The organism is Acidisoma silvae (genome assembly GCF_020618775.1).
In the GTDB taxonomy this organism is placed as follows: Bacteria; Pseudomonadota; Alphaproteobacteria; order Acetobacterales; family Acetobacteraceae; genus Acidisoma; species Acidisoma silvae.
On sequence record NZ_JAESVB010000014.1, the window covers coordinates 1 to 104,461 of the forward strand.

A 104,461-nucleotide genomic window follows, 5' to 3' on the forward strand; every position below is an offset into this window, starting at 1 on the left:
GCCCCAGTCACGCCGGTGGATCCGGTCGCACCCGTGTTGCCGGTTTGGCCCGTGCTGCCAGTTGAGCCGGTCGCGCCAGTTACCCCCGTCGAACCCGTGTTGCCTGTGGCTCCAGTCTGACCCGTTGCCCCTGTGCCACCGGTCTGACCGGTCATGCCAGTTACACCAGTGGAACCCGTCGCGCCCGTGCCACCAGTTTGACCGGTCACGCCGGTTTGACCAGTGCTGCCAGTCGATCCGCTTGCACCCGTGTTGCCAGTGGAGCCTGTGATACCCGTGCCGCCTGTGGAACCGCTTGCCCCAGTTGTGCCGGTTGCCCCAGTCGATCCTGTCGAGCCTGTGATACCAGTTTGTCCGGTGACACCCGTCGGGCCGGTGGAGCCAGTTGCCCCTGTGACGCCGGTGCTTCCAGTTGGGCCAGTGCCGCCGGTTGAGCCTGTCACACCTGTGGAACCTGTCGCGCCGGTATTGCCGGTGGCGCCAGTTGCGCCAGTTCTGCCAGTCGCTCCAGTCGCTCCGGTTGCTCCGGTTGCTCCGGCTGTGGTGACAGTGACGGCCGAAAGAGTGTAGACGTAATATCCGGTTAATAACGCACTGGCAGTTGCTGATGTTGTTACAGAGACGGCAGGGCCTTGTGTCGGCGTTTCGGAAACGGAAAGAGTTTGGGGGCCACTCAGAACGCCGCTAGGGAGATAAAAAGTTAGGATTTCTCCCGACCCAACGGGCGCGGATATTGTGGTTGCAAAAGTAACGGTGGTCGAACCTGGGGTTGTAACTAAAGTTGCGTAGCCGACCTGCGTCGTGACGCCACTATAGGTGTCATATATTATTGCATATCCAGATCCAGTGTAGCCGGTGACCGTTCCGTTGATCGCGAGAGTGGATTCACCAGACATGTCGGAATTCCTGGCCACTCTTTCGCGGCGAAGTCGCAGTCTTGCTTTGGCAAGGACAGAGTTTTAAACCGAAATAGGTCACGTCTCCTTGCATAACCGTCCAGGCTCAATGGTGTGGTCTCGCCTTATCGGCGGCGCTTCATTTTCAATTCGCTGGCTAACTCAGGCTCTTGAAATTAACGGCGTGGCATCAAGCAATCGTTATCGATTCTACAACGCACCTCAGAATACTCACCCAGCGTAGGGTCGAATTCATAAAGCATTGTCATTTCTGATGTAAATTGACCGCGGGGATTAGGCCGCCTGGGCGGCGGACCTAGGTCAATGCTGCTTAAACTCACAAACGACAATAAAAAATTCCCAAGAGACCTTAAGAGCGACTATATCCGAAACATAGTCGCAGAAAAAAAGACGGGCTAAAGACGCCTGTGAAACGGCACCATCGTTTAAGAATAAAAACTACCCGAGCGCAGACCGAGGCAGTCTCTTTTGTCCGCTCGACTAGTCCCAAAGCTCAGATCGGCTGGCGGTTCAAGCAGTCTTAGTGCTGAGACTGCCGTATAATACGAAGCCGATGCCAATTTCTTGAACAGCCGCGATTTCCTATTGGCAAGCTTCGCGTCCTATGGCTGTCATGGGGCCTGTACAAGGCAGTTCGGCGCGAGAGGCAAAGAAATGGCGCATAGACCATGATACCCAATCCCAGGACGATTGGCCTCTGTATGATCGTCAAGAACGAAAGCGCCGTGATTCTGCGCTGCCTCGACAGCGTCAGGCCTTTGATCGACTACGTTTTGATCGAGGATACCGGGTCCAGCGACGGCACGCAGCAGCTGATCAGAAATTGGCTGGCGAAAGAAAAAATCCCCGGCCAGGTTATCGACGAGCCTTGGCAGAATTTCGCCCATAACCGCTCCCATGTGCTGGGCAAGCTGCGCGAGTTGCCGCTGGTTGACTATGCGCTGATTATGGATGCCGACGATGCTCTGATCATCGAGGAAAATCTTGATGTCGTTTTGTTTAAGACAGATCTCGACAAGGATCTCTACGATGTCGAGATCAGGCATGGCAGTGCGCGATTTTTCAGGCCCCAGCTTTGCCGGAATGCAATGACGTTTTCTTATAAGGCGGTGTTGCACGAGTATCTGGAGGGGCCGGAGGGACCGGTTACCCGAGCGACAGCGGCCGGCCTTCGTATCGACACCGGACGCGGCGGGGCGCGCAACGAAAATCCAAACAAATACCGTGATGATGCGGCGGTTCTCGAAAAGGCGCTCACGGCGGAGGCTGACCCGTTTTTGATCTCTCGCTACAGGTTTTATCTGGCGCAGAGCTATCGTGATTGTGGAGAGAGAGAGAAGGCCCTCGACAATTACCTCCTGCGCGCGGAACTCGGCTATTGGGACGAAGAGATCTTTGAGAGCCTCTATGCTGTTGCGATTTTGAAAGAAGAATTAGCCTATCCGGCGGATGAGGTCATCGCGTCCTATCTCAAGGCAGCCGACATCGTTCCGACGCGGGCTGAAGCTTTGCATGGCGTCGCCCGGTTCTGCCGTCTGCGGGGGCGATGCCAGGAGGGCGTGCACTATGCGCGCCGTGGCATGCGGATCCCGATGCCGGGTGGCGGATTGTTCATTCAGCGCTGGATCTATGACTATGGTTTGGCCGATGAATTCGCAATCAGCGCCTATTGGGTGGGTGACTACCGGGACAGCCTCGACACCTGTCTCAATCTTCTCGCCAATCCGCTTCTTCCCGAGAGTGAGCGGATTCGTGTCGGTGCCAATGCCCGGTTCGCGGCAGATAAATTGCCGCGACCGGCGAATCTCGGGGTTTTAGGTCGCACAAGCCAGCTTGACCTGCATGCGATTACAGCAGATCGGCCTTTGCGCACGCATGTGACGACAATGCCCAAAATCTTGCTGGCAATTCTTGCGAAGCAGAAGGCAAAGGCGCTTCCGCTATATTTGGCCTGTATCGAGGCACTCGACTATCCGAAGTCGGACATTGTTCTTTATGTCAGAACCAACAATAATACAGACGATACGCACGATATCCTTCGCGCGTGGCTTTCTCGGGTTGGTGATCTTTATGCGGCTGTCGAGTATGACGCGAGTGATGTATCCGAACCCGTCGAAAATTTTGCCGAGCATGAGTGGAATGCCCAGCGCTTTTTGGTCCTGGGACAGATAAGGCAGACAAGTTTGCAGCGCGCATTGCATCATCAATGCGCTTTTTACTTCGTCTCCGACGTCGACAATTTTATTCGATCATCGACGCTTAAAGAACTGGTAGCGCTCAATCTTCCGATCGTTGCACCGCTCCTTCGCTCGATCGATGCGGGCAGCTATTATTCCAACTATCATGCAGAGATCGACGAGAACGGGTACTACAGGGAATGCGATCAATATCATTGGATTTTGAATGGGTATATACGTGGCGTGAATGAAGTGCCGGTGGTCCACTGCACGTATCTGATCCGGTCCGATGTGATACCCGACCTCGCTTATGCCGATAAGACTGAGCGCCACGAATACGTCATATTCTCGGAGAGCGCCCGAAAGGCCGGCATTCCGCAATACCTGGATAATCGACAAACCTACGGCTATATCACCTTCGCTATTGGCGAGGCTTCCGACGCGTCGAGCGAGTTCAGCAGAGCAAGCAGACTGCTGGGAATCAATCCACCGCTTGCAGAGCCAGTCCCCGCTTCATTGCACACCGGGCAATCGGATGATCCCTCAAACATCGATAAGCCGCCCGGGTCCGTCGAGCACCAGTCAGTGATTGCGCCGGGACAATTATCGGAATGGTTGCAGGCTTTCAGAACGAAGGCCGACCCAGTCACAGTATTCGTCCACCCGGATATGGCTGGGTTCGTCGATCATCTTGCCGAGATTCTGGTTCAAGGTGTGGAGGAATTGGGTGCCCGGGCTGTTTTGGTGAGAGATCTGCCGCCTGTCATGCCTGACCCGCTTATTGTGATCGGAGCCAATCTGCTGACCGACAATGAACGTGCACGGCTCTCCGATTGCACAATCATTTTAAATGTTGAAAATTCAGCGTCGTCATTCATGACGGACGCTTATCTGCGTTGTCTCGCTCGTACTATTGTCTGGGACTATGACAGTCAGAACTCAGCCAGCCTGAGCATAATTCTGGAAAAGCCCGTATTTTATTTCAGGCTGTTTTATGTCCCGTCGCTGTCTCGGTCGGTTTTCACTCCGGAAAAGGATATCGACGTTCTATTCTATGGGTCATTCAACGAACGCCGCGAAAAAATCATGGATGGATTACGAAAGCGCGGTCTCGCAGTGGGGGCGGTCTTTAATGTTTTTTCCACGGATCTTGATAGCCTGATCGCGCGGTCGAAGGTCGTCATTAATATTCATTACTATGACAACGGCCGGTTCGAGATCGTGCGGCTGTCGGATTTGTTCGCCAATCGCTGTGCCGTGATTAGCGAGGTCAATCTGGGCGAGCGCATCGACGAGGATCTGAAGGGTGCTTTCATCGGCGTTCCCTATGACGCCTTGGTGGAAACCACTGAGGCACTGGTTCGCGATGACAACAAGCGCCGGCAGGTTGCCGAAGAGGGGTTCAGATTGTTCAGTCAGCGACGCGCCGTCGATATCTTGCCGGAGGCTCTGGCCTGGGCCGCAAGCCAAAGCATTGAGGCAGACGACATACGGAGGTGATTTTGTCGGGAACAGCGATGCGCCTGCGCCGCTATCGACTAATTCTTGGGCAAAGTTGTAATAAACTTGCTCAAATTATGGTCATTTTCGGCAAATCAGTTCATTTTCTTACTTTTGGCCGCTGCTATTGTCTTTACAAATAACCCATGGAACCGGAATTTAGCTTTCGGTGGCAGCCTAGCGGGCCGCTTGGTTGAACAGATGGGGATAGCATGGCGTTGTCGCATGGGGTTGGACGTCGCGGATTTATCGCGGGATCGACGTCTCTAGGCTTGCTGGGCTTGACGTCACGTTCCGGTTTTGCGGCGGTGCCTCAGAACGGCGGCACGCTGCGGGTCGGCGTTGGCGACTTTGCCGCGACCGATAATCTGAATCCCACTCTGTACTCGACATATTTTCAGCTTTTCCTGTTTAGGCAGTTGCGGAATAACCTGATCGAAGTCGGTCCGGGCGGTGCTCTTGTGCCTGAACTGGCGGAAAGCTGGTCGGGGTCGTCGGACGCCAAGACCTGGGTTTTCAAGCTGCGCCAGGGCGTGTCTTTCCATGACGGCCGCCCCTTCACGGCCGATGATGCCGTGTATTCGATCAATCTGCATCGCGTGAAAGGCACTACCTCGACGGCGGCGCCGATCCTCAAGCCGGTTCTGGACATCAAGGCGACTGGCAAATACGAACTGACGATTGTCCTTTCATCGGGCGACGTCGGCTTTCCGAGCCTTATGACGCTTGAGACTCTGACGATGGTGCCGAATGGCGAGACCGATTTCAACAAAGGCATCGGCACCGGCGGCTATATCCTGGAAAGCTTTCAGCCTGGTGTGAAATCCGTCGTCAAGCGCAACCCCAACTACTGGAAGCAGGGACGCGCGCATTTCGATTCGGTCGAAATGCTGGCGATCAAGGATGCGTCTGCCCGCACCGCCGCTCTGATGTCCGGGTCCATCGACGCCTGCAATTTCGTTGATCTGAAGACCGCCCATCTGCTGGAGCGCAGCCCGCGCGTCAAGCTGCTGGCGACGGCGGGTAAGGCGCATTACGCCTTCCCGATGCGCATGGATATCGCGCCCTTCAACGACATCAATCTGCGCACCGCGATGAAATACGCTGTTGACCGCGAGCAGATGGTGAAGATGATTGCCAATGGCTATGCAACCGTCGGCAATGACCAGCCGATCACGCCTGCCTATCAGTTCTATGACGCCGGCCTTAAGCCGAAAGCCTATGACCCTGACAAGGCGAAGTTCTATCTCAAGAAGGCCGGCCAGGAAAATTTCAGCATCGAGCTCTATACCTCGGAAACGCCCTTCGCCGGTGCGACCGATGCCGCTGTTCTGTACAGCGCCCAGGCCGCCAAGGCTGGAATCAATATTAAGGTCGTGAAGACGCCGGAAGACGGCTACTGGGACAATATCTGGTTCAAGAAGCCCTTCTGTGTCGCCCGCTGGAGCGGCCGCGCCAACGAGAACGCGATGATCTCGCTTGCCTATGGCACCGCCGGAATCGCGGCCGGCTGGAACGAAACGCATATGTCCGATCCGAAATTGGATCAGATGCTGACGGCGGCGCGCGGCGAATTCGACGAGCAGAAGCGCCGGCAGCTCTATTACGACATGCAGACCCTGATTTCCGACGACGGCGGCGAAGTTATCCCCGTCGTTGCCGATTTCGTCGATGCGACATCCAGCAAAGTGGCGCATGGCGAATTGGGGTCGGATTTCGATATGGATGGTGGGCGCTTCGCTGAACGCTGGTGGTTCGCATAACCACGCTGACGCACCGGGGCTGGTGAGTCGATACCGCCAGCCCCGGCGATATCTGCGTGAAAGACTGAAGAGGAAAGACTATGGCTGCAAGCCGCAAGATGGCCTTGGCCCTGCTCGCGCAGGCTAACGGCCTCCATCCGGCAGGCTGGATTACCGCCGGCGGTCCGACCGATTGTGCGATGGATATCGGCTATTACGCGAAACTGGCGCAGACGGCTGAGCGAGGCAAGTTCGACCTCTTCTTTGTGGCAGACACGCCAGCGGCCCGCACGGACAAGCTCAACGCGTGGAGCCGTCATCCGCAATATATGAACTGCTTCGAGCCGATTTCGCTGCTGACGGCCTTGTCAGGGCATACAAGCAAGATCGGTCTTGGTGGTACGGCATCCACCAGTTTCTATGAGCCTTACAATATCGCGCGTCTTTATGCTGGCCTCGATCATCTGAGCCATGGCCGCGCCGCCTGGAATGTCGTGACCTCCGGCAATAATTACGCGGCGCGCAATTTCGGTCTGGACGCATTGCCGTCACATGGCGACCGCTACGCGCGTGCGAAAGAGTTCGTCGAGATTGTCCGCGCATTGTGGGACACTTACGATGACGACGCCATCATCTATGACAAGGCCAATGGCGTCTATTTCGATCCCACGAAAATTCACGCCTTGAATCACGATGGCCGTTTCTTCAAGGTTCACGGTTCATTGAATATCTGCCGTGGGCCGCAGGGGCAGCCTGTCATCATTCAGGCGGGCGCTTCCAGCGCTGGGAAGGAATTGGCAGCCGAGACGGCGGAAGTCGTCTTCAATTCGGACGATGAACCGGCCGCCGCCAAAGCCTATTATGACGATTTGAAGGGGCGGATGGAAAAATTCGGCCGCCAGCCGGACCAGATGAAAATTCTTTCGGGTTTCGCGCCGCTCGTCGCGGACAGCCGGTGGGAGGCGGAAGACAAGTACCGCACGCTACAGGAGATGATTCATCCGGATGTTGGCTTGGTGCGCATCGCATCCGATCTGGAAACGGATGTCTCTGACCTTCCGCTTGACGAGCCCATTCCGCTCGACCGCATTCCCAAATCGGCTAATCTGCACACGCGCTATTTCGAGCAGATCGTCTCGCTCATCAAAGAGCAGAAGCTGACGGTTCGCCAATTGTGGCAGCGTTATGAGCGCGGCAACAAGCGTGTTCTGGGCACGGCAGATGATGTGGCCGATGTGATGGAAGAATGGTTCAGCGCACAGGCGTGCGACGGCTTCATGATGGTTTTCCCGACCTTGCCCGACGGTTTGGAGACCTTTGTCGACAAGGTAGTGCCTGAATTGCAGCGCCGTGGCCTCTATCGTCAGGACTATGAGGGCGTGACTTTGCGCGACCATCTGGGTCTTGCGCGGCCGGCAAGCCGTTATGCCGCGTCAGGCGAAGCTGCGTGACAAGCCGGCGCGCCCCTCTGCGAGGGCGCGCCGGTCAATCATGATCCGTGTCGGAGCCGAGGCTTAAGCGACCTTTGATTTCGAAGCGGTCACCAGGATTGGTCAGGCAAACCATGGTGATCGGCTTTTCGTGGTGGAAGGTTTGTCTTTCGATAACAAGCAATGGTGCGCCTTCGGCCACCATCAGTTTTTTTGCCATATCGGGACTGGCATTCACCGCACGGACGGCGTGATCGACTTCCGACCATTTGATATGATGGAGAAGCCACTTGCCCGGGGACATTTCCTGGAAGTGTTCCTTCTCGACCTGAGGCACGGCGGCGATATTGATGAATCGCGTTTCAAGCTGCACCGGATAGTCATCCGCGAGATGCAGCGCTTCGATGTAAAGAAGCCGAGCGCCGCGCGGCAGCGCACGCCATAGATCCCCTGCCTCGCCATTTTTTACCAGGCGGCGCTCGGTTATGCGGAATTCATAATCCTTGCCCGAAGCGATGATATCCTCGGAAACCTCGCGCAGGGGAATGGCGAATTGCCGCTGATAGCGCAGCGAAATCACGGTGCCGGCGCGGCGGTTGCGTTCCACCAGGCCGTTGCGCGCAAGCTCCCCAATCGCTTTGTTGATGGTTTGCCGTGAGGTTTGAAAAATCTCGGTCAGTTCTTCCTCGGATGGAAGCTTTTCCCCCGGCTTGTAGAGTCCCTCTAGAATCAGCCCGGTGACCGAACGGCCGATTTGCCTGAAGAGCGGGCCTTGGCCGTCGAGTGGAAATGCAACTGCTTTGGACATGCTGGTGGTGAGTGATCTCGTGGGGTTCGGAGAGAAGAACGATGATGCCATATAAAATGCGCCTGCATTCGATTTGGAATCAAGACTTTGCCCGGGGTTTGGTTTGAAGGTGAATCTACGCCTACAGGAGTTCGGCAGATAATGTCTTTACAATATTCTCAAGGTGCATGATTTTTGGCGAAGCAGGTGAAGATCATCCGCCGAACGACCGGCCATCCTATGCCATGTCGGTCAGTCAGTTGGAGGCGGCTATGAACGAGACGAAGTTGAGCAGGGGTGAAGGTTTGGGTGGGGCTTTGAGGCTTCATCCCTTGCTGCGCATGGTGCTACGCCGCCTGGGCACCGGCCTGATGACCCTGTTCGTTGTCTCGCTCATCATTTTCTTTGGCGTCAGTCTGCTGCCGGGGGATTTTGCACAGGCAATGCTGGGGCAGGGGGCAACGCCGGCTGCCGTCGCCAGTCTAAGGCAGCATCTCGGCCTCAACCTTCCGCCCTCTATACGCTATGTCCATTGGCTGGGTGGCATGTTGCAGGGTGACTTCGGCTACTCGCTGGCCGGAACAAGGATATCCTCCATCCTTGGCGAGCGGCTGTTCAATACGCTGTTCCTGGCTGCCTATGCCGCTGTCATTTCGGTGCCTTTGGCGGTTCTGCTGGGTATTATCGCGGCGCTCTACCGCAACAGTATTGTCGACCGCCTTATCAATGTCGTGACGCTTGGGGCGATTTCCTTTCCGGAATTCTTCGTCGCCTATATCCTGGTCCTGTTCTTCTCTGTTCGCCTGACCTTGTTCCCCAGTCTTTCACAAGTTTCGCTCGGCATGCCGATCTGGGATCGTCTTTACGTGTGCCTGCTGCCCGCCTTGGCGCTGACGCTGGTGACGATGGCGCATATGATGCGCATGACCCGTGCGACGATCATGGATCTACTGTCGACCTCCTATATCGAGACCGCGCGCTTGAAGGGCATCGCGCCCTGGCGCATCATCGTCCAGCACGCGCTGCCCAATGCGCTGGCGCCGATCATCAACGCTATCGTCATCAATATCGCCTATATGATCGTGGGTGTCGTCCTGGTCGAAGTCGTCTTCGTCTATCCAGGATTGGGTCAGCTTCTGGTCGATTCCGTCTCCAAGCGCGATCTTCCGCTGGTGCAGGCGGCGAGCATGATTTTCGCCGCTGTGTTTATCCTGCTCAACCTGCTCGCGGACGTGCTTTCCATCGTCACCAACCCGCGCCTGCTGCATCCCCGCTGAGAGGCGCGCCAGATCATGCGATTTCTCAAAAGCATTTCCAAGATTCCGCCGACCGCATTGCTCGGCATGGTGGTCGTCTTCGCCTATATCTTCGTCGCGGCTTTTGCCCATTGGGTCGCGCCCTATGGGCAGTTCCAGATCGTCGGTGACCAGTATTCCGGATGGAGCGACAAATTTCTGCTCGGGACCGACAATCTGGGCCGCGACATGTTCAGCCGCATCGTCTATGGCGCGCGCAATACCGTGGGCGTGGCGCTGCTGATCACCTTCCTGTCCTTCTCTGTCGGTTGCACATTCGGCATCGTCGCGGCCATCAGGGGCGGATGGGTCGATGCCGTGCTGTCCTGGGCGGTCGATATCCTGATGTCCATTCCCCAGTTGATCTTCGCCATGCTGCTGCTGACCATTCTGGGCACGTCGCTGCCGGTGCTCATCACGGTGGTGGCTCTGCTGGATTCGACGCGCGTCTTTCGCCTGGCCCGGTCCGTCGCACGAAACCTCGTCGTGCTGGATTTCGTGGAGGCCGTGCAATTGCGTGGCGAAGGGTTCTGGTGGATTGCGCGCCATGAACTGCTGCCGAATATGGTGGCGCCGCTGACAGCCGAATTCGGCATTCGTTTCTGCTTCGTCTTTCTCTTCATCGCTGCGCTGTCTTTCCTCGGCATCGGCGTGCAGCCGCCGACTGCCGACTGGGGCTCGATGATCCGCGACAACGCCACGCTGATCACCTTCGGTGACATCACGCCGGTCATTCCTGGTCTGGCCATCGCCTGCCTGACGATTGCTGTGAACTTCATCGTGGACTGGATCCTCGGCAAAACTGGGGGGTCACGGGTATGACCGACATGGCTATCCGCCAGGACAATCTCCTGACCGTCCGTGGTCTGAAAATCGAAGCGCGTAATGCCGAGGGCGATTGGCATGAGATCGTCCATGGCGTCGATCTGGACCTCAAGCGGGGTGAGGTTCTGGGGCTGATCGGCGAATCCGGTGCGGGCAAATCGACAATTGGCCTTGCCGCCATGGGCTTTGCCCGGCCCGGCTGTCGCATCAGCGGCGGCAGCATCCTGTTCGACGGCATCGACCTGGCGTCGGCGAGTGAGAGAACGAAACGCGCTCTCAGGGGCGCGCGCATCGCCTATGTCGCGCAAAGCGCGGCGGCGGCCTTCAATCCGGCGCAGCGGCTTATCGACCAATATGCCGAAGGTCCGGTGCGCCATGGCGTGCAAAGCCGCGCGGTTGCCTATGACGATGCGAAACAGCTTTATCGCCGCATGCAGATGCCCGAGCCCGACACTATCGGCTTCCGCTATCCGCATCAGGTGTCGGGCGGGCAGTTGCAGCGGGCGATGACCGCCATGGCAATGTCCTGCCGCCCTGATCTGATCATCTTCGATGAGCCGACGACCGCGCTCGACGTGACGACGCAAATCGAGGTGCTGGCCTCCATCAAGGATGTGGTGCGGCAATTCGGCACGGCAGCGATCTATATCACCCATGATCTGGCGGTCGTGGCCCAAATGGCCGACCGCATCAAAGTGCTGCGCTATGGATGCGATGTGGAGGAGGCTGCGGCTTCGACCATGATGTCCGCGCCGCGCGAGGAGTACACGCGCTCGCTTTGGGCTGTGCGGCATATGGAAAAACCAGCGGCTGCACCGGTGGAAGAGGCGATGCCGGTTTTGTCCGTTCGGAACGTGACGGCAGCCTATGGTGGCCGCCGCAAAGTGCTGGAAAATGTCAGCCTGGATGTTCACCGTGGCCGCACCGTCGCGGTGGTCGGAGAATCGGGGTCTGGGAAATCAACGCTCGCCCGCGTCATTGCCGGGCTGCTGCCGCCCGTCTCCGGTCAGGTGTTGATGGATGGCGGTGTGCTGGCCCCGGCGGTCGCCAATCGCAGCCGGCAGGATAGGCAGCGCATCCAGATGATTTATCAGATGGCGGACACGGCCCTGAACCCCCGGCAGACGGTACGCAATATCGTCGGCCGGCCGATGGAATTCTTTCTCGGCATTTCGTCCGCAGAGGCTACGGCGCGTGTGTCCAGGCTGCTCGATATGATGGAATTGCCGGCTGATTGCGCCAATCGCCTTCCGTCCGAACTGTCAGGCGGCCAAAAGCAGCGCATCGGCATTGCGCGCGCATTAGCGGCGGAGCCGCAACTCGTCATTTGCGACGAGGTGACCTCGGCACTGGATCAGCTGGTCGCCGAAGGAATTCTGAAATTGCTGATGCGATTGCAGCAGGAGATGAAGCTCTCGTTTCTCTTCATCACGCATGAATTCGCGACGGTTGAAGCCATCGCGGATGATGTCGTGGTCATGCAGCATGGCAAGATCGTCGATCAGGGAACCCGGCAGGAGGTGTTGCATCCGCCACGCGCGGATTACACGAAAGCCTTGGTCGCCGCCGTGCCGCAGATGAATACGGGTTGGCTGGAGCAGCAGCTTCAGGGGCGCAGCTAAAAGCTTTCCATCGGCCGCGCCGGGATAAGGCAAGGCGCGGCCGATGCAGCTTCAGGCGCTGAATTCAGGAAAGTCTCCGCCTGTCAAAGCGTCGCCAGTCTTCAGGGACAGATGGCGAAACGGAGGAGAGCCTTTGCCGCCACGGTCGATGAAATGTGCGCCATCACCAACCCAGCGGGCTGAGAAAATGCGGCGGCGGCTTTGCTTGGCGAGATTAGCCGGTGCGCCATGGATGGTACCGAAGTGAAAGCAGACGGCGTCGCCGGGTTCCACCGCCCAGCCAAGAATGGTGTGGTCGTCGCGATGGGCGTCGATATCGGGCATGGCGACTGTCGTGTCCCCGGCATAGAGTTCGGTGCCGTCGAAGCGCATCGGTTTGTAGATGCGGCCCTGCTGATGGGAGCCGGCGACCAGTTCCAGCGTCACGTCGCGCGGCACCGGATCGAGGGCGATCCACATGGAGACGCTTTTGTCGCCGCTGACACAGTAATAGGGCAGGTCCTGATGCCAGGGCGTGACGATGGAATTGCCCGGTTCCTTGACCAGGATATGGTCGTGGAAAAAGCGCGCGGTTTGCGACTGCATCAATGCCGAGGCGATTTGAGCCGCACCGGACTCCATGACGAAACGGCGATAGTCAGGAATGCGCTGCCAATTGCACAGATCCTGAAAAAAAGGCGCGCTTCCGTCCGCCGGTTGGTACGAACGCTCAAGCGGGCTGGGATCGGCCATCAGCTGCGCGGTGCCGGCGCGCAGCGGCTCGACCCAATCCTTGAAGACGCCACGCAAAAGAACCGCGCCGTCACGGTCAAACTGCGCGATATCGTCCTGGCTGGGCAAAGATGCGGATGGGGTCACGCGAAAGCTCCTGAGCGCGGGGAATGGACTGCCATTCAAACTGGATGTATGTACATGTCATGTCAAGTTGATTAGGCGGCCGCCCGTGGATGATCCTCAACCCCATTACCAGCGCCTCAAGACCTTCGTGGTTCGGGAAATCGAGACGGGACGGCTGCGGCCGGGTGATCGCATTCCGTCCGAACTCGACCTCATGAAGCAATTTCAGGTCTCGCGCATGACCGCGAACCGTGCGCTGCGGGAATTGCAGCAGGCGGGGGCCGTGTCGCGCATTCAGGGTGTGGGGACTTTCGTATCGGCCCGCACCACGGAGCAGGCGCATGTGGATATTCACAATATCGCGTCGGCGATCCGCGAGAGCAAGCAGAGCTACGCCTGCCGTGTTGTCTATTTCGGGACTGAGGCAGAGCCAGACATCTGCCAGGCAATGGGGCTTCTGTCGGCTTCACAATACGGGCGCGTGAAACTGCTGCATCTGGCTGACGGCATTCCTGTCCAGCATGAGGATCGATGCGTCAATCTGGCTTTCGCCCCGGCGTTTCTGGATCAGGATTTCAGCCGAACAACGCCTTACGAATATCTGATGTCTTTGGGTCCGCTGCAGGCGGCCGAGCAGGTATTTGAGGTGGCAAGGCTTGGTGTGGAATTGGCGGCGCTGTTCGAGATGCAGGCCAGTCTGCCCTGCCTCGTGCTGCGCCGGCGCACCTGGTCGTTTGATCTGGTGGCCTCGACTGCTTCGATCACGGCGCCCAGCAATCGCTATCGGTTCCACGGGGCAACCGGCATGGCGCCAGATTCCGCGCGGCAATTGCCGCGACTGTGACGGTCTGCCTACGACCGTCGATGGCAGGTATTTTGCATTTTGGGATGTTGCATTCTGCGTGGAAGCGCAGGGCTTAGAAACGATCAGCTGGAGACTTGGGTATGACAAGAAGCGATCAACTGAAGCTCGGGACATTCGTCTACACCTTCGGCTTCCATCCGGCGGCCTGGCTGCATCCCGGTAGTGGCGTCAACGCTGCCAATGATATTGGTCATCTCCTGAACTGCGCGAAGATCTCGGAACAGGCAAAATTCGACTTCATGTTTTTTGCCGACAGCCCAGCGGCAGCCGTAGGTGACCCGGACGCGCTGTGCCGCAACCCGACGAAGATGAACCGCTTCGAACCAATCACGGCGATCACCGCGCTATCCGCCTTGACCGATCGTATCGGCTTCGTCGCGACCGCCTCCACCAGCTATTATGAGCCCTTCAATATCGCACGGCTTTTCGCCTCGGCCGATCATATCAGCAAGGGACGCATCTGCTGGAATGTCGTGACCTCCGATCACGATGAAACCGGCTACAACTACAATCGCGACGGATTGCCCCCGCATTCCGAGCGCTATGAGCGGGGCGAGGAGTTCCTCGATACCGTCTTCGGCCTCTGGGACAGCTTTGAGGATGACGCGCTGCTGTTCGACCGCGAAAGCGGCGTCTATTACGACAAGACGAAACTCCATACCCTTGACCATAAGGGCAAGCATTTCCAGGTGCGTGGACCGCTCAATGTCGCGCGCACGCCCCAGGGACGGCCGGTGATCGCACAGGCCGGTGGATCAGAACTCGGCATGGAGTTGGCGGCCCGCACCGCCGAAATGGTTTTCAGCCTCGCGTCCAATATCGACAAGAACCGTGCCTTCTACGCCAATGTCAAAGCCCGCATGGCAAAATACGGCCGCAAGCCGGATGATCTCAAAATCATGCCCGGCATCGTCGTCAATGTCGGCGAGACGCATGAGGAGGCGGAGCGAAAGGCACAACAGCTCGTCGACCTGATGCATCCCGATGTGGGGCTGCTGATGCTACAGGAATTTCTGGAGGCTGATCTTCGCGGCGTCGACCTCGACAAGCCCTTTCCGATGGAGCGGATGCCCGCGAAGGCGAAAGGATCGAAAGCGCTGTTTGACGAGCTGAAGGAGTTCGTGACGCAAGGTCACACCATGCGCGAACTCATCACGCATTACGCACGCCGCCACACGGGCAATGGCCTGACCGGAACACCCGTCGAAATCGCCGATTTCATGCAGGAATGGTTCGAAACCCGTGCCGCCGACGGTTTCATCCTGATGTTTCCGACCCTGCCGGCGAGTCTGGAGGATTTCACGCGCCTGGTTGTGCCAGAATTGCGCCGGCGCGGCATTTTCCGGGATGACTATGAGGGCCAGACGCTCCGCGCGAATCTTGGCCTGAGCTTTCCGGAAAACCGCTACGCCGCAGCCAGAGTTCTGAGCCGAGACGCCGGATAGAAAACGGAGGGCCAACCGAAAGGCCCGATTTCCGGTATTTCCATCGGCGGCGAGCCTCTAATATGTAACTGGGCTCTGGGTGCCCTGCCTTGTCCTGTGGCGATGCCGGGTTAAACTCAAGGTCGCTGAAGGGTAGTGAGCACTTTGTCTCTGGCACATAAGCAAGGGGCTGAAACGCCGCCATTTGACATGGCTATTGTCGGTGGTGGCGTTGTCGGCTGCGCTATGGCAAGGCGTTTTGCCTTGGGCGGCGCGCGCGTGCTGCTGATCGAGAAGGGGCCAGATATCCTTTCGGGCGCCAGCAAGGCCAATAGCGCCATCCTGCATACCGGTTTTGACGCGCCGCCCGAGAGCCTGGAACTGGCCTGCATCCAGGCAGGCCATGCCGAATATCTTGAGATCGCGCCACGCCTCAACCTGCCGTTGCTTGAAACCGGCGCGCTGCTGGTGGCCTGGACCGAGTCCGATCTCGACAAGCTCGACGAGATTGTGGCGCAGGCGCATGCCAATGGCGTGGGCGATGTTGTCCGCCTTTCGGCAGAGGACATCCGTAGGCGCGAACCCGGCCTTGCTCCCACGCTGCTGGGCGGTGTTTCCGTGCCGCGGGAATATCTGATCGATCCTTGGTCCGCACCGCTGGCCTATGTGCAGCAGGCCATGGCGCATGGCACGGCGGTGCTGCGTGGTGCGGCGGTCACGGGCGGCGCGTTCGACGGCAGGGTTTGGCATATCGAAACCACGCAAGGCGCGGTCTCTGCCCGCTACATGCTTAACTGCGCCGGCCTCTACGGCGACAGGGTCGAAGAATTGATGCTGGGCGATGCGAGTTTCAACATCCGTCCGCGCAAGGGTCAGTTTGTCGTCTTCGACAAGGCTGCCAGCCGTCTGCTGAACGCCATTCTGCTGCCGGTGCCGAGCGAACGCACCAAGGGCATTGTCATCACCCGCACCGTTTTCGGCAATCTTCTCGTGGGACCGACCGCTGAGGAGCAGGAAGACCGTGTGCATGCCGATGTCGATACCGCGACGCTGGAGATGCTGGTCGCGGCAGCGGTCGCGCGTATTCCGGCGCTTGGCACCATGCCCGTGACGGCGCTCTATGCCGGCCTTCGGCCCGCGACGGAGCAGAAATACTATCGTATCCGGCATGAGCCCGCGCGGAATTGGGTCACGGTCGGCGGCATTCGTTCCACCGGTCTGTCGGCGGCGCTTGGCCTCGCCCAGCATGTCTTCAACCTTTGGGAAGGCGGCGCGGGTCTTGTGCCGCCAGCCGCCGTTAGCTGGCCTCCGGTTCCCAATCTCAGTGACTATGCGCCGCGCGACTGGCAGGCCGATGACCACGGCGAGATCGTCTGCCATTGCGAGATGGTGACCCGGCGGGAGATTGAGGCGAGTTTTCAGTCAGCTTTGCCGCCGGGTGATTTCGGCGGCCTGAAACGCCGCACACGCGCCTGCATGGGGCGCTGCCAGGGCTTCTATTGTTCCGCGCGCCTTGCGGAACTGACGGGTGACAGAGGCATCGGGCCGTTCGGCGAGGGCCTGACCCGTGACGCATGAGATGTTGGGCGCCGAATACGATGTGGTGGTTGTCGGCGGCGGTACAGCGGGGCTGGCCGCCGCCGCCGAGTTGCGCCGGCGTGATGTCGGTCGCGTGCTGGTGTTGGAGCGGGAGGAAGAGGCCGGCGGCATTCCCCGGCATTGCGCGCATCCGCCCTTTGGCGTCCGGGAATACGGGCGGTTGATGACCGGCCCTTCCTATGCGCGTCTTAATGTCGCGCGCGCGCTGGCCAGCGGCGCGGAGATCCGAACCGGGGTGACCGCTGTCGCCTTGAAACCGGACGGCCTGATCGCCTTGGCGACGCCGCACGGCTTGGCGGAGGTGCGGGGAAGGCGTGTTCTTCTATGCCTCGGCGCGCGAGAGATGCCCCGCTCGGCGCGGTTGATCGGCGGCAGCCGCCCGCGCGGCGTCATCAATACCGGCGCCTTGCAGTCAGCCGTAAACCTCAAACATATCAAGCCTTTCGAGGCTCCTCTTATTCTGGGAACTGAACTCGTCAGCCTATCTGCCATTCTGACCTGCCGGCACGCGGGCATTCGCCCGGTCGCGATGATCGAACCTGCGGCCAAGCCCATTGCGCGCTGGCCTCTTACGCTTTTCCCGCGTATCGCAGGCGTGCCGCTGTATCTGGGTGCCAGTCTTCACGCAATTGAAGGGGAAAGTCGCGTCCGTCGTGCCGTTGTGCGGCTGGCCGATGGACATGTGCGGTATTTCGACTGCGACGGCATTCTGTTGACCGGCGGTTTCACGCCTGAAAGCGCAGTTCTGCGGCTCTCCAATCTGGCCATTGACCCTGGCACAGGGGGGCCGGTGACGGACTCGTTCGGGCGCTGCTCCGACGCGTCCTATTTCGCCGCAGGCAATCTTCTAAGGCCAGTCGAGACATCGGGCTGGTGCTGGCGGGAAGGCAAGCGGATGGCGGCGCTGATTGCGGAAGAGCTCGCAAGCGGCCTGCCCGACACGGCGCGAATGGTGACCGTGACAAGCGCGAACCCGGTTCGCTACGCCGTGCCGCAGCGCGTTCTGGCCGGTGACAGTGCGGGCACGGCATTGCAATTGCGCGTCTCTCGCCACTGCACCGGCACATTGAGCGCAAGCCAGGGTGGCCATGTCTTGGTCAGTCGTCGCGGTGATTTCCGGCCCGAGCGGCGCATTCTGCTGCAACTCCCGCCCGGGCTTGCCGCATCGACGCCAATTGAAATAGCCCTGTCGTGAGACGACCGTCGTCTTTTTCTGCCGAAGGATAGACCCTGATGACGACCGTCCTCGCCATTGATCAAGGCACATCGGGCACCAAGGCGATTGTCGTTGACAACGCGGGCGTCATCCACGGTCTTGCCGAATACCCGCTGCATCCCTCCTATCTGGCTGACGGCGGTGTTGAGCAGGACCCGCAGGCATTGCTGGCATCGGTGCTGGAAGCCGGGAGGGCAGCCCTGGCGCAGGCCGGGGGAATGCCGATTGATATCGTGACGCTGGCGAATCAGGGCGAAAGTATCCTCGCCTGGGACGAGACGACTGGCCGTCCGCTGTCTCCGGTCATCGTCTGGCAGGACCGGCGGTCCGCCGCGCTCTGCGCACGGCTTGCGGTGCATCGGGATCATTTGGCGGCACGCACCGGCCTCGTGCTCGATCCCTACTTCTCGGCGCCGAAAATGGCATGGCTCAGGGAAAGCGGCGTGCGCGGCGGCGTTGTCACGACAACAGATAGCTGGATATTGCACCATCTGACAGGCGCGTTCGTGACGGATGTATCTACCGCCAGCCGCTCTCTTCTTATGCCTTTGGCAGAAGCGGGCTGGGCACCGGATCTGCTTGATGTTTTCGGCTTGGGTCGCGAAAAAATGCCGGCCGTTCTTGCGTCCGACACCATTGCAAGCACAACGCGTGCCTTCGGCGATAGGGACATTCCGGTCGGCGGTCTGGTCGTCGATCAGCAGGCGGCGCTGCTGGCCGAACACTGCCTACAACCCGGTGACGCGAAATGCACTTTCGGCACGGGCGCCTTTCTGCTTGCTCATGCGGGAGAGAACCCGCAGCCGCCGCAATCAGGGCTGGCCGCCTCCGTCGCCTGGGAAGTGCGGGGCAAGCGCAGCTTCTGTCTCGACGGGCAAATCTACACGGCGGGGTCGGCTGTTCGCTGGCTGCGCCAGCTCGGGTTTATTCAGGACGCCAAGGATCTCGACCCGATGGCCGAGCAGGCAGCGGATGGCGTGCTCTGTGTGCCGGCACTCGCGGGGCTAGCCGCACCCTGGTGGAATCCGGACGCACGCGCCTGCTTTACAGGCCTGGGTCTGGCCAGCGGGCCGGCTGAGATGGTGCGGGCGGTGCTGGAAGGGATTGCCGCTCAGGTCGCTGAGCTTTGCCGCCTGCTGGGGCAGGAAAGTGGTGGGCCTTTGCGGCGCCTCAAGGTCGATGGCGGGCTGACGCAATCCCGCTTTCTCATGCAGGCCCTGGCCGATATCGCCCAGGTTGAGGTCGAGCTTTTTCCCTCGCAGCATGCGACACCGCTCGGCGCAGCCGCTTTGGCGCGCATGGCCTTGCTGCCTGATCTGTCAATCGCCGAGGCGGTATTGCCTTGGCAGCCGGAGCGGGTTTTTCAGCCGATATGGTCGGCGGATCGCGCCTCGGCTTTTCGTGCCCGTTGGCTGCGCGCGGCGGAGCTGGTTCAGGATATGCGGAACTGATAGCCGGGCGTGCCGCGCGCCACGGCCAAGATCATCAATGCCCCAAGATACGGCTGACGAAGGCCTGGGTGCGGGGCTGCTGCGGTGTCCCGAAAATCTGCGCTGGCGGTCCCATTTCCTGAATCTTGCCGTCCGCCATGAAGGCGACGCGGTGGGAGACTTCGCGCACGAAACCCATTTCGTGGGAGACGATGAGCAGCGTCATATTATCGGCCGCCAGCATCTTCACAGTGTCCAGCACTTCGCCGACGCGCTCGGGGTCGAGCGCCGAGGTCACTTCGTCGAGCAGCAGGATATCGGGCTTCAGGCAAAGCGCGCGGGCGATGGCCACGCGCTGTTGCTGGCCGCCGGAGAGCTCATCGGGATAGGCGTTGAGCTTGTCTGCCAGCCCGACTTTAGCCAGCAATGCACACGCCTCGGCTTCTACCGTTTTTTTGTCGCGCTTCTGGATGGTGACGGGTGCGACCATGACATTGCGCAGCACATTCATATTGCCGAACAGGTTATACTGCTGAAAGACGATGGCGAGCTTGTCGCGCGACCGGCGCAGCGACCGCCGGTCGGCATAGTTGATCGTCTCGCCTGCCAAAGCCACCGTGCCGGCACGCGGCGGCAGCAGCCCGCTGATGACGCGCAGCAGCGTGCTTTTGCCGGAACCCGAAGGGCCGATCAGGCTGACGATCTCACCGCGCTCGATAGACAGGTCAATCCCGTCGAGCACGGTGGCATTGTTATACCGCGCGACGAGGCCGCGAATGTCGAGATGCGCCAAGCCGTCTCTCCAGATAGGACCCGAAGCGGGCCAGGGGATAGGAAATGATGAAATAGAGGATCAGCACCGTCGCATAGACGAGGGATGCCGAGAAACCTTTGGTATTGAGAATCTTGCCCGCCTGGGTCAGTTCCAGCACGCCGGCCTGGGAGGCGAGTGCCGTGTCCTTGATGAAAAGCACGAAATAGCTGAACACGGGGGGCAGGATCAGCGGCCAGGCCTGCGGCAGCCGGACGTGCCAGAAGGTATGCCAGGCCGAGAAGTTCATGACAGCCGCTGCTTCCATCTGGCTCGGCTTCACGGCCCGCAGGCCCGCGCGCACGATCTCGGCCACGAAGGCGGTGGAAATGACCGAGGTGCTGATGAAAGCGATGACGAGGGCCGAGGCATTGAAGCCCAGAACCTGCGCACCGAAGAAGAAGATCATAAGTGTGATTAGGAAAGGTACGCGGCGCAGAATTTCCACATAAAGCAGCGCCAGCGCCTTCAGCGGCCAGAAGATCGGTCGCTGCGAGAGGCGTGCCAGGCTGAGCAGGAAGCCGCAGAACAGACCCACGACACAGCCGACCGCCGAAAGTGACAGCGTGGTGAGTGCGGCTTTCAGCAGCAGGATGACGTTGTAGATTGTAAAGAGGCGCGGGATTTCCGCGATCAGAAAGCTCAGCATCACAGCACCGGAACGCGTGCGCGGAAGGCCCAGCGGCCGACAAGGGCCAGCAGGATCGTCGCGATGAAGGTGACGACGACATAAAGCGCCGCGACCGTCGTGAAGATTTCGATCGAGCGGAAGGTCGTGGAATTGATATTGAAGGCGCGCCCGGTCAGTTCCTCCACGCCAAAGATGGCGGCCATGGAGGTGCCGAGCGTCATCAGAATGTATTGATTGGTCAAGGCCGGCATGGCGACCTTGAACAGATGGGGCAGCGTGACATGACGCAGCGTCTGCAGGCGGTTCATGCCCAGTGTCTCGGCAGCGTCCAGTTCCTGCGCATGAACGGTGCTGAGGCCCGCGCGCAGGATTTCGGTCAGGTAGGCGGCGGCATTCAGCGTCATGCCGATCAGCACGGCGGCGAAAGGCGAGAAGAGGATGCCGAAATCCGGCAGCCCGAAATAGATCACGTAGATCTGCACGAGCTGCGGGGTATTCGTAAAGAAAGCGACATAGATGCGGACAAGGCGCCCCGCGACGGGGTGGCCCTCATTGCGGATCACCGCAAAGAACAGACCGAGTACCATCCCGCCGATGAAGGACAGGATGCTGAGGGCAAGGCTGATCGCCATGCCCCCCATGAGATAGGGGAGGTAGGGCGCTATCTGGCCATAGTGCAGTACGTAATGCATGGACCCGAAGCGCCCCTTTCTGCCAGCCTTTTAGAAATACGGCGTCGTCGGGATCGGATAGACGGGCGCCATGCCGAACCACTTCTTGTAGGTGTCGTTCAGGAAGCCGTCCGTCTCCAGCTCATAGATCGCGACATTCAACCAGGCCTTCAGCGGCTCGTTGCCGAAGGCGAGGCCGATGGCATCATAATCGACTTCCGCATTCTTGTCGGCGATTGTGCGTGTCTTGGCCGGATAGTTCTTCGTATAGGTGCCGAGGTAATCGACGACATCGACGATGGCGTCACCACGTCCTTGCTCGAAGGCGCGCACCGCATCGGGGTAATTGTCGAACAGCGTCACCTGGGCCTTGGGTAGGTTCTGCTTAACGTAGTCGACCGGAGTCGTGCCGCGCACTTCGATCAGCTTCACGCTGGTGGCGTTCAGATCCTGCATGGTCTTGAAGGCAGAGCCGTCTTTCACCAGCGCGCTGATGGCTTCCGTCTGGATGGGCAGCGAGAAGTCGATGACCTGGGCGCGGGCCGGGGTGCGGGTCAGCGCGCCCATCATCAGGTCAGCCTTGCCGGTGAGCAGATAGGGCACGCGGTCGGCGGAATTCACCTGCACCAACTGCACTGTCACGCCCAGCATGCTGCCGAGCTTATTGGCGATGTCGACGTCGAAACCCTGGACCTGATTGGTGTCGCTGAAGGAGCCGAGCGGCGGCAGGTTGGGATTGATGCCGACGACCAGCGTCTTGGCCGAGAGGATTTCATCCAGGCTATGCGCCTGCGCCACAGCCGGCGCGGCGAGTAGGCAGGCAAGACCGGCAACGCGGCCGATCCAGGTCGAGGCACCCATATCAATCATCCCTTTGCGGTTGCATCATGTCGCTCGTCAGTATACTGATTGTATACCGTTCGTCGACAAAGAACCACCGGAATGTCTGAAAGTCAATCATCGTCGCCACACAGTTTTCACCGCGCAACGGATGTCGAGCGCGGTGCACGGGTTCGCTTCGTCTTTGATGGCAGAACGATCGAAGCCTATGCGGGGGAGTCGGTCGCAGCCGCGCTTATGGCTGCCGGCGTTCGTACGCTGCGCGCCAGTCCTCGCACGGAAGCGCCGCGCGGCGCCTTCTGCTGGATGGGTCTTTGCCAGGAATGCGTCGTGATTGCCGATGGCGTGCGGCGCCCGGCCTGCCGGCTGGAGGTGCGCGACGGCATGGTGATCATGCCGGGGACGGTGCCATGAGCGGCGAGACCGATCTGATTGTCGTGGGTGGCGGTCCGGCCGGGGTAGAGGCTGCGCTGGCGGCCTCCGAACGCGGCTTGTCCGTAAGGCTGGTGGATGAAGCGCCGCAGGCGGGCGGGCAGGTCTATCGTGCGCCGCCGCGTGCCTTCGGTGCGAAATTCCAACAGAAAGCTGACCCGATCGGTGTTCGCTTGCGCGACCGGCTGCGCGCAAGCGCGGTGCAAACGCATTTCGATCACAGCGTCTGGTCTGCCTCGCCCGGCTATCGCATCGATGCGCTTGGGCCGGATGGTGCCGTTTCCTGGCGGGCGCGGGCGGTGATTGCGGCGACCGGCGCGCAGGAGCGTGTCGTACCCTTTCCCGGCTGGACGCTGCCCGGCGTCACCGGCCTCGCGGGTGCCACCATCATGCTCAAATCCCAGGGCATGCTGCCCGGTGCTGTCACGCTGGTGGCGGGGCAAGGCCCGCTACTGCTGGCCGTCGCCATTGGCATTCTGAAGGCCGGCGGCAAGCTGGCTGCCGTGATCGATCTGGCCTCGCAGGCGGATTGGCTGGCCGATTGGCCCGCGATTGCCAGCCAGCCTCGCCTTGCCCTGCGCGGCCTTGCCTGGCAGGCGATATTGCGCCGCGCCGGTGTGCCGGTGCTGTATCGCCATGCGATTCGCAGTGCCGAGGCGCAGGGGGATCAATTGCTGGTCTCGGTTGGTGCGGTCGATGCCGAGGGCGCGCCAGTTGCGGGCCGCGATCGCTCGTTTGTGGTTGATGCGCTGACGGTCGGCAATGGTCTCACGGCCAGCACGGACATCACGCGGCTCATGCGGGCGGAGCATCGGTTCGATTCCTTGCGCGGTGGCTGGGTGCCGCAGCTGGACACGGATTTTCGCACGACGCTGCCGGGCCTGTATGTTGCCGGTGACGGCGCCGGCATTGCCGGCGCCGCAGCCGCTGCGATCGACGGGCGGCTGGCAGGGCTGGCGGTGGCGCACGATCTCGGACAATGCGACGATGCCGCCTATCAAAACCTGATAGCGCCTCTGCGGCGCAGCGCGCTGCGGGCGCGAAAATTCGGCACGGCTATGGCCAAGCTGATGGTGTTGCGCCCGGCGCAGGTCGCCGCGATAGCGGATGAGACCATCGTTTGCCGCTGCGAGGATGTGACGCAAGGCGAAATCTGCACGGCCGTGCGTGAGGGGGCGCGCGGCGTCAACCAGGTGAAGGCATGGACGCGCTGTGGCATGGGGCCCTGCCAGGGCCGCATTTGCGGCGATATCGTGGGCCAGCTTGTCACCGGCCAGGGCAATGCGCGGGAGGAGGCCGGCTATTTCACCGGCCGCACGCCCTTCCGACCGCTGCCGCTGGATGAGCTGGCACCGCCCATCGCCTATGGCGACCTGCAATTGCCGCCCCCGGCGCCGCTGTGATGAGCCAAGCTATGACTTCCGATTTTGATGTCGCCGTCATTGGCGCCGGCGTCATGGGCGCCACCACCGCGCTGCATCTGGCGCGTGGCGGCATGCGTGTGGCCCTGGTGGACCGGGGCGAAATTTGCCGCGAGGCCTCTGGCGTCAATGCCGGAACGCTGACCCTGCATATGACCCGCGCAGCGCTTATTCCCTATGCCATGAAGGGGCGGGCGCTTTGGCTTTCAGCCGAACGCTGGCTGGGACGCGATGTCGGCGCGCGCTCGGCTCCTGGCTTCTCGCTTGCCTTCACGACGGCTGAGGAAGAGATGCTGGTCAAGCGTGCCGAGGCGCGCTGCGCCATGGGCGCGCCGATCCGGCTTGTCAGCCCGGCCGAGGCCTGCGCCATTGACCCCGGTATCAATCCGGCGATCAGGGCGGCCGCCTTCTGCGAGTTGGACGGGCATGTCACGGCCTATCTCACCGGCCGTGGCTACCGGCAGGCGCTGACCGCTGCCGGGGTCACCATGGTGGAGCAGATCCCCGTGGAGGCGATCGAGTCGCAGGGCGGGGGGTATCTCATCCGTGGCACCTGCGGCACGCGCCTCTCGGCCAGGCGCATCGTGCTGGCCGGCGGCGTCTGGCTGGAAAGCATGCTGGCCATGCTGGGCGTCCGCGTGAAAATAAAATGCCTGATCAACCAGCTGATCATCACAGAGCGCATGCGGCCTGTCATGCGCAGCGTCGTCGGCATCGCCAACGGTCTTCTGTCACTGAAGCAGTTCGAGAACGGATCGATACTCATCGGCGGCGGCTGGCAGGGGCGCGGTGACCCTATACGCGGCGGCGTGGAGCCGATTCCGGATAATCTCATCGGCAATATCCGGCTGGCGCGACATGCCATTCCGGCGTTAGGCGAAACCCGCGTCGTGCGCATCTGGCTTGGCCTCGAATCGGAAACAGCCGATGCCATGCCGATGATCGGCCCTCTGCCGGGAATGGAAGGCGCCTATGTCATCGGCTGCGTTCATTCCGGCTATACCAGTGCGCCCTATATGGGGCAGTTGCTTGCGCAGCATATTCTGGGTCAGGAGCCGGAGATGCCTCTGTTCGACCCGGCGCGATTGATTGATACCACTCCGTCTAGCGTAAGGATGTCAGCATGATCCCTTCGACCGAAACCCCTTTCCACGGCATCTATGTTGCGACGCTGACACCCTTTCGCGCCGATGGGCAGATCGACGAGCCGGTGCTCGCCGCGCATTTTCGCAGCTTCGCGACCGTTCCGGGCATTGCCGGCGTCCTCTGCAACGGCCACGCGGCTGAGAATTTTCTGCTGACCCGGGAAGAGCGCCGCCGGGTGACGGAAATCGCCTATGAGACGCTTGGGGCCAGCCATATCATCGTTTCCGGCGTTGTCGCGGAAGCAACCGAGGAAGCGGCGCTGCATGCGAAGGACGCGGCTGATGCCGGGGCGGACGTGGTGCTCGTTTTTCCGCCCTTCTCCTGGGCTTTGTCGCAGGATGACCGCATGGCGGTGACGCATCATCGCCGTATCGGGCAGGTTTGCGGCGTTCCGCTGATGCTCTATCAGGCGGGTGTAGCGTCGGCCATGGCGTACAGGCCCGAAGTGCTGGCCGAACTGGTGCAGATCCCCAATGTCGTCGGCATCAAGGAAGGCAGTTGGGAAAGCAATGCCTATGACCGCAACCGCCGGCTGGTGAAGGACGTGGCGCCTCATGTCGCGATGATGGCGTCCGGCGACGAACATCTGCTGTCCTGTTTCGTCGTCGGCAGCGAGGGCAGCCTGGTTAGCCTCGCGGTGCTGATGCCGGCAGAGATCGTGGCGTTGGATCAGGCGGTGCGGGACGAGGATTTGGCGACAGCCGGGGCTTTGCATGCGCGTATTCAGCCGCTGGCCAATGCCATCTACGGCCATGCGCCGGGTGGCCTGGCCACGGCCCGTCTGAAGGCCTGCATGGTGCTGACCGGTGCCTGGACTAATGGCAGTCCGCGCGCACCGATCAGCGACCTGCCGCCGGCGGAAATCGCACGCCTTCGCCAAGCTTTGGTCGATGCCGGACTTGTGGAAGGAACAACAGCCGCGTGACGGAAAAGCACGACGAAGGCAGCCTCGCCGAACGGGCCTATGACGCGCTGAGCCGTCTGGTGCTGACACGCCAGCTGCCAGGCGGCAGTTTGGTGGTCGAGGGTAGGCTCGCCGAGCAGCTGGAGATTTCGCGCACGCCGATTCGCGAAGCCATACTGCGTCTTGCGGCTGAGGGTCTGCTGGTGAAGCAGGGCTCGCGATCCTATGCCGTGCGGCAGGTGCAGCCGGTGGAGTTCTTCCAGGCGCTGAAGGTGCGGGAACTGATCGAAGGCGAGGCGGTGGAACTGTCCATGGGCCGCGTCCCCCCGGACGTGATTCGTGACCTGCGACGTGACGTCGAAAATCTCGGCAAGCTGGACCGGCAGGATGCCCAGCACTGGGAAATGGATGACCGTCTGCACCTGCTGTTTCCCGAAGTGCTGAACAATGGCGTGATGGTGCGGATTATCCGTGAACTGCGCATGACGACGCGGTTGTTTGAGTTGACCAGTCCGGCAGGGCGAGTCGCGCGCGATGCTGCCGAGCATATGGATATTCTGGATGCGGTGGCCGAAGGCAACTCCCGCCGCGCCCGCGCCGCCATGGTGACCCATCTGCGCAATGTCGCGGCCGAAATGCTGGATGTGATGAGCGGCCGTGACGCCGCGCCGCCGAAAAGGAGATCGCGGGCATGACCCAATTCGATACCGTCATTCGCGGCGGCACCGTGGTAACGGCTTCCGATACCTTCGTCGCCGACATCGGCATTACGAATGGGGTCATCGCGGCAGTCGGCCTTTCACTTGATGGTGCAAAAGTCATCGACGCGGCCGGCAAGCTGGTGCTGCCCGGTGGCATCGACAGCCATTGCCATGTCGAGCAGCTGGAAGGCGATGGCTCGGTGCATGAGGAGACCTTCGGCACGGCGGCGCGCTCGGCTTTTGCCGGCGGCACGACGACGCTCATCCCCTTCGCGCCGCAATTCAAGGGACAGCCGATCGCGGCCCATGCCAGCGATTACCGCGCCCGCGCGGCGCGTTCGCCCATCGATTATGCGCTGCATCAGATCATCACCGACCCGACGGAGGATGTTCTGCATGGCGAATTGCCGGTGGAAATTTCGGGCGGCGTGCGCAGCCTGAAAATGTTCCTGACCTATGACCCGTTCCATGTCACGGACGGCGAATATCTGCGTGTGCTGGCTGCCGCCAAGCGACTGGGCGCTACCGTCTGCGTGCATTGCGAGAATTACGACGCAATCGGCTGGCGGTCTGCGGCTTTGCTGAAAGCTGGCCGGACCGAGCCTGCGTCGCATGCGGTCTCACGCCCGAAAGTGGTGGAACGGGAAGCGACCTATCGGGCCATCGCACTGGCCGAGCTCGTCGACCAGCCAATCCATATCTTCCATGTCTCCTGCGCCGAAGTGGCGGAAGAGATTGCCCGCGCCCAGGCGCGCGGCGTGAAGGTGACGGGCGAAACCTGTCCGCAATATCTGGTGCTGACGGCGGCCGAGATGGCGCGTCCGGGTCGCGAGGGTGCCAAATTCATGTGCAGCCCCAGTCCGCGCGATGCGGGCGATGCGGCAGGCCTATGGGCCGCGATCCGCGCCGGCACGCTGGACATCATTTCCTCTGACCATTGCGGCTATAGCTTTGATGGCCCGAACGGCAAGGCGATCAACGGCGAGGACGCCGATTTCACGCGCATTCCGAATGGTGTACCGGGGCTTGCGGCGCGCATGGCGATTACCTTCAGTGAAGGCGTCGTCAAAGGCAATATTACGCTCAATCAGTTCGTGGCGCTGACGGCAACGAATCCGGCCAAGCGTTTCGGTCTCTACGGCCGCAAGGGCAGCATCGCCCCCGGTTTCGACGCGGATTTGGTTATCTGGGACGCCGAACGCGCGGTGACGCTGACGAATGCGACGATGCAGCACGCGATCGACTACACGCCCTATGAAGGCCTGAATGTAACGGGTTGGCCGGTGATGACGATGGCACGCGGCGCAGTCGTCATGCAGGACGGCGTGGTGACGGCAGCCGAAGGACAAGGCCGGTTTTTGCCGGCAAAGCTGTCGGATGACGCGAAGCCGCGTGGCGTTGTTCCAGGTGATTTCGACGCAGCCTTGGTCTGATCAACCGCCTTGACCATCCGCACGGCGGTTTCTAGCGTCGCCGCATGAACCATGACATCTGCATCATTGGCGGCGGGATCGTAGGATTGGCGACGGCCCGCGCGCTGACGCGCCTGAGGCCAGAAGCGCGCATTGTCTTGCTCGAGAAGGAAGGGGCGCTCGCGACCCATCAGACGGGGCATAATAGCGGCGTCATTCATGCCGGCATTTATTATAAGCCTGGCAGTCTGAAAGCCGATCTGTGCCGACGGGGTGCAATCGCGACGAAGGAATTTTGTGCGCAGCACGGCATTCCTTTCCAAACACCAGGAAAGCTCGTCGTTGCGACGGATGATGTGGAACTGGATCGCATGGCGTCGCTCGCGGCCAATGCGCAGCAAAACGGCATCGACTTTGACATCCTGGACGAAGCTGCTCTGCGCCAGCGGGAGCCGAACGTACGCGGTCTCGGCGCCATCTTCGTGCCATCCAGCGGCATCGTGAATTACCGCGATATCTGCCGCGCCATGGCCGATGACATCCGTGCGGCGGGCGCCGTCATTGAACTTGGCGTCAAGGTGGATCGGATCGAGGAAACCGCACGGGGCGTGACCGTGAGAGCAGGTGCGCGGTCATGGACCGTGGATAGGCTGGTGGCCTGCGCCGGGCTGCAATCAGATCGTCTGGCAAGACTGGCTGGAGTGGCGATCCAGCATCGGATATTGCCCTTCCGTGGCGAATATTATCGAGTGCGGCCTGAAAAAACGGCAATCGTGAAGCATCTCATCTATCCGGTGCCGGACCCGGATCTGCCTTTCCTGGGCATTCATCTCACACCCATGATGGGCGGTGCTTTGACCGTGGGGCCGAATGCGGTTCTGGGCATGGCGCGGGAAGGGTATCCCCGCTTCTCCCTGTCCGCCGCCGATATGCTCGACTATCTGCGATTTCCAGGCTTCTGGCGGGTGATGCGGCATAATCTACGGTCAGGTCTGGGTGAGATGCGCCGCAGCCTGTGGAAGTCGCTTTACCTCAAAGAATGCCAGAAATATTGCCCAGGTCTGACCGAAGCCGATCTTTTGCCCTATGAGGCCGGCATTCGGGCGCAAGCGGTGATGGAAGATGGCGCGCTGGTGCATGACTTTCTGTTTCTGGCCACCGAGCGGATGCTCCATGTCTGCAATGCGCCGTCCCCCGCTGCGACCTCTGCCATTCCGATCGGTGAGATGATCGCACAAAAATTAATGGGGACGGCTACTCTGTTTGAAGAGATTGTCACTTAAGAATAAGACTCTCTGGCAAGCCGCCTTAGCGCCAGCGGAAGCGCGCGGCGGGATGGTTGTCGGGCAATCTGTCCGCGCCATCCGCGCGCAGGCGCGCGCGCAGCGTTCCCGTCTGTGCCTCTGTGCGATAAAGGCCGCGCGCTTGCAGCGCTGGCACCACGTAGCGCGCGAAATCCTCGAAAGAGGCTGGTGCTATGAACTGATGCAGCAGAAAGCCGTCGATGCCCGATTGATCGACATAGGCGGCGATCTGGTTCGCAATCTCGGTCGGGCTGCCAATGAAGGTCAAGCCGCTATTGCCATCCACGCGCGCATAGCGCTGGCGAATATCGCCTGCCAGAACGGCCGCCTTGCTGGCGGCTGATTGCGTGTGGTTTGAACTCCGGTCTATCGCCTCGTCATCTTGGTAGCGCGCCATGTCGATGCCGCTATAGCCTGAATAGGCGGCAAGCGACGCCTCCGGCGCGTAGAAGCGCTGATAGTCGGCAAGCTTGTCCTCGGCTTCCGCTCGCGTTGCGCCGACAACAATCTGCGCGCCTGCCAGAGCTTTGATGTCGCCGCCGTCACGACCCTCAGCGCGTGCAAGAGTACGTATGTCTTCTACGCCTTGTCGTACCGCGCCGGCTGTGTTGTCACCCACGAAAACAACTTCCGCATGGCGGGCGCCGAAGATCTTGCCGCGTGGAGACCAGCCGGCCTGGATGAGCAGCGGCGTTCGCTGAGGGGAGGGGAAGCTCACATGTGGCCCGGCACAGGCAAAATGCGTTCCCCTGTGGTCAATGGGCCGCACGCGGGTCGCGTCGGCAAACCGGCACGCGGTCTTGTCGCCCAGGAAAGCATCGTCTGCCCAGCTGCCTTCCCAGAGCTTGTAGGACACCTCGAGGAATTCCTCCGCTATGGCATAGCGCTCGTCATGCGGCACCATACGGTCCCGTCCGAAATTACGGGCGGCACTGGGCAGATAGGAGGTGACGATATTCCAGCCGATGCGGCCGCCCGTCATATGGTCAAGCGTGCTGAGGCGGCGCGCATGCGCGAAAGGGTGATCATAGGAGGTCGATATCGTGGCGCCAAAGGCGAGATGACGGGTCGCCGCCGCCAGTGCCGGAATGATCATGAGCGGGTCATGCGCCGGCAGTTCCACGCCCCAGCTGATCGCCGTATCGGGGGACTGACCATAGGTATCGTAAATGCCCAGCACGTCGCCGAAAAACAGCAGATCGAGATTGATCTCATCCGCGAGCTTGGCCAGATGCAGCCAGTAATCATAGGATTTGACCGAGGTCAGGCGGCGGTCCTCGGGATGGGTCCACAGACTGGCGGCGCCCGAGCCGTCCCCGATATTGGCCTGCTCATAAAGACCGAAGATAAGCGGTTTACGCGTGGTCACGGCTTCTGTCCTCGGGTCACGCAGCTTTGGGAAGATGCAGCGCCGCTTCAAAAAGCTGGCGCGTATACGGGTGCTTCGGCGCCGTGATGATGGCGTCCGCGGCGCCATGTTCGACGACCTGTCCATCCCGCAGAACCATAATGTCGTCGCTCACCTGGCCGATGACGCCGAGATCATGGCTGATGAAGACCATGCTGAGATTGAGGCGCTTCTGCAGGCTGTCCAGCAGTTCAAGAACCTGCGCCTGCGTGATGACGTCGAGTGCCGAGACAGGCTCGTCGCAGATCAGGACGCGCGGATTGGTTGCAATCGCCCGCGCAATCGCGACACGCTGCCGCTGGCCGCCTGAGAGGATGCGCGGGGATTGCGGGATGATGCGTTCGGGAAGGCCGACCTGCGCGAGCAACTCACCCGCCCGGCGCAGGGCCGCAGGCTTGTCTCTGAGCCCTGCGGCATGCAGGGCGTCCAACAGGATGTCTCGCACAGTCAGGCGCGGATCGAAGGAACTCAGCGGATCCTGATAGATCATCTGAATCGCTGCCCGTCGTGACCGGCGCAGCGGTTCGGCGATGCCGGACCAGGGGTCGCCCAACAGCCGCACCGCACCCGCGTCAGGCTCCGTCATGCCGAGCAGCATGCGGCCGACGGTCGATTTGCCGGCGCCCGATTCCCCGACAAGACCAAGCGTGCGGCCCTGACGCAAGGTAAAGCTGATATCCTGAACGACGGCAACGGGCGCGCCATCGGGACGCGGATAATGTTTCGTCAGGCCGGAAACCGCGAGCGCCGGCGTTTCATCCGATGTTTCCGCAATTCGGCTGGGCCCGGACCGGTGGCCGGGAACGGCAGCGAGCAGGGAGCGTGTATAGGCGTGGCGTGGCGTGCGCAGAATGTCCTGCGCCGGACCTTGCTCGATCACATGGCCGTCCTTCAGCACCAGAACGTCATCCGCGACTGCGGAGACCACGCCCATATCGTGGGTGATGAGCAGGACCGCATCCCCGCGTTCCGCCATGGTTCGCAGCAGATCCAGGATCTGCCGTTGCACGGTCGGATCCAGCGCCGTGGTCGGCTCGTCCGCGATAAGAATGCGGGGGCGGGCGGCAATGGCGGCGGCGACCAGCGCGCGCTGCCTGAGCCCGCCCGATAGTTCGCCCGAGCGCTGACGGGCGCGTTCTTCCGGGCGCGGCACGCCGGCTTCCGTCAATGCTTCGATCACGCGCGCCGGGCGTGTGCCGCGCGAGCCGATATCATGCACCGCGAGAACTTCGCCTATTTCGGCGGCGACAGGCCGCAGGGGATCAAGCGAGACCATCGCATCCTGTAGCACGAGGCCGATCTCCTTGCCGCGCAACCGGCGCCAGGCGCGCTGGGAAAGGCCGAGGACAGGCTGGCCGACGATCTCCAGCCTCTGTGCCGTCACGACGGCACCCGCGCCGGCGAGACCGAGCAAGCTGCGCCCGGTGACGGATTTGCCGGACCCTGATTCGCCGACGATGGCGAGTATGCGGCCCGCTTGCAGCGTGAAGGAAATGTCACGCAGTACGGTGCGTGGATGCGGGCGCTGGAACCGCACCGTCAGGTTCTCGACATGCGCCAGGGTATCGGCTCCGCTCATGCGGCATCCCTTCCGTCGAAACGGGCCTGTAGATAACGGCCGAGAATGGTGAGGGAGAGCGACGTCACGGCAATCATCGCCCCAGGAAACACCGTCAGCCACCAGGCAAGGGCTGTGTAGCTGCGGCTGTCGGCCAGAAGCGCGCCCCATTCGGCTTCCGGCGGCTGCACGCCGAGGCCGAGGAAGCTCAGGCCTGTCGCCCAGACGATGCATTGCCCGATGCCGAGTGTGAACAGCGGCAACAGGGGGCGCGCAATATTCGGCAGGATCGTCAGGAACAGAATGCGGCGCGGCGCGTGGCCCAGCATGCGAGCCGCCGCGACATAGCCGGATGTGCTGACAATCAGCCCCTGCGCGCGAATGATGCGGGCATAGCCGCCGGAACTGCCGACCCCGACGGCAATGGCCAGCGTGACGGGAGACGCGCCCAGGATCGCGATGCAGATCAGGGCCAGGATAAGGCCGGGAAAGGCAAATAGCACGTCGATAACCCGCGCGACGGCGTGATCTACCGCCCGGCCGCCGAGGACGGCGGCGAGGCCCAGAATGCCGCCGACCGCAAGCGCTGTGGCAATGGACAGCAGGCCGATGAGCAGCGAGGGCCGCGTGCCGTGTATAACGCGGCTGAAGGCGTCCCGCCCGCTTTGGTCGGTGCCGAACCAATGCGCGGAGGAAGGCGGCAGGAAGGCCGAGGTCGGGTCGATGTCATAGGGATCTGTTGGGGCCAGCACATGGGGCCAGACCGCTGCCAGCACCACCAGTGCCAGGATGAAGCAGGAGGCATAGACGGCGAAGCCAGGCCCTCGCCGTGCCGGCCCCTGATGCAGGGCGGCATCAGCGACGGCGGCCTGCTCAATGATAGCGACGCCGCTCATGCCCGTGCCTCCCCGGCCTGCGACCGCCGGTCGACCAGGAAGGTCAGGCCGTCCGTCACGATATTGACGAGGACATAGACCAAGGCGATCAGCACCACGCTACCCATGATGATCGGAAAATCGCGCCGCTGGACGGCTTCCAGGATCAGGGCGCCCAGTCCTCGGCGTGCGAAAATCTGCTCGATCGCGACCGAAGCGCCCAGAAGCCAGCCAACCGACCAGTTTGACAGTGCGATGCCCGGCAGAAGTGCGTGCCGCAACGCATGGCGCAGGCGCAGGCGCAGGTCGCTGGCGCCACGTGCCTGCACGGATAGTGCGAAGGGCTGCGCCATTGCATCTTCAAAGGATTGCCGCGTGATTTGGCCAAGGAAGCCGGCAAGCGGAATGCCAAGGGCGAGCGCCGGCAAGATCAATCCGCTAAGCCCACGGCCGATGGCCGGGAACCAGTGGAGTTTGAAGGAGAAGGCCGTGATCAGCAGAAGTCCGAGCCAGAAATCGGGCAGGGCCGAGGTGATGACCTCAAAACCGCGTCCGAGGCCGCCCCAGACAGGGGATCGCGCGGCGGTCAGCAGGATGCCCAGCAAGGCCACGATCCAGGCGACGCTAAGGGCTGCCAGGGTAAGCGCCACGGAACTGCCCAATTGGCCGAAGATAAGGGTCGTGACGGGCTGCTGGCTCTCGTAGGACATGCCAAGATTGCCGTGGGCAAGGCCAAGCAGATAATGCAGATAGCGTTCGACCGCCGGCTGATCCAGGCCGAATTGCTGGCGCAAGGCCGCGACCGCATCCGGCGTTAGCACCGCGCCCGGCCCGGCGATGATCTTGACCGGGTCACCTGGCACCACCTGCAGCGCCAGGAAGGTCAAGGTGACGGAGACCCATAAAACGAGCAATCCGGAGGCCAGGCGTGTTGCCAGCCTCCGGGCGCCCGCGACCGCTAAATCGCGAAACTGAGCCATGGTTCAGTTCTTCGGAACCCAGGCGTCATAGAGCGTGACAGAATGGACAGACCAATCCGTCCGCACGTCCCGCACCTTGTCCGTATTGAAGGCGGCGATGGAGGGATAGACATAGAGCGGTGCAGCCAGCGCATCGTCGGAAACGATCTGCTGCGCTTCGTCATAGATCTGCTTCTGCTTGGCAGGGTCGGAGGTCGCCGGGCCTGCGGCCAGCAGGGCATCCAGATGCGGATCGCTGATGCCGGCTTCGTTATTGTGGTAACCGCCGTCCAGGCTGGTCAACCCGTCGCTGTCATAGATGAAGGTGAGGGCCCCCGGCGTATTGACTGTCCAATAGTCGATATAAAGATCGTAATCCCAGCTGTATTGCCGGGCATAGACCTTGGAATCGTCTTGTTTTTCGATTTGCAGATCGAATCCGGCCTTCTTCGCCGTTGCCTGCAATTGCTCATACAGCGCGAGATCGGCGGGCTGTGTCGATGCATAGACCGGGAAATGCACGGTCAGGCGCTGGCCGTTCTTGGTGCGGTAGCCTTGCGCGTCCCGCCCGGTCCATCCTGCGGCATCCAGCAGCTTGTCGGCGGCCTTAATGTCGTACGGATAGGCGTGTTCCACCGCCGCGTCATAGAAAGGCGTATTGGGGGAAAGCGGACCGCCCGCCGGCTGATAGGCGCCGAAAAAGATGCTGCGCAGGCCGGCCGGTGCATCCAGGCTGTAGCGGAAGGCGCGGCGCACCCGCACGTCATTGAAGGGCGCGCGCTTGGTATTAAGGTCAACCTGCCACGGCACGCCAGGCTGGAAGTCATCGATGATGGCAATGTTCTGCGAAGATTTGGCCGTAATATAGTCTTCCGGCGGCAGGCCGTTGAGCACGCCAACTTCACCGGACAATAGTGCGTTGAAGCGTGTCGCAGGTTCGGCAATCACCTTCCATACCACGCGGTCGGCATAGGCCGGTCCGGTATGCAGCGCCTGCGGCGGCGGGGAATTATAATTCGGATTGCGGGTAAAAATGACCTCGCTGCCGTGAATCCACTTCTGCACGATGAACGGCCCGCTGCCGACGGGCGACTCGCAATTCAAAGTATTGCCGCGCGCCATGGCCTGGGGCGACTGCATGCCCGCGCTGGGATTGGCGAGTGTCGTCAGAAAGAATGCATTGGCACTCTTGAGTTTGACGACAAGCGTCGCCGCATTCACAGCCGTGACGCTGGCGAGATTGGTGAGCTGCGGCGCGATATTGGCCGAACCTGTCTTCGGGTCCAGCCAATGGTCGAAATTCGCCTTCACTGCGGCCGCGTTGAAGGGCGTGCCGTCGGAGAATTTTACGTCCGTGCGCAGGTGAAAAGTATAGGTCAGCCCGCCATCCGTCACGTCCCATGATGTCGCAAGCCAGGGATGGTAGGCGCCATCCTCGGTTTGAGAGATCAGACTGTCGGTGAACATATGGGCGATGATATCCTGCGGCACATCCCCACCCACCGTCGGGTCAAGGCAGCGCGGCTCCTTGAAGGTGGCCAGCGTAATGGTGCCGCCCGACTGCGGCTGGTCAGCCGCCCAGGCAGCGGTCGCCGACAGGCTCAAGGTCGCGGCGGCGAGCCAGGCAGTAAGAAGGCGGCCTCGTGGGCCAGGCACTTGTCTCATCATGATGTTTCTGAATGTCTTTCAGGAAGGGGAAGGCGGGCTCTGAGCAGGGCGGCTGCGGCCCCTGAGGTCTTGAGGTGAAATAACTTTTTAATTGCGCGTATTATCTTATTTTGTAATGTCGCTTGAATCGTTTAACCTAAGCTCACGTTATAGCGATAACATTAAGTTGTATATATTATTTTCCATATTATAAGAGTTTTATATATCCGGCTTGCCGCGGCAGGTCATGAGAGGGAGTCGACTGACGTGACCACCGATATTGCCTACCAGGCTGCTGCTGATCGCTATGGCCAGATTCCCTATCGCCGCTGCGGTCGCTCCGGCCTCGACCTGCCCGCGATTTCGCTAGGGCTTTGGCATAATTTCGGCGGAGAGGATGTCTTTGAAACCGGGCGCGCCATTCTGCGACGGGCTTTCGATCGGGGCGTCACGCATTTCGATCTGGCCAATAACTATGGCCCGCCCTACGGCTCGGCCGAAGAGAATTTTGGCCAGTGGCTGGAGCGTGACTTTAGGCCGCATCGCGACGAACTCGTCATATCGAGCAAGGCTGGCTGGGATATGTGGCCTGGCCCTTATGGTGACGGCGGCAGCCGCAAATATCTGATCGCCAGTTGCGAACAAAGCCTGAAGCGCATGAAGCTCGACTATGTCGATATCTTCTATTCGCACCGGCCTGATTTCGAGACGCCGCTGGAAGAGACGATGGGCGCGCTCGCGCAGCTCGTGCGCCAGGGCAAGGCGCTTTATGTTGGTCTGTCTTCCTATGGACCGAAGCGGACCAGGGAAGCGGCGGCCATTCTCAAAGACCTCGGCGTACCTTTGCTGATTCACCAGCCGTCCTATTCCCTGATCAACCGCTGGATCGAGGACAGTCTGCTCGATACGCTGGATGAGGTCGGGGCAGGTACAATTGTCTTCTCGCCGCTGGCGCAGGGCCTTTTGACGGATAAATATCTGAACGGTATTCCGGCCGGCACGCGAGCCTCCAAAAATACGTCATTCAGCGCGGAACTGTTAAGCCCTGAAAATCTGGAGCGCGTGCGTGCATTGGGCGATATCGCGCATCGGCGGGGCCAGTCGCTTGCCCAGCTCGCCATTGCCTGGACCTTGCGCAAGCCTGGTGTCACCTCAGCTCTGATCGGCGCGCGCGACGTTGCGCAACTCGATAATGCCCTCGACGCTGCCCATAATCTGTCCTTCACCACGGAAGAACTGGCGGAGATTGATCTTTACGCCCAGGAAGGCAGCATCGATCTGTGGCGGGAGGTATCGACGCGCGGCGAATAGCCGCGCCATAAATACGTTTGCTCACCAGCCAGGCGCCGTCTCATGTCGCAATTGCTTCTCGATCTTGCCTCTGCCCTGGCCGAGTTCTCCGAACCCGCGGGGCTGCCCGCCGATGCGGCGGCAGAGGCGGCCCATCTGCGCCGTGGGGCGGAGTGTGCGAGCGTCCGGCCGAATTTCGTTCCGGGCGCTCGCCTTGATCATACAGCGCTGTTTTCTGCCGCACTTGAAGGTGCTGTTTCACTGCGGCTTGCTCAAGCGCTGCGTGCAGTGGCCGATGAGATGGTTTGGCATTACAGCTATCCCGCTCGGCCGGGCGAGCCAGATCGCTCGAGTGCGATTGCTTTTGCGGAATTGATCGGGCCGGATGCAGCCCTGTTCGCGCCGGCCTGCCGCATCGGGCTGACGCTAATGGCCCCGCACACCGTCTATCCGATGCACGCACATCCCGCTGTTGAACTCTATCGTGTCATCGCGGGCGAGGCGGAATGGCAAACGCCACAATCGGCAAGCCTTCTTCCGCCAGGAACAGCCATTTTGCACCCGTCAAACCTGGCTCATGCCATGCGCAGCTACGATGAGCCTCTTCTGGCTCTCTATGGCTGGAGCGGCGATATCGACACGCCACCCTATTATCTCTGACCTATCTGTGATGGTGCGGCGTTCGCGATTTCCCGGGTAGAAAGGCCGCTCGCCGCCCTGCCGTATTGCGTCCTCAAACGCAGGCAGAAGCATTGAGCGTTGCCCAAATTAAACTAATTAAAATAGTGCATAAATATTCATAGCAACAGAACTTGTGTATTGACGCGCTACAAAAATCCGTAGTTATTGAAATTGCCCGAATCAACCTAAGCTAAATATAAATTAGCGAATATTTTTTGTATTTAATTCGTCGGCCTGTCCATCGGGTGGCGCGGTCGTTACCGCAAGCGTCGAGCTTGCGGTAATCATTTGATACATGAAGGCCTCATCATGACCCGTCATCTCATCTACAATGGTTTTCTGCACCTCACTCCCAATCATCACAGCCATGGTTACTGGCGGACGCCCGAGGGGCAAATACAATACGGCTATTCCAAGCTCGACCCCTATATTCATGTCGTGAAAACGCTGGAGCGCGGGCGCTTCGATACGCTTTTCATCGCGGATGTGTCTGGGGTCTACGATTTTGAGCACTCCATTCGCGCAGGATCGCAATTCCCGTCAGCCGACCCGATCACGATCGTCTCGGCCCTCGGCCTTGCCACGGAACATCTGGGCCTGGCCGTCACCAGCAATATCATCCAAAGCCCACCCTTCGCCTTCGCGCGGCAATTGTCATCGCTCGACCATTATACGAATGGCCGTGTCGGCTGGAATATTGTCACCAGCTATCTGACGAATGGATTCCAGAATTTCGGCTATGACGACATCGTGCCGCATGATGAGCGTTACCGTTGGGCGCAAGAATATCTCGACGTCACCTACAAGCTTTGGGAGCATTCCTGGGAGGATGGCGCGGTTCTGCACGATGTCGCGGCCAATCGCTTCTTCGATCGCGACCGCATTCATCGCATCAATCATATCGGGGAACGCTACAAGGTCGCCGGCCCGCATATCGTGGAACCCTCTCCGCAGCGCACGCCGGTGCTTTTCCAGGCGGGCAATTCCACGGCGGGGCGCGAGTTTGCCGTTCGCAATGCGGAAGTGACCTTCCTGCCGTCAGCCACGCCGGAAGCGGCAGCGCGTGATATCGCGATACTCAATGACCTTGCCAGACAGAATGGACGGGATCCTCGGTCGCTCAAGAAGATCGTGACGCTCTCAACTGTTATCGGATCGACGGAAGCGGAGGCCAAGCGCAAGCAGGCCTATCTGCATGAATATACGGATTTTGATGCTTTCCAGGCCTTTCTGAGCGGCGGCAGCGGCATCGACTATTTCAATATTCCGCCTGAAACCACCTTGCGGGAGCTTAAAGAGCAATATGACACGTCCGAGCATGTCCGCAGCGGGTTCCGGCGTATTCTTGAGAGGAATCCTGATGTCGATCTCGATTCGACATGGGGCGGTCATCTCGTCAAGACCGCCCTTCTACCTGGACGCTTTGCCGGCACGCCAGAACAGATCGCCGATGAGGTGCAGCGCTGGGCGGATGCCGGGGTGGATGGCTTTAACGTTGTTCCCATCACGACGCTCGGCTGGTGGGATGAGTGGGTCGATCATGTTGTGCCTGTGCTGCAAGCGCGGGGCCTCGCTCAGACGGAGTATGCGCCGGGTACGCTGCGGGAGAAACTGTTCCGCACCGGCGACCGCCTTTCCGAAAGCCATCATGCGCGGACCATCGGACTTCAAAACGCCAGCGCGAGCCGCGCTCAGGCGGAAGCGCTTTGACCCAAATCCTCATTCGTGGCGAAACCTGATACGATGAACAAAAGCTTCAAGGAGATCGCGCAAGCGTCTCTTGCCCTTACCGTCACCGCCCTGTCGGTGGCCTTTGCCACGCCGGGTGCCTTCGCCGCTGACGCGGGCGACGCTGGACAACGCATCAATGGTGGAACAATCACCTATGTGCATGAACAGGAGCCGCCTTGCCTTTGGGGCGGATGGGTGCAGCAGGCCTATCTTTCGCGTCAGGTCTTCGACTATCTCGTGAGCTATGACAACGGCAAAATACGGCCTTGGCTGGCAACGGACTGGAGCGAATCGCCGGACCGGAAAACGATCACCTTCCATCTCCGCAAGGATGTGGTTTTTACGGATGGTGATAAATTCAATGCCGATGCGGTGCTTGCCAATTACCCTGTCTGGGTGAAAGGCATCGGCTGGCATAGTTTCACCTATATGACGGGCTTCACGAAGCTCGATGCCTATACGGTGGCGCTGCATCTGTCCGAGCCGAACCCGGAAATCTACAACGTCCTTGCCAATGGCCATTATGGCTTTCAGTCGCCGGATTCGATTGCGCATAATACGCCGGAACAGAAATGCCTGGCGCCTGTCGGCACTGGCCCGTGGAAGGTCCAGAAATGGACGCGCGGCGAGGGCATTACTTTCCTGCGCAACGATAAATATGACTGGGCGCCGCCGAATGCGCATCACAATGGCCCGGCCTATGCTGCACAATTGGACTGGAAGTTCGTGCCGGACGCGACGACCCGCTGGGGCGCGTTGCTGAGCGGCGAGGCCGATGTCGCCTACCAGCCACCCTCCGTGCAATGGAAGAACGCGCAGCGCCAGTTCCAGACTTTGTCCTTTGTCGCGACGGGCCGGCCGCAGGCGCTGTCGTTCAATGTCGCGCGTGGGCCTTTCACCGACCAGCGTGTTAGGCAGGCCTTCGTCTATGCGATTGACCGCAAGAGGATTGTCGCTGCCGTCTTCAAGGGTACGGCACCGTATGAAGGCAATGGGTCGCTCAGCCGGTCGACGCCGCTTTATCTCAATGTCGATGACGACTATCCCTATGATGTCGCCAAGGCAAACACGCTGCTGGACGCGGCAGGTTGGACCGGACGGGACGCACAAGGCTATCGCACCAAGGACGGCAAGATCCTCGATGCGCGCCTTCCGTTCAACCAGGCGATCATCGATCCTGAAGGGGCGGTGGCTCTCCAGGTGATTCAGGATCAGGTGAAGGCCGTCGGCATCAAGCTCGATGTGATCCCGCTGACGCAGACTCAGGGCTTCGCCGGGGCCGATTCGCAGCCGGCCGACAAGGAGATCAGCTTCGGCTACTGGGTCTGGCCCTCTCCGAACATTCTCGACATCGTTTATAACGACAAGCTGAACGGCTTTCCGAACGGCAACAATCTGTCCTTTTTCTCCAATGCGAAAATCGAGGCGCAGATTATGGATGCGCAGCGCGAGCCTGATCCGAAACTGCGATTCCAGAAATTCGCGGTGCTTCAAAAGTGGTTCGATGATCAGGCCATCGCGGTGGGTGTCTATGACTTTACCTACAACGTCGCCATTTCGAAGAAGCTGAAAGGCCTGTGGCAGGATAAGGGCAATGGGCTGCTGAACTTCTACGACGCCTACTTCGTCAAGGGCTGACGCGTGACAAGTCCTCTCTCTCTTGTCGGCGAAGCGTCGGAAGCAACCGGCCTTCGCCCTTCCTTCGCCGCACGCCTGAGGCCTGTTCTAATCCGGCTTGCGGCGGCGATCTTTGTTCTCTGGGGGGCGGTGACGGTCACGTTCATCGCTCTCTCGGTTCTGCCCGGTGACCGCGCGACCATTATTCTGAATATCACCTCCGGCCAGGCCATTGCGCGGACGCCGGCGGAATTGACGCCGATCAACCGGGCATACGGTTTCGATCAACCGATGGTCGAACAATATGCGCGCTATATCGGCGGATTGCTGCATGGCGATTTCGGCACTTCTTATGAGTTGCAGCGACCCGTTGCGAAGATCATTGGTGAGCAGATTGGTCCGACATTCACACTCGCGATTTCGGCACTTGTGCTTGCCTGGATCTTCGCTGTGCCCTGGACGCTGCTGACCGCCGGGCAAGGCAGGCGTCTCGGCAGCTTCGGCTCTGCTGCCGAAACCATCACGGCAGGACTGCCGCATTACTGGGTCGGGATTCTGCTGCTCATTGTCTTTGCGATCACCCTAGGCTGGTTTCCGGTCATTGGCGGCACGTCCTTCATGAACACGGTTCTGCCGACGATTACTCTGGCCCTGCCGCTGGCCGGCTTTCTCGGACAGTCCATACGCGGCGAGTTCGACCGCACGATGCGCGAGCCTTTCGTGCTCTCGGCGCGCACGCGCGGCATGAGCGCCGCCGGGGTCCGCGCGCGCCATGTGCTGCGCCATGCCCTTATCCCTGCCATCACGCTCAGCGGCTGGGCCATCGGCAGCCTGCTGTCTGGTGCGGTGCTGGTTGAAACCGTGTTCGCCCGTCCCGGGCTAGGCTCGGTGCTTGTCAGTGCAGTGAGTGACAAGGATTTTCCCCTGGTTTCAGGAATCGTCATCCTCAATGCTTTCTTGTACGTCGTCATCAATCTTGTCGTCGATCTGATCTATCGCCTCGTCGATCCCAGATTGCGAGGCACCGCATGACCGCCAGCACCACTGAATTCGGGCGCCCACAGGCAGACCAGAAGACCGTGCCACGGTCGCGCATCGGCGTGCCGAGACTGCCGGTCTCAATCTGGCTGTCGGGGCTTGTCGTCCTGTTCTTCGCCATCGCGGCGATTGACCCGTCACTGCTCTCGACGCACTCTGCCTTCGAGACGGATCTCCTCAACACGCTAAGCCCGCCAAGCGTCGGCCATCTGCTCGGCACCGATGATATCGGCCGAGACCTCTACAGCCGGATCGTCTGGGGCACGCGCCAGTCATTGCTCATCGGTCTTGGGGCGATGGCGGTGGCCCTGTTCGGTGCCTTGGTTCTGGGCTTCACGGCCGCGCTGGGGCCCAAATGGATTGCCGGGCCGCTGCATCGTCTTTTGGAAATTCTGCTCCCTTTCCCGATCCTGCTGCTTGCGCTGCTGTTCGTGGCGCTGCTTGGCCCTTCGGCAACCAGCCTGCTCATTTCGGTCGGCATCGGCACGACGGCAGGCTATGCGCGGCTGATCCGGGCGCAGGCGCTCAAGGTCAGGAAATCAGGTTATGTTGAGGCTGCCCTGGCACTGGGTCATTCGGAACGTACGATTTTCCGCCAGCATATCGCGCCGAATGCATTTCGTCCGCTCGTGGCGCTGGTAACACTCGGCATCGGCCAGTCAGTTGTCTGGGCATCGGGCCTTTCATTTCTTGGCCTCGGTGTGGCGCCACCGTCGCCGGAATGGGGCGCCCTGCTCGAAGCGGGCAAGGCCAGCATCACCGTTGCCTGGTGGCTTGAGATTTTTCCGGGCATTGCAATTGTATTGGTCGCGCTCTCCTTCACGCAGATCGGGCGATATGTTCAGGATCGTTCGGAAGGGAATCTCCAATGATGGACACAGTCATCGATCACCTGAACGAAGCCAGCATTGAGAGCGGCATTGGCGAAAGCGTGTTGCAGGCGCAGGGGCTGAATATATGGTTCGCTCAGGAGAGTGGCGAGAGCCGGCATGTCGTCAAAGACGTCAGCTTCGATCTGCGCGCGGGTCAGTGCATCGCAATTGTCGGTGAGTCCGGTTCCGGCAAAAGTGTCACGGCACGCGCGCTTGTCGGACTGGCAGGGCAGGGCGCTACGGTCGCTGCCGATCGTCTGGCGCTCGAGGGCGAGACCTTGCTGGACAGGCCAGAGGCCTGGTGGGGCTCGGTGCGGGGCCGCAAGATAGGGTTTATCTTGCAGGATGCGCTTGTCTCCCTCGATCCACTCCGCCCCGTCGGCAAGGAGATTGAAGAGGCGCTCTGGCTGCATAAATGGGGGACGCGTAAGACCCGCCTGCAGAAGGTAAGACAGACGCTGTGGGACGTGGGCGTGCCGGAGCCGGACCTGCTCGTCAAGCAGCGACCCGGAGAACTGTCCGGTGGATTGCGCCAGCGTGCCCTGATCGCTTCGGCCATCGCTTTGCACCCGGATATCGTCATTGCCGATGAGCCGACAACGGCACTGGACGTAACCGTTCAGGCGCAGGTTCTGTCCGTGCTCAAGGAGATGCTGGGCCGTGGCACGAGCGTTATCCTGATCAGTCACGATCTCGCAGTCGTCTCACAGCTTGCCGACATCATCCTTGTGATGCAGGGAGGTGCGATCGTTGAGGCCGGTCCGCGCGGCGAGGTGCTTGGGCGCCCTCGGCATCCCTATACACAGCAGTTGATCGATGCGGTGCCGAGTGAACACACCAAAGGCACACGGCTTTCGCCGCATGGCGGTGCCGTCGCCCAGACGCTTTTCCGGGCAGAGCGGGCTGATCTCGCGGACAGCCCCGTGCCGCTGCTGGATGCGCGCGGCATCGTCAAAAGCTTTCCTGGTCCTGGCGGGCTTCGCCGCACGGTCGTGAAGGATGTGTCCTTTACGCTTGCGCGCGGAGAGACGCTTGGCATCGTTGGCGAATCAGGTTCGGGTAAAAGCACATTGGCCCGCATTGCGCTTTCTCTTGAAAGGCCAGACAGCGGTGAGGTCCGCTTTCTCGGCCGCCCGTGGAGTAGTGCGAGCATCGCGGATCAACGCGCCATCCGCAGGCGCATATCCGTGGTGTATCAGGATCCTCTATCATCTTTTGACCCTCGCTGGCGTGTATCGCGTATTCTGTCTGATGCGATTTGCCTGCAAGAGGTGATGCCGCGCGGGCAAGTGGAGGATCGCGCCGTTCACTTGCTCGAAGCGGTTGGGCTTAGCGCTGCGCATCTGGAGCAGTGGCCGCTGCGCATGTCGGGTGGGCAAAGACAGCGGGTGGCCATCGCCCGCGCCATCGCCACCCATCCGGAGGTTGTGGTGCTGGATGAGGCCGTTTCGGCCCTCGATGTGTCCATCCAAGCGCAGATCCTGGATCTTCTGTCAGACTTGCAGGTCCAGCTTCAGATCAGCTACCTGTTCATTTCGCATGATCTTGGCGTGATCCATCACATGAGTGATCGCGTGCTGGTTATGCAGAACGGCCGGGCTGTGGAACAGGGGACGGCCGATGACGTCTTCCGCAATCCGCAGCATGCCTATACCCAGCAATTGCTTGCGTCTCTGCCGCGGCTTGAATACGCAAATTTGCGCAAGGCCGCAGCATGGAGCTAAAAACGGCGTTTTGATCGGATGCCTGGTATATCGCGGCCAGCTGCATCGCCCGGCGAATAGCTGGCTGAAGCGCTGTGCGCGGCGCAGCAGCTTTGATTGAGGGCAACGACCTCAAATCCGGGCAGGGCCGCCGCGGCAAAATGAAGCTGTCTGAGCGCTTTCTGCAAAAGCGTGAGCGCCTTTTCGTTTTGGCCTTTGTGCATAGTTTCAGACGCTGCATCGCACGCACTCCCCAACATTTTGGAGCAGGCGAGCAGGTGATGATGATGATGTGCCCCTTGCGGGCTCGGGCGCAGTGACCGGATAACGTCGCGCGACTCTGCCTGGGCTGAGCGCGCCATCGCAAAGATGGGATTGTCCTGTGCGCTTCTGCCACCGGCAGCTGCCAGGACGAAAAGCGCTGCGAGTTGTGCGGTCGCTTCGCGCATAGCGTCGAAAGCGGGCCGCGCGGCGATGACGTAGGCAAGCGTCTTGTCGTCCAGACCCTGTCCTTCCTCAGTCGTCCAAGCCTCGGGCGGTGCTTCAGGCGCGCAAACCAGAGGAATTTCCGGCCTCTGCTCCTCTATTCGCCTCAAGGACTGCCGCGTTATGTCCCAGTTAGTCATCACGCCTCCCGAGGCCCGGTCTAAGCTCCTGTAGCACAGGGAGCCGCGGCTTTGCCCTTGTCAGTTATCGCCGCCGCCGCGACCATACGTCCAGTCCCACTGCGCCGATGACGATCGCACCCTTGGCAACCAGCTGCACATTGGAATCAACGGCCAGGGAATAGAAAAGATTAGTGATAGCGCCAAGGATAAGCAGACCCACCACAGTTCGCCAAATCGAACCTTCTCCGCCCAGCAAAGACGTGCCGCCAATGATGACGACTGCGATGGCATCCAGCGGAATGGTTCCGCCAATATCGGCCTGACCAACCGCAAGCCGGCTCGCCTCAATCATGCCCGCTGCCGCTGACAACAGGCCGACCAAAGCGAAAGTTGATCCGCGGATCAATCCAACCCGCAAGCCTGACAGTCGTGCGGCTGTTTCATTGCCCCCAATGGCATATAAGGCCTGGCCATAGACGGTCTTCGAGAGAACAAAGCCGCCCAGAAGCACGGTCACAAACAAAAGCCAAACCGCGATCGGCAACGGACCCCAGAACGCCTGGCCCAGAATTTGGAAATTGGGATTGTCGGGCGTCTGCGGTGTGGAATTAGAATACACGAAAGCCAGACCGCTGAAGATCGATGCCGAGCCAAGCGTCGCGATGAAGGGGTTTATGCGCCAAAGGGCGACGACCGCTCCATTGGCGGTGCCACAAACGATCCCTAGGAGGAGCGTACACAGTCCAGCCTCGACCAGACCGTGGTCCATCGCAATTTTCGCGAACATCGTCGCTGCGAAGGCATAGATCGCACCGACAGATAGATCGAAACCGCCACTGATCATGACGAATGTCATGCCGACGGCGACAATGCCAAGCGGTGCATTCTGGGTGAGAATAATACCGATATTCGTCCAGGTCAGGAAAGCAGGATAGATAATCTGACCGACGATCATGACGACGATCAGCGCGCCTATCATGCCCAGACTGCTAACATCGAAAGGAATCTTGCGTGCAAAACGCGACAGGGAAGCAGCACCGTTTCCTGTGCTTGGGCGACCGGGCGCCGCGCTCGACGGATTCTTCATAAGGCTTCTCTCTACGCGTGTTCAGTATGGAGGCTGGCTGCATGTACAGCGAATGCCGAATGAAGGATGCGTTCGACATCGACATCGTCGCTGTGACAATCAAGTGTATCGACCATGTGGCCATCGCGCATAATCAGGATGCGGTCAGATACGACCAGTAGTTCTTCCAGTTCCGAGGAGACGATGACAACGGCAAGGCCTTCCTCGAGAGCGGCCTTGCGGAGTGCCGCAAGGATTTCGGTCTTTGCACCGATGTCGATTCCGCGCGTCGGCTCATCGGCGAGCAGCACGCGTGGCCGGGCATGGTGCCAGCGTCCTAACATGAGCTTTTGCTGATTGCCGCCGGACAGCGTCCTGGCGGGGGCGCTAAGCCGGTTAAGATTGAACCCATAGTTGACCACCGCTGCACTGGCGGCCTTCATGATAACAGGCTCGCGCAAGATCCTGAATCGGGCGATCGACGGCATATCTCCAAGAATGACGTTACAGGCTGAAGAACGGCTGAGAACGAGCCCTTGTCCCTTTCGGTCCTCGGGAATAAGAGCGATACCCAGTGCTCGCGCGGCGCGGGGCGTTCGCGGGGCTGGCTTTTCCACCTCATCGATCTCGAGCCTTCCCGTCGCAGGCTCCAGACCGGCCAATGCGCGCAACAGTGAGGTTCTTCCCGAACCGACAAGCCCTGCGATCCCTAAAACCTCGCCGGCACGAATAACGAAGCTTGCCGGATACAAAAGACCTGCGACGGCAATATCACTGACCTTGAGAAGGTCGCGGGGCATTTGGGTTGGTCTCAGTGGGCGCTGTTGCAATGTGCTCTTGAGTTCGCTGCCAAGCATCTCAGTGACAATCTGCTGCTTGGTCCAAGCGGAGGTCGGCCGGCTTGCAACCACAGATCCGTCCCGAAAGACCGTGATGCGATCGCTAACCGCAAGTACTTCATCCAGATGATGGCTGACGAAGGCGATGGTCGTTCCATTCGCTTTCATTTGTCTGATGATGTCCAGCAATCTTGCCCGTTCACTTTCTCCAAGCGACGCGGTCGGTTCGTCAAACAGCACAGCCTTGGCGGCAGACTCATAGGCACGCATAATTTCAAGAAGCTGCTGATCCGCAATAGATAATGTGTCTGTTCTTGCATCGGCGTCCATATGGACACCAAATTTTTGGCAAAGGACTTCAAAACGCGCACGCATTTTGCTGTGGTCGACAATGCCTAGGCGGGTCGGAAATTGTCCGAGGAAGACGTTCTCACATGCCGTCCGAGCCGGTATCATCGTCAATTCTTGATAGATGGCGACGATGCCGGCGGCGCGGGATGCACGTGGATTGGCCCCCGTTATCATATGACCGAAAGCGGTGAGGCTGCCGGTGGTCGGCGAGACGCGACCCGCCAGGGTTCCAAGAAAGGTGGATTTGCCAGCGCCGTTCTCTCCGACGAGCGCATGCACTTCACCGGCGTAGAAGTCGACACTGACGCCCTTCAACGCCTTTACGCCGCCAAATTCTTTGGTCACGTCGCGGGCAGAAATCGTGACCGCATTTTCATGTCGAGAAGCGACGGTCGCGGGTGACTCGGCTTGGTGCATATCCCCTATCCTCGTCTTACAGCGCGGGCTGAGCTGATACCGGTGACCGAAATCCGGCGGTCACCGTGTTGAATGCGCCCGGGGCTATCCGCTAGGGCCGAGACTTCAACGCTGAGCAAAATCAGTCATTCTCAGGATGGTAGTTTTCGGCATTGGCTTTCGTGACCAGGAACGAAGCCGAAGCAGGATCGCGACCCGTCTCCAGGGCGTGCCCGTCATCACCGGTGTAATGTGGCACTGGCTTTCCCGCCCATGCATCAGCGACCGCCTGAATGGCATAGGCAATTGGCGTGCGCGAATAGCGCGCCAGCATGGCCTGCGTGGTTCCCGCCTTGACATAGGCAAGGCCGGTCACGGTACCGCCGCCCTCGTAGATCTTGACTTTGCCGAGACGATTGCTGGCGCGCAAAGCAGCGACCGCGCCTTTTGTAATATTCGTATAGGCGGACATAAGAATCGTCATGTCCGGATGAGCCTGCACCAGTGGCTGGGCTTTCTGCTCGGCATCGGGCACCGAGTAGTCCGTATAGACAGGCGCTATAATCTTCCAGTTTGACGGAGCGATATCCTTCTGAGCCTTGTAAAACGCCTTGGTGATGCTGTTGAGCGCGGGCCCGACCATGACACCGACAGTTTGCGGGCCGGGATTATCCTTAACCGCCTTTTCCCACAGGATCGACCAGGCCTTAACGGACTCGTTGCCGCCGACATAATTCAGCGTGCCGGGGCTCCAGAGTTGCTCGCCTTCACCAAGGATACGCCCGCACAGGGTGCCGTCGATATCTTCGACCAGAATATTGGCCGCAGGTGCCTGTTTTGTGGCTATTTGGCAAGCAACGTTTCCGGCGACAGGTTCCACGATCCACGCGTTATACTTCTTGCTTGCCAAGGCAATCTGCATTTGATCCATTTGCTTGGAGGCATCGAAATCGCTTTGGAAGATATCGATCGTCGCACCGACGGCCTTAGCTGTTTCGACAGCCTGCTCGTTTTGCGCCTTGAGGAAGCTATTGCCGGATCCGAGGGAAAAGAATGCGATCTTCAACGGCGCGCCATTTGTCTTAATGACGTAACCACCGCCGACATCGATGGAAACCGGCGTGGCAGACCAAGCAGACGTCGCCACAAATGTCGGCAGCACGAATGTCGAAATCGCTAGAAATTTTCTGAAGCCGGAATAAAGTCCCATTATATTTCCCCCGTTGCGCCAGAGTCTGCGCGTTTTCCGGCACATTCAGATCATGCCGTATTTTGACGATGACAGAGCCTTACAACGGGAAAGGGGTCAATCTTCAGCAACGCTATACCTGCTATAGCAGGACACCGCCTCACGAAAGCTAGGCTTGTTCGTAAGTATATTGATAGTGTCGGAGAGGAGACGCATCGATATACGCAATCAACTTGGAGAAAATGCTGCGTCGCACAAGTAATTGGCAGCGTGCGAATGGCATTTGTTCGGATGATTGTACCGTGCTGATCATCACGCCGGCAGACCATGCCTAAGATAACTATAATAGAGGAATAGCGCCATGCGCGGAACCATCGCGGTAATGACCAAGCCCGGAGAGCTCGAATATCAAAGTTATGATATACCGACGCCCGGGCCTGGCGCGCTCGTGCTGCAAATACTGCGTGCGAATGTATGCGGTTCTGAGCTTCATGTCTGGCGAGGCCATCACCCCGTAAAGAAGCGTGGCGGTATTGGTCATGAGATGGTTGGCCGCGTTATCGCGCTCGGCGATGGCGTGACAACGGATTATGCCAGCCAGCCTGTGAAAGTGGGAGATCGTGTTGTCGCGACATATTTCCAGACCTGCCTCAAGTGTCGCCCTTGCCTCGACGGGCAGTATAACCTTTGCGACAATGCCTATGAATTCTTTGCGCTGCAACCGGAGCAGGCTCCGCATTTTCATGCCGGCTTCGCCAGCCATGTCTATATTCATCCGCGGCAGAATTTTTACAAAGTCCCAGAGAACATTCCCGATAGCGTCGCGGCCAGTGCGAATTGCGCATTGTCGCAGGTCTATTTTGGACTTGACCGTATCGGTGTGGCCTATGGCGAAACCCTGGTCATTCAGGGAGCCGGCGGCCTTGGCCTGATGGGTGCGGCTGTCGCGGCCTCTCGTGGCATACGCGTGATCATGATCGATGGCGTGGAGTTGCGGTTGAAGCAGGCAAAAGCCTTCGGTGCCGCCCATGTCATCAACATGAATGATTATCCGACGGAGGCTGACCGCATTAAAGCCGTGCAGGACCTCACGAATGGTCGCGGTGCCGATGTCGGCATGGAAGTCACGGGCGTGCCGGCGGCTTTCAATGAAGGTGTGCGGGGGCTTGTTCGCCGCGGCGGGCGTTATCTTGTCATGGGTAACTTGTCACCGGGTTTCACCATCGATATGGACCCCGGTCTTTTGACGCGCCGTTCCGTTACCGTCATGCCCGTGGACCGCTACGATGCGCGCTATCTATACAAAGCGCTGCTTTTCCTCGAACAGCACATGACGCGCTATCCGTTCGGTGATTTGCTCGATGCAAGCTTTCCTTTGACCTCCGTTAAAGAGGCACTTGATAAATCGGCTAAACGCGAAGTGACGCGCGCCTCGATAATCTGTGAAGCAGCGTAATAGGAATATGAAGACTTCGTATCGTTGACTTTTGCTTTCAGAAAAGGGGTGGCGGCTGGTTAGCCGCCACCCCTTTTCTGTTTCAGCCGACGAGGCTGGTTTCGCCATCCGCAAGCGTAATTTCACTGATGCGAAGGCCGTTTGCCGTGATTGTATAGGGAAATTCGGAGGTGAGTGCTTCCTCGTGAACGGGAAGCACACGTCTGTAGTCACCGCCGCCCTCATTGATCATAGCCTCTGTCGCGAAGAGCAAATTAGTCTGGCTGACCATAGCGAGGCCGACGGGAATGAACTGCGGCGATGACGGATCAGATCCACGAAGATTCTCATAGGTATAGGCCAGATCTCCTGCCATCACCCAGCTATCTTCGCTGTCGCGCTTTCCATCATTTCTTACGGTTACAAATTGGCAGCCCCATGTGTGAGTATCGGGGGCCGCGCGCAGGTCGATACCGGGTAGGACATCTTCGCGATCTCCGTCGATGGCGACAAGACGGCCTTGGCGAGCGAGATCAACGACACGCATGATATCTCCGGGGTCTGTGCCGGAGTTAAGCCAGCGAAACCGGCTGTCCAGGGCCATTGCCCATATCCATTTTGAAAGCTCCCGCTCTTGGACAAAGAACGTCGCATTCGGGAATGCGTCAGTGTTGCCGGCGTGATCGAAATGGAGATGGGTCAGGAAGACATGGGTCACGTCCTCCGGGCGAACACCGGCCGCCGCGAGCACAACGGACGGCGGCTGCCAATTCTCAACCCCAAATTTCTCACCGAGCGTCTTGCCATAATCCTGATGATTATAGCCGACATCGACCATGGCAAGAATGCCCTTTCCCTTGATCAGAACATAGCCGTAGGGAAGTTTGCGGACGCCTTGATTATGCGCGCCGTAGATGACACTGCTGAGCGGCACTTCTGGAATATACGCATATTCCAAAACCCATATTGAATAGTCGGCCATGGTGTTATCCCTCCTTATTGTATTTTTGGCGTCGCTTCGTGACTTTGCTCAGGGACCGACGACGGTGATTCCGGCATCGATCTTGAGTGTCACCCCGGTGATGGACGCTGCTTCGCCGGAGACAAGAAAGAGAGCCGCAGCGGCTACTTCTTCGGCTGTGGCCAGGCGCTTCAAGGGTGTCCGCGATCGCCGAGTTTCCCATCCCTCCGCGTCGATCACCGAACTTGCACCAGGGGTGTCAACAGGGCCTGGCGCGATTGCATTCACACGCACACCCTGGGCACCGAGTTCCACCGCCTGTTGGCGTGTCAATGCATCGATCGCGCCTTTGATCGAAGTGTAGACGCCGGCATTACGAATAGAAAAAGAGACTGCCACTGAAGAGAGATTGATAATGCTGCCCTTGCTTTTGACAAGATATGGCGTCGCTGCCTGAAATGCCCAAAGGGTGCCTTTAATACCCACAGCAAGCATTCGGTCGATTTCAGCTTCGGGCATGTCAACAAGGGGCGCATAGTAAAATTTCACCGCATTATTGATCAGAATATCGAGACCACCAGTCTTTGCGCAGAACCCGTCTACGGCAGCCTTTAGCGCCAGGCGGTCTGTGACGTCACACGGCAAAGCCACGCCTTTGCCTTCGGGCAAAGTAGCGACTGCCGCCGTCAGTCGTTCCGCGTCAAGGTCAAGAAGAGCGACGGTGGCGCCTTCTTCGGCAAAACGCCTTGCCATAGCGAGGCCGAGGCCGCCGGCTGCGCCAGTCACCACAGCCGTTCGTCCAATCAATTTCGACATAGAGTTTCCGTTGCTTTTAAATGGGCAGGCGATGAGCTTGGCGCTCTATTGTGTCCTATAGCCACCATCACACATGAAGCTTAAAGCCGAAATTCATATGTTTGAGACAGATCATTCGTCGCTTCCGGTTTTATTATTATTGTTTTGATAAAAGACCCATGAAACTGTGATCAGGTCAATTGGCGGCAGCTCTATACCAGTTATTCAGATTACTCGGATTTTATTGAGCGCGCTTTCAGTGAGCGCCGCGTGTGAGCCCTGAAACAAGGTAGCGGTTGAGAAGCAGGGCGACTGCGACAATCGGCAAGGTGCTGAGATGCGCCATGGCGCCGAGGTCACCCCAGCCGCTGGTCGTATTGCCGCCGAAGGCCGTCAGCAGCGCCACCGATAGCGGCCGGGTCTCGGCGCGCGTCAAAAAGGCCGGGTTGAGGAAGTCATTCCAGGCAAACATCATGCAGAGAAGCGCCGCCGCGATGACCGATGTCTGGACAAGTGGGAGGGCGGCGCGACGAAAAGCGCCGAAAGCCGTGCAGCCGTCAATGACGGCCGCTGCTTCGATCTCCACCGGAACAGCACGGAAAGCCGAGAACATCATCCAGGTCACGAAGGCGGTGCTGAGCGTGGCATTCATCAGAATGACGGCCCACCAGGTGCCGAGCAGCCCCAGTTTCTGCATGAAAAGGTAGAAGGGAATAAGCGTCACGACAGTGGGCACGCCGCGGATGGCGAGCAGCGCATAGGCGATAAAAACGGCCGAGCGGCTGCGGGTGCGCGCCAAGGCATAGCCGCAGGGAATGCCGAACAGCAATGATAGCAAGGTCGATCCGGCACTCAGCATAAAGCTGCTCAAAACCAGCCTGGGGAGATTGAAATTGGCCGCGATGGCCGCAAAATTGCTCAACGTTGGCCGGAACCAGAGGGCCGGCGGCGTGGACTGAATGGCGCGCGACGGTTCATAAGCCGTCATGATCAGCCAAAGAACGGGTGCCAGAAACAAGCACAGCGCCAGGCAAATCGCAGTCCTTTGTACAGCCATGGCCTGACGTCGCTTCATGAGGCGCTGTACCGCCGGTCAAGACCCCGCAGAACGAGGATGATCAGCGCGGCCATGATGGCGATGGCGAGTGTCATCAAAATCGAAATCGCCGAGCCGTAGCCAATGTCGAAGAATTGCAGCCCCTGCTTCACGGCTGTCAGCATCAGCAGATTTGTGCTGTCGCCGGGGCCGCCGCCGGTCGCCGCGAAAACGATATCATAAGTGCGGAAGACATCCGTCACGCGCAGTACTAGTACCAGAAAGAGGGACGGCAGCATCATGGGCAGAATGATCCGCAGCAGCCGCGCGCAAGCACCGGCCCCGTCGATGGCGGCTGCGTCGAGGATATCAGATGGCAGCGACTTCAGCCCGGCCAGCAGGATCAGCGCTGACAGCGGGGTCCATTCCCAGACGTCGACGGCGATCATGGTGGCCAGTGCCGTATGCGTGTCGCCCAGAAGCCCCTGCGGGGGCGCCAGATGCAACGCGCACAGCCAATAGCCGATCTGGCCGAAACTCGGGTCCAGCAGGGCGCGAAAGATCAGCCCGACCACAATGGGCGTGACGGTGATCGGCACCAGCATGAGGATGGCCGCCACGCGATTGAAGCGATTGTCGGCCCAAAGCAGCAAGGCAAGGCAGAGGCCGAGTGCCAGCTCCGCCGTGACGCAGGCAGCGGTGAAGATGAGCGTCACTGCGAGGGAATGACGGATGGCGGGATCTGACAGGGCATCGGTGTAATTGCGCAGCCCGATAAAGCGATGCAGCCAGGGCTGCATCAGGTTCATGCGGAAGACGCTGAAACCGATACCGCGCAGGATCGGATAGAGTGCGAAGACCGCGACATGGATGACGGCAGGCGCCGCCATCAGAGACAGAAAAATCGCGCGGCGGCGGGCGGGTGTCAGGCGCTTAGAAATAGCGCAGCGCCTGTGTCTGTGCTGCCGCCAAGGCGGCGGCCGGGGTCATAGCGCCGACGAGCGCGGAATTGACGGCTGTTCCCAGAATATCCTGGATTTCCGGGTATTGCGGCACGCGCGGGCGGAAATCCGGGTCTCCGTGCGTGAAGCTTTCGTCGATCACCGGCAGGAAGGGATATTTCCGGTTCAGCGATGCATCTCGCAATTCACTGCGCCGTAGGAAGCTGCAAGCATCGAGCTCGTTGAGCGCGATATGGATCGCAGGGCTCGTGATCCATTTGATATAGGTCCAGGCAGCTTGCTTATGCCGATCATCGATATCGGCGTTGATCGCTATCCCCCAGCCGCCAATGCCGTAGCGCGGCTTCATGGCCGCCGCCGTCGGCGTCACCATCAGGGCCGCGCTGTTCGTCACTTTCGATTGGGCAGGATCGAAATAGCCGAGCGCGCCGACCGACCAGGTCTGCATATTGGCGGCAAGACCGCTGCGGAAGCTCGCCTCCCGCCCATCCCAATCCCAGTTCACGGCACCGGGTGGCGCGGCCTTCTGAAACAGATCGCGATAGGTGGTCAGGCTTTGCACATTCAACGGGCTGTCGATAACCGGCTGGCCGTTCTTGACCAGCACACCGCCGATCTCGGCCAGATACTGCATCCAGTCCTGGGCACAGGCGGCGCCCTTCTGACCATTGGCGACCCAGCCAAATTGGTTGCGGGATCTATCCGTCAGCTTATAGGCGTTGTCGACCAGATCCTGCATGGTCTGCGGCGGCTGCAATTTTGCAGCAGCGTAAAGGTCTTTGCGATAGGCAAGAACATTGGCATAGCCCGCCAGAGGAAAAGCGACCTGCTTGCCCTGGTAATTGCCGAGTGCGGTGAACAGAACGGGATAGATGTCGTCGAGCGCCATCTCCGCCGCGTCACGCTTCATCCAGTCGTTCAACGGAACCGTATAGCCGGCCTCAGCGAATTGCGGCGCCCAGACATTATCTGTCGTCGCCAGATCATACCCCTTGGTGTGGCCCACATAGTCGGTGGTGAGTTTCGTCTGCAACTCGCCATAGCCGAGAATATCGACGATGACGGTAATGCCGGTCTCCTGCTTGAAGCGGGCGCTGAGTGCCTTCAGGCCGGGCGAGAACTGGTCGTTGCAGCTGGCGAGCCGCAGAACCATGCCGTCAAAGGGTTTGCTCTGGCTCCAGCCCCTATGGCTAAGGCCGACCGTCGCCGCACTGGCCAGACCGGCTGCCAGAATGGACCTGCGCTTCATCGCCATACTCCATAGGGGTTCGCCGTGAGCTTTCTGACCCTAAGCGAGGCAGAAAGGCCAAGGCAAGGTTGAAACCGGCCCGCCCCACGCGCATTCTCGGGCCATGACCGCGAATATGCATCAATTGAAGGCAGAGGCTTGTCGGGACAGCGCGGAATTTCCGCCGTTTCTGGCCAATCATTTGCCGATGATCCTGGTGGCCTTGGATCACCTCGGTGCGTCCGAACGGCGACTGGCCGACTTCACCCGAACATACCACATGAATAACGGACTGGTATCCTGCCGGGCGGCGCAGACGGCACTGACGTGTGAGACTTGGGCCTCCGCTCTGGGCGTGCGAGATCAGGAAGGCGCGCTGCGTCTGTTCTTCGTGGAGGAGGTGGCGCGGCTGGGTGGCGCGAGCGCGATCAGGGCCTATCTGCCGGCGCTGGCAGACGGTATCGCGGGCAGCGCCTTTCACCCGCTGATGCGGCTCGCCTATGCCGTGATGGAGACGGATGAGGCAGAAATCGGCGTGGCGCTCGGCTATTGGGCCATGACCTATCTTCCGCTCGATCGCGGGCAGTCCGCTCCGGGCGTGACGGAGGATCCGGCGGCCGTTCTTGCCCTCGCCGCAGCGCTGCCGGGTCTGGCCGAAGCCGCGCCGGAAAGCGATCTGGTCTGGCATCACATGAGGGCGGTAGCGCGCATGCCGAGCTTTGCCGGTGTCGCGGACTGGCTGATCATCGGCCCGGATACGCTGGACCGCATGGCCGCCGGTGCGCTTGCTCTTTACGCGGAAACCATGAGTTTCGAGGCTTTGCATGCCCTGACCGGCTGTCATTGGCTGCGTCAGCTCTGCCCTGTCGTGCGTGACATGGCACCGCTGCTGCGCCATTTCTGGGTCGGTATTGCGGCGCTGATGCCGAAGATGGGTTTTCCCGCTATTCCGAGCGAACAGGCGCTGGCTGCCTGGCGTGCTCTGCCAGCCCCTGGTTGGGATGCCATCAGGCAGGCTGCCATCGCTTCGGATGACGAGCACGATATCAGCCTGTGTTTTTCGGCTTTCGCGGAATGGCGCCGCACGGGCGACGCCTTGTATCCTGTGGTAGCGGCGAAGCGAATGGGATTGATTGGATGACGATGATCGGCAGGCTGACCAATGCACGTCTATCCGACGGCAGGCTGGTCGATATTCGGATCGCCGATGGGCGAATTGCCGGGATTGGTCCGGTTTCGCCGGCTGATGGGGATGCGCCTTCGCTTAACCTGAAGGGCCAATTGGTCTTGCCCGGTTTTGTAGATGGGCATGTTCATCTGGATAAGACGCTGCTCGGTCTACCTTTGCAGCCGCATCAGCCGGGTGCGAGCGTCGCGGAACGCATCGCTGCCGAAAAAGCGATCCTGAGCGCTTTGCCGGTGTCGGTGGAAAGCCGCGCGCGGGCGATGGTCGCGCAACTTTCCCGCCACGGCACCACGACCTTGCGCAGCCATGTGGATATCGATACCGACTGGGGTCTTTCCAATCTTCATGCCATCTTGCGCGTGCGGGAGGCCGTGCGCGATGTCATGGATATCCAGATCGTCGCTTTTCCGCAAAACGGCATTATCCGTGACCCCGGTACGGCTGCGCTGCTGGATGCAGCCGTGGCGGAAGGGGCCGATCTGATCGGTGGTCTGGACCCGGCTGGGATTGACGGTGACATTAACGGCCATCTCGATGTCGTTTTTGGTATCGCCGAACGGCGGGGTGTCGGCATCGACATCCATCTGCATGACGGCGGCGCACTCGGTTGTTTCGAGTTGCGGGATATCGCGGCGCGTACGATCGCGGCCGGGCTGCAGGGGCGGGTCGCGGTCGCTCATGCTTTCGCGCTCGGCTCGAATGACGAGACGGACGTGGCCGTGACGGCTGAGGCCCTGGCGCGGGCCGAGGTTGCGATCATGACCAATGAGCCGGGTCCGGTGCCGATGCCGCCCGTCATGCGGCTGCTTGCGGCGGGGGTGACGGTCTTCGCGGGCTGCGACAATATTCGCGATGCCTGGTCGCCTTACGGCAATGGCGATTTGCTCGAGCGTGCGATGCTGATCGGCTACCGCCAGGGCATGATGACGGACGCGGCATTGCAGGAGGCTTTCGCCTTGGCGACGACGGCGCCAGCCAAGGTTCTGGGCCTTGGGGCCAATTACGGGCTGGCGGTCGGTGCCTGGGCCGATCTCGTCGCCATGCAGGCGGGTTCGGTCGCGGAAGCGCTGTTGACGCGTCCGCCCGGACGCGTGGTCATCAAGCGCGGCCGTGTCGTGAGCGCGTGATGCCTGGCTCTGTGACGATGGCATCCAAGCGCGCCTGGGTACTTTTGCCCTCCGGCAACCGTTTGAACCTTTTGGCTCCGGACCCAATGGCATGGACCGATCGTGATCTGGCCGTCGGTCTGTCGCGGACCTATCGATGGGCTGGCTATTCCGCCTGGCTGCATCCGCTTTCGGTGGCGCAGCATAGTCTCACCGTGCTCGCTTTGCGCCGGCAGGCATCCGCCGCTGCACTGACCGCAGCAGAGGCGCGGCGTGAACTTTTGCATGACGCGACCGAAGCCTTGTTGGGTGGTTACGATCCCATCACGCCGATCAAGCCCTTTCTGGGCCAAGGCTATCATGACCTTGTCACCCTCCATCAGCAGGCTGTCGACGCGCGCTATGAATTGGCGGCCTGGGATGATGCGTCCTACCGCGCCCACAAGATGGCAGATCATAGCGCGGCCGCCAGCGAAGCGCTCCATGTTGTCGGCTGGTCACGCGCGGCTATCCGGGATGATCTTGCCATTGCAGCGGAGCCATTGCGCGATGACCCGCTCGCGCGACCGGCAGCCTGTGCACCTTGGGAGCCATGGCCTGCGGCCTACGCGGCCGAGCGGTTCCTCGACATGCTCGACAGCCTGTCACAGGATCTAGCTATGGTGAATGACCCTAACCAGAATCCCACCGCAATAGCATGATATAAAACGGACCTATAGTTGCAAACGCAACTATAGGCGGCTCAGGCGTCCCAGGTCTGCACCATCATGGTCTGACGAAGCCGTGGCTTGCGCGTCGTTTCTATACAAACGATGCGCAAGGGGAGCCGCTTATAAGCCGTTATGCTGCTTTGTGCAGTTTTGCGATTGACTCTGCGGCTTTTGACGGCAAATCTCGCTTTATAAGAAGAGACGGCCAAGAGGCCGCAAAGACCGCTGGAAGGCGGAGGGTGGAGAATAGTGCCAACCTTATCGTTCAAAGCGCCGCATCAGGTCTGGACCGCGCCATCGGTCCGGTTCAGGTCTGATGCGGCGCTCGTTTTCGGCGCCGAGACGACTGTTCCAAATCAAAAAAAGAAACAGGGAACACCATGAAGACGCATATTCTGCTCGGTCTTGCCTCTGCCTTGCTCCTTCCCGGCCTCGGCATGCTCGCCCCACAGGCCGATGCCGCCACCACCTTGACCATCGCGACCGTCAACAATCCCGACATGATCGTGATGCAGCGCCTATCTGCCAAGTTTGAGGCGACGCATCCGGACATCAAGCTTAACTGGATCACGCTGGAAGAGAATGTTCTGCGCCAGCGCGTGACGACCGATATCGCGACCCATGCTGGCGGCATGGATATCGTCACCGTCGGCGTTTACGAAGTGCCGCTATGGGCCAAGCGCGGCTGGCTGACACCCTTCACGAATATTCCTGCGTCCTATGACGTCGATGACATCCTAAAGCCGGTGCTGTCCGGCCTGTCTTATGACGGCAAGCCCTTTGCCTTGCCCTTCTATGCCGAAAGCCAGATGACCTATTACCGCACGGATCTGGCACAGAAGGCGGGCGTCACTGTCCCCGCAGAGCCGACCTGGCCACAACTGGCTGCAATCGCCGACAAGCTGAATGACCCGAAGAACGGCATCTATGGCATCTGCCTGCGCGGCAAAGCCGGCTGGGGCGAGAATATGGGCCAGATCGGCCCGGTGGTGAACGGTTTCGGCGGCCGCTGGTTCGACCTGAAATGGCAGCCGCAGCTCACCAGCCAGCCTTGGGAAGACGGCGTGAAATTCTATGTCGATCTGCTGCGCAAGGACGGGCCGCCCGGCGCGGTATCCAATGGCTATAACGAGACTTTGGCGCTGTTCGCCGCCGGCCATTGCGCCATGTGGGTGGATGCGACCGTCTCGGCCGGCTTCCTGGCCAATCCGAAGCAAAGCACCGTCGTGGGCAAGGTCGGCTATGCCGCGCCCCCTTATACGACGACGAAAATCGGCTCGCATTATCTCTGGGCCTGGTCGCTGGCTGTGCCTTCAACCTCTCATAACGCCGCTGCCGCGCAGGAATTCATCACCTGGGCGACGTCGAAGGATTACATCAAGCTGGTGGCGGACGATCAGGGCTGGGCCAGCGTGCCGCCGGGTACCCGTACCTCCACCTATCAGTCGCCGGATTATCAGAAGGCCGCACCCTTCGCGCCGATCGTGCTGAACGCCATCGACAGCGCCGATCCGCACCATCCGTCGATCCTGCCTGTGCCTTATACCGGCATCCAATATGTCGGCATCCCGGAATTCCAGGGTATCGGGACGTCGGTTGGTCAGCAGATCGCTGCCGCCATTGCCGGCCAGAAGACTGTGAAGGCTGCGCTGGCAGAGTCGCAGAGCGAGACCGCGCGGGTGATGCGGCGGGCCGGCTACCTGCAATGAGGCAGAGCGTCGATACGGCAAGCCTGAAGCCATTGACCGTGCCGATGCCGACAACCGAGAAACCGCGGGGCCTGTTGCCTCGCGGCGCCAGGCGGATGGCCATGCTGTGCCAGGCGCCATCCGTCATCCTGCTGCTGCTTTGGATGATCGTGCCGCTGGTGATGACAGTCTGGTTCTCGCTGCTGCACTACAATCTCATGGACGAAGGGCGTCAGTTCATCGGTGTGATGAACTACGTCTATCTCTTTACCGACCCGTCGCTGACGGACGCTCTGCTCAATACGCTGGTTCTTGTTGTGGGCGTGCTGCTGGCAAGCGTCGTGCTGGGCACATTGATCGCGCTTCTGATGAACCAGCCGATGCATGGACGCCCCGTGGTGCGTTTGTTGGTGATTGCCCCGTTTTTCGTCATGCCGACCGTCAGCGCGCTGATCTGGAAGAACATGCTGATGAATCCCGTCAGCGGTCTGTTCGCCTGGGTCGCGCATCTGTTCGGCTTTCCGGGTTTCGACTGGTTCGCCAACGCGCCATTGCTTTCCGTCGGCATTATCGTCGCCTGGCAATGGGTGCCTTTCGCCGCGCTTATTCTGCTGACGGCGCTGCAGTCGATGGACCGCGAGCAGTTGGAAGCCGCTGCCTTGGATGGGGCCAGGCCGCTGGTTCTGTTCCGCCGCATTATTGCGCCGCATCTGGCGCGGCCGGTGACGGTTGTGATCCTGATCGAGACGATGTTCCTGCTCTCAGTCTTTGCCGAAATCCTGGTGACGACCGGCGGCGGCCCAGGTGACGACACGACCAACCTGCCTTACTTGATCTACAAGACGGCGCTGCTGGATTACGATATCGGCGGGGCTTCTGCCGGTGGCCTTCTTGCCGTCGTGCTCGCCAATCTCGTCTCGATCTTTCTGGTACGCACCGTGGCAAAGAGTCTGGACCGATGAGCAAAGCCAGCCAGCAACGCGCCATGCGCAAACTCGTCTTTACCCTGATCGGCTGGGTTGTCGGGTTGCTGATGGCCTTTCCCATTCTGTGGATGGCGCTGACCGCCTTCAAGACCGAGCGTCAGGCCGTGGAAACGCCGCCAGCGCTGTTTTTCCATCCGACGCTGGAGAGTTTTGCGACGGTCTTGGCGACCACAAATTATCTGCGCTTTGTCTTTAATAGCGTCGCCATTGCCGGCGGGGCGACTCTGCTGTCTGTCGCGCTCGCTTTGCCCTGTGCCTATGCCATGGCCTTTCACCCCAGTCCGCGTACCAAAGGCATTCTGATGTGGATGCTGTCGACAAAGATGATGCCGGCGGTCGGCGTTCTGGTGCCGATCTATCTTCTGTTTCGTAATCTGCATCTGCTCGATACGCGCACCGGCATGATCGGCATTTACACGTTGATGAACCTGCCGATTGTCATCTGGATGCTCTATTCCTTCTTTCGTGATGTGCCTCACGATATTGTGGAAGCCGGGCTTTTGGACGGCGCCAATACCCGGCAGCAGATCCTGCGGCTTCTGCTGCCGCTGACGGCCCCGGGCGTGGCCGCCACCATTCTGCTGAATCTAGTGCTGTGCTGGAACGAGGCGTTCTGGAGCATCAATCTAACGGCCACCAATGCCGCCCCGCTGACGGCCTTTATCGCGACCTTCTCGAGTCCCGAAGGGTTGTTCTGGGCAAAGCTGTCCGCCGCCTCGCTGCTGGCGGTCGCCCCCATCATGGTAGTAGGGTTGGCCACGCAACGCCATCTGGTCAGCGGGCTGACCTTCGGTGCCGTCAAATAAAACCCGCTCGTCAAACGAGAAACGCTGAGAGACGCTGATGTATCGTGAAAAATATGACCTTTCCGGCAAAACGGCTTTCGTCACCGGCGGCGGCCGTGGCATTGGCCTCGCTTCCGCCATGGCGCTGGCTGAATGCGGTGCCAAGCCCATCATCGCGGACCGTGATCCGGCGGTGTTGGAGGAGGGACTGGCCGCGCTCAAAAAGCTTTACCCCAATGCCGAGGGCATTCAGCTTGATGTCACCCATTCCGACGAGGTGACGGCGGCCGCCGACCGCTTCAACCGCGATGGCGGCGTCGATATCCTGGTCGCCAATGCCGGCATCGCCTGGCCCGACACGCCGGGCGAGGAAATGGGCGACGATGTCTGGCTGAAGATGATCGATATCAATCTGAACGGCTGCTACTGGAGTTGCCGGGCCTTCGGCCGCCATATGCTTCAGCGCGGTGCGGGCAGTATCGTCACCGTCGGCTCCATGTCCGGCGTCATTTCCAATCGCCCCCAACGGCAGGTGCATTACAATGCAGCCAAGGCCGCGGTGCATCACATGACGCGCTCGCTGGCCGGCGAATGGGCCGAGCGCGGCGTGCGGGTGAATTGCGTCGCGCCCACCTATGTCGACACAGCCATGTCCGGAAAAGGGCTGCGGATTCCTGAACTCTCCAAGATATGGCTGGACAACACGCCTGCGCACCGTGCGGTGACGGCCGAGGAGATCGCCTCCGTCATCCTGTTTCTATCGTCTGATGCTTCCAGCGCATTGATGGGGTCGATCGTTTTGGCCGATGTCGGCTATACGATCTGGTGACCGGTCATCATCACGGACAGGGTTAAAAACAAAAATGGATAATCCGATGACGCATTCACCCAGCTTCAGTGTCGCCGGCAAGACCGTGCTCATCACCGGTGGCACTGGCGGTATCGGCGGTGCCTTTGCGGATGCCTTCCAGGCGCATGGCGCCTCTGTTATCGTCGCCGATCTACGCCCGCCAGCAGACCCGCAACCGGGCCGGCAGTATGAAACCCTCGATGTCTGCGACACGAAAGCGGTTGAGGCTTTGGCGGCGCGGACGAAGCGGCTGGACGTGCTGATCCATTGCGCCGGATGCCTGGCGCGGTGGGAGGAATACAAGGCTGATATCTTCGCTGAAATCGTCGATATCCATTTGGTCGCGACCATGCGGCTGGCTTCGGCCTTTCGCCCGCAATTGAAAGAGACGAAAGGCTGCCTGATCAATATTGCGTCCATGTACGGCTATTTCGGCGCGGCCCATGCGCCAGCCTATTCGGCGGCCAAGACCGGCGTTATCGGACTGACGAAGTCCCTGGCTCTGGGCTTCGCGCCGGACGGCATTCGCGTCAATGCCATCGCGCCCGGTTGGATCAAGACTGAGATCAGCCGGGGCGGGCGCGAAAATCCGGAATTCAATACCAAGGTTGTGGCCCGGCTGCCCAATGGCGAATGGGCGGAGCCGGAGGAGCTTGCCGGCACCGCAATCTTTCTGGCCTCGCCTGCCGCACAGCTCATTAACGGCGTCACCATCCCGGTCGATGGGGGTTATGTGGCGAGTTGAAGCTTAAAGGTTGTCTGGCTCTCGCTGGAGCAACGTCATTCCCGCTCAAGCGGGAATCTTCTTGGATCATCTAGTACAAATAGATGCCCGCTTTCGCGGGCATGACGCCTGCTTTCCAGGCTAAATCCCGAAATCCCGCATCTGCTCCCGATTGATCTTGACGGCGGCCGCCGGATTGCCTGCGGCCGTTTCGGACTCTTCCTCCACCACTACCCAGCCGTTAAAATTGGGCGCGGTGCGCGCGATGTCGATCACCGCCTGAATATCGCAAACGCCTTTACCCAGCATGGCCCAGTCGCCTTTCGCATCCACATCCTTCAGATGCAGGTAGCGGATGCGGTCCTGATAGCTGCGCAGCACATCCGGCATATCCTTATGTCCGCGCAGGATATGGCCCGTATCCGGCACCCAGCCGATGAGAGCGGGGTCTGTGCGCGCAAAAACTGCGTCATAGTCGGCGCGGTCGAAAAGCAGCGTATTGTGATGCGAACTGGGATGCAGCGCGACCCCGACGCCGGCTTTACGCCCCAATTCGCCGGCTGCGTTGTAAAAACTGGCAGCCGCCGCGAATTTGTCGTCCCGCGCCCCGGGTGACATGACGGTCGCACTCCCGAAAGAAACGAGCGCACCGGCAAAGCGGCCGGCAAAGGCTATGGCGTGCTCCGCCGCCTTCAGATCGGCCTGCAACAAGGCGGGCTCTGTAAAGCCGCTGTCGCTGCCGACGGCATAGGACACCAGGGACAGACCATGCTGGGCTAGGGCGGTGGCGAAGGCCTGCGGACAATCGCGGTAGTGGCCGATCATCCGGTCCGTGATCTCGATACCCGCATAGCCGGCTGCTGCGATCATCTCCAGCAGTGTGTCAGGGCCGTCCTGATAGGCGTCTCCCAGCATTTCCCATGTATAGGTCTGGCAACCCAGTTGCAGACGCGGCGGGCTTGCAGCCATTCCACTCATTCCTTCAATCCGCCCATGGTCAGGCCTTGGATAATATGGCGCTGAAAGATCAGCACCAGCACGATCAGCGGCAGGGTCACGACGGCTGAGGCCGCCGAGATATCGCCCCAGGGCACGTAGTAAATATCGGTAAAATTCGCGATGCCGACAGGAACCGTCTGGTGCTGGTAGTTGGAGGTGAAGGCCAGCGCGAACAGAAACTCGTTCCAGGCGGCGATGAAGGCAAGCAACCCTGTCGTGACCAGACTGGGCAGAGAGATCGGCAGAATGATGCGCCAGAGCAGACCGAGCGTGGAAACGCCGTCCACTCGCCCGGCCTCATCCAATTCGCGCGGCAGCGTCTCAAAATACCCAAAGAGAACCCAGGTCACGAGGGGCAAGCCAAGTGCGAGATAGACGATGATGAGGCCGGTATAGGTATCCAGCAGGTTGAAGGACGCTGCGATAAGATAAAGCGGCCCGACAATGGCGATTTGCGGAAACATCGAGACCGACAGGATCACCATTAAAAGCCCGAACCGTCCGCGAATATTGAGCCGCGACAGCGTGAAAGCGGCCAGCGTGCCGAAGACAAGCGCCAGAAGCGTCGTCGTCAAAGCGACGGTCAGAGAGTTGCGCAGATAATATTGCAGATGGCGTTCAAAGAAAGCGTTCCTGTAATGCATCCAGGTAAAGGGATGCGGAATGAAGGACGGCGTCGGCCCCGTTAGTGCTTTGTCCAGCTGGAAAGACGTCGAAAATTGCCACAGGAACGGCCCGGCTGACCAGATCAGCACCAGCAGCGCGCCGCCATAGACGATAAAGGCCCGCATCATATGCCGTGACTGGGTCATCGTGCGGCCCTCATCTGGCGCATGATGAAGAGGCAGAAACCGAGCGCGATGATTCCTTCCGTGATGAAGGTTGCCATCGTCATCGCCGATCCATACCCGAACTGTAGAGTCGAGAAGAGTGTCTTATAGCTGAGCGTCGATAGGGTCTCGGTCGAATCCGCTGGTCCCCCACCGGTCAGAACATAGACAAGGTCGAAGATGCGGAAAGCATCCAGCGCGCGGAACAGACCGGCGATCAGCAGCGTCGGCCAAAGCAGCGGCAGGCGCACCTGCCAGAAAATGGACCAGGACGTGGCACCGTCAATCTTCGCCGCCTCGATCAGATTGGGCGATATCGTCTGCAATCCGGCCAGCAGCAGCAGTGCCATGAACGGCGTCGTCTTCCAGACGTCAGCGAGGATAATAGTGCCGAGCGCTGTATGCGCGGAGCCCAGCCAGTCGACATTCGCCGACAGCAGTCCAGACTTTACGCCTAAGTAATTGATGACGCCGTGCTGCCCGTCGAACAGCCAGCCGAACATTTTCGAGGTCACCACTGTCGGCATTGCCCAGGGCACCAGCATTACGGCGCGCAACACGGAACGGCCCACGAAACGCTCGAACAGCAGCAGTGCCATCAGCACGCCGATGATCGTCTCCGCCGCCGTCGAAGCAAAGGTGAAGAGAATGGTATGGGTCCAGGCGTTCCAAAAGCCGCTGTCTTTGAACAGGGTCGCGTAATTCTTGATTCCAATAAAATCACTGGAATTCGTGATCAGGGAGGTATTGGTCAAAGACAGCCAGATGCCGTTCAAAATCGGATAAAGTGAGACGGCGGCAAGTGCCACCAGCGCCGGCAGCAGCAATAGCCAAGCGACAACGACGGCCTTCAGCCGGTGTGGCCGAAAGAAACCGTGGTCGCCCGAAGAAACCTCGGCGCGGTCCAAGCTGGGCCTTTGGCGTATGACAGCGACGGTCTGCGGGCCAGGCCCCGGCGATGCGTGGCTTTGTGCTCCCAGCATCCTGTACTCCCTTCCCATGCGCAGTCTTACGCTGCGTCATTGAATCGAAGTTCAATCAATCATTCCGCATGGTCAAGCGTAAACACGCATAATTCCGCATCACACTCTTGAGTTTTTGCGGCATATGGCGCAGATAAATGCAGATATAAGACAATATGCCAAGGCGTAAAGCCAGGACACCAAAGAAGGTCGGGCGATGTCTATTCTGCGTATCGGCGTTATCGGCTGCGGTAATATCGCCATGACTTATCTGCGCAACGCGGCTTTGTTTCGTGATGTCGCGATCATTGCCTGCGCCGATCTGCTGCCGGAACAGGCGGCGTTGCGCGCTCGCGAATACGGGCTTCGTGCTATGACGGTGGCGGACCTGATCGCGGCGCCGGATATCGATCTCGTGATCAATCTGACCATTCCGGCTGCCCATGCCGAGATTACGCGCGGGGCGCTGGCCGCGGGCAAGCATGTCTTTACCGAAAAACCCTTGGGCCTGACGGCCGCAGAAGGCGCGTCCCTCGTCTCCTATGCAGCCAGGCGCGGGCTGATGCTGGGATCAGCTCCCGATACCTTTCTGGGCGCGGCGGGCCAGCGGGCAAGGCGGCTGATTGACGATGGCGCCATCGGCCGTGTCGTCACCGGCACAGCCTTCATGATGGGCCGCGGCATGGAGCATTGGCACCCCAACCCGTCTTTCTACTACCAGCCGGGCGGTGGCCCGGTATTGGATATGGGTCCGTATTACATCACCATGCTGGTCAATCTTCTGGGGCCGGCCAGCCGTGTCATGGGCATGGCGACCCAGGGCGCGGCAGAGCGGCTGATCACCGCACCCGGACCGCTGCATGGCACGCGTTTCGCCGTCGGCACGCCGACGACATTGCTGTCGCTGATCGAATTCGCCAGCGGCGCCGTCATTGCCTTCGGCGCCAGCTGGGATGTCTATCGCCACAGTCAGGTGCCGATTGCCCTGCACGGAACGGCGGGGTCGCTGCATTTGCCCGACCCCGACACGTTTGGCGGCATGATCAGCCTCAGCCGGCACGGCGCGCCCTGGGAAGAGATCGACACCAGCGGGGATCTGTATGGACAGATCAACTGGCCCTATGCGGCGCCAGACCGGGCCAATTACCGCATGCTGGGCATCGCCGATCTCGCCGCCGGGCTTCGTGACAGCCGGCTGCCGCGTGCTGCCGGCGCGCTTGCTTTGCATGTGCTGGAAGTTCTGGAAGCTATTCTGCAATCCGGTCAAACCGGGCAGCCGGTTGAACTTACAACAACGACGGTTCAGCCTGCCATTCTGACGCAGAGCGAAGCGCAATCCTATCTTGCTGCCGCCATCACAGACTGAAAGATAAACATGCTCGACGCTGACGCACGCGCGGTTTTGGATGCCCAAGCGGCCATGGGCCGTCCGCCGCTGGACAGCCTTCCTGTCGAGATCGCCAAGAGCGGTTTCCTTGAAACCTGCCCATTGCTGCAAGGGCCACGCGAGGCTGTCAGCGCCGTGCAGGATATCACGATCGCAGGGTCTGGCGGCCCGCTGCCGCTGCGGGTCTATCGCGGGCAGGGCTGTGCGGTCGAACAAGCACCTGCTCTGGTGTTTTTTCACGGCGGCGGCTGGGTTCTGGGCAATCTGGAAAGCCATGACACCATTTGCCGCTGGATCGCGAATGATCTTGCGGGCGTGGTGCTGGCGGTCGATTACCGTCTGGCGCCGGAACATCCTTTCCCGGCGGCCATCGAGGATGCGGCTGCCGCCGTTCGTCATGCGCATCAGAACGCACGGCATCTGGGCATAGATCCCGCCCGCCTTGCGGTCGGGGGTGACAGTGCGGGCGGCAATATCGCGGCCGTTATGGCCTTGATGGCGCGGGACGGTGCCTTGCCCCCAATTGCCTTTCAGATGCTGCTTTACCCCGTCACCGATGTCTCAGGCGACCAGGACAGCTATCGCCACTGCGCCGAAGGTTTCGGGCTGACGACTGCGGCCATGCGCTGGTTTCACGGTCATTACCTGGGGAAAACCGGCAGGCCGGAGGATTGGCGCATTTCGCCGCTGCGGGCGGCAGATGTCAGTGGTCTTGCGCCCGCCTTCGTGCTGACGGCGGGCTATGACCCGCTGCATGACGAGGCCCTGGCCTATGCCCATCGTCTGGGTGACGCCGATGTGCCGCTGCTGCTGGACGAGAATCCCGGCCAGATCCATGGCTTCATCAGCATGGACCTTTTCATTGCAGCCGCGCGTCCGGCTGTTACCCGCGCGACCGATTTCTGGCGGGAGGTTGAAGCCGCATCTGCCGTCTGACGCATCGCCTATGTCCGAGAATAAACCCATATAAAAAGAAGGACAGGAACGCCCATGACAAACATCAAGGCCTTCTCGGCCAGGCCTTTCACCCGCCGCGCGGCGCTGACGGCCACCGGCCTGGCACTCGGCACAGCCGCATTGCCTGGCAGCATCAAGCGCGCCCGTGCGGCGGATCGCACGCAGATCACCTTCGCGAGCGCCAATTTCTACGGCAAGGAAACGATCGGACAGATCGCCGATATCTACAACCAGTCTCAATCCAAGGTGCAGGTCACCTATGTGCAGTTGCCCCCACCGTCGTCATCGACCGAGGTGCATCAGGCGCTGGTGCAGCAATTGGCACGGCGAAACGGCACGCCGGACGTTTTCACGCAGGACGTGATCTGGATTGCGGAATTTGCCAGCGCTGGCTGGGCATTGCCCTTGGACAGCTATTTCGGGGCCAGCGTGCAGAAGGACTATTTTCCCGGTCTCATTCAAGCCTGCACGTTCCGCGGAAAATTGACGGCGCTACCGTGGCATGTCGATTCCGGCATGCTGTATTACCGCACGGATCTGTTGCAGAAGGCAGGCGCGCAGGTGCCGACGACCTGGCAGGAACTGACGGAGACCGCGCAGAAAATCCAGCAGGCTGGCGGTGCGAAGTTCGGCTATCTCTGGCAGGGCAAGCAGGCCGAAGTATTGGTCTGCGATCTGGTTGAAGTCGTGGGCTCGGCCGGTGGCGGCATTCTGGCACCGGACGGCAAGACTGTGCTCATCGCCGAAGCGCCGGCCGTGGAAGCCGTTCAGTTCATGCATGACACGATCGCCAAATCCAAGATCAGCCCGCAGGACGTCCTGAGCTGGGACGAGGAACCGTCACGCGGTCCCTTTACGGCAGGCGATAGCGTGTTTCTACGCAACTGGTCCTATGTCTATAAAATTGCCGAGGACCAGACGGCTTCCTCCATCGCCGGAAAGGTCGGCGTGGCACCCCTGCCGCATTTCCCCGGTAAACAAAGTGCGGCCTGCCTTGGCGGCTATCAATACGGCGTCAATGCCCATACGCAGAACCGCGAAGCCGCCATCGACTTCATCACCTGGATGTCCTCACCCGACACGCAATTGCGTATCGCCACGGGCCTTGGCCTCGCGCCGACAAGGCCGGCCGTCTTTGATCAGCCGGAACTGATTGCCAAACAGCCTTTCATGCATACGCTGAAAGATGTTTTTGTCGGCGCAACGCCCCGGCCGGTGACGCCGCTCTACCCGCAGGTGACATTGGCGCTGCAATCGGCGGTCTCCCGCGCGCTCGTCAATGGCAATGTCCAGGCGGAGCTCAACCGCGCGAAAGACAAGATTGCGGCGATTGTCGGCTAGGCGGCCGGGCCGCGTGACGCGAGCGGCAGGATCAGCCGCTCGCGATCACAAGCTCAGCGCCCGCCAGCGCAATCGCTTCGGCAATTTCGGCGGAGGGCTGCGCATCCGTGACGACATATTGAACGCGGGCAAAGTCTGCCACATGGGCGAAGGCGGGGACGTCGAATTTTGAGCTATCGACGATGACGATGGTCCGCCGTGCGGAATCCATCATCTCCAGCGTCACCTGCGCTTCCTCCAGCCGGCTGATGGATAGGCCCGAGGCGTCGATACCGGTGATGCCGATGACGGCCGTGTCGACGCTGATGCGCGCCGAACCCGCGATCTTGACCGCGCCGACGGTGATCTGCGCGCTATCCCAATAGGCACCACCAAGCACATAGACCTGCCTTACGGCGCTACGCGGCACGACTTGCGGCAGCATCAGGTTGTTGGTGACAATGGTCAGGTCGCGCAGCCGGCCGAGTTCGGCCGCGAAAGCGCAGGTGCTTGATCCGCCGTTCAGGATCAAAGTCTCCCCCTCGCGAATCAGCGCCGCCGCCGCGCGGCCGATCAGGCGCTTGGAACTGGTCTGCTCCGTCATGCGCGACTGGAAGCGGGTTTCCCGTGCCACCAGCCCGTCACCCGCCAATGCGCCGCCATGGGTGCGCGTCAGCACGCCCTGGCGTTCCAGCACCTGCAGATCGCGCCGGATGGTATCGCGCGAGACGCCAAACATCGTGGTCAGTTCAGCGACCGTGACGTGACCCTTGTGACGGATGAAGTCGACAAGGCTGCGTTGGCGCGAGCCGGGCAGCATGAAATCCTCAGTCGTGTCGCTCACAACGCGTCTTTCCTCCCGCGAAGCCGGGTTCAGTACGGCAGTTTCCTATCCGGACAAGGCCGGTTGTGCCAGGGCGGCACCAGTACAGCCCAGGTTATCGCATAAGTGCGCATATTTCCAATTGACCTTGCGTCATTTTGCGTCAAATGTTGCACACGAACGAGCGGGCCAATCAGAGGGCCGCCACAAGCCGCGAGACTCGCGGGGGGAAGAAAACGTGCAAAGCTTTTGGCACGAAGCCTATTCTGGACTTCAGCAACGGTTGAGCGTCTACGCACAGCAAGCAAGATGGACCCTATGCGGCCTGTCGCTCTGCGTCGATGCCTTCACGCGCCTCGACACCAATAGCTGCGCCAAGCTTGCCGCAGGGCCTGATAAGGCCCGCGCTTTGGGTGCCGAATTGCAGCGCCGGGCCGCAGCCGGCATCGGCGGCGAGGTGCGCTTCGATTGGCATGACGGTCCAGCCTGGCTGGATGCCCATCTGCCCATGCGGATTGCGCTCGGCGGCACGCCGGCGCACGCCGCGCGTTTGCTGACCCGCCTTGGTGCGCCTGCGCTGCTGGCTTTGGAGCATCGCACGCCGGAGCAGTTGGCGGTGCTGGACCCTGACATGCTGCTGGCGGCCGAAGCCCCCGTTCGTGCGGCAGAGGTCGCCGCGACCGGCCAGGATCGCTCGCGCGTTTATGTCTTTGAATATACGGCCCATGAGGAGATTGGTGGCATCGTTCCACCGCGCTCCTCGCGCATCATCGTCCGCTTTCATGATTTCGATCTGGAGCAGGACTCTGACTTCACGCGCCTGTCGCCGGAATTGCTGCGGGATTGTGTAGGGCAGGGAAGCGGCATCGTCTCAGGCTTCAGTTCACTCGGCGGCGGCCCACGGCTGGATGCGGGAATCACCTATGCCAGGGCGCTTGCCGCCAGCTGGCAGGCGGCCGGAATAGGGACCATCCATTTCGAAATGGCCGGGTACGAAAGGCCCGAATATCGCGACCACACCATGCAGAAAATGGCAGGCGCGATGACGTCCATCGGTATGAGCCTGTCTGAATTCCGCGCCATCGACGCCGAAACACGCGATCTTGGTGAAGGCATGCGGCGCCTGGGTGACCGGCTGGGCCTTTCCCGCGTCACCGTCCATGCCGACGACTGGGCTATCAGCGCGACGCGCGGCGACCCTGATCAGGAGCGGGAAGCGCTGATGATGGGCTGTCTTCTCGCCAGTGCGCGTGCGGCGGCCGGCGGCCTGTCCGTGCCCAATGCCTTGCCGGACGGCGCAGCCTTCTCTGCCCCGCCGCCCGAGGAGACCTATCAAGGCTGGCATATCGTTTCCTGCCCCAGCCCCCATCTGCATCAGCCGCGCACCACGCTTGGCCTGGGCGATACCTTTATGGCCGGCTGCCTGCTCGTGCTCGGCCAGCCGAAACTGCCTGACCTCGTGATGCCGACCGAAGCGCCGATGCACTTCGCGGCACCGCTCACCTGATCATTCGATTTAAACACCATATCTGGGAGATTCCCCATGGCGCGCCTTGACGACAAGCTGACCCGCATTCTGTCCGGTGACTATCGCAAAGGCGATTTCATTATCGCGGACGCCAAGGACGGCGATATGGGGTCCGGCATCACGACCGGCGGGCCGCTATACGATGCGCAGAATGAGCAGATCGGATGGAAGACGCGGCGCGACTATCTGGATCAGATCACCACGGTCGTGAAGCAGGATATCGTCGATATCATGCTGACCTCGGTATCGAATATGGAGCGTCTGCATCAGGAAGGTGTGTATAAGACCTCTGCCGTAAAGCCCGCCATCCGCGCCAATGACGCGACGGATTGCTGGGGCGGCGTGCGCGGATCAAGCTATGCGAAGGAAAAGTCCCGTCCCTATCGCACCGCCACCATCGCGCAGGTCATGTATGGCAAGCAGGACGGCAAGAAAGGCGACCCGATCACCGGTACCGATCTTGGTCTGTATTCCATCACCTTCAACAATGATCTTGATGCCGATATGCGGTCATTGGATGCTTTCGCGGCCTTCCGCGAGGAAGCCGTACGCCTGGGCTTCACCTATTTTCTGGAAGTCTTCAACCCGAATGCGCCTGTCGGGCTGACGCCGGAAACCTCACCCTCTTTTGTCAATGACTGCCTGCTGCGCTGCCTGTCGGGCCTGACGCAGGTGGAGCGGCCGCGCTTCCTCAAGATTCCGTTCAATGGCCATCGTGCTATTGCAGAATTGGCGAATTATGACCCCACAGTCGTCATCGGCGTGTTGGGCGGTGGTGCCGGCACGACGCGCGACACGTTTGAGCTGCTGCGCCAATCGGAACAGGCCGGCGCGCGTCTTGCGTTGTTTGGTCGTAAGATCAACCTCGCTGAATCGCCTCTGACTCTCCTGCGCTTCATGCGGGGCGTGGCTGACGGCGACGTGTCACCGTCTGACGCCGTCCGCGCCTACCACGACGCGCTGGCCAAGGAAGGTTTGCGCCCGCGCCGCAAGCTGGAAGCGGATCAGGAAATCACCGAAGCCGTTTTGCGGGGCTGATCGAAACCGGCGAGGCTGGATCGGAATTCAACCGATCCGGCGTCGTCTTTTTCAGCAGGCCGTAAAGCCGCCGTCGATCGGCAAGGATACGCCGGTAATCATCGCAGCACCGTCGCCGAGCAGGAAAACGATAGGCGAGGCGATCTGATCTTCCGTGGCCCACCGGTGCAGCGGCATCTGGTTGAGGAACGGATCGCCGATATCCGGCCGGCCCCAATAGAAGGCCGACATCTCGGTCATGACGACGGTTGGATTGACGCTATTGACGCGAATATTGTAGCGGCCCAGTTCAAGGGCGGACACGCGCGTAATATTGTCGAGCGCCGCTTTCGATGAGCCGTAGGAGATATGTCCCTTCAGCGCGACCAGAGACGCCTGGCTGGAGACATTGACGATCGAGCCTCCTTGTCCAAGGCGGATCATCGACTGCGAGGCATATTTCGTCACCAACAGCGCCCCGCGCGCGTTAATGCTCATCACCCGATCAAAAACGGAAATGTCCGTTTCCATGGGTGTTGCTATTTCACCGCCAAAGCCGCCGCAGTTGACGACACCCCAGAGATCCAGACCCTGCAAGGCCGTTTTGATACTCTCCTCCGAATCAAGATCGAAGGCGAGGGTGCGGCAGCCTGTTTCGGCCGCCAGTTTGTTCAAAGCCTCCGTCGACCGGCCGCTCGCGATGACGTCAGCGCCGGCTGCGACTAGCTGGCGCACGGTGGCACCGCCGATCCCCCCCGAAGCACCCGTCACCAAAATTATTCGTCCGTCCAAACCCCACATCGGTATTTCCCTTTTTATTAGCTTTTCTTCGGGTTGTACCGCCAACCGGCGTTGCAGCTGGCATGCCCAGCGATGCTAAGCCAATACGCTTATTCTGTCAGGCCGAATCTTTCGCGTTGGGCCGCAGATGCGACCCAACGCGAACCCGTTTAAACCGTCAGTGTTGCGTCCACCCAACGTAGCTGTCCACGTTCTCCCGTGTGATCAGCTTGGGCGCCATAAGCGTGGTCCGCTCGGCAGGCTTCTGACCGTTCATGATGCCATAGCCCGTCTTCACACCGATCTCACCCATCGAATAAGGATCCTGCGAGGCGGAGGCCTGAATGGCAGAGTTGGTTTTAAGTTCGTTCACGATATCCGGCGCGCCATCGACCGAGGTGATGACAAGCCCCTGGTCCCGATGCGCCTGCTTGGCGGCTAGTTCGGTGCCGATTGCCTGCGGATCATTGACTGCGAAAATCCCGGCAATGTCGGAGAAGCGGACGAAATAGCCCTGGCCGACGACAAAGGCTCCGTCACGCGAGCCATGCCCGTTCTCATTGTCGCTTATAATCTTGATGTCGGGATATTGGCCGAGCGTCGCCTTGCAGCCGGTCACGCGGTCGATCACGGCCGACACCTGCTCGCCATTCTCGATAATGACATTGCCTTTATGATTGATCTTGTCTGCCAGGAAAGCGCACGAAATCTTGCCGGCTTCCACATTGTTGGTCTGTACCACGGCATCCGCGCCCTCGGCATTGACGTCGACACCGATGACGGTGATTCCCGCCGCCTGGGCACGCTTGATTGCCGGCAGGATCGCGTTCTGGTCAGCCGCCGTCACCAGGATCATCGACACGCCCTTGGCGATGAAATTGTCGATCTGGGTGAACTGCTTGTTGAGATCGTAATCGGCGGATACTGCGGTCACTTGCGCATTCGGGTTGATCTTCTTCGCTTCCGCCGTGGCACCCTTCACCAGCGCCACGTAATAGGGATTACCGAGCGACCCTACCGTGATGCCAAGAGTTTGCAGGTCTTTGGCGGAAGCGGCGCCGGTGAAAGCAACCAGGCTGAGAGAGGCTAAGGCTGCCGCAATAAGTGTTTTCTTCATCGCTCTGTTTCCTGAGCCCGTATTGATGTTCGCGGTGCCCGGCTCATCGGCAATCGCGGTTGTCTCGGCAAACCTGATGGTCAGACGAGTTTAAGACGCCGCTCCTTCAGCCCTGCCACCGAACGGCGGGCGGCTTTCGTGTGCGCGGCGATGGTCGTATCCACGTGCGCCGGGCTCAGCCTCGTCTCGATGACGAGCCGCGCCGCGCCAAGCAGGCCGGCATCCCGCCCGCCATGGGCGCGATGAATGCCGAGATGCCGGATGGCGAGCGGCAGGCTGCGCGCATGCAACTGCGTGCGGATACCTGAAAGCAGTGTCTCTCCCGCATCGGCCAGCGTGCCGCCGATAACGATGGTGCTCGGGTTGAACAGGCTGACGGCATGGGCGATGCCATCTCCGAGTGCGACGCCAGCCGCCTCCAGCCGCGCTGTCGTCTCCGCCTGACCCGCTTCGAATGATCCGATGACGTCGCGCGCGCTGTTCAGCGCGAGGCCGGTGCTGCGCAGGTCCCGTGCCACGGCCCAGCCCGCAGCATGGGCTTCCAGGCAGCCATGCTTGCCGCAGCGGCAGAGCGGACCGCCCCTTCGGTCGATCTGCATATGCCCAATGTCGCCCGCGGCTCCCTGGGCGCCACGATAGAGCCGGCCGTCGGTCATGAGGCCGCTGCCGATGCCGTTGCCGGCCTTCACGAACAGAAACTGACCCGCCTCGGGCCAGTAAGTGCGGAATTCCGCCAGCGTCATGAGGTTGACGTCGTTTTCGACCAGGACCGGAGCCGGGATGAACGTGCTGAGGCAGCCGCAGATGTCGAAATCGTCCCAGCCGGGCATGACGGACGGACCCACGACACGGCCACCCGCATGATCGACAGGGGCGGGAAGGCCGATGCCCATGCCCAGCACATCCGCGACGGCTCGTCTAGATTGATCGAGCAATGCAAGCCAGCAGCGGGCGAGCTGGGCCAAAACCGCACCCGGCCCGTCTGCCAGGGTGATCGGGATAACGCATTCGGCGAGAAGGGCAGGGCTGAGATCGACGATCGCCAATCGCGCATGCGTCTCGCCGATATCGGCGACCAGCACAGTGGCGGCATCCGGGGCCAGACGCAGCATGGCGGAGGGTCTGCCGCCGCCCTGCCGCTTGGGCTCGGGGGTTTCGTCCAGCAGGCCTGCGCCGAGCAACTGCGTCAGGTGCTGCACGACAGTCGTGCGGGAAAATCCGGTCGCCGTTACCAGGTCCGCGCGCGATCGCGCGATACCGCCCGCCACCAGGGAAAGAATAAGGCCTGCGCCGCTCGTGGGCGTTGCCAGATCACGCCATGTCACGGGCCGACCCCAGGAAAGCATTCTGCTGATGGTGGTTCAGGTCGTGCAACGTGTCCCGGACCGTCTTGTCCTCGGCGAGTTGCCGATAGCTGCGATAAATCCGCTGATAGGCCGAATGTTGTCGATCGTCGCAATGGTAGAGCGTTCCGGCACTGGCACCGAAGCGCATAGCGCCCTCGGTGAAATCGGCCACCACACCACCGGCCACGGCACCATGAATGGCGGCACCGACGGCTGTCGGGTTTTCCAGCGCTGGCACCGTTATGTCCTGTCCCAGGACATCCGCCATGATCTGAACGAGCAGCGGGTTGCGGTGCGCAAGTCCGCTGGTGAGAAGGATTTCTGACACCGCGAGCCCGCCCTGCGTCAGGCAGTCTTTCACGAAATGCGCGCCGTAGCAGAGACTTTCGAGAAGGGCGCGGTAGATGCCGGCCCCGGTCGTACCCATTGTGAAACCGGCCAGCAGACCGCTGAGATGGGAATCGGCGTAAGGCACACGATTGCCGCTCCACCAGTCAAGCGCGACGAGGTGATTTTCTCCCGGCGCCAGACCGGCCGCTTCGGCATTGTAGAGCGCGAAGTTGCGGGCAAGGTCGGCATCGCGCGGAAAGGTCTGGACAAACCATCCGAGCATATCGCCGAAACCGGCCTGGCCGGCTTCGTAACACCAGAGTTCGGGGAGAACGGCACCCTCGGCGCACGCTTCCAGGCCGGGTGGCAGGGGAAGGGGCTTGTCTTCGAGCAGCAGATAGGCGGCGGAGGTACCAAGCGCGCCGACCCAGGCCCCGGGGCGCACGGCACCCACGGCTGGCAGCACGGCATGGGAATCGATGACGGCGACAGCAACGATCGCGGCCCCCAATATGCCCGTGCGCCGGCGCCAGTCATCGTTCAACGGACCGACCGCAGTCCCGACGGTGGCGGGCATCCCCAGCCGGTCAGCCAGCCCTGGCACGACATCATCGGGATAGCTGATGCCGGGCCGATATTGCGCCTTATAGGCCGCGAAATCGAGGCTGCGACGCTCGATCCCGGTGAGTTGCCAGGTCATCCAGTCGCCACTTTCGATGAAGCGCGCGGCCTGATCCCAGATAGCAGGGGCCTCCTGCTGGATCTGAGCGGCTTTAGGCAGCATCCACTCACCCGAGAGGCGCCCGCCGCAGGATTCGAGGAAGTCGCCCCCTCGTGCATTGATGGCATCGGCCAGAGGTTGCGCCGCCGCATGCTTCCAGAGTTTGACATAGGCATGCGGCTCGTCCGGATGCAGGGCCGACAGGGGTGTTCCATCAGCGCGCGCCGGCAGAGGCGAACTCGCGGTGAAATCGAGGCCGATGCCAAGGATGTGCCGCCCCTGGCCCAGATGGCGCAGAACGCTTTCGGCTGCTTCGCTATAATCGGCCGCATCTTGAAGCGCATATTGCGGGGGTAGGCGACGTCCACTGGGTAGATGGCTTGTCATCACGCCATGCCGGTAGTCGGCGGCTTGGTTTGCTTCTGCCTTGCCCGTGGCCGCATTGATCAGCACGCCACGCAAAGACAGCGTGCCGAAGTCCAGACCGATGATGAAGCCGGTCACCGTGCGGCCTTCATAGGGCGTGACTGATCCATAAGCGGGCTGAGCCTTGTTCCGGGATCTTTTTGTGGATCCCCGTTTCCTCGTTTAGCCTAGATAAGGGGGCTCTGCTTCAGATGCAATATATTTTGACCAAATTTGGTCAAAATTGCCATTTGACGTGGATTGACCATCTCGGAGAGAGTTCCCTCAAACGGTCCGTTGAGGGACTCCGAGCCGGTCAGACTTATCGTGCGAAGCTGGACAGGAAGCGTTTCGTGCGATCGTGCTGCGGCTGGTACAGCAGGGCGGACGGTGGCGCTTCCTCCAAAATTCGACCCGCGTCCATGAACACGACCCTGTCGGCGACCTCGGCCGCGAATTTCAGCTCATGCGTGACGACGATCATCGTCATGCCTGAACGGGCAAGGTCGCGCATGACTTGCAGCACTTCGCCGACCAGTTCGGTATCGAGCGCGGAAGTTGGTTCATCAAACAGAATAAGCTTCGGCTGCATCGCCAGGGCGCGGGCGATGGCGACGCGCTGCTGTTGGCCGCCAGACAGCTGGGCAGGATAGGCATTGGCCTTGTCCGCAAGCCCAACGCGCTCCAGCAGCGCCATCCCTTCTTCGCGCACCTGGGCCATAGGCCGTTTCAGGATGCGCGCCGGTCCTTCAATGATATTGCCGAGTGCCGTCAGGTGCGGGAACAGATGAAAGCGCTGAAACACCATGCCCGTGGATCGCCGCTGCCGCAGGATCTCTCTTTCCGACAGCGGATGAAGCGCATCACCGACCCGCCGATAGCCGGTGAGTTCTCCGTCCACCCACAGCGCCCCGGCGCTGATGGATTCAAGCTGGTTGATACAGCGCAGAAAGGTGGTCTTGCCGGAGCCTGACGGCCCGATGATGCAGACGACCTCGCCCAGATGCACATCCAGAGACACTTCGGTCAGCACTTGCAATGGGCCGAAGCTTTTACCGACCTTGACGGCGGAGACGACACGCCGGGTCATCGTGCTGCTCTTGCAAAACCACGGCTGGCCCGCTGCTCCAGGCTGCGCTGGAAGACCGACAAAACCGTCACCACGACGAGGTACCATAGACCGGCCACAAGCAGAAGCTCCATCACCGCCGTGTTGACGTAATAGACATTCTCGGATGCTTTCAGAAGATCGGTGAATCCCACGATACTGGCGAGGGACGATGTCTTCACGAGACCGATGAATTCGTTGCCGAGCGGCGGAATGGCCACGCGCAATGCCTGCGGCATGATGATACGCCTCAGCATCATCAGCCTGGGCATGCCGATCGCCTTGCAGGCCTCATATTGTCCGACATCGACGGCCAGAAGCCCCGCGCGCATGATTTCTGAAATATAGGCGCCCTCGTTGAGACCGAGACCGAGAAGGGCTGCGGCGGCGGGCGTCATGACATGCACGGTCTTGGCGTACCAGATGCCCTTGATGCCGATATGCGGAAAGACCAGAGCCAAATTATACCAGACCAGAAGCTGCAATATGATTGGCGTTCCGCGGAAGAACCATGTGTAGAACAGTGCCACGGTCCGCAGCACGGCATTCGGCGAACTGCGTGCCACGGCACATAGCCCGCCGAGAATAACGCCGATTGCCATGCTGGCGACTGAAAGCCAAACGGTGTTGACGACACCCATCATAATGGTCGGCCAGAAGATGTATTGGCCGACCACGGCCCAGCCGATCTGGCCCTCTGCGAAGGCGCGGACAAGGAGCGCCGCCAATAGAAGGATGATAGCGGCTGCGATCATCCTTCCATAGTGCCTCGGCTTGATATGCCGCAGATTGGCGATATCAAGCTCCTGCTGATGGGCCGCGTCTTCCGCGATCGTCTTCAACCGAGCGGCATCGCTCATCAGGGCGTGGGGCCCTGGTTCAGCGTCATGCTGGGATAGGCGCTATAATCCAGCTTCCATTTCTTAATCAGAGTCTCATACGTTCCGTCAGACACGGTTTTCAGCAAGGCGGCCTGCCAGGCATTCCGCAATTGCGTGTCGGATTTCGGGAAGGCGGCGCCCATGAGAGCGGAGGAGATCGGCTCCCCGAGCGGGCGGTATTTGCTGCTCCCCTGCATCTGCACAACGGTCGGGATGGTTTCAAGCCCCTGCATCGCCGCGTCGGCCCGGCCAGTGCGGAGATTGGTCAATTCCTGGGCCAGGCTCGCATCCGTAATGACGACAACCGCAGGCTTGCCGGCGGCGACGCAGGTTTTGTCGCTCCAGGCTTTTATCGTCGTCGGGAAATTGGTGCCCTCGCTTGTGGACACGGTCTTGCCGCAGAGATCGGTCAGCGTCTTGAGATCGGTATTGTCGGTGGTGGTATAAAAGGCACCGCCGGCCTTCAGATAATCGACGAAGTCGAACAAAGCGCGGCGCTTGGGGATATCATAGATGCCGCTCATGATCATGTCCGACCGGCCGGATTGCAGCGACGGAATCATCTGTTCAAAGGGGCCATCCTGCCAGTTGAGCTTGACATTGAGAATCTTGGCAGCGGCGCCCGCGAGATCGATATCGAAACCCTCGATCGCATTGGTTTTCGGATCATGCAGCTCCAGCGGCGGGTAATCCGCGTTGAGCGCGACATTGATGACGCCCTTTTGGGCGATATCGGGCGGCAGGCTTTGTGCGTGAGCCGCAAACGGGAGCAGCGCAGCAGCAGCGAGCGTGAAAAGTCGGAGCCTGAACATGAAGTCTCCTGAGAACCGATGAAAATCAAACAGGGTTGAAAATGATGGCAGGTAGGCGAAATCAACGGGAAGGAAAAACGATCTGCGGCACGGGTTCGGGCCAGAAGGGCAGTTGTTCGGCGCGCGGCTGCCACTGACCGGAGGTGATGAGGCCGTCGATATGGTTTGCGATGTCTTCCATGGTCGCGAACCAGACGCCGCCTTTGTCTTTCATATAGGTGATGAGTTCGACCATCGCCTCCGCCCGCGCCAGCCGGCCGGAGACGAAAGGATGCCAGATGGAAGACCAGAGGCCGCCATGCGCCCAGGCAGCGTCGAATTCGGCGCGGAACACGTCCATGGCCTGGGCCGGCGAGCGCGTCGTTTGCCCCATATTGAACTCTTTCATGTTCACATATTGGGGCCAGTCATCCAGAGCATGGTCGGATGGCAATTCGATCAGACTGCCGCTGTCGCTTTGCAGAAGATAGGGAATATCGTCACCGCCGAGTGACGCGTCATAGCGGAAGCCGTGCTTGATCAGGAGATCGAGCGTATGTTCCGAAAACGCGCCGGAAGGGCAGCGATACCCGGCCGGCGGCCGGCCGGTGGCTTTGTTGATAGCCTCCATGCCACGGACGAGGACCGCTTCCTCGTCTTCCGGGGATAATTGATTGACGCGTTCGTGCAGCCATCCGTGATGGCCAATCTCATGCCCGTCATCGACAAGTGCCTTGATGGCATCGGGATAGGCTTCCACGCACCAGCCCGGCACATACATCGTCTGCCGCATCTCAAAATGGCGCCAGATGTCCACGATGCGTGGCACGGCAACCCGCGCGCCGTAGCGCAGGCTGGATGACAGGTTGATGCGGCGGCGTGAATCATTGGGGTAATAAAGATGCAGCAGGCTTTCGGCGTCGAAATCAAAGGCGAAGCAAACCGCGCAACGCGCGCCATCTGGCCAGGGAGGTGGGTTGGCAATCAGTTTCAAGGCCATGCGGTGTCTCTATCCTCGTCTTGAGCTGGACCTTGCGGAATACGGCGGATCTGACCTCGCGGCTGCCTGTGTCCATGCAAGATTTGGTCCAGGCATGTTCAACGGCGCAGATCTTAGCGTCAACTCCAAATTCGCCGCCTGGCAGACAAAATGACGATGTTCCCTGATTGACTTGGCCGGACGCAATTCTACCGTGGTGATGGTACGTCGTATGATCATCAGTCAGATACAGGATAGCATCTTGGCAAAGACCAGTACTGGCCCGGAAACAGATTCACCCAAGCGCAGTGTTTCCGAGATTGTCGACGCCCGCCTGTCTGTGCGCGCCTTCCTTGCCGATCCGGTTGATGCCGATATCGTCTCAGATATCCTCATCCGCGCCGCGCGTGCTCCTTCTGGCGGCAATCTTCAGCCCTGGACTGTGCATATTGTGCAGGGTCAAACCCTCACGGCTCTAAAAACCGCCATGGCCAAGCTTTGCTTTGACAGGCCGGATGGCGATCCTATGCCGACGCCTTTCTATCCTGCGACCTTGTCGCCGGCCCATATGGCGCGCCGTATCGAGAATGGCGCGCGTCTTTATGCGGCTCTCGGCATCGACCGGGATGACAAGGCAGCGCGCAAGGCCTGGATCGACGAGAATGTCCAGTTCTTCGGGGCGCCGCTGGGTCTGTTCTTTCTCATGCATCGTGACTTCGGGCCTTATCAGTGGTTGGACCTCGGCATCTATATGCAAACCGTGATGCTGCTGCTCGGCGAAGCGGGCCTGGATACCTGCCCTCAGGCGGACTGGGCCATGTATGCGCCGACCATTGAGGCGATGCTGGGTCTGCCGTCCAGCCTGACGCTGATTTGCGGCATGGCCGTCGGCTATCGGGACGAGAGCGCGCCGATCAATCAGGTGCGCACGATGCGGGCGTCGCCATTTTTTCCAAACGGGGAGGCTTAACGCCTATTGGTGATCGTAGCTGTCACCATGCGTGACGTGAGGCGTAATGCTGATAGCGCCTGTATCATCAATGTGGAAGCTTCTGACGCCGGCGTAGGAAATGCCGGCCTGGTCCAGAAGTGCGGTCGCCGCGGATTCCAGGCCCAGCGGCACATAGAGAAAGAAATGCCGCACTTTGGTCGGCGTCAGATCATCGGCGGCGTCCGAGCAGGCGCGAAGATGCGGCAGGAGGTCCGGCCCGACCGCGTATTCCACCTCACCGATCTCGCATGCTTGGCCAGTTGCATCGACGACCAGAATATCCGGGTAATGGATGCTGCCTTCGCAGGGAATGCCCTGTCTGCGGACCGGCACATTGGTCAGGGTCACATAATCGGCCGGCCAGGTGGTCTGTCCCGGAAACGGAAAGCGGTTATCCGCGATATAGCGGACAACACGATCATGCGACCCTTGGTCCATTGGACGGTCCTTGATGTTTCAGGCTTGCAGAAAACGCTCTGCCGCGTCGCCCAGAATGTCGCAGCACAAAGCAAGATCCTCTTCCCGCGTATCTTCGGACCAGTGATGACTGACACCGCCAATGCTGGGCGTGAAGAGCATGGCGACCGGCATGAGGCGGCCGAGATATTGCGAATCATGGCCGGCGCCACTGGGCATTCGTTGCCATAGGCTGGGGGCGCATGCCTCGGCGGCGGCGTCCAGTGCTGCGAGCATGGTCGGGTCGCAGGCAATGGGCGTCGACCGGCTCACGGTCTCCACGCGCGCCTTGCACCGCTCGTTGCGATTGCTCTCCTGCACCAGAGCGCGAAGTGTCGTTTCCATGCGTTCCAGAACCGTCATGTCGATGTCGCGGAACTGGAAGAGAATCATGGCCTGCCCCGGAATGATGGAGGGCGCACCGGGGTCGAGCGTAATGCGGCCCGTCGTCCAGGTTGACCGCGGCCCACAGACGCGCGGAAATTCACGGTCGACCGCTGACAGCAGGCGGATCGCGGTCAGGCCTGCGTCACGGCGCTCATCCATGGTGGTGCCGCCGGCGTGATCCTGCTGGCCGTCGATCCAGATCCGATATTGCCAGATCGCGACGATGCCGGTGACAACGCCGGCGCGCAAATTGGCCTTTTCAAGTTGCGTTCCCTGCTCTATATGCATTTCGAACGCGCCCTTGTGCCGCCCCGGCTCCAGCGTCATGCGGGGTTTGCCGGCAAGTCCCGCATCCGCCAGCGCCTGCCGCAGCGGCGTGCCATCCGTCCGATTGTGCGACCGGTCGATTTCTTCCTCGCTCAAATCGCCGATGATCGAACGACTGCCGAGAAAGCCGCCTTCGAAATGGCCCTCTTCATCGGCATAGGCGCAGACATCGACGGGAAGCCCCGCGCGGGCCAGCGCCAGCGCGGAGACGACGCCAAGTGCGCCGTCCAGCCAGCCGGCATAGTTCTGGCTTTCGATATGGCTACCGGCCAAAAGATGCGGGCCGGGGCCTTGATGCCGGCCGTAGACATTGCCGATACCGTCTATGCTCGGGTTCAGCCCGATCTCTGCCATCCTGTCCATTAGCCAGCGGCGGGATTCCATATCCTGCGGCGAATAGGTTGGGCGATGCACGCCCGTCTTATAGGCGCCGATCTGCCGCAACTCATGCAGATCGGCCAGAAAGCGCCCCGTATCGATGCTGACCATGATCCGCGCTCAGAATTCCAGAAGATTGTCGCGGAATTGGGTATGGCCGTACGCGCGGCGGGCGAGGCCGCGCTTTTGCAGGGCGGGCACAAGCCCATCCTCGATTTCGGCCAATGTCCGGCGCGTCAGATTGGGAAGCGAGAGCAGGAAGCCGTCGCCGCCGGCATGCTGCATGGCTTCCGCCATTTGGCTCGCGATATCGTCCGGAGAACCGATCAGAGGGACAGAGCCACCGTCGCCGCTATGTTCCGTAATCGCCTGGCGCAGCGTCTTGCTGCCGGCTTTGCGCTTGAATTCGTCCAGTGTCTGCTGATGGCCGTTTGTCTTGAGTTCGCCGACAGGGGCATCGAGATCGAACTGCTTGAAGTCGATATTGGTGATCTTGCCGAGAAAAGCCAGTTTGCGGTCAACCTGAGCCGCATTCAGCGCCGCACGGCGCTCCTTCACGCGCTGCGCGTCTTCCTTGGTTTCGGCGATGATGGGCGAGACCAGGAAGAGCACCTTGCAATTGTCCGGGTTGCGGCCGCTTGCGGCCATGCGGGCGCGCACATCGTCACGATAGGCCTTCATGCCCTCAGGCCCGTTTGTCGAGGCAACGATCGTATCCGCGTTCGACGCCGCAAAAGCGCGGCCACGCGCCGACCCGCCGGCCTGGGCGATCACCGGCCGGCCTTGCGGGCAGGGGCCGGAATTCAGAGGCCCACGGGATTTGTAGAAACGGCCGTCGAAATCGATCTGGTGAACCTTGGTATGGTCGATCAGCATGCCGCTTTCGCTGTCGGCGACAAGCGCACCCGGCTCCCAGGAATCCCAAAGCTTTGAAACCAGATCGATATATTCCTCGGCCATCTCATAGCGCATGTCATGCTCGGGCAGGCCGTCGAGACCGAAATTGCGTGCCGCGAAGTCGGAACTTCCCGTCACCATATTCCAGCCGGCGCGGCCGGAGGAGACCTGATCGAGCGTCGACATGAGGCGAGCGAGCAGATAGGGCGGATAGGCGAAGGTGGCGAAGGTCGGCACAATCCCAATCCGCGACGTCGCCGCGATCATCATGGTGGCGACGACGGAAGGGTCTTGCCTTGGCACGGCCAGACCGTTGTGAAGATAGACTTCGCGGGAATTGCCGTAGCTTTCACCGACATAGGAGGAATCTTCGAGCAGAATATAGTCGAAGCAGGCGCGTTCCAGGGACCGCGCAACATCAAGGAAAAGATCGGGGACCATCCAGCTGGTGCCGATATGGCCGGTCCAGGCTTCACCCCAGGCCTGCACGCTCGATCCTTGAAGAAACAATCCCAGATGGAATGGATTACCGCTCATGCTTTTCACCCGCTCAGGCCAATTACTTTGGAGATCACGTCCCACACGGCAGGCAGGCTAAAGCGGGTTATAGTGGAGGCACAACCAGAAAAATGAAGTTAACTGCAAATTTGTTTAGGCGCTGTCTTCATGGGGCGTCAGCAGCCCTTCCATGATGAGGCGCAGTTGCGGTCCGCCGATCCTGAGAACATCCGCCTGACTCATCGTGGAAGACGCAATGCGGCGCGAGAAGTTCCAGGTCGTGATGCCCACGATCAGATCCGCCAATTCCGCCACGTGCACCCAGGCCTGGATGCGGCCGCGTTGCTGGTAGGTCGCGAGGATGGTGACATATTGCCGCTTGATCAGAAGGTTAAGACGCAGGCCGGTGCGGTGCACGGGGCCTTCCGGCTCCAGATATTGAGCAGCCATCAGCGCGCGCCAGGATTCGCGAGACAGATGCCGCAGCGCCTGCTCGGCGAGCAGGCATTCAAAGGCGAAGATGCCGTCAATCGGGGCTGACGGCAGACGCGCCATGAAGCGCCGCCGCTCGGGCAGTGCCGCTTCGACATGGCGCAAGGCGAGCTGCATCAGGATATTCGGCTTGGTCGAGAAATAATTGTAGACGGTACCGGGAACGACCGAAGCGCGCTTGGCAATGTCTTCGATCTTCGTCGCATTATAGCCCTGCTCATGAAAAAGCGCCTGTGCCGCATCAAGAACCTGTTCGATGCGACGCTGCTTGCCTTTTTTGCGCAGTGTCAGTTCAGCCATCGCGCCACGCGCTCCGTTTTTTATCCGCCGTCATGGGCGTATGGCACGGAGCGTAAGCACGATTTTGAAGCGGCATCAAACGACCATGGGCGCTATGTGACGCGCGGGTGCCACCTGCAAGCCTGCTGCGAAGCGCGGTGCATCCTGCATCAGACGCGCCGTTTCCTTGGCTTTTGGGGCGGAGAGAACCACCTGCGTGGGACCGGATTCAACGATCCTGCCAGCCTGCAAGACGATGATATCCTGCGCGATGCTGCGCACCAGACCGATGTTATGGGCGACGAACAGCATGCTCAGCCCGCGTTGCTGCTGTAGGCGCAGCAAAAGTTCCACAATCGTCGCCTGAATCGAGACGTCGAGCGCCGAGGTGATCTCATCGCAGACCAGCAGATCCGGCTGGCAGATCAATCCGCGTGCAATGGCCGCGCGCTGCCGCTGACCACCTGAGAGCTGCCCCGGAAAGGCATCGGCCGCCCTGTGCGGCAGGCCGACGGAGGCAAGCGCTGCCAGGATTTCGGACCGCGAGATGGCTTTCGATCCCCGCAGATGACGGCCCGCCACCAGCAGCGACTGGCCAATGGTTTGGCGCGGGTTGAGCGACGCATAGGGATTCTGGAAGACGTATTGAATGCGCCGCAATTGCTCTCGGCTTCGCTGGCCGGCAGACGGTCTCAACGGCGCGCCGTTGAGGCGTATATCGCCAGTCCAATGGGCATGCAGCCCGGCGATACAGCGCGCCAGCGTGGTTTTGCCGGATCCGGATTCGCCCACCACCGCCGTGCAGCGGCCACCGGCGATGTCGATGGCGATATCATGCAGCACCTGCCGCCCATGCCAGGCACCAAGGCCGCTCAGAGTCAGCAGCGGAGCGGCCTGGGGTTGTGACAGTATTGGCTGTGCCATCGCCTGAGGCCGGGAGATTGCGGTCTGGCCCATGCGTCGGCAACGCACCACATGCCCAGGTTCCGCCACCAGATCGGCCGGTGGCGCTAGCCGGCAGGCATCCTCGGCAAGGTCGCATCTTGCCGCGAAAGCGCAGCCCGGTGGCCGATGCGCCGGGTCCGGCGCATGACCGCTCAGGCCTTTCAGCACCAGCGCCTGATCCGGATCCGGCACCGCACGCAGCAGCGCGCCGGTATAGGGATGCAGGCGGCGCTCCAGAACCTGCGCGGCCGTGCCGGCCTCTACAATCTCGCCCGCATACATGACGGCGACCTGGTCGGCGAGTGCTGCGACAACTGCCAGATCGTGGCTGACATAGACGATGGCCGTGCGATGCTGCTGCGCCATGGCGCGCACCAGGTGCAGCACGCGGGTCTGCGTGGTCACATCCAGCGCCGTCGTCGGCTCGTCCATCAGGATGGCCTGGGGCTGCGGCGCGAAAGCCATGGCAATCGCGATACGCTGCTGCTGGCCGCCCGATAGTTCATGCGGAAAAGCGGAGAGAATGCGCGCAGGGTCGGGCAGGCCGACATCCTCAAGCAGCCGGTGCAGCCGCTCGTCCGTCGCATCCGCCGGATTGCGCAGGCATTCGGCGAGTTGCGTGCGCAGGCGTAGGCCTGGATGCAGGGCCGTCGCCGGATCCTGCGGTACATAAGTGATTTCGCGCCCGCGCATTGTCCGCAGCTCACGCGCCGAAAGGTTCAGCATCGACACGCCGCCGATGCTCACCCGGCCCGCGGCAATCTTGAGGCCGGGCCGCGCATGGGCCAGCAGCGCAAGGCCAGCCGTGGTTTTGCCGGAGCCCGATTCCCCGACCAGGCCAAGAATGCTGCCGGGCGTGACGGCGAAGGAAATACCCCGCACGATCGGTGCAGCCCCTTGCGCAGTCACGACCTGCAAGTCTTCCACCACAATGCCCGCATGGGCCTGCACGGTGCTGTTCACGTCGCTCATCGTCATGCGGCGTCATCCGGTTCAGATGCCGCGAGCCTGGGCTTTGCCCCGCGCGACAGCCGGTCGCTCAGGATATTGATGCCGATGGACAGCAGCGCGATCAGCACCACCGGCGCGATTACCGGCCAGGGATTGCTCTCAATACCGATCTGATTTTCGTGGATCATCAGGCCCCAATCGGCGGAAGGCGGCTGCGCGCCGAAGCTGAGATAGTTTAAACTTGCAATGAGGGCGATGGAGAAGGTCAGGCGCAGGCCGCTTTCCACCAGCAAGGTGGTGCGCACGTTCGGCAGAATGTCGAGCAGCAGGATGCGCCATTGCGGCAGGCCGATGCTGCGCGAATATCGGACGTAATCCTCGTCCACCACTTTCAGTGCTGCCGCCCGCAAGGTGCGCGCAACCTGGGGCATATGCACGACGGCGATGACCAGTACGACGAGGCTGAGGCTCGATCCGGCGAAGCTCATGAACAGCAAAGCCAGAATGAGCTGGGGAAAGGCGAGGGCGACATCGGCGAGGCGCATGATCATCTCATCCAGCACACCCCCGCGCAAAGCGGCGGTCACGCCCAGCAGGCTGCCCACCCCGACGCCGAGGATGGTCGCGATGGCCGCCATGGTGAGGAAGCGCCAGCCACCGGAGAGAACGCGCGAGAGGACGTCGCGCCCCAGAACGTCGCTACCCAGCCATTCGCCCGGAGCCGGGAGAGCGAACACGTCATCGACGGAATCCGTGGGCGATTGCGGTGCCAGGAATGGTCCCAGAATGACGACGGCGAGAACGAGGACCACAAGCAGCAGGGCGATCGTGCCAAGCCAGCCTTGCCGCCGAAAAAAAACGTGTAGGATTGTCATGCGCGGCGTGTCCGCAGCTTGGGCGTCAGAAGCACCGTGCAGACATCCGCGATGATATTGAGACAGACATAGACGGCTGCCAGGATCAGCGTGAAATCCTGAATTTCGGGCAGGTCGCGCGTCCCGACCGCCGAGACGATTCCCTCGCCGATGCCGGCATAGCCAAAGACATATTCGACGACGACGATGCCGCCCGCGAGATAAGCGAGGGTCAGTGCAATCGCCTGGATTGTCGGCGGCAGCGCGCTTGGCAGTGCATGAACGATCAGCAGGCGGTGAGGGGACACGCCTTTCAGGCGCGCCATTTCAATATAGTCGCTTTCCAGAACGTCGATCATCGAGCCGCGCATCATGCGGAAGACATAGGGAAAAACGACCAGGGTAAGGGTGAGCAGAGGCAGAACCAGCACACGCGGCGTTTGCAGCGGCGAATGTCCGGGCTGCACGAGGGAAACCATCGGCAGCACATGCGGCGCGGCAAGGGATGACACGATGATCAAAGCGATGCCGATGACGAATTCGGGCAAGGCGGAGAGTGCCAGAGCGACGGTGGACAAGGCGATATCGGTGGCACGGTCATGCCGCACGGCGGCCGCGAGGCCGGCGATGACGGCAATAGGCAGGCTGATCACCGCCGTGATGATGACCAGCAGAGATGAATTATACAGCCGCCCAGCGATATCGCTCAGAATGGGCTTTCCGGTTACAAGCGAGTTGCCAAGATCGCCGTGCAGAAGGCCTAGAATCCAAAGCCCGTATTGTGCGAGCGGCGCGTGGTTGAGGTGAAGCGCGGCCCGCAGCGCGGCGATGCGCGCCGGCGTCGCCGTTCTGCCCAGAATGGCGGTTGCCACGTCGCCCGGCAAAAGCTGGGTGGCGGCAAAGACCACCAGCGACACAAGCAGCAGCGTCAGCAGGCCGAGCAGAAGACGGCGCAGCAGCATGGCAGCAAGGCCGCTTCCCGTCATCCAGGCAAGCGGTCCTGCTGTTCTGGCGCCATACGCCGCATTGGCCATCAGGCGAGCCAGGCCTTGGTGAGCGAGAAATTACCCAGCGCGTATCCGGTGCGGGATTTCGGTAGGCCCATGACGTTCTTGGCCAGGATATCCACCACCGAATTATAGGACGGCACGACCCAGGTGCCGCGCTCGAACTCGATCTGCTGCAGGCGGTGGATCATTTCCGTCCGCTTGCCGAAATCGACGATGCCTTTCGCCTCGTCATAGACCTTCAGATATTCCGCGTCGGCCCAATGCGTTTCATTCAGGAAACTGCCGGGCAGGAAGGAGAGGGGGGGCTGCCCCATGATCGGCGAATAGAAGAAGAAGTCCTGCGAGAACGGAACCTTGGAATACATGTTCTCGGAATAGACGTCGTTATTGGCTTGCGTGACCTGTACTTTCACACCGGCCTTCGCTGCCTGCTGGGCAAAGATTTCAGCCATCGGAATGATGCCATTGGCCATATCCGTGGTGATAAGTTCCAGCCGGTCGACGCCTGCCTTCTTGAGCAGGAACTTTGCCTGGTCCAGATCCTGATGCCGCACCAGGGAGCTGTCGAAGGACGGATCGTACTGGCCGTAGATGTCGTTCGCGACCGTGCCGTAGCCGGACAGCGTGATTTTGACGAAGCGCTCCCGGTCCATCATCAGGCGCAAGGCCATGCGAACATTGGGGTCGTTGAACGGCGGCTTGTCGGCGCGCATGGTGAAGGGCGTGATCTCGGCGGGTTCCGAGAGCAGGGCCTTGAGCGTCGTGCTGTTCTTGATCTGGCGGATCAGGTTGGCCGGTGCATTGGCAACGGCATCGACCTGGCCGCCCTGCAAGGCGTTATAGGCGGCCAGATTATCGGTGAACTGTTCCTGCAGGATGAAGCCGTCGAGATAGGCAGGGCCGTCATAGTATTCGTCAAACCGCGTGAACTCCGTCTGCTGTGCCGGGGTCATGCTCTTGAACTTGAAAGGCCCGGCGCCAATCGGCTTTTTCGGATCGTAGTCGGTGGGCACGATGCCGGCCATGAACGGGCAAGAAATCACGTCGCGCAGAACGGCGTAGGGCACTTTGGTCGGTATGCGCAGCGTGCGGTCGTCCAGATACTGGATATTGCCCAGGTCGAGCGGGGCGAGCGCCACGGCACCGACGGTCGGCGCCTTCGGGTCGCTGATACGGTTGAAGGAGAAGGCGACGTCCTTCGCGGTCACTGGCCGGCCGTCATGGAATTTCGCGTCGCTGCGCACGCGAATGGTCCAGGACATTGCCTTGGCATCGCATTCCATGCTTTCGGCAAGCTTGTTGATGACCTGCGCATCCGGGGACAGGGACACGAGCCCGTCATACATGGCCATGACGCGATAGCTGTCGGGCTGGGTGAGCGTATTATGGGCATCCAGCGTGTCGCCTGCGGTGCCGCCGGTAATGGCGACACGCAATGTACCGCCCTTTTTTGGCACCGCCGTGTCGGCCTGGGCGGAGGCGCCGCCCAGCCCGAGCAGTCCGGCGGCGGCTAGCCCGCCACCGGCCTTCAGCAGAGTACGGCGCGTGGCGCCCGATGATGCCAGATCAGCTATAGGCGGAAGGCGAAGATCATCCATGGTCAATGCCTCAGGGGTGTTCGGTGAAGAGTTGCGGTGCGGCCGGTGCGGTGACATGGCGGCGCGATTGCATCAGCGGTTGGATATGCTGCCCAAAGGCATCCAGCCCGATAAGGAAGTCGTCGAACGTCAGCATGACGCCGCCAAGACCCGGGACGTCGTCCAACGCGTCCAGCATGCGTGCGACACTGGCATAGGAACCGATCAGCAGGCCGAAGCCGTGGGCCACGGCTGTCTCCGGCAGCGTATATTGGCGGACATTGGTATCGCTGCCCGAATGCTTGTCCGCCCCTGCCTGGCGCGTCATCCAGTCCAGCGCCTCAAGATCGGCACCTGCCTTGTAATGGTCCCATTTCGCAAAGGCGGCTTCATCGGTTTCATCGGCGATAACCGTAAACAGCGCCAGCGCAGGCACCTGGCGTCCTGCCGCCGCAGCCGTGCTGCGCACCTGATCGACCATGCCGTCCAGCGCGCGGGGCGTATTGATGCCCTTGCCGATGCAGAAGTTGTAATCCGCATGACGGGCCATGAAGTCCAGCCCGCGCTGGCTTTGCCCGGCGCAGACGATTTTGATCGGCTGGCTTGGGAGAGGGCTCAGCCGGCAATCCTCCATCTGGAAGAACTCGCCCTGAAAGTCGGACTGGCCCTTGCTCCAAAGGTCGTGCAGGACACGCGTATATTCCTCAAGCTGGTCATAGCGCCGCGCGAAATGCTGATCGCCGGGCCAAAGCCCCATCTGCGAATATTCAGGCCGCTGCCAGCCGGTGATGAGATTGACGCCGAACCGGCCCGGCGCGATCGAATCAATGGTCGTCGCCATGCGCGCCATGAAAGCGGGTGGCAGGATGAGGGAGGACGCCGTGGCAAATAGCTGAATGCGCTGCGTCACCGCCGCAAGCCCCGCCATCAGCGTGAAGGATTCGAGATTATGGTCCCAGAATTCCGTCTCACCGCCGTAGCCGCGCAGCTTGATCATCGACAAAAGAAAATCGAGCCCGTACTCCTCGGCCATCAGCGCCACGCGCCGGTTGAGGTCAAAACTCGGCATATATTGCGGTGAATTACGCGATATCAGCCAGCCGTTGTTTCCAATAGGAATGAACAGTCCGATATTCATCGCGGGCGTAATCTCAATCCAACAGATTTAAGTAAAATGGTCGCGTCTATTATCCGCGCTGCTTGGCGCCTTGCGCCAGGAACAGCATGCATTGTTGCAGGGGCAACAGAGCGTCTACATTTCCGCACATAAAAATTGAAGTCAACTCTATTTTTTCATCGGATGCCGCCCTAGGCTTGAAAAACTGCATGAGTTTGCGATTGCAACGCATGCCGCGTGCGAAATTCACACCTATTCGGAAAGGGCGGTCCATGACCCGGACGCTGATCAAGGCATCGCACATCATCGCCTATCAGAATGGCGGGCACCGCCATCTGCGCGATGGTGTGGTCGTCATAGAGGACGACAAGATCGCCTTTGTCGGCCGCTACTATGATGGTCAGGCCGACAAGGTGATCGATGCGACGGGTCGCGTGGTGACGCCTGGGCTTATCAACACGCATACGCATCTTTCCGAATCTCCTCTCGATAAAAGCTTTGTCGAGGATCGTGGCCCCCGGCAGTTCTACTTGTCAGGCCTCTTCGAGTTTCTCACGGCACGCGACGGCGCCATCACGGATGCGGCGCGCCGTGCCTGCATTGCATATTCCATGCCGGAACTGCTGCGCACGGGCACGACAACGGTGATGGAAATCGGCTGGCATGGCGATGTGGTGGCCGAACATGCCGAGCGCTGCGGTCTGCGTGCCTATATCGGCCAAGGCTATAAGTCGGGCCGTTGGGTGACACGCAACGGCCGCAGCGTGGACTATGACTGGCTGGAGGATGATGGGCTCGCGGGATTCAATGAAGCCGTATCGCTGGTCGAGCGTGTCGAAGGCCGTGCCAATGGGAGAATCAAGGGTTTCCTGACGCCCATGCAAGTGGATACATGTTCGGAAGCGCTATTGCGCCGCTCGGCGGATGCGGCGCGGGACATGAAACTGCCACTGGCATTGCATGTCTCGCAGTCGGTGCCGGAATTTCTGGAAATGACGCGCCGGCACGGTTGCACACCCATCGAATGGCTGCGGAAGATCGACTTTCTGTCGGAGCGCTGCATTCTGGGCCATTGCATCATTCCGGGCGAAAGTTCCTGGGCGAACTACCAGGCGGATGATATCGGCATTCTGGCGGATAGCGGCGCGAATGTCGCCCATGCCGTCTGGGTCTTTGCGCGGCGTGGCATCGCCATGGAGAGCTTCGCACGATACCAGGCACGTGGCGTCAATATGACGATCGCGACCGACACCTGCCCGCAAAGCATGATCGAGGCGATGCGATGGACGGCTGTCGTCTCCAAGATCCAGGATCGGCAAACCCAGGTTGCGACCGCCACCGACGTCTTTAATGCCGCAACCTTGAACGGCGCACGCGCCCTCGGGCGGGAGGATATCGGCCGCATCGCGCCCGGCGCCAAGGCGGATCTGCTGATCTGGCGGGGCGACAGCCTGTTCATGACCCCTGTGCGTGACCCGATCCGCAATATTGTCTTCTCGGCCACGGCCGAAGATCTCGATACCTCGATCATTGATGGTCGCATAGTCATGGAAAACGGAATCGTGCCGGGCTACGACCCCGTGGACCTCGGTCGCGCCGTGCAGGCGGGCGCAGAGGCCATGTGGGCAGGCATGCAGGCGCGCGATTGGGCCGGGCGCGATATCGAGCAGCTTTCACCGTCGAGCTATCCGGCCTTTCAGGACTGAGCAGCCCGTCCTAGGCCTCGGTCAGGCCATGGCGGACTGCCTTTGCAGCACTTCGTCGAGGAAGACCCGGGCGACCCGCGACAGCGGCCGGGTCTGTGACCACAGAGCGTAGCTGATGACGGGCGTATGCGGCCGGAAAGGCCGCGTGACTAATGACCCGATAACTGGCTGCTGTGCGGAATAGGCGTCCACCACGGCGATACCCACGCCAGCGGCCGCCAGGGCGCAGGCCGTATTACAATAGCGAACCTCGACCTCCGCCCGGAAGGGCGTGCCGACCGCTGCAAAAGCGCCGCGCACGGCCTGGCCCAGCCGTGTGCCGGCTTCCAGACCGATGAACGGGTAATGGGTCAGGTCGTCAGGGGATACGGCATCTCGTCGCGCGAGTGGGTGATCGGGCGTGCAAACGCAGACCATTTCGCTTTCATGCACGATCTGACTGGTGATGCTGCGATGATCCGGCAGAAAGCCCAGCACGAAGCCTAGCTCGGCGACCTGGTTCAGCACCGCGTCAATGACGCCCTCATACCGTCTGACGTCGAAATACACCCGCAGATCAGGCCTGGGCTTGAGGAAGCTATGGAGCACCGGCGGGATCACGCTATAGGCGAGGGGTGGGGTGGCGGCGATGGCAAGCCGCCCTGAATGGCTGTCCTTGAGCCCCCGCAGGCGGGTGGCGAGTTGCCCATGCAGCGCGAAAATGGCCTCGGCGTCGTCATGGATGGCCATTGCTTCCGGCGTTGGATGAAGCCGGTTGTTGACGCGTTCGAACAGGCTGAATCCCAGCTGCATTTCCATGCTTTTCAAAGCGTTGCTCACCGCAGGCTGGGAAAGGCCCAGCTCATGCCCGGCCGCGACCGTGGTGCGGTGGCGGATGAGCGCACGCAGGATTTCCAGCTGGCGAAGGGTCACTATAAGTTTCCTGAATAGACTCTCCCAAAACATCATAGTCTGGCGAATTGTCTAGGAAAGATTCCTGTGCCAACAATTTAAGCATTCGGCGAGATCGCCTAGCTAATTCATTTGATTTGCCGAAAAAGGAGGCATTATGAGCCGCATCGTGAGAGTTGCCGGCGCGCAGATGGGGCCGACCCAGAAGGCAGATAGCCGGGCGCAGACCATGACGCGGCTGCTGGCCCTGCTGGAAGATGCCGCGCGCCAAGGCGCGCAACTCGTGGTTTTCCCCGAGCTTGCCTTCACCACCTTCTTTCCGCGCTGGTTGATGGAGGGTGCTGAACTCGACTCCTATTTCGAGCCGAGCATGCCGGGGCCCGAGACCGAGGCGCTGTTCAGCCGGGCCCGCGAGCTCGGTATCGGCTTCTATATCGGCTATGCTGAAAAGACGCCTGAGGGCCAGCATTTCAACGCCGCGCTGATCGTGCAGCCCGATGGCTCGGTACTGGGGCATTACCGCAAGGTGCATCTGCCGGGTTCTGTCGAGCCGCGCCCTGGCGCGCTATATCAGCAGCTTGAGAAACGCTATTTCGAATATGGCGATCTTGGCTTCCGCGCCTTCCGCGCCGGCGCAGCCTGGCAGAACGGCATCCTTGGCATGATGATCTGCAATGACCGCCGTTGGGTCGAATCCTGGCGCGTCCTCGGCCTGCAGGGCGTGGAGCTTGTCTGCATCGGCTATAATTCGGCTGCCTATGACCCCAATGGCGGTACCAGCGAGGATGCGGCGCTCCGCACCTTCCATTCCACGCTCGCTGCCCAGTCCAATGCTTATATGAATGCGACCTGGGCGGTTTCAGTTGCAAAAGCGGGTGAGGAGGACGGCTCCGGCCTGATCGGTGGATCCGTCATCGTCAATCCCGACGGCGTCATCGTGGCGCAGGCTAAGACGCTGGCGGATGAGATCATCATCGCCGATTGCGATTTCGATCTCTGCCGCCAGGGCAAGGACAAGATGTTCAATTTTGGCGCGCATCGCCGCCCCGAGCACTATACCGCCATCACGGCCCGCGCCGGCGTGGTGGAACCCGCTTCTCTCTGACCCAGCCCTGACGAGGAATATGCACTTGGCTCGCCCACGCATTCTGCTGACCTGCCTCTTCGCTCTCGCCAGTCTGTCGGGCGCTGAGGCCGCAACTCTGCCCGCCTCCATCGCAGCGTCGAAGACACTCCGTCTTGCCGTGAACGGCACCTATCCGCCGATGGAATCGCATGATGTTGCGACCAACAAATTGGAAGGGCTCGACGTTGATATTGCGAATGCCCTTGCCGCCAAGCTTGGGGTCAAGCTCGTCTGGGACGATATGGCCTTCGCGCAGATTGTGCCGTCTTTGCAGACCGGGCGCGACGACATGATCATCAGCGGTATTACGGATACCAAGGCGCGCGAAGCCAATCTTGATTTCATCGATTATTTCAAGACCGGCCCGCAATTCTATGTGCAGTCGTCAAGCGCGGCCCAGACCGCCGTCGATCTCTGCGGCAAGCGTATCGGCACCGTGCGCAGCACCAGCTTTCCGGCAGAAATGCAGGCCTGGAGCCAGACTTATTGCGTGGGTGCCGGCAGGCCCGCCATGGTCTATATGCCCGCTGAAAATTCGCCGGATCTGCATACGCAGCTGATGGAAAACCGCATCGACGGCGCCGTCCAAGGCAGCGAGACGCTGCCCTATCTGGTGCAGACAGGCGGCGGCAAATATCGTGTCCTAGGCACACCTTTTTCCACGGGGTTCCAGGGCATCGCCTTCCGCAAGGACGAGACGCAGTTGCGGGCAGCGGTCAATGACGCACTGGCAGCAATTATCGCGGACGGCACCTATGGCGCCATCCTGAAGACATACGGTCTTTCCGCCAATGCGGTGGACAAGCCCATGACGGACGGCGCGCCGCGATGATGGACGCCAGGCCCGGTCTTGCACCGGGCTTTCCCGATATTTCCGCGATCCCGGTTGCCCGCCGGACCTATTACGGGCGCTGGTTCGCGGCCGCTGTCATCATCCTGGTGCTTCTCGCGCTGGCGCGTGCCTTCGCCCATGGGCAGATCGCCTGGGGCGTGGTCGGTACCTTCCTGACAGTGCCGGTAATCCTGACGGGACTTGTCAATACGCTCGTCATGTCCGTGCTCGCCATGGCGCTCGGCACCGTGCTCGGCGTGGTCGCTGCCGTCATGCGGCTTTCGCCCAATCCGGTGCTGAGCGGCAGTTCAGCCTTTTATGTGTGGCTGTTCCGCGGCACGCCGGTCATTCTGCAATTGCTGCTGTGGTTCAATCTGGCGCTGGTCTTCCCGACGATCGGCATTCCCGGCATCTGGTCCGGCCGGGCTGTGGACATCATGACGCCGTTTCTGTCGGCGCTGCTCGGCCTTGGCATCAACCAGGGTGCCTATACGTCCGAAATCGTGCGCGCGGGCATTCTTTCTGTCGATGCCGGGCAGCACGAAGCCGCCCAGGCCATCGGCATGGGGCGCATCGCGACGCTGCGTCGCATCATTCTGCCACAGGCCATGCGCGTGGTCATCCCGCCGCTCGGCAATGAATTCATCAGCATGATCAAGACAACCTCGCTGGCGAGTGTCATCCAATATCCCGAGATCCTGCATAATGCGGAGAATATCTACTACGCCAATTCCCGCGTCATTGAGCTGCTGATTGTGGCGGGCTTCTGGTATCTGGTTGTGGTCTCCATCCTATCTCCCTTGCAGCATCTTCTGGAACGCCGTTTCGCGCGCGGTGCGCAGGTGCACGGACGATGACGGCTCCTCTCGTTGCCATCCGGCATGTTTCCAAAACCTTCAGCGGGCATCGGGCGTTGCAGGATGTTTCGCTTGATGTGCTCCCCGGAAAGGTCGTCTGCCTCATCGGTGGTTCGGGCTCCGGCAAGACCACGCTGCTGCGCTGCGTCAATCAGTTGACCAGGCCCGATACCGGGGGCATCTGGCTGGATGGCGAGTTGCTCGGGGTGCGTCAGGCTGGCGACAAGCTGCATCGCCTGACCGACCGAGAGATCGCCCGCCAGCGGCTGAAAACCGGCATGGTCTTCCAGCGCTTCAACCTCTTTCCGCATATGACGGCGCTCGGCAATGTCATGGAAGGGCTGGTGCAGGTGCAGAAGCGCGGCCGTGCTTTGGCTGAGGCGGAGGCCCAGGCTTTGCTCGCCCGCGTCGGTCTCGCCGAGAAGGCCGGTAATTATCCGGCCCAGCTTTCGGGTGGCCAGCAGCAACGTGTGGCCATTGCCCGCGCGCTGGCCATGAAGCCCAAGCTGATGCTGTTCGATGAGCCGACAAGCGCGCTGGATCCCGAACTGGTGGGTGAAGTGCTGGCGGTGATGCGGGAACTGGCGCGCAGCGGCATGACCATGATCGTGGTGACGCACGAACTCGCCTTCGCGCGGGAAGTGGCGGATCATGTGGTCTTCATGGATCGCGCAACGATCGTGGAACAGGGCAGCGCCGAGCAGGTTTTGACGGCCCCGCGTGAGCGCCGGACACAGGATTTTCTCTCCGCCGTTCTGGGATGACATGGGAGATTTAGACGCATGAAACGAGTTCTGGCCGGCCTGCTGCTTGCCGGCTCCGCCCTTATCGGCCTGCCACAAGCGGGGCACGCAGCGACCGCGCTCACCGTCGCCGTCGTGCCGAACTATCCGCCGATGGAATTCCGTGACCCGGCGACCAATGCGCTCATGGGGTTCGACATCGATCTGGGCCAGGCGATTGCGGCGCATATGGGCCGCAGCTTGACCTGGCAAGAAACGAGCTTCGACCAGATGCTGCCGTCGCTCGACAGTGGCCGGGTGGACGCCGTGCTCTCAGGCATGTCTGACCTCGCGACCCGCCATAAAGCCGCGACCTTCGTCGATTACCTGCATTCCGGCCCGCAATTCTTTGTGCTGAGCAGCGCAGCGGCCAAGGTCAAGACGATGGCGGATGTCTGCGGCAAGCGCGTCGGCGCCAGCCGCCGTACCTCCTTTCCAAAGGAGATCGCCGCCTGGAGCCTGGCGCATTGCGGCAGCAACGCGGTGCAGGTTGTCGGTACCGACGGCTCGGCCGACGCGCGTATCCAGCTAAAACAGGGGCGGATCGATGCGGCTGTACAGGGCGGGGAGACTTTGCCCTATATCATGCAGCAGGAGCCCAATGCTTATACGATTGTGGGCAGGCCCTTCGCCTCGGACTATACCGCCATCGCCCTTCCGGTCGGCAATACCGGCCTGCAAAAAGCGGTTTCAGATGCGCTATCATCCATGATCGCGGATGGCAGCTATCAGAAAATCGCCGCGAAATGGCATCTCGCCCCCTACGCCGTCGACAAGGTGTTGATCAATGCAGGACAGTAACTCCCTCGCCAGCATTCCGCTGCGCCCCGCCAATATGGCGCCGCCCGCGCCGCACTATCCCTGGCCCGCGCCCTATACCTCGGCCATGTTCCTGTCCTTCGACGTAGACGCCGAAAGCGCCTGGACGGCGAAGGACGCACTGAACGCCGAACGGCTGATTACCATGAGCTATGGTGGCTATGAAGCGCGTGTCGGCACGCCGAAACTATTGGAATTGCTCGATCAGCTTGACCTCAAGGCGACCTTCTTCATCACCGGCTGGGCTGTGGACGCCCATCCGGCCATGGCCGAAAGCATCCTGAAGGCGGGCCATGAGATCGGCCATCACGGCTATCATCATCTGCTGCCGGATCCGGGCGACCCTTTCATCGAATACGAGATTGAGAAGGGTTTTGAAGCCATCAAGCGCCGCCTCGGCGTGGTACCCACTGGCTACCGCGCGCCGTCCGGCGAATTCACGGAAGAGCTGCGCCAGTCTCTGGTGCGCCATGGCATCACCTATACCAGTTCCTTCCGCGACGATGTGCGGCCCTATCGCCATGTTTTGGCGACCGGTCAGCCCGGCACGATCGAAATTCCCGTGACCGCCAGTTATGATGACTGGATGCATGGTCTTTCGGCGCGTTTCAGCCCGCGCTCCATCTTTCCGAAGGAGCATGTTCTGTCGATGTGGAAGGATGAGCTGGACGAGGTGCGGGATTGGGGCGCCATGGTCACCACTGTCCTGCATCCGCAATGCAGCGGCCGCCCGATGCGCCTGCGCCTGCTGCGTGATTTCCTGACCTATGCGAAGAACTGCCAGGATGTCTGGATCGCGACGGGCGAGCAGATTGCCGCTCATTTCCAACAGCACGAAGCGGCTGAAGCCGCGCAAAAAGCCTGATGCCCATGTTTAAGCGTCTTCTCGTTCTGGCCTCCCTCGGTCTTGCCGCCGCCGCGCCCTTGCCGGCGAAACTGACCGTCGGCGTCTATCCCTCCTATCCGCCGCTCGACATGAAAGACCCCGCCACTGGCACGCTGAAGGGTTTTGACATCGCGCTCGGCCAGGCGCTGGCGCAGCGCATGGGCACGACGGTCGTCCTTCAGGAAACGAGTTTCGCGCAGTTCATCTCCTCGGTCGAGACCGGCCGCATCGATCTCTTTTTGAATGGCATGAACGACACCAAGCTGCGTGAGCAGACGATAGCCTTCGTGGATTATCTGAAGTCCGGCACGCAATTCATGGTCCGCGCAGCGGATGCCAAGACCTATACCGATCCCGTGCAGTTCTGCGGCAAGACCGTGGCGGGCAGCCGCTCTACCAACCTGCCGCAGCAGATCGGGGCCTGGAGCCAGACCTATTGCGTGGCGGCCGGCAAGCCCGCCATTACCTTCATGGGTGCCGATAACAATATCGACGCGCGCTTGCAGCTCAAGCAGGACCGCGTGGATGCCATGGTGCAGGACAGCCTGACCATTCCTTACGTCCAGTCGCAGGAGGCCGGCGTCTATGCCACCGTGGGTCAGCCTTTCGACACGACGGTGATGGGTATCGGCGTCGGCAAGACGAATACCGCCTTGCACACCGCTCTTTCGAAGGCTCTGCAATCCATGATGGATGACGGCAGCTACGCGGCCCTCATCGCGAAAAGCGGTCTGCCCGCCAATGCGGCGATCGCCAAGGCAACCATCGACGCGGGCGCCTGAAATATGAAGGGGAGCAGCAGCATGTCGCGCATTCTTGTCATCAACCCGAATTCCTCGGTGGCGGTGACGGAGGCGATCGACGCTGCGCTCGCGCCCCTCCGTCTGGCCTGCGGGCCCGAGATCGCCGTCACAAGGCTGGAGGAGGGCCCTCCCGGCATTGCGACGCAGCAGGATGCCGATAGCGTCATTCTTCCGCTCTCGCGTCTTGTCTCGGCAAGTGACGCCGATGCCTTCGTGCTCGCCTGTTTCAGCGACCCCGGCCTGTTCAGTGTGCGTGAAGCGGCCGGTGGCCGGCCTGTCATGGGCATTGCCGAATGGGGCTTGCTGCGCGCGCTGACGCTCGGCGAGCGTTTCGGCATCATCGCGCTCTCGCCGATGAGCGTACGCCGCCAGCAGCGCTATGTGCGGCAGATGGGGTTGGATGGCCGCTACGCGGGAAGCTGGCCGGTGGACGCCACGGCGGCCGAGACAGCGGGTGAGGCGATGCGGGACCGTCTGGCGGCGGCCGGACGCAAGCTGGTGACGGAACGTGGGGCGGATTGCATCGTCCTCGGCTGCGCCGGCATGGCGGGTCACCGGCTTGCGCTTGAAGCCGCCATCGGCAGTCCTGTGATCGAACCCACACAACAAGCGGTGGCCGCGGCACTCGGCGCCGTTCTTCTGCAAGGCAGCTGACACATGACAAGCAAAGCCATTTTCGGAAGCTTCGTCCTGCAGCAGCAGGGCAGCGAGCAGACTGTGTTGCGCGATCACTGGGTGCTGGTGGAAGGCGACCGCATTGCCGCCGTGACGCCCAGCCGGCCGCAGGCCGACGAATGCTATGACCGCCCTGGCCGCTTCATCCTGCCTGGACTGATCAACCTGCATAACCATTGCTTCAGCGAGGCCGTGGCGCGCACCCATACCGAAGACGGCCATGGCCGCAAGAACAACAAAAGCATCGTCTATACCGTGCTTCTCCCGCTGACCAAGCGCGGCATCGATATCCTCTCGCGGGAGGAGCGACTGGCCATCGCGCGGCTCGGCATCCTTCAGCTGCTCAAGGGCGGCAATACCATGGTGATGGAGCCCTTCCGCCACGGCATCCCCGAAATGTTTGATGCGGCCGCGGAGATGGGCTTCCGCTTTTGCGGCGCGCCTTATCTATTTTCCACGGGCGATGCGCAGGCCGGTGCCGATGGCCATGTGACCTATCGGGGCGATGACGGGGCGCAGGATCTCGTTGCCTGGAACGCGCTCTATGAGCAATGGAATGGGCGCGGGGAGGGACGCATCACGCTGGCGATGAGCCCGCATGCGACCGATACCTGTGGACCGGACCTGCTGCGTGCCTGCGCCGCACGCGCGCGCGAACTCGGCGTGCCGATCACCACGCATCTCTCGCAGAGCGAGGGTGAGAACCGCACGATCGCTGAACGGTATGACGGGCGGACGCCGGCCGAATATCTCGATTGGCTGGGGCTGATGGCGCCAGACCTGTTTGCGGCCCATTGCATCACCACGACGGATGATGACCTGCGGCTGATGGCCGCGCGGGGGGCCACCATCCTCAACTGTCCGCGCGTCTTCGCACGCACGGGCGTCACGGCCTCCTTCGCGCGCTTTGCCGCTCAGGGCGTGCGCACCGTTATCGGCACCGACGGCTATAATATGGATCTTCTTGGCGAACTCAACGCAGCGTCGATGATCTCCAAGATTTCAGCGGGGAGGCCGGATGTCGCGACTGCGCCTGACCTTATTGCCTCCGTCACCTCGGTCGCGGCGGATGCCATCGCGCGGCCGGATCTGGGCCGGATTGCACCAGGCGCCAAGGCAGACCTCACCGTAGTGGATATGACGCATCCGCATCTGCAACCGCTGTCCGACCCTCGGCGGGGGCTGATCGCCCTCGGCAACCGCGACAGCATCGACATGGTGATGGTCGATGGCGCGGTGCTTGTGTCGGGTGGCATGGCGACGCAGGTAGACGAGACGCAGATCGTCGAAGCCGGGTCGCGCGCCGTGCAGCGGATCTGGGATCTGCCGGAGGCTCGTGCCGCGCTTGCCGGCTGACGGGAAAAACAAGGCCAGACTGACAAGGACATTTTAAATTTAACATAAGATATCTTCTGCGGCATTTAT

The 104,461-nt window shown here is 60.7% G+C and carries 93 protein-coding genes; 50 read left to right on the top strand and 43 right to left on the bottom strand.

Features of this window, described 5'->3' with window-relative positions; translation table 11 throughout:
- The coding region (locus ASILVAE211_RS26110) for a hypothetical protein (protein ID WP_264479001.1) at nt 1-443 on the bottom strand (443 nt) is incomplete at its 3' end.
- A gap of 1,175 nt (nt 444-1,618) precedes the next feature.
- Between ASILVAE211_RS26110 and ASILVAE211_RS19960 the strand changes: the two genes are divergently transcribed.
- The 3 genes from ASILVAE211_RS19960 to ASILVAE211_RS19970 all read left to right on the top strand — a co-directional run bounded on the left by ASILVAE211_RS19960 (nt 1,619) and on the right by ASILVAE211_RS19970 (nt 7,787).
- Nucleotides 1,619-4,594 (top strand): glycosyltransferase, encoded by a 2,976-nt coding sequence (locus ASILVAE211_RS19960; protein WP_227323122.1) that lies wholly within the window; start codon nt 1,619-1,621, stop codon nt 4,592-4,594.
- A gap of 281 nt (nt 4,595-4,875) precedes the next feature.
- Nucleotides 4,876-6,357 carry an ABC transporter substrate-binding protein gene (locus ASILVAE211_RS19965; protein ID WP_227323123.1) on the top strand — a complete coding sequence of 494 codons (1,482 nt, stop codon included), beginning with the start codon at nt 4,876-4,878 and terminating at the stop codon, nt 6,355-6,357.
- Between the two features lie 80 nt (nt 6,358-6,437).
- A complete protein-coding gene (locus ASILVAE211_RS19970; RefSeq protein ID WP_227323124.1) occupies nt 6,438-7,787 on the top strand; it encodes an LLM class flavin-dependent oxidoreductase in 1,350 nt (449 codons plus the stop codon).
- A 34-nt stretch (nt 7,788-7,821) separates the two neighbouring features.
- Here ASILVAE211_RS19970 and ASILVAE211_RS19975 read toward each other — a convergent pair whose 3' ends face one another.
- On the bottom strand, nt 7,822-8,625 hold the full coding sequence (locus ASILVAE211_RS19975) for a GntR family transcriptional regulator (protein WP_227323125.1): 804 nt from the start codon (nt 8,623-8,625) through the stop codon (nt 7,822-7,824).
- Nucleotides 8,626-8,825: 200 nt separating this feature from the next.
- Between ASILVAE211_RS19975 and ASILVAE211_RS19980 the strand changes: the two genes are divergently transcribed.
- Genes ASILVAE211_RS19980 through ASILVAE211_RS19990 form a run of 3 tightly spaced genes read left to right on the top strand, consistent with a single transcriptional unit; the run spans nt 8,826 to nt 12,295 of the window.
- Nucleotides 8,826-9,830, top strand: a complete 1,005-nt coding sequence (locus ASILVAE211_RS19980; RefSeq protein ID WP_227323126.1) for an ABC transporter permease — start codon at nt 8,826-8,828, stop codon at nt 9,828-9,830.
- A gap of 15 nt (nt 9,831-9,845) precedes the next feature.
- Nucleotides 9,846-10,670, top strand: a complete 825-nt coding sequence (locus ASILVAE211_RS19985; RefSeq protein ID WP_227323127.1) for an ABC transporter permease — start codon at nt 9,846-9,848, stop codon at nt 10,668-10,670.
- The gene (locus tag ASILVAE211_RS19990; RefSeq protein ID WP_227323128.1) at nt 10,667-12,295 is read left to right on the top strand and encodes an ABC transporter ATP-binding protein; all 1,629 of its coding nucleotides are present in this window, start codon (nt 10,667-10,669) and stop codon (nt 12,293-12,295) included. Before ASILVAE211_RS19985 ends, ASILVAE211_RS19990 begins: the two co-directional genes overlap by 4 nt.
- Before the next feature lie 51 nt (nt 12,296-12,346).
- On the opposite strand, the gene ASILVAE211_RS19995 is transcribed toward ASILVAE211_RS19990, so the two are convergent.
- Nucleotides 12,347-13,153 (bottom strand): phytanoyl-CoA dioxygenase family protein, encoded by an 807-nt coding sequence (locus ASILVAE211_RS19995; protein ID WP_227323129.1) that lies wholly within the window; start codon nt 13,151-13,153, stop codon nt 12,347-12,349.
- An 85-nt stretch (nt 13,154-13,238) separates the two neighbouring features.
- Between ASILVAE211_RS19995 and ASILVAE211_RS20000 the strand changes: the two genes are divergently transcribed.
- The 5 genes from ASILVAE211_RS20000 to ASILVAE211_RS20020 all read left to right on the top strand — a co-directional run bounded on the left by ASILVAE211_RS20000 (nt 13,239) and on the right by ASILVAE211_RS20020 (nt 19,687).
- On the top strand, nt 13,239-13,976 hold the full coding sequence (locus ASILVAE211_RS20000; protein ID WP_227323130.1) for a UTRA domain-containing protein: 738 nt from the start codon (nt 13,239-13,241) through the stop codon (nt 13,974-13,976).
- 101 nt (nt 13,977-14,077) lie between these two features.
- Nucleotides 14,078-15,442, top strand: a complete 1,365-nt coding sequence (locus tag ASILVAE211_RS20005) for an LLM class flavin-dependent oxidoreductase (protein ID WP_227323131.1) — start codon at nt 14,078-14,080, stop codon at nt 15,440-15,442.
- A 189-nt stretch (nt 15,443-15,631) separates the two neighbouring features.
- Nucleotides 15,632-16,999: an NAD(P)/FAD-dependent oxidoreductase gene (locus ASILVAE211_RS20010; RefSeq protein ID WP_227323132.1), complete on the top strand. Its 1,368-nt coding sequence runs from the start codon at nt 15,632-15,634 to the stop codon at nt 16,997-16,999.
- Entirely contained in the window at nt 16,989-18,215 is a 1,227-nt protein-coding gene (locus tag ASILVAE211_RS20015; protein WP_227323133.1) for an FAD-dependent oxidoreductase, read from the top strand. The genes ASILVAE211_RS20010 and ASILVAE211_RS20015 overlap by 11 nt, the downstream gene beginning before the upstream one ends.
- Before the next feature lie 38 nt (nt 18,216-18,253).
- Nucleotides 18,254-19,687 (top strand): FGGY family carbohydrate kinase, encoded by a 1,434-nt coding sequence (locus ASILVAE211_RS20020; protein ID WP_227323134.1) that lies wholly within the window; start codon nt 18,254-18,256, stop codon nt 19,685-19,687.
- A gap of 34 nt (nt 19,688-19,721) precedes the next feature.
- Here the strand turns inward: ASILVAE211_RS20020 and ASILVAE211_RS20025 are convergent, their stop codons facing one another.
- From ASILVAE211_RS20025 to ASILVAE211_RS20040, 4 genes are read right to left on the bottom strand one after another with little or no spacing between them, the layout of a single operon-like run.
- Nucleotides 19,722-20,459 carry an amino acid ABC transporter ATP-binding protein gene (locus ASILVAE211_RS20025; RefSeq protein ID WP_227323135.1) on the bottom strand — a complete coding sequence of 246 codons (738 nt, stop codon included), beginning with the start codon at nt 20,457-20,459 and terminating at the stop codon, nt 19,722-19,724.
- Nucleotides 20,419-21,126, bottom strand: a complete 708-nt coding sequence (locus tag ASILVAE211_RS20030) for an amino acid ABC transporter permease (protein WP_227323136.1) — start codon at nt 21,124-21,126, stop codon at nt 20,419-20,421. Before ASILVAE211_RS20030 ends, ASILVAE211_RS20025 begins: the two co-directional genes overlap by 41 nt.
- On the bottom strand, nt 21,126-21,800 hold the full coding sequence (locus ASILVAE211_RS20035) for an amino acid ABC transporter permease (RefSeq protein WP_227323137.1): 675 nt from the start codon (nt 21,798-21,800) through the stop codon (nt 21,126-21,128). The genes ASILVAE211_RS20030 and ASILVAE211_RS20035 overlap by 1 nt, the downstream gene beginning before the upstream one ends.
- Before the next feature lie 30 nt (nt 21,801-21,830).
- Entirely contained in the window at nt 21,831-22,640 is an 810-nt protein-coding gene (locus ASILVAE211_RS20040; protein ID WP_227323138.1) for a transporter substrate-binding domain-containing protein, read from the bottom strand.
- Nucleotides 22,641-22,721: 81 nt separating this feature from the next.
- Here ASILVAE211_RS20040 and ASILVAE211_RS20045 point away from each other — a divergent pair, with 81 nt between their 5' ends.
- From ASILVAE211_RS20045 to lhgO, 7 genes are read left to right on the top strand one after another with little or no spacing between them, the layout of a single operon-like run.
- The gene (locus tag ASILVAE211_RS20045; RefSeq protein WP_227323139.1) at nt 22,722-23,033 is read left to right on the top strand and encodes a (2Fe-2S)-binding protein; all 312 of its coding nucleotides are present in this window, start codon (nt 22,722-22,724) and stop codon (nt 23,031-23,033) included.
- Nucleotides 23,030-24,454, top strand: coding sequence for an NAD(P)/FAD-dependent oxidoreductase (locus ASILVAE211_RS20050; RefSeq protein WP_227323140.1), 1,425 nt, complete (start codon nt 23,030-23,032; stop codon nt 24,452-24,454). The genes ASILVAE211_RS20045 and ASILVAE211_RS20050 overlap by 4 nt, the downstream gene beginning before the upstream one ends.
- Nucleotides 24,455-24,465: 11 nt before the next feature.
- Nucleotides 24,466-25,599 (top strand): NAD(P)/FAD-dependent oxidoreductase, encoded by a 1,134-nt coding sequence (locus ASILVAE211_RS20055; RefSeq protein WP_227323141.1) that lies wholly within the window; start codon nt 24,466-24,468, stop codon nt 25,597-25,599.
- On the top strand, nt 25,596-26,543 hold the full coding sequence (locus tag ASILVAE211_RS20060; RefSeq protein ID WP_227323142.1) for a dihydrodipicolinate synthase family protein: 948 nt from the start codon (nt 25,596-25,598) through the stop codon (nt 26,541-26,543). Before ASILVAE211_RS20055 ends, ASILVAE211_RS20060 begins: the two co-directional genes overlap by 4 nt.
- The gene (locus ASILVAE211_RS26380; protein ID WP_227323143.1) at nt 26,540-27,217 is read left to right on the top strand and encodes a GntR family transcriptional regulator; all 678 of its coding nucleotides are present in this window, start codon (nt 26,540-26,542) and stop codon (nt 27,215-27,217) included. The genes ASILVAE211_RS20060 and ASILVAE211_RS26380 overlap by 4 nt, the downstream gene beginning before the upstream one ends.
- The gene (hydA, locus tag ASILVAE211_RS20070) at nt 27,214-28,656 is read left to right on the top strand and encodes a dihydropyrimidinase (protein WP_227323144.1); all 1,443 of its coding nucleotides are present in this window, start codon (nt 27,214-27,216) and stop codon (nt 28,654-28,656) included. Before ASILVAE211_RS26380 ends, hydA begins: the two co-directional genes overlap by 4 nt.
- Nucleotides 28,657-28,700: 44 nt before the next feature.
- Entirely contained in the window at nt 28,701-29,918 is a 1,218-nt protein-coding gene (gene lhgO / locus ASILVAE211_RS20075) for an L-2-hydroxyglutarate oxidase (RefSeq protein WP_227323145.1), read from the top strand.
- 25 nt (nt 29,919-29,943) lie between these two features.
- On the opposite strand, the gene ASILVAE211_RS20080 is transcribed toward lhgO, so the two are convergent.
- The 5 genes from ASILVAE211_RS20080 to ASILVAE211_RS20100 are packed head-to-tail and all read right to left on the bottom strand — an operon-like array spanning nt 29,944 to nt 36,395.
- Entirely contained in the window at nt 29,944-31,308 is a 1,365-nt protein-coding gene (locus ASILVAE211_RS20080; protein ID WP_227323146.1) for an NtaA/DmoA family FMN-dependent monooxygenase, read from the bottom strand.
- 16 nt (nt 31,309-31,324) lie between these two features.
- The gene (locus ASILVAE211_RS20085; RefSeq protein ID WP_227323147.1) at nt 31,325-32,926 is read right to left on the bottom strand and encodes a dipeptide ABC transporter ATP-binding protein; all 1,602 of its coding nucleotides are present in this window, start codon (nt 32,924-32,926) and stop codon (nt 31,325-31,327) included.
- On the bottom strand, nt 32,923-33,801 hold the full coding sequence (locus ASILVAE211_RS20090; RefSeq protein ID WP_227323148.1) for an ABC transporter permease: 879 nt from the start codon (nt 33,799-33,801) through the stop codon (nt 32,923-32,925). Before ASILVAE211_RS20090 ends, ASILVAE211_RS20085 begins: the two co-directional genes overlap by 4 nt.
- Nucleotides 33,798-34,760 carry an ABC transporter permease gene (locus tag ASILVAE211_RS20095; protein ID WP_227323149.1) on the bottom strand — a complete coding sequence of 321 codons (963 nt, stop codon included), beginning with the start codon at nt 34,758-34,760 and terminating at the stop codon, nt 33,798-33,800. The genes ASILVAE211_RS20090 and ASILVAE211_RS20095 overlap by 4 nt, the downstream gene beginning before the upstream one ends.
- Before the next feature lie 3 nt (nt 34,761-34,763).
- Complete coding sequence (locus ASILVAE211_RS20100; protein WP_227323150.1) at nt 34,764-36,395, bottom strand: ABC transporter substrate-binding protein; 1,632 nt, start codon at nt 36,393-36,395, stop codon at nt 34,764-34,766.
- A 258-nt stretch (nt 36,396-36,653) separates the two neighbouring features.
- On the opposite strand from ASILVAE211_RS20100, the gene mgrA reads away from it, so the two are divergent.
- From mgrA to ASILVAE211_RS20135, 7 genes are all read left to right on the top strand, one after another.
- On the top strand, nt 36,654-37,697 hold the full coding sequence (gene mgrA, locus ASILVAE211_RS20105) for an L-glyceraldehyde 3-phosphate reductase (protein ID WP_319799603.1): 1,044 nt from the start codon (nt 36,654-36,656) through the stop codon (nt 37,695-37,697).
- A 42-nt stretch (nt 37,698-37,739) separates the two neighbouring features.
- Nucleotides 37,740-38,336 carry a dimethylsulfonioproprionate lyase family protein gene (locus ASILVAE211_RS20110; RefSeq protein WP_227323151.1) on the top strand — a complete coding sequence of 199 codons (597 nt, stop codon included), beginning with the start codon at nt 37,740-37,742 and terminating at the stop codon, nt 38,334-38,336.
- 330 nt (nt 38,337-38,666) lie between these two features.
- Nucleotides 38,667-40,067: an NtaA/DmoA family FMN-dependent monooxygenase gene (locus ASILVAE211_RS20115; protein WP_227323152.1), complete on the top strand. Its 1,401-nt coding sequence runs from the start codon at nt 38,667-38,669 to the stop codon at nt 40,065-40,067.
- A 33-nt stretch (nt 40,068-40,100) separates the two neighbouring features.
- Nucleotides 40,101-41,726 carry an ABC transporter substrate-binding protein gene (locus tag ASILVAE211_RS20120; RefSeq protein ID WP_227323153.1) on the top strand — a complete coding sequence of 542 codons (1,626 nt, stop codon included), beginning with the start codon at nt 40,101-40,103 and terminating at the stop codon, nt 41,724-41,726.
- A 3-nt stretch (nt 41,727-41,729) separates the two neighbouring features.
- Complete coding sequence (locus tag ASILVAE211_RS20125) at nt 41,730-42,737, top strand: ABC transporter permease (protein WP_227323154.1); 1,008 nt, start codon at nt 41,730-41,732, stop codon at nt 42,735-42,737.
- Entirely contained in the window at nt 42,734-43,615 is an 882-nt protein-coding gene (locus ASILVAE211_RS20130; protein ID WP_227323155.1) for an ABC transporter permease, read from the top strand. Before ASILVAE211_RS20125 ends, ASILVAE211_RS20130 begins: the two co-directional genes overlap by 4 nt.
- Complete coding sequence (locus ASILVAE211_RS20135) at nt 43,612-45,339, top strand: dipeptide ABC transporter ATP-binding protein (protein ID WP_227323156.1); 1,728 nt, start codon at nt 43,612-43,614, stop codon at nt 45,337-45,339. Before ASILVAE211_RS20130 ends, ASILVAE211_RS20135 begins: the two co-directional genes overlap by 4 nt.
- Here the strand turns inward: ASILVAE211_RS20135 and ASILVAE211_RS20140 are convergent.
- The 4 genes from ASILVAE211_RS20140 to ASILVAE211_RS20155 form a co-directional block, all read right to left on the bottom strand.
- Nucleotides 45,336-45,944 carry a hypothetical protein gene (locus ASILVAE211_RS20140; RefSeq protein ID WP_227323157.1) on the bottom strand — a complete coding sequence of 203 codons (609 nt, stop codon included), beginning with the start codon at nt 45,942-45,944 and terminating at the stop codon, nt 45,336-45,338. The two genes, ASILVAE211_RS20135 and ASILVAE211_RS20140, sit on opposite strands and share 4 nt — an antisense overlap.
- Nucleotides 45,945-46,008: 64 nt before the next feature.
- Nucleotides 46,009-47,013: an ABC transporter permease gene (locus ASILVAE211_RS20145; protein WP_227323158.1), complete on the bottom strand. Its 1,005-nt coding sequence runs from the start codon at nt 47,011-47,013 to the stop codon at nt 46,009-46,011.
- Between the two features lie 11 nt (nt 47,014-47,024).
- On the bottom strand, nt 47,025-48,599 hold the full coding sequence (locus ASILVAE211_RS20150; protein ID WP_227323159.1) for a sugar ABC transporter ATP-binding protein: 1,575 nt from the start codon (nt 48,597-48,599) through the stop codon (nt 47,025-47,027).
- Between the two features lie 121 nt (nt 48,600-48,720).
- Nucleotides 48,721-49,788: a sugar ABC transporter substrate-binding protein gene (locus tag ASILVAE211_RS20155; protein WP_227323160.1), complete on the bottom strand. Its 1,068-nt coding sequence runs from the start codon at nt 49,786-49,788 to the stop codon at nt 48,721-48,723.
- Nucleotides 49,789-50,128: 340 nt separating this feature from the next.
- Between ASILVAE211_RS20155 and ASILVAE211_RS20160 the strand changes: the two genes are divergently transcribed.
- Entirely contained in the window at nt 50,129-51,223 is a 1,095-nt protein-coding gene (locus tag ASILVAE211_RS20160; protein WP_227323161.1) for a zinc-binding dehydrogenase, read from the top strand.
- A gap of 82 nt (nt 51,224-51,305) precedes the next feature.
- On the opposite strand, the gene ASILVAE211_RS20165 is transcribed toward ASILVAE211_RS20160, so the two are convergent.
- The 5 genes from ASILVAE211_RS20165 to ASILVAE211_RS20185 all read right to left on the bottom strand — a co-directional run bounded on the left by ASILVAE211_RS20165 (nt 51,306) and on the right by ASILVAE211_RS20185 (nt 56,205).
- A complete protein-coding gene (locus tag ASILVAE211_RS20165; protein WP_227323162.1) occupies nt 51,306-52,184 on the bottom strand; it encodes an N-acyl homoserine lactonase family protein in 879 nt (292 codons plus the stop codon).
- Between the two features lie 48 nt (nt 52,185-52,232).
- The gene (locus tag ASILVAE211_RS20170) at nt 52,233-52,979 is read right to left on the bottom strand and encodes an SDR family NAD(P)-dependent oxidoreductase (protein ID WP_227323163.1); all 747 of its coding nucleotides are present in this window, start codon (nt 52,977-52,979) and stop codon (nt 52,233-52,235) included.
- Between the two features lie 235 nt (nt 52,980-53,214).
- Nucleotides 53,215-54,033, bottom strand: coding sequence for a carbohydrate ABC transporter permease (locus ASILVAE211_RS20175; protein WP_227323164.1), 819 nt, complete (start codon nt 54,031-54,033; stop codon nt 53,215-53,217).
- On the bottom strand, nt 54,030-54,884 hold the full coding sequence (locus ASILVAE211_RS20180) for a carbohydrate ABC transporter permease (RefSeq protein ID WP_227323165.1): 855 nt from the start codon (nt 54,882-54,884) through the stop codon (nt 54,030-54,032). Before ASILVAE211_RS20180 ends, ASILVAE211_RS20175 begins: the two co-directional genes overlap by 4 nt.
- A gap of 43 nt (nt 54,885-54,927) precedes the next feature.
- Nucleotides 54,928-56,205, bottom strand: a complete 1,278-nt coding sequence (locus ASILVAE211_RS20185) for an ABC transporter substrate-binding protein (protein ID WP_227323166.1) — start codon at nt 56,203-56,205, stop codon at nt 54,928-54,930.
- Between the two features lie 115 nt (nt 56,206-56,320).
- Here ASILVAE211_RS20185 and ASILVAE211_RS20190 point away from each other — a divergent pair, with 115 nt between their 5' ends.
- From ASILVAE211_RS20190 to ASILVAE211_RS20225, 8 genes are all read left to right on the top strand, one after another.
- Nucleotides 56,321-57,325, top strand: coding sequence for a questin oxidase family protein (locus ASILVAE211_RS20190; protein ID WP_227323167.1), 1,005 nt, complete (start codon nt 56,321-56,323; stop codon nt 57,323-57,325).
- Nucleotides 57,322-58,497, top strand: coding sequence for an amidohydrolase family protein (locus tag ASILVAE211_RS20195; RefSeq protein ID WP_227323168.1), 1,176 nt, complete (start codon nt 57,322-57,324; stop codon nt 58,495-58,497). Before ASILVAE211_RS20190 ends, ASILVAE211_RS20195 begins: the two co-directional genes overlap by 4 nt.
- Before the next feature lie 86 nt (nt 58,498-58,583).
- Nucleotides 58,584-59,177 carry a hypothetical protein gene (locus ASILVAE211_RS20200; protein WP_227323169.1) on the top strand — a complete coding sequence of 198 codons (594 nt, stop codon included), beginning with the start codon at nt 58,584-58,586 and terminating at the stop codon, nt 59,175-59,177.
- 389 nt (nt 59,178-59,566) lie between these two features.
- Entirely contained in the window at nt 59,567-60,895 is a 1,329-nt protein-coding gene (locus tag ASILVAE211_RS20205) for an ABC transporter substrate-binding protein (RefSeq protein ID WP_227323170.1), read from the top strand.
- Nucleotides 60,892-61,836, top strand: a complete 945-nt coding sequence (locus ASILVAE211_RS20210; RefSeq protein ID WP_227323171.1) for a carbohydrate ABC transporter permease — start codon at nt 60,892-60,894, stop codon at nt 61,834-61,836. The genes ASILVAE211_RS20205 and ASILVAE211_RS20210 overlap by 4 nt, the downstream gene beginning before the upstream one ends.
- Nucleotides 61,833-62,666: a carbohydrate ABC transporter permease gene (locus tag ASILVAE211_RS20215; RefSeq protein ID WP_227323172.1), complete on the top strand. Its 834-nt coding sequence runs from the start codon at nt 61,833-61,835 to the stop codon at nt 62,664-62,666. Before ASILVAE211_RS20210 ends, ASILVAE211_RS20215 begins: the two co-directional genes overlap by 4 nt.
- Before the next feature lie 37 nt (nt 62,667-62,703).
- Entirely contained in the window at nt 62,704-63,474 is a 771-nt protein-coding gene (locus tag ASILVAE211_RS20220) for an SDR family NAD(P)-dependent oxidoreductase (protein ID WP_227323173.1), read from the top strand.
- 46 nt (nt 63,475-63,520) lie between these two features.
- The gene (locus ASILVAE211_RS20225) at nt 63,521-64,240 is read left to right on the top strand and encodes an SDR family NAD(P)-dependent oxidoreductase (protein WP_227323174.1); all 720 of its coding nucleotides are present in this window, start codon (nt 63,521-63,523) and stop codon (nt 64,238-64,240) included.
- Between the two features lie 120 nt (nt 64,241-64,360).
- Here the strand turns inward: ASILVAE211_RS20225 and ASILVAE211_RS20230 are convergent, their stop codons facing one another.
- Genes ASILVAE211_RS20230 through ASILVAE211_RS20240 form a run of 3 tightly spaced genes read right to left on the bottom strand, consistent with a single transcriptional unit; the run spans nt 64,361 to nt 67,031 of the window.
- Nucleotides 64,361-65,188 carry a sugar phosphate isomerase/epimerase family protein gene (locus ASILVAE211_RS20230; protein WP_227323175.1) on the bottom strand — a complete coding sequence of 276 codons (828 nt, stop codon included), beginning with the start codon at nt 65,186-65,188 and terminating at the stop codon, nt 64,361-64,363.
- A gap of 5 nt (nt 65,189-65,193) precedes the next feature.
- Nucleotides 65,194-66,030 (bottom strand): carbohydrate ABC transporter permease, encoded by an 837-nt coding sequence (locus tag ASILVAE211_RS20235; RefSeq protein ID WP_227323176.1) that lies wholly within the window; start codon nt 66,028-66,030, stop codon nt 65,194-65,196.
- Entirely contained in the window at nt 66,027-67,031 is a 1,005-nt protein-coding gene (locus ASILVAE211_RS20240; RefSeq protein WP_227323177.1) for a carbohydrate ABC transporter permease, read from the bottom strand. Before ASILVAE211_RS20240 ends, ASILVAE211_RS20235 begins: the two co-directional genes overlap by 4 nt.
- Before the next feature lie 196 nt (nt 67,032-67,227).
- Between ASILVAE211_RS20240 and ASILVAE211_RS20245 the strand changes: the two genes are divergently transcribed.
- From ASILVAE211_RS20245 to ASILVAE211_RS20255, 3 genes are read left to right on the top strand one after another with little or no spacing between them, the layout of a single operon-like run.
- Entirely contained in the window at nt 67,228-68,376 is a 1,149-nt protein-coding gene (locus ASILVAE211_RS20245; RefSeq protein ID WP_227323178.1) for a Gfo/Idh/MocA family protein, read from the top strand.
- A 9-nt stretch (nt 68,377-68,385) separates the two neighbouring features.
- Nucleotides 68,386-69,333, top strand: a complete 948-nt coding sequence (locus ASILVAE211_RS20250; protein ID WP_227323179.1) for an alpha/beta hydrolase — start codon at nt 68,386-68,388, stop codon at nt 69,331-69,333.
- A 54-nt stretch (nt 69,334-69,387) separates the two neighbouring features.
- Nucleotides 69,388-70,695 (top strand): ABC transporter substrate-binding protein, encoded by a 1,308-nt coding sequence (locus ASILVAE211_RS20255; protein WP_227323180.1) that lies wholly within the window; start codon nt 69,388-69,390, stop codon nt 70,693-70,695.
- Between the two features lie 31 nt (nt 70,696-70,726).
- On the opposite strand, the gene ASILVAE211_RS20260 is transcribed toward ASILVAE211_RS20255, so the two are convergent.
- Complete coding sequence (locus ASILVAE211_RS20260) at nt 70,727-71,518, bottom strand: DeoR/GlpR family DNA-binding transcription regulator (RefSeq protein ID WP_227323181.1); 792 nt, start codon at nt 71,516-71,518, stop codon at nt 70,727-70,729.
- Between the two features lie 262 nt (nt 71,519-71,780).
- Here ASILVAE211_RS20260 and ASILVAE211_RS20265 point away from each other — a divergent pair, with 262 nt between their 5' ends.
- Both ASILVAE211_RS20265 and ASILVAE211_RS20270 read left to right on the top strand, forming a co-directional pair.
- A complete protein-coding gene (locus tag ASILVAE211_RS20265) occupies nt 71,781-73,004 on the top strand; it encodes an ADP-dependent glucokinase/phosphofructokinase (RefSeq protein WP_227323182.1) in 1,224 nt (407 codons plus the stop codon).
- A 36-nt stretch (nt 73,005-73,040) separates the two neighbouring features.
- Nucleotides 73,041-74,063 carry a hypothetical protein gene (locus tag ASILVAE211_RS20270; protein ID WP_227323183.1) on the top strand — a complete coding sequence of 341 codons (1,023 nt, stop codon included), beginning with the start codon at nt 73,041-73,043 and terminating at the stop codon, nt 74,061-74,063.
- 51 nt (nt 74,064-74,114) lie between these two features.
- Here ASILVAE211_RS20270 and ASILVAE211_RS20275 read toward each other — a convergent pair whose 3' ends face one another.
- From ASILVAE211_RS20275 to ASILVAE211_RS20310, 8 genes are all read right to left on the bottom strand, one after another.
- The gene (locus ASILVAE211_RS20275) at nt 74,115-74,813 is read right to left on the bottom strand and encodes an SDR family oxidoreductase (protein WP_319799604.1); all 699 of its coding nucleotides are present in this window, start codon (nt 74,811-74,813) and stop codon (nt 74,115-74,117) included.
- Nucleotides 74,814-75,000: 187 nt separating this feature from the next.
- The gene (locus ASILVAE211_RS20280; protein ID WP_227323185.1) at nt 75,001-75,939 is read right to left on the bottom strand and encodes an ABC transporter substrate-binding protein; all 939 of its coding nucleotides are present in this window, start codon (nt 75,937-75,939) and stop codon (nt 75,001-75,003) included.
- Nucleotides 75,940-76,019: 80 nt separating this feature from the next.
- Complete coding sequence (locus tag ASILVAE211_RS20285; protein ID WP_227323186.1) at nt 76,020-77,264, bottom strand: ROK family transcriptional regulator; 1,245 nt, start codon at nt 77,262-77,264, stop codon at nt 76,020-76,022.
- On the bottom strand, nt 77,251-78,840 hold the full coding sequence (locus tag ASILVAE211_RS26385; RefSeq protein ID WP_227323187.1) for an FGGY-family carbohydrate kinase: 1,590 nt from the start codon (nt 78,838-78,840) through the stop codon (nt 77,251-77,253). The genes ASILVAE211_RS20285 and ASILVAE211_RS26385 overlap by 14 nt, the downstream gene beginning before the upstream one ends.
- 223 nt (nt 78,841-79,063) lie before the next feature.
- On the bottom strand, nt 79,064-79,831 hold the full coding sequence (locus ASILVAE211_RS20295; RefSeq protein ID WP_227323188.1) for an amino acid ABC transporter ATP-binding protein: 768 nt from the start codon (nt 79,829-79,831) through the stop codon (nt 79,064-79,066).
- Nucleotides 79,828-80,709 carry an amino acid ABC transporter permease gene (locus tag ASILVAE211_RS20300; RefSeq protein WP_227323189.1) on the bottom strand — a complete coding sequence of 294 codons (882 nt, stop codon included), beginning with the start codon at nt 80,707-80,709 and terminating at the stop codon, nt 79,828-79,830. Before ASILVAE211_RS20300 ends, ASILVAE211_RS20295 begins: the two co-directional genes overlap by 4 nt.
- Complete coding sequence (locus ASILVAE211_RS20305; protein ID WP_227323190.1) at nt 80,709-81,542, bottom strand: ABC transporter substrate-binding protein; 834 nt, start codon at nt 81,540-81,542, stop codon at nt 80,709-80,711. Before ASILVAE211_RS20305 ends, ASILVAE211_RS20300 begins: the two co-directional genes overlap by 1 nt.
- A 61-nt stretch (nt 81,543-81,603) precedes the next feature.
- The gene (locus ASILVAE211_RS20310) at nt 81,604-82,521 is read right to left on the bottom strand and encodes a polysaccharide deacetylase family protein (RefSeq protein WP_227323191.1); all 918 of its coding nucleotides are present in this window, start codon (nt 82,519-82,521) and stop codon (nt 81,604-81,606) included.
- A gap of 241 nt (nt 82,522-82,762) precedes the next feature.
- On the opposite strand from ASILVAE211_RS20310, the gene ASILVAE211_RS20315 reads away from it, so the two are divergent.
- The gene (locus ASILVAE211_RS20315) at nt 82,763-83,470 is read left to right on the top strand and encodes a nitroreductase (RefSeq protein WP_227323192.1); all 708 of its coding nucleotides are present in this window, start codon (nt 82,763-82,765) and stop codon (nt 83,468-83,470) included.
- A 3-nt stretch (nt 83,471-83,473) separates the two neighbouring features.
- Here the strand turns inward: ASILVAE211_RS20315 and ASILVAE211_RS20320 are convergent, their stop codons facing one another.
- From ASILVAE211_RS20320 to rutA, 9 genes are all read right to left on the bottom strand, one after another.
- On the bottom strand, nt 83,474-83,929 hold the full coding sequence (locus tag ASILVAE211_RS20320) for a hypothetical protein (protein WP_227323193.1): 456 nt from the start codon (nt 83,927-83,929) through the stop codon (nt 83,474-83,476).
- An 18-nt stretch (nt 83,930-83,947) separates the two neighbouring features.
- Nucleotides 83,948-85,150 carry a Zn-dependent hydrolase gene (locus ASILVAE211_RS20325; RefSeq protein ID WP_227323194.1) on the bottom strand — a complete coding sequence of 401 codons (1,203 nt, stop codon included), beginning with the start codon at nt 85,148-85,150 and terminating at the stop codon, nt 83,948-83,950.
- A 9-nt stretch (nt 85,151-85,159) separates the two neighbouring features.
- On the bottom strand, nt 85,160-86,473 hold the full coding sequence (locus ASILVAE211_RS20330; protein ID WP_227323195.1) for an NtaA/DmoA family FMN-dependent monooxygenase: 1,314 nt from the start codon (nt 86,471-86,473) through the stop codon (nt 85,160-85,162).
- Nucleotides 86,474-86,587: 114 nt separating this feature from the next.
- Entirely contained in the window at nt 86,588-87,226 is a 639-nt protein-coding gene (locus tag ASILVAE211_RS20335) for a TetR/AcrR family transcriptional regulator (protein WP_227323196.1), read from the bottom strand.
- 75 nt (nt 87,227-87,301) lie between these two features.
- Nucleotides 87,302-89,128: an ABC transporter ATP-binding protein gene (locus ASILVAE211_RS20340; RefSeq protein ID WP_227323197.1), complete on the bottom strand. Its 1,827-nt coding sequence runs from the start codon at nt 89,126-89,128 to the stop codon at nt 87,302-87,304.
- Nucleotides 89,125-89,976 carry an ABC transporter permease gene (locus ASILVAE211_RS20345; protein WP_227323198.1) on the bottom strand — a complete coding sequence of 284 codons (852 nt, stop codon included), beginning with the start codon at nt 89,974-89,976 and terminating at the stop codon, nt 89,125-89,127. The genes ASILVAE211_RS20340 and ASILVAE211_RS20345 overlap by 4 nt, the downstream gene beginning before the upstream one ends.
- The gene (locus ASILVAE211_RS20350) at nt 89,973-90,989 is read right to left on the bottom strand and encodes an ABC transporter permease (protein WP_227323199.1); all 1,017 of its coding nucleotides are present in this window, start codon (nt 90,987-90,989) and stop codon (nt 89,973-89,975) included. Before ASILVAE211_RS20350 ends, ASILVAE211_RS20345 begins: the two co-directional genes overlap by 4 nt.
- A complete protein-coding gene (locus tag ASILVAE211_RS20355; protein ID WP_227323200.1) occupies nt 90,989-92,563 on the bottom strand; it encodes an ABC transporter substrate-binding protein in 1,575 nt (524 codons plus the stop codon). The genes ASILVAE211_RS20350 and ASILVAE211_RS20355 overlap by 1 nt, the downstream gene beginning before the upstream one ends.
- 10 nt (nt 92,564-92,573) lie before the next feature.
- Complete coding sequence (rutA, locus tag ASILVAE211_RS20360) at nt 92,574-93,680, bottom strand: pyrimidine utilization protein A (RefSeq protein ID WP_227323201.1); 1,107 nt, start codon at nt 93,678-93,680, stop codon at nt 92,574-92,576.
- A 251-nt stretch (nt 93,681-93,931) separates the two neighbouring features.
- Between rutA and ASILVAE211_RS20365 the strand changes: the two genes are divergently transcribed.
- A complete protein-coding gene (locus ASILVAE211_RS20365) occupies nt 93,932-95,365 on the top strand; it encodes a chlorohydrolase family protein (RefSeq protein WP_227323202.1) in 1,434 nt (477 codons plus the stop codon).
- A gap of 21 nt (nt 95,366-95,386) precedes the next feature.
- On the opposite strand, the gene ASILVAE211_RS20370 is transcribed toward ASILVAE211_RS20365, so the two are convergent.
- Nucleotides 95,387-96,277, bottom strand: coding sequence for a LysR family transcriptional regulator (locus ASILVAE211_RS20370; RefSeq protein WP_227323203.1), 891 nt, complete (start codon nt 96,275-96,277; stop codon nt 95,387-95,389).
- 136 nt (nt 96,278-96,413) lie between these two features.
- Between ASILVAE211_RS20370 and ASILVAE211_RS20375 the strand changes: the two genes are divergently transcribed.
- The 9 genes from ASILVAE211_RS20375 to ASILVAE211_RS20415 are packed head-to-tail and all read left to right on the top strand — an operon-like array spanning nt 96,414 to nt 104,392.
- Nucleotides 96,414-97,361 (top strand): N-carbamoyl-D-amino-acid hydrolase, encoded by a 948-nt coding sequence (locus ASILVAE211_RS20375; RefSeq protein WP_227323204.1) that lies wholly within the window; start codon nt 96,414-96,416, stop codon nt 97,359-97,361.
- 25 nt (nt 97,362-97,386) lie between these two features.
- Nucleotides 97,387-98,214, top strand: coding sequence for an ABC transporter substrate-binding protein (locus ASILVAE211_RS20380; protein WP_227323205.1), 828 nt, complete (start codon nt 97,387-97,389; stop codon nt 98,212-98,214).
- Nucleotides 98,211-99,071 carry an amino acid ABC transporter permease gene (locus tag ASILVAE211_RS20385; protein ID WP_227323206.1) on the top strand — a complete coding sequence of 287 codons (861 nt, stop codon included), beginning with the start codon at nt 98,211-98,213 and terminating at the stop codon, nt 99,069-99,071. Before ASILVAE211_RS20380 ends, ASILVAE211_RS20385 begins: the two co-directional genes overlap by 4 nt.
- Nucleotides 99,068-99,835 (top strand): amino acid ABC transporter ATP-binding protein, encoded by a 768-nt coding sequence (locus tag ASILVAE211_RS20390; protein ID WP_227323207.1) that lies wholly within the window; start codon nt 99,068-99,070, stop codon nt 99,833-99,835. Before ASILVAE211_RS20385 ends, ASILVAE211_RS20390 begins: the two co-directional genes overlap by 4 nt.
- A gap of 18 nt (nt 99,836-99,853) precedes the next feature.
- Nucleotides 99,854-100,654, top strand: coding sequence for an ABC transporter substrate-binding protein (locus ASILVAE211_RS20395; protein WP_227323208.1), 801 nt, complete (start codon nt 99,854-99,856; stop codon nt 100,652-100,654).
- Nucleotides 100,641-101,537: a polysaccharide deacetylase family protein gene (locus tag ASILVAE211_RS20400; protein WP_227323209.1), complete on the top strand. Its 897-nt coding sequence runs from the start codon at nt 100,641-100,643 to the stop codon at nt 101,535-101,537. The genes ASILVAE211_RS20395 and ASILVAE211_RS20400 overlap by 14 nt, the downstream gene beginning before the upstream one ends.
- 5 nt (nt 101,538-101,542) lie before the next feature.
- Nucleotides 101,543-102,340 carry an ABC transporter substrate-binding protein gene (locus tag ASILVAE211_RS20405; protein WP_227323210.1) on the top strand — a complete coding sequence of 266 codons (798 nt, stop codon included), beginning with the start codon at nt 101,543-101,545 and terminating at the stop codon, nt 102,338-102,340.
- Nucleotides 102,341-102,361: 21 nt separating this feature from the next.
- Entirely contained in the window at nt 102,362-103,015 is a 654-nt protein-coding gene (locus ASILVAE211_RS20410; protein ID WP_227323211.1) for an aspartate/glutamate racemase family protein, read from the top strand.
- Nucleotides 103,016-103,018: 3 nt separating this feature from the next.
- Complete coding sequence (locus ASILVAE211_RS20415) at nt 103,019-104,392, top strand: amidohydrolase family protein (RefSeq protein ID WP_227323212.1); 1,374 nt, start codon at nt 103,019-103,021, stop codon at nt 104,390-104,392.
- Nucleotides 104,393-104,461: the final 69 nt, after the last annotated feature.

Bases quoted from the DNA above. Each gene is read 5' to 3' on its own strand.
- ASILVAE211_RS19960 (WP_227323122.1), top strand. From the start codon at position 1,619: ATGATCGTCAAGAACGAAAGCGCCGTGATTCTGCGCTGCCTCGACAGC.
- ASILVAE211_RS19970 (WP_227323124.1), top strand. From the start codon at position 6,438: ATGGCTGCAAGCCGCAAGATGGCCTTGGCCCTGCTCGCGCAGGCTAAC.
- ASILVAE211_RS19975 (WP_227323125.1), bottom strand. From the start codon at position 8,625: ATGGCATCATCGTTCTTCTCTCCGAACCCCACGAGATCACTCACCACC.
- ASILVAE211_RS19980 (WP_227323126.1), top strand. From the start codon at position 8,826: ATGAACGAGACGAAGTTGAGCAGGGGTGAAGGTTTGGGTGGGGCTTTG.
- ASILVAE211_RS19985 (WP_227323127.1), top strand. From the start codon at position 9,846: ATGCGATTTCTCAAAAGCATTTCCAAGATTCCGCCGACCGCATTGCTC.
- ASILVAE211_RS19990 (WP_227323128.1), top strand. From the start codon at position 10,667: ATGACCGACATGGCTATCCGCCAGGACAATCTCCTGACCGTCCGTGGT.
- ASILVAE211_RS20005 (WP_227323131.1), top strand. From the start codon at position 14,078: ATGACAAGAAGCGATCAACTGAAGCTCGGGACATTCGTCTACACCTTC.
- ASILVAE211_RS20010 (WP_227323132.1), top strand. From the start codon at position 15,632: ATGGCTATTGTCGGTGGTGGCGTTGTCGGCTGCGCTATGGCAAGGCGT.
- ASILVAE211_RS20020 (WP_227323134.1), top strand. From the start codon at position 18,254: ATGACGACCGTCCTCGCCATTGATCAAGGCACATCGGGCACCAAGGCG.
- ASILVAE211_RS20030 (WP_227323136.1), bottom strand. From the start codon at position 21,126: ATGCTGAGCTTTCTGATCGCGGAAATCCCGCGCCTCTTTACAATCTAC.
- ASILVAE211_RS20035 (WP_227323137.1), bottom strand. From the start codon at position 21,800: ATGCATTACGTACTGCACTATGGCCAGATAGCGCCCTACCTCCCCTAT.
- ASILVAE211_RS20040 (WP_227323138.1), bottom strand. From the start codon at position 22,640: ATGGGTGCCTCGACCTGGATCGGCCGCGTTGCCGGTCTTGCCTGCCTA.
- ASILVAE211_RS20045 (WP_227323139.1), top strand. From the start codon at position 22,722: ATGTCTGAAAGTCAATCATCGTCGCCACACAGTTTTCACCGCGCAACG.
- ASILVAE211_RS20050 (WP_227323140.1), top strand. From the start codon at position 23,030: ATGAGCGGCGAGACCGATCTGATTGTCGTGGGTGGCGGTCCGGCCGGG.
- ASILVAE211_RS20055 (WP_227323141.1), top strand. From the start codon at position 24,466: ATGACTTCCGATTTTGATGTCGCCGTCATTGGCGCCGGCGTCATGGGC.
- ASILVAE211_RS20060 (WP_227323142.1), top strand. From the start codon at position 25,596: ATGATCCCTTCGACCGAAACCCCTTTCCACGGCATCTATGTTGCGACG.
- hydA (WP_227323144.1), top strand. From the start codon at position 27,214: ATGACCCAATTCGATACCGTCATTCGCGGCGGCACCGTGGTAACGGCT.
- lhgO (WP_227323145.1), top strand. From the start codon at position 28,701: ATGAACCATGACATCTGCATCATTGGCGGCGGGATCGTAGGATTGGCG.
- ASILVAE211_RS20085 (WP_227323147.1), bottom strand. From the start codon at position 32,926: ATGAGCGGAGCCGATACCCTGGCGCATGTCGAGAACCTGACGGTGCGG.
- ASILVAE211_RS20090 (WP_227323148.1), bottom strand. From the start codon at position 33,801: ATGAGCGGCGTCGCTATCATTGAGCAGGCCGCCGTCGCTGATGCCGCC.
- ASILVAE211_RS20095 (WP_227323149.1), bottom strand. From the start codon at position 34,760: ATGGCTCAGTTTCGCGATTTAGCGGTCGCGGGCGCCCGGAGGCTGGCA.
- ASILVAE211_RS20110 (WP_227323151.1), top strand. From the start codon at position 37,740: ATGTCGCAATTGCTTCTCGATCTTGCCTCTGCCCTGGCCGAGTTCTCC.
- ASILVAE211_RS20115 (WP_227323152.1), top strand. From the start codon at position 38,667: ATGACCCGTCATCTCATCTACAATGGTTTTCTGCACCTCACTCCCAAT.
- ASILVAE211_RS20120 (WP_227323153.1), top strand. From the start codon at position 40,101: ATGAACAAAAGCTTCAAGGAGATCGCGCAAGCGTCTCTTGCCCTTACC.
- ASILVAE211_RS20130 (WP_227323155.1), top strand. From the start codon at position 42,734: ATGACCGCCAGCACCACTGAATTCGGGCGCCCACAGGCAGACCAGAAG.
- ASILVAE211_RS20135 (WP_227323156.1), top strand. From the start codon at position 43,612: ATGATGGACACAGTCATCGATCACCTGAACGAAGCCAGCATTGAGAGC.
- ASILVAE211_RS20140 (WP_227323157.1), bottom strand. From the start codon at position 45,944: ATGACTAACTGGGACATAACGCGGCAGTCCTTGAGGCGAATAGAGGAG.
- ASILVAE211_RS20145 (WP_227323158.1), bottom strand. From the start codon at position 47,013: ATGAAGAATCCGTCGAGCGCGGCGCCCGGTCGCCCAAGCACAGGAAAC.
- ASILVAE211_RS20150 (WP_227323159.1), bottom strand. From the start codon at position 48,599: ATGCACCAAGCCGAGTCACCCGCGACCGTCGCTTCTCGACATGAAAAT.
- ASILVAE211_RS20155 (WP_227323160.1), bottom strand. From the start codon at position 49,788: ATGGGACTTTATTCCGGCTTCAGAAAATTTCTAGCGATTTCGACATTC.
- ASILVAE211_RS20160 (WP_227323161.1), top strand. From the start codon at position 50,129: ATGCGCGGAACCATCGCGGTAATGACCAAGCCCGGAGAGCTCGAATAT.
- ASILVAE211_RS20165 (WP_227323162.1), bottom strand. From the start codon at position 52,184: ATGGCCGACTATTCAATATGGGTTTTGGAATATGCGTATATTCCAGAA.
- ASILVAE211_RS20170 (WP_227323163.1), bottom strand. From the start codon at position 52,979: ATGTCGAAATTGATTGGACGAACGGCTGTGGTGACTGGCGCAGCCGGC.
- ASILVAE211_RS20175 (WP_227323164.1), bottom strand. From the start codon at position 54,033: ATGAAGCGACGTCAGGCCATGGCTGTACAAAGGACTGCGATTTGCCTG.
- ASILVAE211_RS20180 (WP_227323165.1), bottom strand. From the start codon at position 54,884: ATGGCGGCGCCTGCCGTCATCCATGTCGCGGTCTTCGCACTCTATCCG.
- ASILVAE211_RS20185 (WP_227323166.1), bottom strand. From the start codon at position 56,205: ATGAAGCGCAGGTCCATTCTGGCAGCCGGTCTGGCCAGTGCGGCGACG.
- ASILVAE211_RS20190 (WP_227323167.1), top strand. From the start codon at position 56,321: ATGCATCAATTGAAGGCAGAGGCTTGTCGGGACAGCGCGGAATTTCCG.
- ASILVAE211_RS20195 (WP_227323168.1), top strand. From the start codon at position 57,322: ATGACGATGATCGGCAGGCTGACCAATGCACGTCTATCCGACGGCAGG.
- ASILVAE211_RS20200 (WP_227323169.1), top strand. From the start codon at position 58,584: ATGGCATGGACCGATCGTGATCTGGCCGTCGGTCTGTCGCGGACCTAT.
- ASILVAE211_RS20205 (WP_227323170.1), top strand. From the start codon at position 59,567: ATGAAGACGCATATTCTGCTCGGTCTTGCCTCTGCCTTGCTCCTTCCC.
- ASILVAE211_RS20210 (WP_227323171.1), top strand. From the start codon at position 60,892: ATGAGGCAGAGCGTCGATACGGCAAGCCTGAAGCCATTGACCGTGCCG.
- ASILVAE211_RS20215 (WP_227323172.1), top strand. From the start codon at position 61,833: ATGAGCAAAGCCAGCCAGCAACGCGCCATGCGCAAACTCGTCTTTACC.
- ASILVAE211_RS20220 (WP_227323173.1), top strand. From the start codon at position 62,704: ATGTATCGTGAAAAATATGACCTTTCCGGCAAAACGGCTTTCGTCACC.
- ASILVAE211_RS20225 (WP_227323174.1), top strand. From the start codon at position 63,521: ATGACGCATTCACCCAGCTTCAGTGTCGCCGGCAAGACCGTGCTCATC.
- ASILVAE211_RS20230 (WP_227323175.1), bottom strand. From the start codon at position 65,188: ATGGCTGCAAGCCCGCCGCGTCTGCAACTGGGTTGCCAGACCTATACA.
- ASILVAE211_RS20235 (WP_227323176.1), bottom strand. From the start codon at position 66,030: ATGACCCAGTCACGGCATATGATGCGGGCCTTTATCGTCTATGGCGGC.
- ASILVAE211_RS20240 (WP_227323177.1), bottom strand. From the start codon at position 67,031: ATGCTGGGAGCACAAAGCCACGCATCGCCGGGGCCTGGCCCGCAGACC.
- ASILVAE211_RS20245 (WP_227323178.1), top strand. From the start codon at position 67,228: ATGTCTATTCTGCGTATCGGCGTTATCGGCTGCGGTAATATCGCCATG.
- ASILVAE211_RS20250 (WP_227323179.1), top strand. From the start codon at position 68,386: ATGCTCGACGCTGACGCACGCGCGGTTTTGGATGCCCAAGCGGCCATG.
- ASILVAE211_RS20255 (WP_227323180.1), top strand. From the start codon at position 69,388: ATGACAAACATCAAGGCCTTCTCGGCCAGGCCTTTCACCCGCCGCGCG.
- ASILVAE211_RS20270 (WP_227323183.1), top strand. From the start codon at position 73,041: ATGGCGCGCCTTGACGACAAGCTGACCCGCATTCTGTCCGGTGACTAT.
- ASILVAE211_RS20280 (WP_227323185.1), bottom strand. From the start codon at position 75,939: ATGAAGAAAACACTTATTGCGGCAGCCTTAGCCTCTCTCAGCCTGGTT.
- ASILVAE211_RS20295 (WP_227323188.1), bottom strand. From the start codon at position 79,831: ATGACCCGGCGTGTCGTCTCCGCCGTCAAGGTCGGTAAAAGCTTCGGC.
- ASILVAE211_RS20300 (WP_227323189.1), bottom strand. From the start codon at position 80,709: ATGAGCGATGCCGCTCGGTTGAAGACGATCGCGGAAGACGCGGCCCAT.
- ASILVAE211_RS20305 (WP_227323190.1), bottom strand. From the start codon at position 81,542: ATGTTCAGGCTCCGACTTTTCACGCTCGCTGCTGCTGCGCTGCTCCCG.
- ASILVAE211_RS20310 (WP_227323191.1), bottom strand. From the start codon at position 82,521: ATGGCCTTGAAACTGATTGCCAACCCACCTCCCTGGCCAGATGGCGCG.
- ASILVAE211_RS20320 (WP_227323193.1), bottom strand. From the start codon at position 83,929: ATGGACCAAGGGTCGCATGATCGTGTTGTCCGCTATATCGCGGATAAC.
- ASILVAE211_RS20325 (WP_227323194.1), bottom strand. From the start codon at position 85,150: ATGGTCAGCATCGATACGGGGCGCTTTCTGGCCGATCTGCATGAGTTG.
- ASILVAE211_RS20330 (WP_227323195.1), bottom strand. From the start codon at position 86,473: ATGAGCGGTAATCCATTCCATCTGGGATTGTTTCTTCAAGGATCGAGC.
- ASILVAE211_RS20335 (WP_227323196.1), bottom strand. From the start codon at position 87,226: ATGGCTGAACTGACACTGCGCAAAAAAGGCAAGCAGCGTCGCATCGAA.
- ASILVAE211_RS20340 (WP_227323197.1), bottom strand. From the start codon at position 89,128: ATGACGATGAGCGACGTGAACAGCACCGTGCAGGCCCATGCGGGCATT.
- ASILVAE211_RS20345 (WP_227323198.1), bottom strand. From the start codon at position 89,976: ATGACAATCCTACACGTTTTTTTTCGGCGGCAAGGCTGGCTTGGCACG.
- ASILVAE211_RS20350 (WP_227323199.1), bottom strand. From the start codon at position 90,989: ATGGCCAATGCGGCGTATGGCGCCAGAACAGCAGGACCGCTTGCCTGG.
- ASILVAE211_RS20355 (WP_227323200.1), bottom strand. From the start codon at position 92,563: ATGGATGATCTTCGCCTTCCGCCTATAGCTGATCTGGCATCATCGGGC.
- rutA (WP_227323201.1), bottom strand. From the start codon at position 93,680: ATGAATATCGGACTGTTCATTCCTATTGGAAACAACGGCTGGCTGATA.
- ASILVAE211_RS20365 (WP_227323202.1), top strand. From the start codon at position 93,932: ATGACCCGGACGCTGATCAAGGCATCGCACATCATCGCCTATCAGAAT.
- ASILVAE211_RS20375 (WP_227323204.1), top strand. From the start codon at position 96,414: ATGAGCCGCATCGTGAGAGTTGCCGGCGCGCAGATGGGGCCGACCCAG.
- ASILVAE211_RS20385 (WP_227323206.1), top strand. From the start codon at position 98,211: ATGATGGACGCCAGGCCCGGTCTTGCACCGGGCTTTCCCGATATTTCC.
- ASILVAE211_RS20390 (WP_227323207.1), top strand. From the start codon at position 99,068: ATGACGGCTCCTCTCGTTGCCATCCGGCATGTTTCCAAAACCTTCAGC.
- ASILVAE211_RS20395 (WP_227323208.1), top strand. From the start codon at position 99,854: ATGAAACGAGTTCTGGCCGGCCTGCTGCTTGCCGGCTCCGCCCTTATC.
- ASILVAE211_RS20400 (WP_227323209.1), top strand. From the start codon at position 100,641: ATGCAGGACAGTAACTCCCTCGCCAGCATTCCGCTGCGCCCCGCCAAT.
- ASILVAE211_RS20405 (WP_227323210.1), top strand. From the start codon at position 101,543: ATGTTTAAGCGTCTTCTCGTTCTGGCCTCCCTCGGTCTTGCCGCCGCC.
- ASILVAE211_RS20410 (WP_227323211.1), top strand. From the start codon at position 102,362: ATGTCGCGCATTCTTGTCATCAACCCGAATTCCTCGGTGGCGGTGACG.
- ASILVAE211_RS20415 (WP_227323212.1), top strand. From the start codon at position 103,019: ATGACAAGCAAAGCCATTTTCGGAAGCTTCGTCCTGCAGCAGCAGGGC.